General features: G+C 64.6%; 123 protein-coding genes and 1 riboswitch (1 of these 124 only partly in view). Of the genes, 58 read left to right on the top strand and 65 right to left on the bottom strand.

Translation table 11 applies throughout. The annotated features are described in order from the left end of the window. Positions 1-147: 147 nt before the first annotated feature. Entirely contained in the window at positions 148-375 is a 228-nt protein-coding gene (locus AC0L3J_RS12100) for a DUF2093 domain-containing protein (RefSeq protein ID WP_007596922.1), read from the bottom strand. 175 nt (positions 376-550) lie between these two features. Here AC0L3J_RS12100 and AC0L3J_RS12095 point away from each other — a divergent pair, with 175 nt between their 5' ends. Both AC0L3J_RS12095 and AC0L3J_RS12090 read left to right on the top strand, forming a co-directional pair. Beyond that, positions 551-1,375 (top strand): dienelactone hydrolase family protein, encoded by an 825-nt coding sequence (locus tag AC0L3J_RS12095; protein WP_473347123.1) that lies wholly within the window; start codon positions 551-553, stop codon positions 1,373-1,375. Between the two features lie 280 nt (positions 1,376-1,655). After that, complete coding sequence (locus AC0L3J_RS12090) at positions 1,656-1,820, top strand: hypothetical protein (protein ID WP_007596920.1); 165 nt, start codon at positions 1,656-1,658, stop codon at positions 1,818-1,820. A 282-nt stretch (positions 1,821-2,102) separates the two neighbouring features. Here the strand turns inward: AC0L3J_RS12090 and xseA are convergent, their stop codons facing one another. After that, the gene (gene xseA / locus AC0L3J_RS12085) at positions 2,103-3,740 is read right to left on the bottom strand and encodes an exodeoxyribonuclease VII large subunit (protein ID WP_473347122.1); all 1,638 of its coding nucleotides are present in this window, start codon (positions 3,738-3,740) and stop codon (positions 2,103-2,105) included. A 119-nt stretch (positions 3,741-3,859) separates the two neighbouring features. Between xseA and AC0L3J_RS12080 the strand changes: the two genes are divergently transcribed. From AC0L3J_RS12080 to AC0L3J_RS12070, 3 genes are all read left to right on the top strand, one after another. After that, positions 3,860-4,870 carry an alpha/beta hydrolase gene (locus tag AC0L3J_RS12080; RefSeq protein ID WP_473347121.1) on the top strand — a complete coding sequence of 337 codons (1,011 nt, stop codon included), beginning with the start codon at positions 3,860-3,862 and terminating at the stop codon, positions 4,868-4,870. 303 nt (positions 4,871-5,173) lie between these two features. Then, positions 5,174-5,728, top strand: a complete 555-nt coding sequence (locus tag AC0L3J_RS12075; RefSeq protein WP_473347120.1) for a hypothetical protein — start codon at positions 5,174-5,176, stop codon at positions 5,726-5,728. Next, the gene (locus AC0L3J_RS12070; protein ID WP_404524087.1) at positions 5,728-6,027 is read left to right on the top strand and encodes a winged helix-turn-helix domain-containing protein; all 300 of its coding nucleotides are present in this window, start codon (positions 5,728-5,730) and stop codon (positions 6,025-6,027) included. The genes AC0L3J_RS12075 and AC0L3J_RS12070 overlap by 1 nt, the downstream gene beginning before the upstream one ends. A gap of 185 nt (positions 6,028-6,212) precedes the next feature. Here the strand turns inward: AC0L3J_RS12070 and AC0L3J_RS12065 are convergent, their stop codons facing one another. The 3 genes from AC0L3J_RS12065 to AC0L3J_RS12055 form a co-directional block, all read right to left on the bottom strand. Further along, positions 6,213-6,488, bottom strand: a complete 276-nt coding sequence (locus tag AC0L3J_RS12065; RefSeq protein WP_473347119.1) for a hypothetical protein — start codon at positions 6,486-6,488, stop codon at positions 6,213-6,215. 251 nt (positions 6,489-6,739) lie between these two features. Then, a complete protein-coding gene (locus AC0L3J_RS12060; protein WP_473347118.1) occupies positions 6,740-6,967 on the bottom strand; it encodes a hypothetical protein in 228 nt (75 codons plus the stop codon). A 166-nt stretch (positions 6,968-7,133) separates the two neighbouring features. Then, complete coding sequence (locus tag AC0L3J_RS12055) at positions 7,134-7,490, bottom strand: hypothetical protein (RefSeq protein WP_473347117.1); 357 nt, start codon at positions 7,488-7,490, stop codon at positions 7,134-7,136. A gap of 416 nt (positions 7,491-7,906) precedes the next feature. Between AC0L3J_RS12055 and AC0L3J_RS12050 the strand changes: the two genes are divergently transcribed. From AC0L3J_RS12050 to AC0L3J_RS12035, 4 genes are all read left to right on the top strand, one after another. Next, a complete protein-coding gene (locus AC0L3J_RS12050; RefSeq protein WP_473347116.1) occupies positions 7,907-8,608 on the top strand; it encodes a hypothetical protein in 702 nt (233 codons plus the stop codon). 333 nt (positions 8,609-8,941) lie between these two features. Next, complete coding sequence (locus tag AC0L3J_RS12045) at positions 8,942-9,562, top strand: hypothetical protein (RefSeq protein WP_473347115.1); 621 nt, start codon at positions 8,942-8,944, stop codon at positions 9,560-9,562. Positions 9,563-9,740: 178 nt separating this feature from the next. Next, positions 9,741-11,024, top strand: a complete 1,284-nt coding sequence (gene purD / locus AC0L3J_RS12040) for a phosphoribosylamine--glycine ligase (protein ID WP_473347114.1) — start codon at positions 9,741-9,743, stop codon at positions 11,022-11,024. A gap of 170 nt (positions 11,025-11,194) precedes the next feature. Then, the gene (locus AC0L3J_RS12035) at positions 11,195-12,100 is read left to right on the top strand and encodes an alpha/beta fold hydrolase (protein ID WP_473347113.1); all 906 of its coding nucleotides are present in this window, start codon (positions 11,195-11,197) and stop codon (positions 12,098-12,100) included. Here the strand turns inward: AC0L3J_RS12035 and AC0L3J_RS12030 are convergent. Next, positions 12,097-12,555 (bottom strand): nucleoside deaminase, encoded by a 459-nt coding sequence (locus AC0L3J_RS12030; RefSeq protein WP_007596901.1) that lies wholly within the window; start codon positions 12,553-12,555, stop codon positions 12,097-12,099. The genes AC0L3J_RS12035 and AC0L3J_RS12030 overlap by 4 nt on opposite strands. 119 nt (positions 12,556-12,674) lie before the next feature. Between AC0L3J_RS12030 and AC0L3J_RS12025 the strand changes: the two genes are divergently transcribed. Both AC0L3J_RS12025 and rsmD read left to right on the top strand, forming a co-directional pair. Beyond that, complete coding sequence (locus tag AC0L3J_RS12025; RefSeq protein WP_473347112.1) at positions 12,675-14,837, top strand: pseudouridine synthase; 2,163 nt, start codon at positions 12,675-12,677, stop codon at positions 14,835-14,837. Between the two features lie 2 nt (positions 14,838-14,839). Further along, positions 14,840-15,394 carry a 16S rRNA (guanine(966)-N(2))-methyltransferase RsmD gene (gene rsmD, locus AC0L3J_RS12020; protein ID WP_473347111.1) on the top strand — a complete coding sequence of 185 codons (555 nt, stop codon included), beginning with the start codon at positions 14,840-14,842 and terminating at the stop codon, positions 15,392-15,394. Between the two features lie 9 nt (positions 15,395-15,403). Here the strand turns inward: rsmD and mutL are convergent, their stop codons facing one another. Next, positions 15,404-17,215 (bottom strand): DNA mismatch repair endonuclease MutL, encoded by a 1,812-nt coding sequence (mutL, locus tag AC0L3J_RS12015; protein WP_473347110.1) that lies wholly within the window; start codon positions 17,213-17,215, stop codon positions 15,404-15,406. A 262-nt stretch (positions 17,216-17,477) separates the two neighbouring features. Here mutL and AC0L3J_RS12010 point away from each other — a divergent pair, with 262 nt between their 5' ends. After that, positions 17,478-17,795, top strand: coding sequence for a ribbon-helix-helix domain-containing protein (locus AC0L3J_RS12010; RefSeq protein WP_027565409.1), 318 nt, complete (start codon positions 17,478-17,480; stop codon positions 17,793-17,795). A gap of 138 nt (positions 17,796-17,933) precedes the next feature. Here AC0L3J_RS12010 and AC0L3J_RS12005 read toward each other — a convergent pair whose 3' ends face one another. Genes AC0L3J_RS12005 through AC0L3J_RS11990 form a run of 4 tightly spaced genes read right to left on the bottom strand, consistent with a single transcriptional unit; the run spans position 17,934 to position 20,907 of the window. Continuing rightward, entirely contained in the window at positions 17,934-19,502 is a 1,569-nt protein-coding gene (locus tag AC0L3J_RS12005) for a GMC family oxidoreductase (RefSeq protein ID WP_473347109.1), read from the bottom strand. A gap of 29 nt (positions 19,503-19,531) precedes the next feature. Next, the gene (locus tag AC0L3J_RS12000; protein ID WP_473347108.1) at positions 19,532-20,080 is read right to left on the bottom strand and encodes a gluconate 2-dehydrogenase subunit 3 family protein; all 549 of its coding nucleotides are present in this window, start codon (positions 20,078-20,080) and stop codon (positions 19,532-19,534) included. Between the two features lie 44 nt (positions 20,081-20,124). Next, positions 20,125-20,520, bottom strand: a complete 396-nt coding sequence (locus AC0L3J_RS11995; protein ID WP_473347107.1) for a VOC family protein — start codon at positions 20,518-20,520, stop codon at positions 20,125-20,127. Further along, positions 20,521-20,907 carry a c-type cytochrome gene (locus AC0L3J_RS11990; protein WP_473347313.1) on the bottom strand — a complete coding sequence of 129 codons (387 nt, stop codon included), beginning with the start codon at positions 20,905-20,907 and terminating at the stop codon, positions 20,521-20,523. A gap of 425 nt (positions 20,908-21,332) precedes the next feature. On the opposite strand from AC0L3J_RS11990, the gene AC0L3J_RS11985 reads away from it, so the two are divergent. Further along, on the top strand, positions 21,333-21,521 hold the full coding sequence (locus tag AC0L3J_RS11985; protein ID WP_473347106.1) for a hypothetical protein: 189 nt from the start codon (positions 21,333-21,335) through the stop codon (positions 21,519-21,521). A gap of 77 nt (positions 21,522-21,598) precedes the next feature. Here AC0L3J_RS11985 and arfB read toward each other — a convergent pair whose 3' ends face one another. The 7 genes from arfB to AC0L3J_RS11950 form a co-directional block, all read right to left on the bottom strand. Then, positions 21,599-22,015, bottom strand: a complete 417-nt coding sequence (arfB, locus tag AC0L3J_RS11980; protein WP_018453479.1) for an alternative ribosome rescue aminoacyl-tRNA hydrolase ArfB — start codon at positions 22,013-22,015, stop codon at positions 21,599-21,601. Positions 22,016-22,128: 113 nt separating this feature from the next. After that, positions 22,129-23,496 carry a M16 family metallopeptidase gene (locus AC0L3J_RS11975; protein WP_473347105.1) on the bottom strand — a complete coding sequence of 456 codons (1,368 nt, stop codon included), beginning with the start codon at positions 23,494-23,496 and terminating at the stop codon, positions 22,129-22,131. After that, positions 23,493-24,887 (bottom strand): M16 family metallopeptidase, encoded by a 1,395-nt coding sequence (locus AC0L3J_RS11970; protein ID WP_473347104.1) that lies wholly within the window; start codon positions 24,885-24,887, stop codon positions 23,493-23,495. Before AC0L3J_RS11970 ends, AC0L3J_RS11975 begins: the two co-directional genes overlap by 4 nt. A 197-nt stretch (positions 24,888-25,084) precedes the next feature. Then, entirely contained in the window at positions 25,085-25,813 is a 729-nt protein-coding gene (locus AC0L3J_RS11965; RefSeq protein WP_456767733.1) for a hypothetical protein, read from the bottom strand. 97 nt (positions 25,814-25,910) lie between these two features. Then, on the bottom strand, positions 25,911-26,405 hold the full coding sequence (gene lspA, locus AC0L3J_RS11960) for a signal peptidase II (RefSeq protein WP_473347103.1): 495 nt from the start codon (positions 26,403-26,405) through the stop codon (positions 25,911-25,913). A 164-nt stretch (positions 26,406-26,569) separates the two neighbouring features. After that, complete coding sequence (ileS, locus tag AC0L3J_RS11955; RefSeq protein WP_473347102.1) at positions 26,570-29,578, bottom strand: isoleucine--tRNA ligase; 3,009 nt, start codon at positions 29,576-29,578, stop codon at positions 26,570-26,572. 202 nt (positions 29,579-29,780) lie between these two features. Next, positions 29,781-30,752 (bottom strand): bifunctional riboflavin kinase/FAD synthetase, encoded by a 972-nt coding sequence (locus tag AC0L3J_RS11950; protein WP_473347101.1) that lies wholly within the window; start codon positions 30,750-30,752, stop codon positions 29,781-29,783. A 230-nt stretch (positions 30,753-30,982) separates the two neighbouring features. On the opposite strand from AC0L3J_RS11950, the gene AC0L3J_RS11945 reads away from it, so the two are divergent. Beyond that, a complete protein-coding gene (locus AC0L3J_RS11945; RefSeq protein WP_007596883.1) occupies positions 30,983-31,378 on the top strand; it encodes a response regulator in 396 nt (131 codons plus the stop codon). Between the two features lie 121 nt (positions 31,379-31,499). On the opposite strand, the gene AC0L3J_RS11940 is transcribed toward AC0L3J_RS11945, so the two are convergent. The 9 genes from AC0L3J_RS11940 to uvrC form a co-directional block, all read right to left on the bottom strand. After that, complete coding sequence (locus AC0L3J_RS11940; RefSeq protein ID WP_473347100.1) at positions 31,500-32,354, bottom strand: TIGR01459 family HAD-type hydrolase; 855 nt, start codon at positions 32,352-32,354, stop codon at positions 31,500-31,502. Positions 32,355-32,369: 15 nt separating this feature from the next. After that, positions 32,370-33,848, bottom strand: coding sequence for an EAL domain-containing protein (locus AC0L3J_RS11935; RefSeq protein ID WP_473347099.1), 1,479 nt, complete (start codon positions 33,846-33,848; stop codon positions 32,370-32,372). 142 nt (positions 33,849-33,990) lie between these two features. Then, positions 33,991-35,121 (bottom strand): YihY/virulence factor BrkB family protein, encoded by a 1,131-nt coding sequence (locus AC0L3J_RS11930; RefSeq protein ID WP_473347098.1) that lies wholly within the window; start codon positions 35,119-35,121, stop codon positions 33,991-33,993. Between the two features lie 2 nt (positions 35,122-35,123). After that, entirely contained in the window at positions 35,124-35,735 is a 612-nt protein-coding gene (locus AC0L3J_RS11925) for a phage holin family protein (protein ID WP_473347097.1), read from the bottom strand. Between the two features lie 90 nt (positions 35,736-35,825). Then, complete coding sequence (gene prmB / locus AC0L3J_RS11920; RefSeq protein WP_473347096.1) at positions 35,826-36,785, bottom strand: 50S ribosomal protein L3 N(5)-glutamine methyltransferase; 960 nt, start codon at positions 36,783-36,785, stop codon at positions 35,826-35,828. Next, positions 36,785-37,261 (bottom strand): molybdenum cofactor biosynthesis protein MoaE, encoded by a 477-nt coding sequence (locus AC0L3J_RS11915; RefSeq protein ID WP_456767741.1) that lies wholly within the window; start codon positions 37,259-37,261, stop codon positions 36,785-36,787. The genes prmB and AC0L3J_RS11915 overlap by 1 nt, the downstream gene beginning before the upstream one ends. 3 nt (positions 37,262-37,264) lie before the next feature. Beyond that, positions 37,265-37,516, bottom strand: coding sequence for a molybdopterin converting factor subunit 1 (gene moaD, locus AC0L3J_RS11910; RefSeq protein ID WP_473347095.1), 252 nt, complete (start codon positions 37,514-37,516; stop codon positions 37,265-37,267). After that, positions 37,513-38,130, bottom strand: a complete 618-nt coding sequence (gene pgsA / locus AC0L3J_RS11905) for a CDP-diacylglycerol--glycerol-3-phosphate 3-phosphatidyltransferase (RefSeq protein WP_027565390.1) — start codon at positions 38,128-38,130, stop codon at positions 37,513-37,515. The genes moaD and pgsA overlap by 4 nt, the downstream gene beginning before the upstream one ends. A gap of 98 nt (positions 38,131-38,228) precedes the next feature. Then, positions 38,229-40,298, bottom strand: coding sequence for an excinuclease ABC subunit UvrC (gene uvrC, locus AC0L3J_RS11900; protein WP_473347094.1), 2,070 nt, complete (start codon positions 40,296-40,298; stop codon positions 38,229-38,231). 250 nt (positions 40,299-40,548) lie between these two features. Between uvrC and AC0L3J_RS11895 the strand changes: the two genes are divergently transcribed. After that, the gene (locus AC0L3J_RS11895; protein ID WP_473287989.1) at positions 40,549-41,172 is read left to right on the top strand and encodes an outer membrane protein; all 624 of its coding nucleotides are present in this window, start codon (positions 40,549-40,551) and stop codon (positions 41,170-41,172) included. A gap of 86 nt (positions 41,173-41,258) precedes the next feature. Here AC0L3J_RS11895 and AC0L3J_RS11890 read toward each other — a convergent pair whose 3' ends face one another. From AC0L3J_RS11890 to AC0L3J_RS11875, 4 genes are all read right to left on the bottom strand, one after another. Further along, the gene (locus AC0L3J_RS11890; RefSeq protein WP_007614865.1) at positions 41,259-41,474 is read right to left on the bottom strand and encodes a cold-shock protein; all 216 of its coding nucleotides are present in this window, start codon (positions 41,472-41,474) and stop codon (positions 41,259-41,261) included. Between the two features lie 249 nt (positions 41,475-41,723). Continuing rightward, positions 41,724-42,584 (bottom strand): 23S rRNA (adenine(2030)-N(6))-methyltransferase RlmJ, encoded by an 861-nt coding sequence (locus AC0L3J_RS11885; protein WP_473347093.1) that lies wholly within the window; start codon positions 42,582-42,584, stop codon positions 41,724-41,726. Between the two features lie 52 nt (positions 42,585-42,636). Continuing rightward, on the bottom strand, positions 42,637-43,329 hold the full coding sequence (locus tag AC0L3J_RS11880) for a ribonuclease T2 family protein (protein WP_473347092.1): 693 nt from the start codon (positions 43,327-43,329) through the stop codon (positions 42,637-42,639). Between the two features lie 114 nt (positions 43,330-43,443). Next, a complete protein-coding gene (locus AC0L3J_RS11875; protein ID WP_027565385.1) occupies positions 43,444-43,908 on the bottom strand; it encodes a hypothetical protein in 465 nt (154 codons plus the stop codon). A 182-nt stretch (positions 43,909-44,090) separates the two neighbouring features. Between AC0L3J_RS11875 and AC0L3J_RS11870 the strand changes: the two genes are divergently transcribed. Together AC0L3J_RS11870 and AC0L3J_RS11865 are read left to right on the top strand one after the other, a co-directional pair. After that, positions 44,091-44,384, top strand: a complete 294-nt coding sequence (locus AC0L3J_RS11870; RefSeq protein ID WP_007596852.1) for a hypothetical protein — start codon at positions 44,091-44,093, stop codon at positions 44,382-44,384. A 44-nt stretch (positions 44,385-44,428) separates the two neighbouring features. Further along, positions 44,429-44,959: a DUF3617 domain-containing protein gene (locus AC0L3J_RS11865; RefSeq protein WP_247284451.1), complete on the top strand. Its 531-nt coding sequence runs from the start codon at positions 44,429-44,431 to the stop codon at positions 44,957-44,959. A gap of 169 nt (positions 44,960-45,128) precedes the next feature. Here the strand turns inward: AC0L3J_RS11865 and AC0L3J_RS11860 are convergent, their stop codons facing one another. From AC0L3J_RS11860 to AC0L3J_RS11850, 3 genes are read right to left on the bottom strand one after another with little or no spacing between them, the layout of a single operon-like run. Next, on the bottom strand, positions 45,129-46,517 hold the full coding sequence (locus AC0L3J_RS11860) for an ATP-binding protein (RefSeq protein WP_018453501.1): 1,389 nt from the start codon (positions 46,515-46,517) through the stop codon (positions 45,129-45,131). A 17-nt stretch (positions 46,518-46,534) separates the two neighbouring features. Next, complete coding sequence (locus AC0L3J_RS11855; RefSeq protein ID WP_035993624.1) at positions 46,535-47,266, bottom strand: response regulator; 732 nt, start codon at positions 47,264-47,266, stop codon at positions 46,535-46,537. Then, a complete protein-coding gene (locus AC0L3J_RS11850) occupies positions 47,263-47,802 on the bottom strand; it encodes a MarR family winged helix-turn-helix transcriptional regulator (RefSeq protein ID WP_456767748.1) in 540 nt (179 codons plus the stop codon). The genes AC0L3J_RS11855 and AC0L3J_RS11850 overlap by 4 nt, the downstream gene beginning before the upstream one ends. 340 nt (positions 47,803-48,142) lie before the next feature. Between AC0L3J_RS11850 and AC0L3J_RS11845 the strand changes: the two genes are divergently transcribed. The 5 genes from AC0L3J_RS11845 (at position 48,143) to AC0L3J_RS11825 (ending at position 52,466) form a co-directional block, all read left to right on the top strand. Next, positions 48,143-49,225, top strand: a complete 1,083-nt coding sequence (locus AC0L3J_RS11845; RefSeq protein ID WP_473347091.1) for a branched-chain amino acid aminotransferase — start codon at positions 48,143-48,145, stop codon at positions 49,223-49,225. Positions 49,226-49,345: 120 nt separating this feature from the next. Next, the gene (locus AC0L3J_RS11840) at positions 49,346-49,870 is read left to right on the top strand and encodes a YegJ family protein (RefSeq protein ID WP_473347090.1); all 525 of its coding nucleotides are present in this window, start codon (positions 49,346-49,348) and stop codon (positions 49,868-49,870) included. A 199-nt stretch (positions 49,871-50,069) separates the two neighbouring features. Beyond that, positions 50,070-51,680 (top strand): histidine--tRNA ligase, encoded by a 1,611-nt coding sequence (hisS, locus tag AC0L3J_RS11835; RefSeq protein ID WP_473347089.1) that lies wholly within the window; start codon positions 50,070-50,072, stop codon positions 51,678-51,680. Positions 51,681-51,734: 54 nt separating this feature from the next. Further along, positions 51,735-51,983, top strand: coding sequence for a tautomerase family protein (locus AC0L3J_RS11830; RefSeq protein WP_473347088.1), 249 nt, complete (start codon positions 51,735-51,737; stop codon positions 51,981-51,983). Positions 51,984-52,070: 87 nt separating this feature from the next. Further along, positions 52,071-52,466 (top strand): thioesterase family protein, encoded by a 396-nt coding sequence (locus tag AC0L3J_RS11825; protein ID WP_473347087.1) that lies wholly within the window; start codon positions 52,071-52,073, stop codon positions 52,464-52,466. A gap of 131 nt (positions 52,467-52,597) precedes the next feature. Here the strand turns inward: AC0L3J_RS11825 and proC are convergent, their stop codons facing one another. Together proC and AC0L3J_RS11815 are read right to left on the bottom strand one after the other, a co-directional pair. After that, on the bottom strand, positions 52,598-53,422 hold the full coding sequence (gene proC / locus AC0L3J_RS11820) for a pyrroline-5-carboxylate reductase (RefSeq protein WP_473347086.1): 825 nt from the start codon (positions 53,420-53,422) through the stop codon (positions 52,598-52,600). A gap of 181 nt (positions 53,423-53,603) precedes the next feature. Continuing rightward, positions 53,604-54,104, bottom strand: coding sequence for a type III secretion system chaperone family protein (locus tag AC0L3J_RS11815; protein ID WP_018453509.1), 501 nt, complete (start codon positions 54,102-54,104; stop codon positions 53,604-53,606). Positions 54,105-54,514: 410 nt separating this feature from the next. Continuing rightward, positions 54,515-54,671: riboswitch (FMN riboswitch) on the top strand. 76 nt (positions 54,672-54,747) lie between these two features. Between AC0L3J_RS11815 and AC0L3J_RS11810 the strand changes: the two genes are divergently transcribed. Beyond that, positions 54,748-55,326: a 6,7-dimethyl-8-ribityllumazine synthase gene (locus AC0L3J_RS11810; RefSeq protein WP_473347085.1), complete on the top strand. Its 579-nt coding sequence runs from the start codon at positions 54,748-54,750 to the stop codon at positions 55,324-55,326. 75 nt (positions 55,327-55,401) lie between these two features. Here AC0L3J_RS11810 and AC0L3J_RS11805 read toward each other — a convergent pair whose 3' ends face one another. From AC0L3J_RS11805 to AC0L3J_RS11770, 8 genes are all read right to left on the bottom strand, one after another. Next, complete coding sequence (locus AC0L3J_RS11805; protein ID WP_473347084.1) at positions 55,402-56,436, bottom strand: D-alanine--D-alanine ligase family protein; 1,035 nt, start codon at positions 56,434-56,436, stop codon at positions 55,402-55,404. Further along, the gene (locus tag AC0L3J_RS11800; RefSeq protein WP_473347083.1) at positions 56,433-57,461 is read right to left on the bottom strand and encodes a putative zinc-binding metallopeptidase; all 1,029 of its coding nucleotides are present in this window, start codon (positions 57,459-57,461) and stop codon (positions 56,433-56,435) included. Before AC0L3J_RS11800 ends, AC0L3J_RS11805 begins: the two co-directional genes overlap by 4 nt. A 257-nt stretch (positions 57,462-57,718) precedes the next feature. Further along, entirely contained in the window at positions 57,719-58,672 is a 954-nt protein-coding gene (locus AC0L3J_RS11795; RefSeq protein WP_473347082.1) for a ribose-phosphate pyrophosphokinase, read from the bottom strand. A 193-nt stretch (positions 58,673-58,865) separates the two neighbouring features. Continuing rightward, positions 58,866-59,480, bottom strand: coding sequence for a hypothetical protein (locus AC0L3J_RS11790; protein WP_473347081.1), 615 nt, complete (start codon positions 59,478-59,480; stop codon positions 58,866-58,868). A 113-nt stretch (positions 59,481-59,593) separates the two neighbouring features. Beyond that, positions 59,594-60,361 (bottom strand): peptidoglycan editing factor PgeF, encoded by a 768-nt coding sequence (pgeF, locus tag AC0L3J_RS11785; protein ID WP_473347080.1) that lies wholly within the window; start codon positions 60,359-60,361, stop codon positions 59,594-59,596. Continuing rightward, the gene (locus tag AC0L3J_RS11780) at positions 60,358-61,476 is read right to left on the bottom strand and encodes a class I SAM-dependent methyltransferase (protein WP_473347079.1); all 1,119 of its coding nucleotides are present in this window, start codon (positions 61,474-61,476) and stop codon (positions 60,358-60,360) included. Before AC0L3J_RS11780 ends, pgeF begins: the two co-directional genes overlap by 4 nt. A gap of 21 nt (positions 61,477-61,497) precedes the next feature. After that, entirely contained in the window at positions 61,498-62,343 is an 846-nt protein-coding gene (gene lgt, locus AC0L3J_RS11775; protein ID WP_473347078.1) for a prolipoprotein diacylglyceryl transferase, read from the bottom strand. Between the two features lie 8 nt (positions 62,344-62,351). Further along, complete coding sequence (locus AC0L3J_RS11770; protein ID WP_473347077.1) at positions 62,352-63,089, bottom strand: dienelactone hydrolase family protein; 738 nt, start codon at positions 63,087-63,089, stop codon at positions 62,352-62,354. Positions 63,090-63,257: 168 nt separating this feature from the next. On the opposite strand from AC0L3J_RS11770, the gene AC0L3J_RS11765 reads away from it, so the two are divergent. The 4 genes from AC0L3J_RS11765 to ychF all read left to right on the top strand — a co-directional run bounded on the left by AC0L3J_RS11765 (position 63,258) and on the right by ychF (position 66,179). Next, positions 63,258-63,509 (top strand): accessory factor UbiK family protein, encoded by a 252-nt coding sequence (locus AC0L3J_RS11765; RefSeq protein WP_007596812.1) that lies wholly within the window; start codon positions 63,258-63,260, stop codon positions 63,507-63,509. A 183-nt stretch (positions 63,510-63,692) separates the two neighbouring features. Next, on the top strand, positions 63,693-64,412 hold the full coding sequence (locus AC0L3J_RS11760; RefSeq protein ID WP_473278600.1) for a 50S ribosomal protein L25/general stress protein Ctc: 720 nt from the start codon (positions 63,693-63,695) through the stop codon (positions 64,410-64,412). 58 nt (positions 64,413-64,470) lie between these two features. Continuing rightward, positions 64,471-65,076, top strand: coding sequence for an aminoacyl-tRNA hydrolase (gene pth, locus AC0L3J_RS11755; protein ID WP_456767760.1), 606 nt, complete (start codon positions 64,471-64,473; stop codon positions 65,074-65,076). A gap of 5 nt (positions 65,077-65,081) precedes the next feature. Next, positions 65,082-66,179 (top strand): redox-regulated ATPase YchF, encoded by a 1,098-nt coding sequence (ychF, locus tag AC0L3J_RS11750; RefSeq protein ID WP_007614830.1) that lies wholly within the window; start codon positions 65,082-65,084, stop codon positions 66,177-66,179. 120 nt (positions 66,180-66,299) lie between these two features. Here the strand turns inward: ychF and AC0L3J_RS11745 are convergent, their stop codons facing one another. Continuing rightward, complete coding sequence (locus AC0L3J_RS11745; protein ID WP_007596805.1) at positions 66,300-66,596, bottom strand: DUF4282 domain-containing protein; 297 nt, start codon at positions 66,594-66,596, stop codon at positions 66,300-66,302. A gap of 178 nt (positions 66,597-66,774) precedes the next feature. Here AC0L3J_RS11745 and AC0L3J_RS11740 point away from each other — a divergent pair, with 178 nt between their 5' ends. The 3 genes from AC0L3J_RS11740 to AC0L3J_RS11730 all read left to right on the top strand — a co-directional run bounded on the left by AC0L3J_RS11740 (position 66,775) and on the right by AC0L3J_RS11730 (position 68,054). Next, positions 66,775-67,227, top strand: coding sequence for a MaoC family dehydratase (locus tag AC0L3J_RS11740; RefSeq protein WP_354208208.1), 453 nt, complete (start codon positions 66,775-66,777; stop codon positions 67,225-67,227). After that, a complete protein-coding gene (locus tag AC0L3J_RS11735; protein ID WP_027520354.1) occupies positions 67,227-67,709 on the top strand; it encodes a MaoC family dehydratase in 483 nt (160 codons plus the stop codon). The genes AC0L3J_RS11740 and AC0L3J_RS11735 overlap by 1 nt, the downstream gene beginning before the upstream one ends. 198 nt (positions 67,710-67,907) lie before the next feature. Next, on the top strand, positions 67,908-68,054 hold the full coding sequence (locus AC0L3J_RS11730) for a hypothetical protein (protein ID WP_007596790.1): 147 nt from the start codon (positions 67,908-67,910) through the stop codon (positions 68,052-68,054). A 41-nt stretch (positions 68,055-68,095) separates the two neighbouring features. Here the strand turns inward: AC0L3J_RS11730 and AC0L3J_RS11725 are convergent, their stop codons facing one another. From AC0L3J_RS11725 to AC0L3J_RS11705, 5 genes are all read right to left on the bottom strand, one after another. Then, positions 68,096-68,233, bottom strand: a complete 138-nt coding sequence (locus AC0L3J_RS11725) for a hypothetical protein (RefSeq protein ID WP_007614812.1) — start codon at positions 68,231-68,233, stop codon at positions 68,096-68,098. Positions 68,234-68,517: 284 nt separating this feature from the next. After that, a complete protein-coding gene (locus AC0L3J_RS11720; protein ID WP_007614810.1) occupies positions 68,518-68,940 on the bottom strand; it encodes a hypothetical protein in 423 nt (140 codons plus the stop codon). A 231-nt stretch (positions 68,941-69,171) separates the two neighbouring features. After that, the gene (locus AC0L3J_RS11715) at positions 69,172-70,089 is read right to left on the bottom strand and encodes a hypothetical protein (protein WP_473288009.1); all 918 of its coding nucleotides are present in this window, start codon (positions 70,087-70,089) and stop codon (positions 69,172-69,174) included. A 214-nt stretch (positions 70,090-70,303) separates the two neighbouring features. Beyond that, complete coding sequence (locus AC0L3J_RS11710) at positions 70,304-70,744, bottom strand: nuclear transport factor 2 family protein (RefSeq protein WP_456767764.1); 441 nt, start codon at positions 70,742-70,744, stop codon at positions 70,304-70,306. Positions 70,745-70,961: 217 nt separating this feature from the next. Further along, positions 70,962-71,414, bottom strand: coding sequence for a nuclear transport factor 2 family protein (locus AC0L3J_RS11705; RefSeq protein WP_473288010.1), 453 nt, complete (start codon positions 71,412-71,414; stop codon positions 70,962-70,964). Between the two features lie 288 nt (positions 71,415-71,702). Between AC0L3J_RS11705 and AC0L3J_RS11700 the strand changes: the two genes are divergently transcribed. The 4 genes from AC0L3J_RS11700 to AC0L3J_RS11685 all read left to right on the top strand — a co-directional run bounded on the left by AC0L3J_RS11700 (position 71,703) and on the right by AC0L3J_RS11685 (position 73,092). Next, complete coding sequence (locus AC0L3J_RS11700) at positions 71,703-71,945, top strand: hypothetical protein (RefSeq protein ID WP_027520351.1); 243 nt, start codon at positions 71,703-71,705, stop codon at positions 71,943-71,945. A gap of 96 nt (positions 71,946-72,041) precedes the next feature. Continuing rightward, the gene (locus AC0L3J_RS11695; RefSeq protein WP_473347076.1) at positions 72,042-72,221 is read left to right on the top strand and encodes a hypothetical protein; all 180 of its coding nucleotides are present in this window, start codon (positions 72,042-72,044) and stop codon (positions 72,219-72,221) included. A gap of 111 nt (positions 72,222-72,332) precedes the next feature. Beyond that, positions 72,333-72,719, top strand: a complete 387-nt coding sequence (locus AC0L3J_RS11690; RefSeq protein WP_473347075.1) for a hypothetical protein — start codon at positions 72,333-72,335, stop codon at positions 72,717-72,719. Positions 72,720-72,726: 7 nt separating this feature from the next. After that, entirely contained in the window at positions 72,727-73,092 is a 366-nt protein-coding gene (locus AC0L3J_RS11685; protein WP_473347074.1) for a hypothetical protein, read from the top strand. Positions 73,093-73,156: 64 nt separating this feature from the next. Here AC0L3J_RS11685 and uvrB read toward each other — a convergent pair whose 3' ends face one another. From uvrB to AC0L3J_RS11650, 7 genes are all read right to left on the bottom strand, one after another. Next, positions 73,157-76,135, bottom strand: coding sequence for an excinuclease ABC subunit UvrB (uvrB, locus tag AC0L3J_RS11680; RefSeq protein WP_473347073.1), 2,979 nt, complete (start codon positions 76,133-76,135; stop codon positions 73,157-73,159). Positions 76,136-76,221: 86 nt separating this feature from the next. Continuing rightward, positions 76,222-77,148, bottom strand: a complete 927-nt coding sequence (locus tag AC0L3J_RS11675) for a DNA/RNA non-specific endonuclease (RefSeq protein ID WP_473347072.1) — start codon at positions 77,146-77,148, stop codon at positions 76,222-76,224. A 15-nt stretch (positions 77,149-77,163) separates the two neighbouring features. Continuing rightward, on the bottom strand, positions 77,164-77,583 hold the full coding sequence (locus AC0L3J_RS11670; RefSeq protein ID WP_473347071.1) for a hypothetical protein: 420 nt from the start codon (positions 77,581-77,583) through the stop codon (positions 77,164-77,166). A 19-nt stretch (positions 77,584-77,602) separates the two neighbouring features. Further along, positions 77,603-77,950 (bottom strand): hypothetical protein, encoded by a 348-nt coding sequence (locus AC0L3J_RS11665; RefSeq protein WP_473347070.1) that lies wholly within the window; start codon positions 77,948-77,950, stop codon positions 77,603-77,605. Positions 77,951-78,138: 188 nt separating this feature from the next. Further along, positions 78,139-78,369, bottom strand: coding sequence for a hypothetical protein (locus AC0L3J_RS11660; RefSeq protein ID WP_473347069.1), 231 nt, complete (start codon positions 78,367-78,369; stop codon positions 78,139-78,141). Positions 78,370-78,426: 57 nt separating this feature from the next. Further along, on the bottom strand, positions 78,427-78,654 hold the full coding sequence (locus AC0L3J_RS11655) for a hypothetical protein (RefSeq protein ID WP_473347068.1): 228 nt from the start codon (positions 78,652-78,654) through the stop codon (positions 78,427-78,429). Positions 78,655-78,779: 125 nt separating this feature from the next. Continuing rightward, positions 78,780-79,697 carry a LysR substrate-binding domain-containing protein gene (locus tag AC0L3J_RS11650; RefSeq protein ID WP_473347312.1) on the bottom strand — a complete coding sequence of 306 codons (918 nt, stop codon included), beginning with the start codon at positions 79,695-79,697 and terminating at the stop codon, positions 78,780-78,782. Between the two features lie 123 nt (positions 79,698-79,820). On the opposite strand from AC0L3J_RS11650, the gene AC0L3J_RS11645 reads away from it, so the two are divergent. From AC0L3J_RS11645 to AC0L3J_RS11635, 3 genes are all read left to right on the top strand, one after another. Further along, a complete protein-coding gene (locus AC0L3J_RS11645; RefSeq protein WP_473262614.1) occupies positions 79,821-80,600 on the top strand; it encodes a TSUP family transporter in 780 nt (259 codons plus the stop codon). Further along, a complete protein-coding gene (locus tag AC0L3J_RS11640; protein ID WP_473347067.1) occupies positions 80,597-80,827 on the top strand; it encodes a hypothetical protein in 231 nt (76 codons plus the stop codon). Before AC0L3J_RS11645 ends, AC0L3J_RS11640 begins: the two co-directional genes overlap by 4 nt. Before the next feature lie 265 nt (positions 80,828-81,092). Then, the gene (locus AC0L3J_RS11635; protein ID WP_473347066.1) at positions 81,093-81,788 is read left to right on the top strand and encodes a glutathione S-transferase family protein; all 696 of its coding nucleotides are present in this window, start codon (positions 81,093-81,095) and stop codon (positions 81,786-81,788) included. 65 nt (positions 81,789-81,853) lie between these two features. On the opposite strand, the gene AC0L3J_RS11630 is transcribed toward AC0L3J_RS11635, so the two are convergent. Then, on the bottom strand, positions 81,854-82,066 hold the full coding sequence (locus AC0L3J_RS11630; RefSeq protein WP_456767776.1) for a cysteine-rich CWC family protein: 213 nt from the start codon (positions 82,064-82,066) through the stop codon (positions 81,854-81,856). Positions 82,067-82,179: 113 nt separating this feature from the next. Between AC0L3J_RS11630 and AC0L3J_RS11625 the strand changes: the two genes are divergently transcribed. The 3 genes from AC0L3J_RS11625 to hmuQ all read left to right on the top strand — a co-directional run bounded on the left by AC0L3J_RS11625 (position 82,180) and on the right by hmuQ (position 85,391). Further along, the gene (locus tag AC0L3J_RS11625) at positions 82,180-83,769 is read left to right on the top strand and encodes a DUF1800 domain-containing protein (RefSeq protein ID WP_473347065.1); all 1,590 of its coding nucleotides are present in this window, start codon (positions 82,180-82,182) and stop codon (positions 83,767-83,769) included. A 2-nt stretch (positions 83,770-83,771) separates the two neighbouring features. Continuing rightward, positions 83,772-84,989: a DUF1501 domain-containing protein gene (locus AC0L3J_RS11620; RefSeq protein ID WP_473347311.1), complete on the top strand. Its 1,218-nt coding sequence runs from the start codon at positions 83,772-83,774 to the stop codon at positions 84,987-84,989. Between the two features lie 78 nt (positions 84,990-85,067). Then, positions 85,068-85,391, top strand: coding sequence for a heme-degrading protein HmuQ (hmuQ, locus tag AC0L3J_RS11615; protein ID WP_007596764.1), 324 nt, complete (start codon positions 85,068-85,070; stop codon positions 85,389-85,391). Positions 85,392-85,409: 18 nt separating this feature from the next. Here the strand turns inward: hmuQ and AC0L3J_RS11610 are convergent, their stop codons facing one another. The 6 genes from AC0L3J_RS11610 to AC0L3J_RS11585 all read right to left on the bottom strand — a co-directional run bounded on the left by AC0L3J_RS11610 (position 85,410) and on the right by AC0L3J_RS11585 (position 89,291). Next, positions 85,410-86,351 carry an aldo/keto reductase gene (locus AC0L3J_RS11610; RefSeq protein WP_473347064.1) on the bottom strand — a complete coding sequence of 314 codons (942 nt, stop codon included), beginning with the start codon at positions 86,349-86,351 and terminating at the stop codon, positions 85,410-85,412. A 262-nt stretch (positions 86,352-86,613) separates the two neighbouring features. Beyond that, entirely contained in the window at positions 86,614-87,069 is a 456-nt protein-coding gene (locus AC0L3J_RS11605; RefSeq protein ID WP_473347063.1) for a GNAT family N-acetyltransferase, read from the bottom strand. Between the two features lie 65 nt (positions 87,070-87,134). Next, entirely contained in the window at positions 87,135-87,947 is an 813-nt protein-coding gene (locus AC0L3J_RS11600) for a PAS-domain containing protein (protein ID WP_473347062.1), read from the bottom strand. Positions 87,948-88,076: 129 nt separating this feature from the next. Continuing rightward, positions 88,077-88,271, bottom strand: coding sequence for a hypothetical protein (locus tag AC0L3J_RS11595; protein ID WP_473288206.1), 195 nt, complete (start codon positions 88,269-88,271; stop codon positions 88,077-88,079). Between the two features lie 37 nt (positions 88,272-88,308). Next, positions 88,309-88,485, bottom strand: a complete 177-nt coding sequence (locus AC0L3J_RS11590; RefSeq protein ID WP_456767782.1) for a hypothetical protein — start codon at positions 88,483-88,485, stop codon at positions 88,309-88,311. 155 nt (positions 88,486-88,640) lie between these two features. After that, the gene (locus AC0L3J_RS11585) at positions 88,641-89,291 is read right to left on the bottom strand and encodes a glutathione S-transferase family protein (RefSeq protein WP_007596746.1); all 651 of its coding nucleotides are present in this window, start codon (positions 89,289-89,291) and stop codon (positions 88,641-88,643) included. Between the two features lie 598 nt (positions 89,292-89,889). Between AC0L3J_RS11585 and AC0L3J_RS11580 the strand changes: the two genes are divergently transcribed. The 8 genes from AC0L3J_RS11580 to AC0L3J_RS11545 all read left to right on the top strand — a co-directional run bounded on the left by AC0L3J_RS11580 (position 89,890) and on the right by AC0L3J_RS11545 (position 98,800). Continuing rightward, positions 89,890-91,092, top strand: a complete 1,203-nt coding sequence (locus tag AC0L3J_RS11580) for a pyridoxal phosphate-dependent aminotransferase (protein WP_007596745.1) — start codon at positions 89,890-89,892, stop codon at positions 91,090-91,092. A 296-nt stretch (positions 91,093-91,388) separates the two neighbouring features. Continuing rightward, positions 91,389-91,868 carry a DUF992 domain-containing protein gene (locus tag AC0L3J_RS11575; protein ID WP_473347061.1) on the top strand — a complete coding sequence of 160 codons (480 nt, stop codon included), beginning with the start codon at positions 91,389-91,391 and terminating at the stop codon, positions 91,866-91,868. A gap of 152 nt (positions 91,869-92,020) precedes the next feature. Then, positions 92,021-94,069, top strand: coding sequence for an elongation factor G (locus AC0L3J_RS11570; RefSeq protein WP_456767784.1), 2,049 nt, complete (start codon positions 92,021-92,023; stop codon positions 94,067-94,069). Between the two features lie 338 nt (positions 94,070-94,407). Further along, the gene (locus AC0L3J_RS11565) at positions 94,408-94,680 is read left to right on the top strand and encodes a helix-turn-helix domain-containing protein (protein ID WP_027520336.1); all 273 of its coding nucleotides are present in this window, start codon (positions 94,408-94,410) and stop codon (positions 94,678-94,680) included. A 106-nt stretch (positions 94,681-94,786) separates the two neighbouring features. Beyond that, a complete protein-coding gene (locus AC0L3J_RS11560) occupies positions 94,787-96,541 on the top strand; it encodes a SulP family inorganic anion transporter (RefSeq protein WP_473347060.1) in 1,755 nt (584 codons plus the stop codon). Positions 96,542-96,634: 93 nt separating this feature from the next. Then, complete coding sequence (locus AC0L3J_RS11555; RefSeq protein WP_473347059.1) at positions 96,635-97,468, top strand: shikimate dehydrogenase; 834 nt, start codon at positions 96,635-96,637, stop codon at positions 97,466-97,468. A 66-nt stretch (positions 97,469-97,534) separates the two neighbouring features. Beyond that, a complete protein-coding gene (locus AC0L3J_RS11550) occupies positions 97,535-98,161 on the top strand; it encodes a hypothetical protein (protein ID WP_473347058.1) in 627 nt (208 codons plus the stop codon). 15 nt (positions 98,162-98,176) lie between these two features. Next, complete coding sequence (locus AC0L3J_RS11545; RefSeq protein WP_473347057.1) at positions 98,177-98,800, top strand: single stranded DNA-binding domain-containing protein; 624 nt, start codon at positions 98,177-98,179, stop codon at positions 98,798-98,800. A 122-nt stretch (positions 98,801-98,922) separates the two neighbouring features. Here the strand turns inward: AC0L3J_RS11545 and AC0L3J_RS11540 are convergent, their stop codons facing one another. Then, positions 98,923-100,059 carry an alpha-hydroxy acid oxidase gene (locus tag AC0L3J_RS11540; protein WP_473347056.1) on the bottom strand — a complete coding sequence of 379 codons (1,137 nt, stop codon included), beginning with the start codon at positions 100,057-100,059 and terminating at the stop codon, positions 98,923-98,925. A 145-nt stretch (positions 100,060-100,204) separates the two neighbouring features. Here AC0L3J_RS11540 and AC0L3J_RS11535 point away from each other — a divergent pair, with 145 nt between their 5' ends. The 10 genes from AC0L3J_RS11535 to serA all read left to right on the top strand — a co-directional run. After that, complete coding sequence (locus AC0L3J_RS11535) at positions 100,205-100,372, top strand: hypothetical protein (RefSeq protein ID WP_007596725.1); 168 nt, start codon at positions 100,205-100,207, stop codon at positions 100,370-100,372. Between the two features lie 219 nt (positions 100,373-100,591). Then, complete coding sequence (gene glmM / locus AC0L3J_RS11530; protein WP_027565344.1) at positions 100,592-101,935, top strand: phosphoglucosamine mutase; 1,344 nt, start codon at positions 100,592-100,594, stop codon at positions 101,933-101,935. A 224-nt stretch (positions 101,936-102,159) separates the two neighbouring features. Beyond that, entirely contained in the window at positions 102,160-103,407 is a 1,248-nt protein-coding gene (locus tag AC0L3J_RS11525; RefSeq protein WP_473347055.1) for an MFS transporter, read from the top strand. Between the two features lie 234 nt (positions 103,408-103,641). Further along, positions 103,642-104,475 (top strand): outer membrane protein, encoded by an 834-nt coding sequence (locus AC0L3J_RS11520; protein WP_473347053.1) that lies wholly within the window; start codon positions 103,642-103,644, stop codon positions 104,473-104,475. Positions 104,476-104,643: 168 nt separating this feature from the next. Beyond that, positions 104,644-105,471 (top strand): outer membrane protein, encoded by an 828-nt coding sequence (locus AC0L3J_RS11515; RefSeq protein WP_456767792.1) that lies wholly within the window; start codon positions 104,644-104,646, stop codon positions 105,469-105,471. Positions 105,472-105,541: 70 nt separating this feature from the next. Further along, positions 105,542-106,132 carry a glutathione S-transferase family protein gene (locus AC0L3J_RS11510; protein ID WP_473347052.1) on the top strand — a complete coding sequence of 197 codons (591 nt, stop codon included), beginning with the start codon at positions 105,542-105,544 and terminating at the stop codon, positions 106,130-106,132. Positions 106,133-106,157: 25 nt separating this feature from the next. Continuing rightward, a complete protein-coding gene (locus tag AC0L3J_RS11505; protein WP_473347051.1) occupies positions 106,158-106,622 on the top strand; it encodes a GNAT family N-acetyltransferase in 465 nt (154 codons plus the stop codon). A 156-nt stretch (positions 106,623-106,778) separates the two neighbouring features. Further along, entirely contained in the window at positions 106,779-106,985 is a 207-nt protein-coding gene (locus AC0L3J_RS11500) for a hypothetical protein (RefSeq protein WP_007614735.1), read from the top strand. A 79-nt stretch (positions 106,986-107,064) separates the two neighbouring features. After that, positions 107,065-108,237 carry a phosphoserine transaminase gene (locus AC0L3J_RS11495; protein ID WP_473347049.1) on the top strand — a complete coding sequence of 391 codons (1,173 nt, stop codon included), beginning with the start codon at positions 107,065-107,067 and terminating at the stop codon, positions 108,235-108,237. A 112-nt stretch (positions 108,238-108,349) separates the two neighbouring features. Then, positions 108,350-108,383, top strand: partial view of a phosphoglycerate dehydrogenase gene (serA, locus tag AC0L3J_RS11490; RefSeq protein WP_247358003.1) — the 5' portion only. 1,556 nt of this gene lie beyond the right edge of the window; only the first 34 of its 1,590 coding nucleotides appear in the window; its start codon is at positions 108,350-108,352; its stop codon lies off the right edge, out of view.

Raw genomic sequence — 108,383 nt, 5'->3', positions numbered from 1 at the left:
CAATAATGCTTCCGGTTCGACGGTCGAGATGGTGGGCACGCTGCGCTTTGCCCACCCTACAGCACCACCATTCACGCACCATTCATCGCAAAGCTCCTATCGATCTCACACGATCAGGAGACTTCAATGAAACAACCGCCCGCCGCCTCACGCTTGCGGCTTGGGCGCGCCCGGGTAATGCCGTTCGAGCACGGCGGCGGGTGTGGCGTAGGCTTCCTGCAAATCCACGCTCCAGTATTTCAACTCGTCGAGCGGGATGCGCGTATCGGTGATCGCGCAACGCACGAAGGTCCCCGGCGAGATCACGCGGAAATCGCCGTCGAGATACTGCACCTGCGCTTCGCCATGGCCCGAGGGGCCGAACTTGTTCAGCACGGTCGAAAGTCTCCGTGGAAGGCCGCTCCGGGATCACATGGGAGGGCACGATGTGTTGGATGGGATGTAGCATAGATAGGGTGGCTTGTCCGCCCGGTAAACCCACCGGTTTGTGATGTTTTGGCGCCGTTTCGGCATGATAGTGCTTGAGCGAAGGATCCAACGGCAAAGTTCGATGCGCCTTCCGTTCACCGCCCTGTTCCTGACCTTCCTGATCTCGGCCGCGCAAGCGTCGCCGGCGCCGCAGCCGGTCGAGATTCCGCTGGCGTCCGGCGTGCTGCATGCGCAGCTCTACAAGCCCGAGGGCACCGGGCCGTTTCCGACCGTGATCGCGCTCCACGGCTGCGGCGGCCTCGGTGGCCATGCTGATTCCGTGCTGCCGCGCTATCGCGACTGGGCCGAGCGGCTGCTCAAGTCCGGCAACGCCGTCCTGCTACCTGACAGCTACGGCTCGCGAGAGCTCGGGCCGCAATGCCGCGTCAAGGACATCCACGTCAAGGCGCGGCGCGAACGCGTCACCGACATCGCGGCGTCGCGCGCCTGGTTGATGAAACAGAGTTGGGTTGCGCGCGACCGCGTCAGCCTGATGGGCTGGGCGAACGGCGCCAGCGCGCTGCTCTGGGCCGTGCGTCCGCAAAACCTTGCGCGCGAGGTCGGCCCGGATTTCCGCGCCGCGGTCGCGTTCTATCCGGACTGCAGGATTTCCGCAGGCCTGGGCTGGAGCACACGGGTGCCGACGCTGGTGCTGATCGGTGGCAATGACGACGTCTCGTCGCCGCCGGCCTGCCGCCAAATGGTCGATGGTGCGCATGGCCGCAGCGCGCTCGCGCGCATCGTGGTCTATCCCGGCGCCTATCACGATTTCGACCGCGCCAACACGCCGCTGCATCCAGCCGCCGGCAGCCTTGATGCCGCCGCGCCCGAGCACGGCCATCTCGGGACGGATGCGATAGCGCGCGCGGAATCGCAGAAAGAGGTCGTCGAGTGGCTGGCGCGTTGACGGCAGTGCCGTAGCCCGGATGAGCGTAGCGATATCCGGGAAGGTCCGTCCCGCATGTCGCTGCGCTCATGCGGGCTACATGTGCCGAGCGGGCTCGCCGCGCCGTAGCTCGTGAGAAGCGAAGGCGGGGCCGCCCAAGGGAACAACAGCGGACAGCCCCGCATCGACCACCGCCCTGCACGGAAAATGGCCGACCGTGACTCTACGGATCGCGCGCCGCGATGGTTTCAGCCCGTGACGACGCCATCATTCGACCACGATGTCGATTAAACGCAATCCCATGCGCAACCGTTTCGTCCTGTTCTCCTCCGCCCTGATCGTCTTCACCGTCGCGGTCTTCCTGTTCGAAGCCCATCTGTTCGAAGCCCATGCCGGCGCGCCGCAACTCGCGCCGGAACATTGCGGCTTCTGGACCACGATCGACGCGGGCTTGTCCTGCCGCTGAAACGCGCCGTCTTGTAGCCCGGATGAGCGTAGCGATATCCGGGGCCGCTGGTCCCGCATGTCGCTACGCTCATGCGGGCTACGATAGCTCGCAATGACGAGTGAGGCTGCACGCAAGCCTCTTCCAGCGTCGTCCTGGCGAAAGCCAGGACCCATTACCCCAGGGAGTAGTTTGGCGAAGACTGGTCGTTCGGGACTGACACCACGCGTACCCGATAGACCTCGCGGTATGGGTCCCGGCCTTCGCCGGGACGACACCGAGGGTGGCGCGACCCCCTCCCGCCTAAAACAAATTCCCCTGATCCACCGGCTTGCCCACGCGCTTCGGAGCTGGCTTTGCCTCCTGCGGCGCCTTCGCTTGCGCCGGCGCGCGCTTTGCCGTCGGTGCTGCACGATCCGCATCCGCGGTCGCACCCACGCGGCCATCCGCAAACTCGATCTCGACCCTTGCACCAGGCCCGATCGCGTCCGCCGCATGCAGGGGATGGCCGGCTTCGTCGCGCACCAGCGCAAAGCCGCGCGCGAGCACGCCGCGATAGGACAAGGCGGAGAGCAGCTTGCCGCTGTTCTCGACGCGGGCATCGAGCCGCTGCATCAGCGTCACCAGCGCGCGGCCCGCGCGCTCGGCCAGGCGATGCGTGCGCTCGCGCTGGCGGTGAATCGCGTTGCGCTGCGCCTGCGCATTGGAAAGCTTTGAGGCGCGCAAGCGCACCTCCAGCCCGGCAAAGCGGTCGCGCCGCCGCCGCAGCAGCGAACGGGTGGACAGGCCGAGCCGTTCGCCGCACACAGTGAGGCGATGATCGGCCTGCGAGATCTGGCCATGCAGCACCCGCAGCGTCAGCTTGGCGCCCGCCGCGGTGAACCTGCGGAAATGCGCATGGGTGTTGGCCTTGAGGCAGCGGGGCAGGGATGCTCCCGCCGAATCCAGCCGCTGCCGCGGGATCGCCAGCAAATCGCCGGCTGCCGGCAGCGCGCGCGCGGCCGCACGCAGCTCGCTGCGGCGGCTCTCCTGGCCGCGTTGCCAGCAGGACCGGGTGCGTCGCCCGAGATCGCCGACCTCGACAAACAGATCGCTGCGCACCGGCACGGCCATCTCGGCCGCCGCCGTCGGCGTCGGTGCGCGCTTGTCGGCGACGAAGTCGATCAGCGTGATGTCGGTCTCATGCCCCACCGCCGAGATCAGCGGGATCATGCTCTCGGCCGCGGCACGGACCACGATCTCCTCGTTGAACGACCACAGATCCTCCAGCGAGCCGCCGCCGCGCGCGACGATCAGCACGTCGGGCCGCGGAATCTTGCCGCCCTCCGGCAGCGCGTTGAAGCCACGGATTGCGGCCGCGACCTGCTCGGCCGAGCCTTCGCCCTGCACTTTCACCGGCCACACCAGCACGTGGCGGGGAAAGCGGTCCTCCAGCCGATGCAGGATGTCGCGGATCACGGCGCCGGTCGGCGAGGTCACCACGCCGATCACCTCCGGCAGCCACGGCAGCAGCTGCTTGCGCGCTTCGTCGAACAGGCCTTCGGCGGCGAGCTTCCGCTTGCGCTCCTCCATCAGCGCCATCAGCGCGCCGATGCCGGCCGGCTCCAGCGCCTCGATCACGATCTGGTATTTCGAGGAGCCCGGGTAGGTCGTGAGCTTGCCGGTGGCGATGACCTCGAGCCCCTCCTGGGGCTTGAAGCGCATGCGGCCGTGCACGCCCTTCCAGATCACCGCCTCGATCTTGGCGCTCTCGTCCTTGAGCGCGAAATAGCAATGGCCGGAGGAATGCGCCCCGCGAAAGCCGGAGATCTCGCCGCGGACCCGGACATGGCCATAGGTGTCCTCGACCGTCCGTTTCAGGGACTGCGAGAGCTCGGAAACGGTGAATTCGGGAGTGTTGAGCAGGGGTTCCGCTGACGGCATCGGCAAACGATTCGGCATGTTGGGATCAGACCCGACGTTAAGGATTTTTGCAGCGCGGCGCCAATCCAGGGATTGATCAAGAGAGTACTCTGTCTTATAGAGTTCTCTATAGTTGATGAGTTTGAGGAGAGTGGATCATGGCAATTCGACTGCTGCGCGGTGTTTTGAGCGGGCTGAAATGGACCTTGTGTGCGGTCGGCGGCGTGGCGCTGATCCTGGCCGTGATGATCGCAACGCCGCTGGAGCGGCCGCCCGAGATGAAGTCGGTCTCCGACTCCGCCAAGGGCATCGACTGGACCACGCTGCCTCCGCTCGAGCGCTTCCAGGCCCGTGACGGTACCTGGATCGGCTTTCGCCACTACGCTGCCAGCGGCGCTGCGACGGGCCGCGGCGCGATCTTCATCCACGGCTCGTCCGGCTCCAGCGGCACCGTCAATCATGCCCTGACCCATGCGATCGCCTCGCGCGGGGTGGAGACCTGGGCGCTCGACATCCGCGGCCATGGCGGCTCCGGCACGCGCGGCGACATCGGCTATGTCGGCCAGCTCGAAGACGACCTCGTCGATTTCGTCGCCGAGGTGCGCAAGACCGCGCCGGAGCTGCCGCTCACCTTGATCGGCCATTCCGCCGGCGCCGGCTTCTCGCTGCGCGTCGCCGCGACGCCGATCATGCAGGACATGTTCGTGCGCACCGTGCTGCTCGCGCCTTATCTCGGCTATGACGCGCCGACCAACAAGCCGCGTGCCGGCGGCTGGGCCAATGTCGACCTGCCGCGCTTCTTCGCGCTCGCCACGCTGCGCAAGCTCGGCATCGACTGCTGTTCGCAGCTTCCGGTGCTCGCTCTCGCCGTGCCCGCGACTTCGGCGAAGTATCTCGTCGCCACCTATTCCGATCGCCTGACGCGCAATTTCGCGACGCGCGGCTATCGCATCGATCTTCCGGCGACGACACGTCCGGTCACGATCTTCGGCGGCGCCGAGGACGAGATGATGATCTCGGATAAATATGCGGAGGTCGTGCAGGCCATCAAACCGTCGGTCGACGTCAAGGTCATCGACGGCATCAACCATATGGGCATCGTCACCAACCCGAAGGCGATCTCGGTCATCGCCGACGATGTTGCAACGCGCGGGGCAGGGCAGTCATGATGCGCCCCGTTGATGACAAGGCAATCGCAGCTGAGCCTCATCCTGAGGAGACCGCGCAGCGGGCGTCTCGAAGGACGAGGCGCTTGCCCAGCTGTCACCGAACCCGTGGCCATCCTTCGAGACGCCCGCCTGCGGCGGGCCCTCAGGATGAGGACGGAGTTTGCGTCAGCCGCTTCATCGGGTCCGTGGTGCAGCTGAGCCTCATCCTGAGGAGACCGCGCAGCGGGCGTCTCGAAGGACGAGGCGCTTGCCCAGCTGTCACCGAACGTCCTACGAGGTAACCCAGGGACAGAAAGGGACGACATGATCGACAGCAAGGAAGCCTCCGCGGCGCTGGCCGATATCGACGACATCGTCCAGCGGGTGAAGCAATCGCAGCTCTATGAGCTGGCGAGCTTTGCTGCCGTCTGGTGGGGCGTCCTGGTGTTTGCGGCCAATCTCGTGACCTGGCTTTGGCCGGTCTATGCGGTCTACGCCTGGGTTGCCGCGGACGCCTTGGGCGCCGGCGGTCTGGTGGCGCTGCGCATTTTCAATCCGCCGCATCACTCCCATGGCGCCGGCTTCAACCTCAGACTGCTTCTGGTGTTCGTGCTGTTCTTCGCCTTCGGTTATCTCTGCACCAATGTGCTCGGTCATTTCGGTCCGCGCCAGCTCGGCACGTTCTGGCCGCTCTACTTCATGCTGTTCTATTCGCTGGCGGGTCTCTGGTTCGGCTATGCCTTCATGGCGATCGGTCTCGGCATCTCCGCGCTGACGCTGATCGGTTACTTCTACATCGGCGAGGCGTTTCCGCTATGGATGGCCTTCGTCAATGGCGGAGGCCTGATCCTCGGCGGCCTCTGGATGCGGCGGATCTGATGGCCGAGCTCGACGACATCATCCACCAGCCGTTGCGGCTGAAGATCATGGCGGCACTGAACGCGCTGCCGGCCACCGCTGGTTTGGAGTTCTCCCGGCTGAAAAAGCTCACCGGCGCGACCGACGGCAATCTCGGCGCGCATATCGAGACGCTGGCCAAGGCGGGCTATGTGTCCGTGGAGAAGGCGTTCGTCGGCAAGAAGCCGCAGACCACGGTCACCGCAACGGCGGCGGGTCGCGGCGCCTTCGCGCGGCATGTGGCGACGTTGCAGGAGATCATTGCGGGGAGGCAGGTTTAAGCTTCAGGGGCGACTAGGGCAGTTGCTATTTCCGATCGCCCGCTACGAAACTGAATATCATGCCAACCAAACCCAGCGCCAAGACAGACAAGGTCGCGTACCAGTATTCGTACATGTAGTAGACGGCCAGAAGCGCTCCGGCAGCCGCGATTTGCGTTAGGTGTTCCATTCGTCTCTCCCGACGGTCATAGCTTCGCAAGCGTCATACGGAGCAAACCGTCGATCATATGCTTCTCATAATCACTCAGCGGCTCACCACACTTAAGCTTCTCCGCAATCTTGTCATCACGCACAGCATTCAACGCAAACTCCAACGTATCACCAGTAAGAGGCTCATCCTTCTTCAAATGACGCGTCAAACGGCTCGACAACTTATTGAACCGCGTACGCCTCGGATTCTTCTCCTCCTCCATCGTCTCCAAAAACAGCTTAGAACTCTTCGCCGAATTGAATTTTCCCATGGCCGTTCCTCCTATCAAACAGGAAGACACATTTGGGAGCCCTTCGCAATCTGCCGTTCAACTCGTAGTATGGGTTGAGCCATTGCGACCCATCGCTTTCCCATTCCCGCTCTTCGTCTTCGCGGCTATCATCCGACTGCAAGTGACGATGAATCGCGGATGGCGCTCGGTCGGCTAGCTTTATGGACGCTTCGAGAGACACGTGTGATGGTTTTCGCAACGGCTCAACCCATCCTACGGGCTATCCACAACTACCGCGTCAGCAGCCATTGCACTCCGAAGATCACCGCTATCAGCGCCCACAGCATCATGAGCAAATAAAGGTTAGCTCTGCCGCCGACGCCCAGCCATCCGTTCTTCTTGATCCCGTAGTTTGCGGCGAGCCTCGTGATGATGATGCCCAGCGCGGACCATGCGACCAACGTCGCTACACCGTCCACATCCTTGTTGAGGTGATAAGGCGCCTTCAGGCCAAGCACGTAAACGACGTAGATCGCGAATGAAGCAGCCGTGGCTACACCGCAAATGATCCATGCCTGCTAGAACGTAAGGCTACGCTCAAGGTTCTTTACAAGGCCTGCATAGATGAGCGTAGCGAACACGTAACCAGGGAGCAGAGCAGTAGTTAGCGCGAAGATCAGCCCACTATCCATGCCCCTTCTCCTGTTTCCTCTTCTTCTCCTCCTCCCAAGAACTCAACGTATTTATTACGATGACCACTACAACCACGATGGCTACGAGCACAATGAGCGGGCCAAGGACGAGCGATGCCACGATAACGAGCGCGCAAAAGGCCAAGACGCCAGCGGCAATGCCGGCATCCTTGAGCGACTTCACGCTGGTAACGGACGTTTTTGCCAGTATCCAAAGAGCGGGCACGAGCACAAATAGCGACAGGGCTGTGAGCATGTCCCAGCCGCAATTGTAATGACAGGAGCTGGTGTAGTGGCCGCCTCCGCGTGCATGGGCGGCCATGTCGAAAATGGCATTTAGCGCGTCCATGATCCCCCCGATCCCCCGACCGGCGCACTTAAGCCGTTGATCCTAGCGGCTTAAACGCCCCTTGTCTTGAGGGTTGTGCGTCGGGCAAGATGCCCGCCAGGGATCGAGGGGGACGATATGGGGGAGTTTTACGGCATATTTCTATTGCCTGGACCGGCGATCATCTGCTGGCAGACTTTCCAATGGCTCAGAGAAGGTCACTGGACACCGCTGCCCATCTCGAAGCTATTCACTTACAACGATATACCGCTCCCCCACGTGAGCTGGCTCGGCGCCCAGAAGATCATCGATTGGCTCTTAGACATACCCTTGAGCTTGGTGGCATTCATACTGGGCGTACTCATGGTGGTCGTGCTCGTCGTAGTCGAGGAGCTAGTGCGCAAGGCACGAAGCGATGACGCGACTTGGAATTCTCTATGATCGTCCGTGTCGCCAACGTCCTCTACTGGATCGCGTGCATTCTGGCCGCCCTAACTGGTGGCATAGCCCTTCTGATTTACTTCAGCGAGGGCTACGGCCGCAAAGACGGCCCAATGGTCACCGGCTTCATTCTCGTAGTAGCTCTCATCATCTGGGCGATTGGCGCAGCGATCCGGTACATTCTGTCCGGCAAGAAGCCCACTGCTCCCGCCGCACTAGGTGGGGCCCCCGCCTGGAACGAGACCTACGCTGAGCGCATATACGATGCACTTCCGCTTTCGAACCATATCGGCGATATGACAGCCGAGAGGCTGCGCATCCCAGTTGCCGCGCACCCTCGCTTCAATGAAAAATCACTATTCTTGCGCGAGACGCTTTGCTTTGCGGCGCTTGCAAGTGTCGCCGGTCCGGATACGAACCTGCGCCCCGTCCTCTCGGCTTATAGCCACCTACTCGTCAAGAAAGTCGAAGCCCGCGGCTACCTTGCAGACGCCGATTCACTTGCCGAGTACTCCTTCAATGACGTCAAAGAACTCTCAGCAGACCCCTTTGGCTGGGGACACAAAAGGTTGGAGGAATTCCGTAGCGATCGGGACGACATCTATATGGTGGCGATATTCGCCGATCACTGCATGAAGGTCTTCCAAGCCTATCAGTCGGGGATACTAAATACGCACTACGCAAAAGCCGCCCAATGAGAGCAGCGTGTAGGAAGAGTTGAGTGTTGCGAAACCCATCGCTTTCTCATTCCCCGCTTTCCGTCTTCGCGGCTACCATCCGATTGCGAGTGGCGCCCGGTCGGCTAGCTTTGCGGACGCCTCGATCGACACGTGCGATGGGTTTCGCAGTGGCTCAACCATCCTACGGGCTGCGGTGAATTGCAGTGAAAGGGCAGTGAACGATGTAAGGTCGTGCTTTGGCTTTGTAATTTTGTGCACTGTCACTGTAATTAAGTCACCGTACTTCAATTGGGGCTCGCAGAATCCGCAGATTCATAACCAATACGATTTTTATTAACCGCAGGTCCAAAGATGGCGCGAAAAATCGACCTCAAAAAGCTCAAGGCTTCGGCGCAGCATGACATCAAGTGGGCGCTGGAGCGCATAGAGACGGCCAAAGCGCTGAAGGCGGACTACATGATGTTGCGGTGGATGGCCGCCATGACTGCTGTTGAGCTGCATGGCATCTGGGAGCGGTATGCCGAAGGACGTGCCGTCGCGGCACTGAACCATGACGCGAGCCACTTCATCGCCGAGGAAGGTATCGCCGGTGTTTCGCAGGTTTCCTTCGGGCTGGCCTCCTTCGTTGTTCGAGGAGGCAGCAAATTCTTCGATTTTAGGTCAATGGCTGATCTATTCGGGAAGGCGGATCGATGGCTGGGCAAAGCCAACAATCCCTTCCGTAAGGTACCCCAAGCGGATATTCCTTACATTGATGCCTTAGCGGCCATACGAAACTGTGTGGTCCACGGCAGCGACGCGGCAAGAGCCGCCTATCGCAAACATCTGCAACAGGTCTACAGCATCCGGTACGCTCCTCTTCCCGAAGAGTTTCTAAATGCGAAGGACAGCCGCCCGGCGAGCCCTAAGCGGTATTACAGCAGGCTAGAAGGGCTGGCCGTCGTTTTGGAACGTGCCATCGCCAACACCTGAGCGATTCTCGGATTTCTCATTGACGGTATCACTTCCTACCATCGTTCCGGGCTCGCAATGCGCGCGCCCGGATGACAGGGGAATCGAATGACGGGAAATTCGGAGGCCCGTCCCCCCTTGAGCCCCGCCCCGATTCGTGCGACCTCCGCCCCAGCAAACCCCTCATTCTGAGCCCTCGATGCACATTCTCCTGCTTGGTTCCGGCGGCCGCGAACATGCTCTGGCGTGGAAGATCGCGGCCTCTCCCCTGGTGACCAAATTCTGGTGCGCGCCGGGCAATGCCGGGATCGCGCGCGAGGCGGAGTGCGTGGCGCTCGATGTCGCCGACCATGCCGCCGTGATCGAGTTCTGCAATGCGAATGCGGTCGAGCTCGTGGTGGTCGGTCCGGAGACGCCGCTGGCGGCCGGGATCGTCGATGACCTCACCGCCGCCGGCATCAAGGCGTTCGGGCCGGACAAGATCCCCGCCCAGCTCGAAAGCTCGAAGGGCTTTACCAAGGCGCTGTGCACCGAATTCGGCATCCCGACCGGCGCCTACAAGCGATTCACCAACGCCGCCGATGCGCGTGCCTACGTCCAGAGCCAGGGCGCGCCGATCGTGGTCAAGGCCGACGGTCTTGCCGCCGGCAAGGGCGTCGTCGTCGCCAAGTCGGTGCGCGAGGCGGAGGACGCCATCGCCATGATGTTCGAGGGCGGCTTTGGCGAGGCCGGCGCCGAGGTCGTGATCGAGGAGTTTCTGCCGGGCCGCGAGATCAGCTTCTTCGCGCTGTGCGACGGCGAGACCGCCATTCCGCTGGCGTCCGCGCAGGACCACAAGCGCGTGTTCGACCACGACGTCGGTCCGAACACCGGCGGCATGGGCGCCTATTCGCCGACGCCGCTGGTGACGCCGGCGATCCACGACGCGATCATGGCCAAGATCATCCTGCCGACGGTATCAGGCATGAAGCAGCGCGGCACGCCGTTTCGCGGCATCCTCTACGCCGGCATCATGCTGACGACGCAAGGGCCAAAACTGTTCGAGTTCAACGTGCGCTTCGGCGATCCCGAGTGCCAGGTGCTGATGCTCAGGATGATGTCGGACATCGTGCCGGCCTTCCTCGCCGCCTGCGACGGCCAGCTGAAGAACTTTGACCTGCGCTGGCATCCGGAGGCCGCGCTCACGGTGGTGATGGCGGCGAAGGGCTATCCCGGCGACTATCAGAAGGGCACGCGGATCGAGGGGCTCGATGACGCGGCCAAGGTCGAGACCGCCGAGATCTTCCACGCCGGCACGGTCGAGAAGGACGGCGCCATCCTCGCCAATGGCGGCCGCGTGCTCAATGTCTGCGCGCTCGGCAAGACCGTGACGGAGGCGCAGGCGCGCGCCTATCAGGCCGTCGACCGCATCAACTGGCCGGAAGGTTTTTGCCGCCGCGACATCGGCTGGCAGGCGGTGGACGCCGAGAAGGCCAAGAGCTGACAGGCTTTTTTCGCGCACGCGCGCAATGAGCGGCCGCGCCGTCGCCACTCCGAAATTATTTAGGCGGGCGTTGGACTTAGCTACTGTGCATGGGGTTGTTTTTCGACTTTTTGTTTTGGGGCATTCTCAAGACCGAACAGATCCCACGCTGACAGATAAGGATGCAGAAGATGTCCGATCTCGCCGACCTCTATCCCGGCTTCGCCTCCGAATGGATCAACACCTCCTTCGGCCGCATCTTCGCCCGCGTCGGCGGCAAGGGACCGCCGCTGCTGCTGCTGCACGGCTTCTCCGAGACCAACGTGATGTGGCACCGCGTCGCGCCGCAGCTGAGCGACGGGTTCACGCTGATCATCGCCGATCTGCCCGGCTATGGCTGGTCCGACATGCCCGAGAGCGACGCGCTGCACATCCCCTACAGCAAGCGCGCGATGGCGAAAGCGATGGTCGAGGCGATGGAGCGTCTCGGCCACGTGCACTTCGCGCTCGCCGGCCACGATCGCGGCGGCCGCGTCTCGTACCGGTTGGCGCTCGATCATCCCGGCCGGCTGTCGAAGCTCGCGGTGCTCGATATCCTGCCGACCTATAATTACTGGGAGCGGATGAACCGCGCCTATGCGCTGAAGATCTATCACTGGACGTTTCTGGCGCAGCCCTATCCGCTGCCGGAGACGCTGGTCGCGAGCAATGGCGAGTTCTTCCTGCGCTTCAAGATGGCGAGGCAGACTAAATCGAAGACGCTGGACGCCATCGACGCGCGCGCGCTCGAACACTACATCGCCCCGTTCCGCGATCCCGCCCGCGTGCACGCGATGTGCGAGGATTACCGCGCCGGCGCCTATTTCGACTACGATCTCGACAAGGCCGATTTCGAGGCCGGCAAGAAGATCACGATTCCCATGCTGGCGCTGTGGGGCAATGCCGGCGTGGCGCAAGCCGCCGCCACCCCGCTCGACATCTGGAAGCAATGGGCGACCAACGTCGTGGGCATGCCGGTGGATTCCGGCCACTTCCTCACCGAGGAAAATCCCGACGTCACCGCCAAGGCGCTGCGCGAGTTCTTTGCCGCGCCTTAGCGCCGCTCCCGAAAGAAGTCCTTGAGCAGCCGCGCCGCTTCGCTTTCGCCGACCCCGGAATAGACATCCGGGACGTGATGGCAGGTCGGCGAGGTGAAGAACCGCACGCCTGATTCAACCGCGCCGCCCTTGGGATCGGCGGCGCCGTAATACAGGCGCCTCACCCTTGCAAACGAGATCGCGCCCGCACACATGGTGCACGGCTCCAGCGTCACGTAGAGGTCGCAGTCGACCAGGCGCTCGCTGCCGATCTTTTTGGCCGCCTCGCGCAGCGCAACGATCTCGGCATGCGCCGTGGGGTCGTAGTCCGTCAGCGTCCGGTTCGCCGCGGTGGCGATGACCTCGTAATTGCGGACCACGACGCATCCGATCGGAACTTCGCCCGCCTTTCCGGCGTTTTCGGCCGTTTTGAGCGCCAAATCCATGAAAGAGGGGGCTTTCAAGCCTCGTATCATCGCGAGAAACCTGCTAGTAGCTGCGACTTCAGCAGAAGTGCTTACCGATTTTGCCTGAGCATGCGGCTCGAGACGAGCGCGCACAATGCTTTCTGGCCACCCCCTGAGTGAGATTATTCATGCCTCGCGACAGCGACAAAGACAACGATTCCCGCGGCCGTCGTGATCGCGGCCCGGCCAAGGGAGGTCCGGCCAAGGGCCGCTCCGGCAAGCCACGCGGACCCGACAAGAAGTTCGCCAAGCGCGGCCCTCCCGGGGACAAGGGCGACGCCCGCCCGCCCCGCGGCGACCGCGACAGCCGTCCCTTCCGTCGCCGCGAGGAGGGCGATGCCCCGCGCCGCGACTTCAGCGACCGTCCGAAGTTCAATCGCCAAGACCGGCCGCGTGAAGACCGGCCGCGCGAAGACCGGCCGCGCGGCGAGGATCGTGGCGAGCGCAGCTTCAAGCCGCGTGGCGATCGGCCCTTCAAGCCGCGTGAGGACCGTCCGTTTTCGGATCGTCCGTCGCGCGACGGCGAGAAGCGCCCGTTCAAGCCCCGTGGCGACCGCCCATTTTCTGATCGCCCCTCGCGCGATGGCGAGAAGCGGCCGTTCAAGCCGCGCGGTGATCGCCCGTCCTATGGGCGTGATGACCGTCCGCCGCGCAGGGATCGCGACGAGTCCCGTCCAGCCGGCCGAACCGGTGACGCGAAGTTTGGCGACAAGCGACCTTACGCGCCGCGTGGCGACCGTCCGGAACGCAAGTTCGATGGCGAGCGGAAGTTTTCGCGCGGCGCACCGGACCGCAATCGCAGCGATTCAAAACCCTGGCAGAAGCGCGATGCGGCTCCGCGCGGTGACCGGCCGCCGCGCAAGGATTTCAGCAAGGGTCCGCGCAAGGATTTCGGCGGCAGCGACCGCGGTCAGGACAAGCCCTGGCAGAAGCGCGACGATCGGCAAGGCGGCGGCGACGACCGTCCGCGCTTTTCGCGTTCGCGCGACGATCGTCCATCGGGTGACCGTCCGTTCCGCGAGCGGCCCAAATTCGATCGTCCCAAGTTCGATCGTCCGCGCGATGATCGCCCAAAGTTCGATCGCGGCGGCGATCGCCCCAAATTCGATCGTCCGCGCGAGCGCTCCGAGGGCCGTTCCGACTGGCACGAGCATCCCCGCAGCGAAGCGCGTTCCGGCGATCGTCCACGCCGCGAAAACGAGGACGAGAGCAGGATCTTCGAGAAGCGTCCGGCCTTCGGCGGCCGCGGCGCCTATCGCGAGCGCGATCGTGATTCCGAGCGGCGGCCGCGCCGCGAGGAAGAGGTCAAGCCGAAGAAAGCCGGCGAGCGTATCGCCAAGGTGCTGTCGCGTGCGGGCCTCGCCTCGCGCCGCGACGCCGAGGAGATGGTCACGCAGGGCCGCGTCAGCGTCAACGGCCGGGTGATCAATTCGCCTGCGCTCGACATCACCTCGAACGATTTCGTCACCATCGACGGCAAGCCGTTGCCGGAGCGCGAGCGCACGCGGCTGTTCCTCTATCACAAGCCGCGCGGCCTGATGACGACGCATGACGATCCCGAGGGACGTCCGACCGTGTTCGACAATTTGCCCGAAGGTCTGCCGCGGCTGATCTCGATCGGCCGGCTCGACTTCAACACCGAGGGCCTGCTGCTGCTCACCAATGATGGCGGGCTCGCGCGCACGCTCGAGCTGCCGGACACCGGCTGGCTGCGCCGCTACCGTGTCCGCGCCCATGGCGACGTCACGCAGGCGCAGCTCGACGAGCTGAAGAACGGCGTCGAGATCGAGGGCATCAAATACGGTCCGATCGACGCCACGCTGGAGCGCGACCAGGGCGCCAATGTCTGGCTGGTGTTCGCGATCCGCGAGGGCAAGAACCGCGAAGTGCGCAACGTCTGTGCCCATCTCGGACTTGAGGTGAACCGGCTGATCCGGGTCTCCTACGGCCCGTTCCAGCTCGGCGAGGTCCCCGAAGGCCAAGTCGAGGAGATCAAGTCCCGCGTGCTGCGCGACCAGCTCGGCGAAAAGATCATCGACAAATCGGGCGCGCAGTTCGACGTGCCGCAGAAATCTGCCTCGCATGAGGGAGACGACGCGCCGCGCGAAAAGAAGCCGGCGACCAAGCGCGGCGTGATCAACGACCGCAAGGGCCGCCGCGTGCTGGTGCAACGCACCGGCAGCGAGGAAGCGCGCGAGCGCAACGAGGCTGAGGCGAGCGGCTACGGCCCGCCGCGCCGTCCCAAGCGCGGCTATCACGGCAAGCGCGATCTGGCGCCGAAGGAGGACTGAGGTTGCGCGTCGTCGGCGGTCGCTTGAAGGGGCGCAATCTGGCCTCACCGTCCTCGCGCGACATCCGCCCCACGGCGGACCGCCTGCGCGAGTCCGTGTTCAACATCCTCGTGCACGCCTATGACGATCCGATTGCGGACGCGCGCGTGCTCGATCTCTTTGCCGGCACCGGCGCGCTGGGCATCGAGGCGTCGTCACGCGGCGCTAAATTCGTGCTGTTCGTCGACAACGGCGCGGAAGCGCGCGCCCTGCTGCGGAACAATGTCGAGACGCTGGGCTTGGGTGGCGTGACAAAAGTCTATCGCCGCGATGCGACCGATCTCGGCCCTGCGCATCCGGTCGAGCCGTTCTCGCTGGTGTTTCTCGATCCGCCCTATGGCAAGGGGTTTGCGGAGAAGGCGCTTGCGAGCTTGCGCGACGGCAGCTGGCTCACGCCGGGCGCGCTGCTCGTCGTGGAAGAGGCAAAGGCTGCGCAATTCGTCACGCCGGAAGGCTTCGAGGAATTGGAGCGGCGCACTTATGACGACACGGAGTTCGTGTTTTTGAGGCGGCCGTAATTTCGAAAATTATCTTCGCCCGAACAGCTTCTCGACATCCGACAGCTTCAGCTCGACATAGGTCGGGCGGCCGTGATTGCACTGGCCGGAGTTCGGCGTGTCCTCCATCTCGCGGAGCAGGGCGTTCATCTCTTCCGGCCGCAGCCTGCGGCCGGCGCGCACTGAGCCGTGGCAGGCCATGGTGGCGGCGACGTGCATCAGGCGGCGCTCCAGCGGCAGCGCCTCGTCCCACTCGGCCATGTGCTCGGAAAGATCGCGCAAGAGCCCGCCCGCGTCGGCCTTGCCGAGCAGCGACGGCGTCTCGCGCACCGCAACCGCGCCGGGGCCGAAGGATTCGATCGCAAGGCCGAATGACACCAGCTCCTCGCTGCGCTCGAGCAGGCGCTCCACCGTGGCCTCGTCCATCTCGACGATCTCGGGGATCAGCAGGATCTGCCGCTGCACGCCGTTCTCCGCCAGAGAGGCTTTCAGCCGCTCGTAGACGATGCGTTCATGTGCGGCGTGCTGGTCGACGATGATCAGGCCGTCGCGGGTCTGCGAGACGATGTAGGTCTCGTGGATCTGGGTGCGCGCAGCGCCGAGCGGGCGGTCGACCAGGTCACTGACCGGCTGGGATTCGATCCGCACGTCCGCGCTGGGTGCGCCGACATCGAACGCAGCCTGCGCGCGTTCGGCGAAGGCGGGCGCGGCGGAGCCTTCGAATGACGGCATCGGCGCGACCGGGGCGGATGGCGACGCCCGCCAGTCCCAGCTTGCCGGGCGCGGCGTGAATGCGGGGCGGAACGACGACAGCGCGCTTTCGCCGCTGTTGGCCGCCGTACGCCGGCCCTCGCGTGCAAGCCCTTCCTTCAATCCGTGCACGATCAGCGCACGGACGAGGCCGGCGTTGCGAAACCGCACCTCGGTCTTGGCCGGATGCACGTTGGCGTCGACCTCGCGCGGATCGAGCGTGACGAACAGCGCCAGCACCGGATGGCGGTCGCGCGGCAGATAATCGGCATAGGCCCCGCGCACTGCCCCTAGGATCAGCTTGTCGCGCACCGGGCGGCCGTTGACGAAGAGATATTGCCCGAGCGCGTTGGCTTTGGTCAGCGCCGGCGCTGCGGCATAGCCGGCGACCACCACGCCCTCGCGCTCGGCATGGACCTCGATGGCATGGCTGCGGAACTCCGCCCCCAGGATGTCGCCGAGACGCGTCAGGCGACCGGCGACGCCGGGCAGCGCCGCAGCCCAGGTCACCGGAGCGCGCTCTTCGCCCGCGAGCGTGAAGGCGATTTCCGGCCGCGCCATCGCGAGGCGCCGCACCACCTCACGAATCGCTTCCGCCTCCGTCCGGTCGGTCTTCAAGAACTTCAGCCGCGCCGGCGTCGCGTAGAAGAGGTCATTGACCTCGACCCGCGTGCCGTGGGCCAGCGCCGCCGGCATGATCTCGGATTTCTCGCCGCCCTCGACATTGAGCGCCCAGGCGTGCGGCTCGCCGGCATGCCGCGTGGTGATGGCGAGCCGCGCCACAGAGCCGATCGAGGGCAGCGCTTCGCCGCGGAATCCGAGCGTGCGGATCTGCAGCAAGTCCTCGTCGTCGAGCTTGGAGGTGGCGTGACGCTCGACCGCCAGTGACAGGTCCCTGGCGGTCATGCCGCCGCCGTCGTCGGTGATGCCGATCCGCCGGCGCCCGCCGCCATCGGTAAAGACGTCGATGCGGCTCGCGCCGGCATCGATGGCGTTCTCGACCAGTTCCTTGACCACGCTCGCGGGACGCTCGACCACCTCGCCGGCGGCGATGCGGTTGACGACCTGTTCGGGTAATTGGCGGACGGGCATGAGTTCGATTTTCGGCTTCGATCTTGGGCTTCGATCGGGATTCGCGGAGAACGCTATTCTAGGCCGTGTTGCGTCAAAAGCATGTGTTGGGCAACAGGAACGTGGCGGGCTGGGGAAAAGGGCTGTCTATCGCATTGATGGGATTGGACGTTCGAGAGAATCGCGCAACTGGGATGGATCGATCTCCGGCTGCCGTCCCGATTGTGGGGTACCGGGCTGCGGTGTAGCATCGCGAAAAACGGCAACAGGACGGGAGGACGCCATGTGCCATCTCTTCGCGCATCAGCCCCAACGCGACTACGAATCCCAGACCCGCTCCTTACGGATCGGTGGGCATTGCACCTCGATCCGTCTGGAAATGGCGTTCTGGGACACGCTGGAGGAGATCGCGGCCAAGGAGAACATGAGCGTCGGCAAGTTCCTGACAACGCTCTACAACGAGGTGCTCGACCATCACGGCGAGGTCAATAATTTTGCCTCGTTGCTGCGCTGCTCCTGCCTGATCTATCGCTCCCGGAGCTTGGCGCCGGTACGGGATTTCAAGGTCGCCGTCGCACCCATTCTTGATGCGGCTGAATAGCCCCACCGTCATTGCGAGGAGCTCTTGCGACGAAGCAATCCAGACCGTCACCGCGGTGGGATTCTGGATTGCTTCGCGTCGCTCGCAATGACGGGGAGGGAACGCTGTGCTCCATTCCGAGCCGATGGACGTCGGGCGTCAGATCTCCTTCTTCTGCATCGCGCCTGCAATGTAGTCCGCCTGACGGATCGCCAGCGAAACGATGGTCAGCGTCGGATTGCAGGCTGCGCCGCTGGTGAACTGGCTGCCGTCGGAGACGAACAGGTTCTTGACGTCGTGGCTCTGGCCGAACTTGTTGACCACGCCGTCTCGCGGCTTCTCGCTCATCCTGTTAGTGCCGAGATTGTGGGTGCTCGGATAGGGCGGTGTCGGATAGCTCACGGTGGCGCCGACGGCGTCGTAGACCGCCGCACCCTGCTTGTAGGCGTGCGCGCGCATCGCGAGATCGTTGGGATGATCGTCGAAGTGCACGCTTGCGACCGGCTGGCCGAACTTGTCCTTCACGGTCGGATCGAGCGTGATGCGGTTGGTCTCCTGCGCCATGTCCTCGCCGACCAGCCACATGCCGGCCATCCTGGGATAACCGTCGAGCGCTGCGGTGAACGGACGTCCCCAGGCGCCGGGGTTGAGGAACGCCGCCATGAAGGGCAGTCCGAGCGACAGCGTCTCCATCTCGTAGCCGCCGACGAAGCCGCGCTTCGGATTGTTGGCGGCCTCGTCGCGGATGATGCCGGCCATGGTGGTGCCGCGATACATGTGCACCGACTTCTCGAACACGGCATAGACGCTGCCGGTCATGTGGCGCATGTAATTGCGGCCGACCTGACCGCTTGAGTTGCCGAGGCCGTCGGGGAACATCGTGGATGCGCTGTTCAACAGCAGCCGTGGGCTTTCAATCGAATTGCCGGCGACAGCAACGATGCGCGCCTTCTGGCGCTGCATTGCACCGCTCTCGTCGGCGTAAACCACGCCGGTGACTTTGCCGCCGGCATCGTGCTCGATCTTGACCGCCATGCTGGCGGGGCGAACCTCGAGATTGCCGGTCGCCTCGCCCTTGGGGATCTCGGTGTAGAGTGTCGACCATTTCGCGCCGGACTTGCAGCCCTGGAAGCAGAAGCCGATCTGCTGACAGGCGCCGCGTCCGTCGCGCGGCTGGCTGTTGATCGCCATGTTGCCGGTGTGCACCGTCTTGTAGCCGAGCTTCTTTGCGCCGGCCTCCATCACTCTGAAGTTATTGTTGCCGGGAAGTCCGGGAATGCCGTTGGTGCGGGTCACGCCCATCTTGTTCTCGGCCTTGGCGTACCACGGCTCCATCTCCGCGAGCGTGACCGGCCAGTCCAGCAGGTTGGCGCCGGGAATGTTGCCGTAGGTGCTCTTCACCTTGAACTCGTGCTCGTCGAACCGCAGCGACGCGCCGGCCCAGTGTGTGGTCGAGCCGCCGACCGCCTTGACGATCCAGGCGGGAAGACCCGAGAAGTCTTTTGCGACGCGCCATGATCCTGATGTGGTGCGCGCATCGGTCCAGGCGAGCTGCGAGAAACTCTCCCACTCGTCATTGACGAAGTCCTGATTCTCGATGCGGGGACCTGCTTCGAGAATCACGACCTTGATGCCCTTCTGTGCGAGCTCGTTGCCCAGCGTGCCGCCGCCGGCACCGGAGCCGACGATCACCACAACGCTGGAGTCGTTCAGATCGAATTTTGCCATATGCGTTCTCCTGAACCGTTGGGTGAGCCTTAAGCCTTCGGCAGCCAGTCGATGTCGGCGAAGCCGCGGTTGATGTAGCCGCCGTGTTCGGCGGAGGAGCCCTCGTAGCCGAACCGCGGCCAGACCTCTTTCTGGTTGTAGAGAGAGACGACGAGGTCGCCGCGCACCTTCTGGAAGAAGTCGCTCTGCTCGATCTCCTTCAAGAGCACCACGCGGTCGGCTTCCCAGGGCACTTCGGCATAGGGCGCCTTGTGGCGATCACGCGCGTTCTGATCGAGCCTGGTGATGCCGTCGCTGATCAGCGCCTTGACGGCGGGGTCCTTGGCGGCCTTTCCGTCCCACGGCTTGATCGCGGTGACGTAGTAGCTGTCGCCAAGGAAATCGTGCGGATAGATATCGCGCGCGACTTTCAGCAGCGTCTTCATCGTCGCGGGCGAAAGCGCGCTTGCCTCGTCGGCCCAGGCGCCCTCGATGCTGACAGCGACGCTGGTCGCGACTGCCGCGACCGGCACGGCGGCCGCGGCGCCCTTGAGAAAGATGCGGCGGCTGTGCCTGCTTCGACGATCGACTTCTCTCATGACATTCCTCCTTCGATTTTTATGATTTTGATTTTGTAGTTCGATCAGTTGAAGCGTCCGCCCCGTTGGATCACCTCGATCTTGTAGCCGTCGGGGTCGCTGACGAAGAAGAAGCGCGCCAGCGTTTTGCCGTCGTGCTTGAAGTCGCGCAGCGGGCCCGGTGCGAGCTTCTGGCGCTCGAAGCGGGCATGCTCGGCATCGAGATCCTCGACCACCACGGCGAGATGTCCGTAGCCGTCGCCGAGCGCATACGGCTCCTTGCGATCGAAATTGACCGTCAGCTCCAACTCGAAGGGCGAGGAGGGATGACGCAGATAGATCAGGGCAAAGTCTGCGAACTTCAGACGGTCGGCGACTTCCAGGCCAAAGGCCCGCTTGTAGAAGTCGAGCGAGCGCGCCTCGTCGAGTGCGCGGATCATGGAATGGACCGGCTTCGCCATTCAGTTCTGCTCCTTAAGAAAGGCGATGATGGCGGCGCGCGTCTCCGGCTTCGCCTGCCGGTAGACCATGACCACGCCGGGAATCACGGCTTGCGGATTGGTCAGCCAGGCGTCGAGCTTCGTCTCGTCCCAGGCGAAGGCTGCTTGTGCGAGGGGCTCTGAATAGTGAAAGCCTTCGACCTTGCCGGCGGGCCGCCCGACGATCCCGACCAGCGGCGGACCCTGCCGCACCGGTTCCGACAGGTTCGTGGTGTGGCACACCGCGCATTGCTGCTTGAACAGTGTTGCGCCATCCGGCGGCTTTGCAGCCGGCAAGGGCATCTGCGCCTCGGCCATCCGCACCACCAGCACCATCGCGGTGCACAATCCCAGCACGATCGCGCGCATCGTCAAAAGTCCGCCCATCCACGTCAATTCAGCGTGCGCAAATTCTAGGCGCGGCAAAACATGCGGTGGTAGTAGCGGGCTGTTTCGCTGCGTGCGGAGATGCGCGCGAGTGCGTTGTTCCGCGCTGCCGCATATGCGGAGGACAATTCCGCGAAACCGCCGTCAAATCCCTAAACGATCACCACACGAGACGGATTGCATCGCGGTCGCGCCGTTCGAGCTCGTAACGCGATGGACTGGTTCGGCTCAGGCGGACGGCGCATCAAGCCGCCGAACCGATCATCGCGAAAATCCAGGAGAAATGGATGAAGTTGGTGAAGACCTCCGCAATCGCATGCGCCGTCTCGGCTCTCCTTGTGACACCGGTTCTCGCGCAAGGTACGTCGTCTGGCGCGAGGCCTAGCGGCACCGTGCAAAGCAAACCCATGCAAGGCAGCACAATGGGCAGCGGCGACGAGGAGATGAGCGCCCAGCCGGGCGCGGCGGGCGAGACGGCGGGCATGAAGCCGACGAAGGGCACCAGGGGCACGGTTGGCACCACGGGCAGTGCTGCACACAAAGGGACCGCCGACGAGTCCGCGACAGGCGGTGCAGCCACGGGCAAGCGCTACTAGCCCAAGCGCTACTAGCCAATGGAGTGAAATGGCAGAACTCCGGCCGCCCTGCGGCCGGAGTTCTTTTGCTGTCTTTGCTAGTCGTCGAAACCGCGTCCGCGCTTCGACTTGATGTCGCTGCGGTGCTTCTTGCCCTCGAGCCGGCGCTGCTTGGAGCCAAAGGTCGGCTTTGTCGCGCGCCGCGGCTTCGGCCGGATCATGGCTTCGCCGAGCATCTCCGTGAGGCGGTCGATGGCGTCCTGGCGGTTGCGCTCCTGGGTGCGGAAGCGTTGGGCCTGGATCACGATGACGCCGTCCTTGGTCATGCGCTGCCCTGCGAGCCGGGCGAGGCGCAGCGCGGCATCCTCCGGAAGCGTCAGCTTCCGGGTGTCGAAGCGCAATTGCGCCGAGGTCGCGACCTTGTTGACGTTCTGCCCGCCCGGGCCGGAGGCGCGGACAAAGCCGATCTCGATGTCGTCCTCGTCGATGACGAGATCGCGGGATATCCGCAGCATGGTGGCACCATTCGTGATGCCCGGACATATCCCGGACGCCCAAGTTCGGCAATGGCGCCCCGAAATGCAAATGGCCGGGCGAGCCCGGCCATTCACGAAGCCTACGAAAGACGTCAGTTCGATTTCGTCGCCGGTGCGGCTGCGGGTTGCGCCGCGGCCTGCGGAGCGCGGCCGACGACGACGGTCAGGAGGCCCTGGCCCCAGAGGCGCTTTGCGGCCGCCTTGGCGTCGTCCATGGTGACCGCATCGACGACGGCGTTGCGCTTCTCGATATAGTCGATCGGCAGCTTGTCCTGCTGATATTGCAGCAGCGCCTGCGCGAGCTTCGAGGAGGTGTCGAGCGCCAGCATCTGCGAGCCCTTGAGGTAGGACTTGGCTTCATCGAGCTCCTTCTGCGTCGGGCCTTCCTCGGCGATCCGGCGCACTTCCTTGTCGATGGCGTCGATGGTGTCGCCGGCACGGTCGGCGCGGGTGCCGGTATTGCCGATGAAGACCGCCGAATGCTCCATCCAGAGCAGCGATTCGAACACCGAATAGGCCAGCCCGCGCTTCTCACGCACCTCGCGATAAAGCCGCGAGGACAGCCCGCCGCCGCCGAGGATGTGGTTGACGACATAGGCCGCCATGAAGTTCGGATCGCTGCGCTTCACTCCGGGACCGCCGAAGGTGATCACGGTCTGGGGCACGTCGAGCGTCACGAAAGCGCGTTGCGGCGGCTTGGCGGCCTCGACGTCGGGGACCGGCACGAGATTGGCCTTGGCGGGCAGGCTGCCAAACGTGTGGTCGAGCAGCTTGCCGAGTGTATCGGGATCCACATCGCCAACCACCGCGATCTTGAGCGTGTCCTTGGCGAGCACGCGGCCAACATAGTCCTTCATGTCGGCAACCGTGATGGTCGGAACGCTCTCGAGGTTGCCGTTGGACTGCCGGCCGTAGGGATGATCGCCGAAGGCAACCTCCAGGAATTTGCGGCTCGCCAGCGAGGTCGGGTTGGTGGTCTCGCGGCGCAGGCCCGAGATCACCTGCGAGCGGATGCGCTCGACATCGGCCGTTTCGAAATGCGGCGAGGTCAGCGCGCTCCGCAGCAGGTCGAAGGCCTCGTCCTTGTTGTCGCGCAGCATGCGCAGGCTGCCGCGGAACGTGTCGCGGGTGGCGGAGAAGGAGAGCTCGATGGCGCGGCGGTCGAGCCGCTCATGGAAGGTCTTGGAATCGAGATCGCCGGAGCCTTCGTCGAGGAGATCGCCGACCAGATTGGCGACGCCCGACTTGTCCTTGGGATCCTGGGCCGAGCCGCCGGCAAAGGAATATTCCATGGCGATCAGCGGCACGGTCGCATCCTGCACGAACCAGGCCTCGATGCCGCCCGGCGAAGTTAAATGCTGGATCTTTGCCGCCGCCTGCGACGGCGAGACGGTAGCAAGCGCGAGTGCCGCGCCGGTGGCAAAGGAGAACGCAACGCGTCGAAGAAAGGGATAGGTCACGAACGCTTCTCCTCGCGCTTGGCGGCGCCGGTGTCCTTGATCAGATAGCCCGTTACCGAGCGCTTCTTCTCGAGCCATTTCTGCGCGACGGTGCGGACCTGCTCGGCGGTGACCGCGCGGATGCGATCTGGCCAGCTCCGGATATCCTCGATCGACAGGCCCGTGGTCAATGCGCCGCCATACCAGCGCGCCAGCACCGCCTGGTTGTCCTGGGCGTAGATCGCCTCGGCGATGAGCTGGGTCTTGACCCGCTCGAGATCCTCGGCGCGGATCGGATTCTGCGCGACGTCGGCAATGACGCCGTCGACCACCTGCTCGACCTCGGCGAAGCTGACCCCGGATTTGGGCGAAGCCGAGATCGCGAACTGGGTCGGGTCGAGCGAGATGCTCGAATAGCTGGCGCTGGCGGAGACCGCGAGCGGCTTGTCGACCACGAGCGCACGGTAGAGATAGGAATTGCTGCCGCTGCCCATCAGCTGCGCCAGCACGTCGAGGGCCGCGCTTTCGCCGGCCGCAGCCGTGGTCGCCGAGGGCACCAGGTAATAGCGTCGCAAGCCGGGTTGCTCGACGCGCGGATCGGCCAGGGTCACGGTGCGCGGCGCCGCGGGCTCCGGCTCCTGCGGGCGGACGCGGCGCGCCGGGATGGCGGGTTGAGCCGGGATGGAGCCGAAATTGCGCTCGACCAGCGGGCGGATGTCGGCGGGCTCGACGTCGCCGGCGATCACCAGGATCGCGTTGTTCGGCGCATAGAAGCGGCGGTAGAAGGCGAGCGCATCCTCGCGGTCGAGCTTCTCGATCTCCTGGTGCCAGCCGATCACCGGCCGGCCATAGGGATGGTTGAGATAGAGCGCGGCCATGATCTGCTCGTTCAGCCGCGCGTCCGGATTGTTGGCGACGCGCATGTTGTATTCTTCGAGCACGACGTCGCGCTCGGGCAGCACGTTCTCGTCCTTGAGGATCAGGCCGGTCATGCGGTCGGCCTCGAACTCCATCATGGTCGGCAACTGCTCGCGCGGCACGCGCTGGTAGTAGTTGGTGTAGTCGACCGAGGTCGAGGCGTTCTCGTTGCCGCCGACGCGGAGCACGGTCTGGGAGAATTCGCCGACCGGATGCTTCGATGTGCCCTTGAACATCAGGTGCTCGAGGAAGTGCGCCAGCCCGGACTTGCCCGGCGTCTCGTCCGCCGAGCCGACCTTGTACCAGATCATTTCCGTGACGACGGGCGTGCGGTGGTCGGGAATCACCACGACCTGCATGCCGTTTCCGAGCGTGAAGCTGGCGGGCGGGGCCGATGTCACCGTGGTCTGCGCAAGGGATGCGCCGGCCGTCAGGACACTCGTCGAAAGCAGCGCGGCAAGGAGGCGGGCAGCCGATCGGTAAGAGGACATCATGATCCTTATGAAAGGCCGAGCCCGGATGTCCGGCTCGGAGGCACGGCATGCTACACCGTGCCGCAAACGCTTCGTGTCACGAAGCAGAGAACTCAACTCGGGCGCAAGTTACTGATAAGCATCAAAGACCGCGTCCGGCGCGCACGAGCCGCCGGCGCGGGACCGCCTCTGTCGGGATATCGCAAACGGACAGGAGGCTATTGTTCCTTGTCCTTGCCGGACATGATGTCGAAATAGGTCCGCCGTGTCTTGTCCTCTCCGGCGCCATAGGCGTAGCTCGGCGACGGCGTCTGGTAGCCCGGCGGCGGCTCGACCAGCGACTGCCGCGGCGGCTCGGTCGTGAATTGCTTGGCCGCCTCGCCTTTGTTGTTCGACATCATGCCCCACAGGCCGCCGGTGAAACCGAGCTGGGCCGGGCTGAGCGACGGATTGCCGTTGGTGCCCGGCTGAATAGGATCATTGCTCGTGCGCTCGGGTGCGGCTGTCCTGCCGACCTCCATCTCGGCTGGCGACAACGCCCGGCCTGCCTGCCAGCTCTCCGTGGCCTTGACGGCCTTCTTCCGCTGCGCGATGGCCTCCTTGCGGCGTCTCTCGTCAGGGTCCTTCGGCCAGTTCGGTGCGTTCTTGGCTTCAACGCCGGCGGGTGGCGGCAGGTCAAGCTTGGGCGGCACCACCAGCGGCGATCGCTCGCGGTATTCGATACCCTTCTTCTCCATGCTCTTGGCGCCGATGCCGGACATCAGATTGTCGATGAGCTTTTCTTCGAAGGTCATGTCGTCATCGTCCTCGCCGTCGTCGCCGGCGCGGGCGGCGCCAGCCGACATGACGAGACCGATGCCGAGCGCGACAGCGGACAATTTCAACGCCCGCCAGAACCCCTGCCGGGGGTCTTCAACCATCGAACCGCTGGTCTTCGAGCTGCGCATCACTGTACCTGTTCCAAAATGTGGCAGTTTGCCGCTCTCGCGCGGCATAATTCCTCGCAAAAGCAAGGTTCCGCCTGCCGGTCCGTATCGGCCGGGATCAGGGCGCTTTTGCGGCGGGTACCCCCAGGAAGGAATCATACAATAGCGCCGCCACGCCAGCAACGATGGCCACGTCCGCGAGGTTGAAGACGTACCAATTATAGGTATTTCCGCCGATCTCGACGTGAAACAGGGCGAAATCGACCACCGCGCCATAGGCCAGGCGGTCGATGCCGTTGCCGATGGCGCCGCCAATGATCAGGCCGAGCGCGATGGTTGCCAGCAGGGTGTGCGAGCGCGCCATCCAGATCGCCAGCGCAACCACCGCAAGGACCTTCACGGCCATCAGCGCCATTTGCGCAGCCTGACCGTCGTTCTGGAGCCAGCCGAAGCTGATGCCGATGTTCCAGGCCAGCACCAGGTCGAAGAACGGGGTCACCTCGACCGCGCCGCGACGGGCGAGGTCGAACACGTTCAGCAGCCAGAGCTTTGAGGCCTGGTCGGCCACGAGCGTGACCAGGGCCGCGAGGATGCCGGCGCGGAGCGGGGTCATGCAGGGGAGATCTCTATCTCCACTACAAACACCGCCGTCGTCCCGGCGAAGGCCGGGACCCATACTCCGAGGCGGAAGTTGTTTGAGGGACTCGTGGTCATCAGCCTTCGCTGCAATCGGCGGTCGTGGTTATGGGTCCCGGCCTTCGCCGGGACGACGCAGAGTTAAACGCTGACCCCCAGCGCTTTCCATTCGCGCAGCGCCTTGGCGTCGCGCGGGGTGACGTCGGGATATTCGGAGTCTTCACCCACCGCCGGCGAAATCTTCCAGGAACGGGCGCATTTGGTGCCGACCGCCTTCTCCACCACGACTGCGACGCCTGGCACGGCATCGAGACGGAATGCGGAAGCCGGCGCCTCGCCCTCGCGCACCTCGTAGTTCGAGGTGATGCAGATCTCGGCGAGGTCGGTGTCGAACAGGGTTGCAAGCATGTCGCGGTCGGCGACATGGATGACCGGCGAGGCCTCCAGCGACGAGCCGATGTTCTTAGCGGCGCGTTCGAGCTCCAGCGCACCGGTGACGACGCGGCGGACGTTGCGGATCGCTTCCCACTTCGCGGCGAGCTTGTCATCGCGCAGGCTTTCGAGGTCGTCGGGAAACTGCGTCAGGTGCACCGAGGGCTCGGCGTCGGGCCTGTACATGCGCCAGGCTTCCTCCGCGGTGAAGCTGAGGATCGGCGCCAGCCATTTCAGGATCGAGCTGCACAACAGGTCGATCGTGGTCAGCGCCGCCTTGCGCGTCGGCGAGGACGGCGGATCGCAATACAGCGTGTCCTTGCGGATGTCGAAATAGAACGCGGAGAGTTCACTGTTCAGGAAGGCGGACAAGGTTGCGACCACGGTCTTGTAGTCGAACTCCTGATAGGCCTTGCGGACGACGGCAGCACGCACCGCGAGCTCGTGCAGCATCAGCCGTTCGAGCTCAGGCATCTCGGCGGGCGCGACTGCGTCGGCCGGCTTGTAATGATCCAGCGTTCCCAGCATCCAGCGTACTGTGTTGCGCAGCTTGCGATAGGTCTCGATGGTGTTCTTCAGGATCTCCGGGCCGATGCGCTGGTCGTCGGCATAGTCGGTGGCGCAGACCCACAGGCGCAGGATATCCGCGCCCGAATCCTTGATCACCTTCTGAGGCTCGACGGTGTTGCCGATCGACTTCGACATCTTGCGGCCGTTCTCGTCGAGTGTGAAGCCGTGGGTGAGCACGACGTCGTAGGGCGCGCGGCCCCGCGTGCCCGCGCTTTCCAGCAGCGAGGAATGAAACCAGCCGCGATGCTGGTCGCTGCCTTCCAGGTACATCACGGTGTCGTCGCCGCCGTCGACCTTGCGGACGATGTTGCCGAGCTGCGGGAAGTTCTGGCGATCCTCGAGCACGAAGGCGTGCGTAGAGCCGGAATCGAACCAGACGTCGCAGATGTCGTCGATCTTCTTCCAGTCTTCCTTCGCGCGCGATCCGAGGAAGCGCTCGCGGGCGCCCTCCATGTACCAGGCGTCGGCGCCTTCCTCCATGAAGGCCTCGGCGATGCGCTGATTGACGATCTCGTCCTGCAGGATCTCGGCCGAGCCGTCGCTCTTCTCGCGCACGAACACGGCGATCGGAACGCCCCAGGCGCGCTGGCGCGAGATCACCCAGTCGGGGCGATTGGCAATCATGCCGTTGATGCGGTTCTCACCCGACGGCGGCACCCATTGCGTGACCGAGATCGCATGCAGCGCGCGGGCCCGCAGCGTATCACCCTTCTTTGCATGGCCATTCTCGCTGACGTCCTTGTCCATCGCGATGAACCATTGCGGCGTGTTGCGGAAGATCACCGGTTTCTTCGAGCGCCAGGAATGCGGATATTGGTGCTTGAGGCGGCCCCGCGCGAGCAGCTTGCCGGCCTCGACCAACGCCTTGATCACGGCCTCATTGGCATCGCCCTTCTCGCCCTTGTCGTTGAGCACGCGCTTGCCGGTGAAACCGGGGGCCTGCGCAGTATAGGCGCCGTTCTCGTCGACAGTGTAGGGGATCGCGGTCGAGATGCCACGCTCATTGAGCTCGCGGGTGTTGGCCATCCAGACGTCGAAATCCTCGCGGCCGTGGCTCGGCGCGGTGTGCACGAAGCCGGTGCCGGTATCGTCGGTGACATGCTCGCCGGCGAGCAGCGGCACGATGAACTCGTAACCGCCATCGAGGCCGCGCAAGGGATGGGCGCACTCCACGGCGTCCAGCGTGTCGCCGGGAATGTCGCGCAGCTTCTCATAGGCGGTGACGCGCGCCTGCTTGAACACCTCTGCGGCAAGCGCATCGGCCAGGATCAGGAGATCGCCGGTCTTCGCCCAATTGTCCGCGGCCGCATCCGTGACCTTGTAGAGGCCGTAGGCGATCTTCGGTGAGAACGAGATCGCGCGGTTGCCGGGCAGTGTCCAGGGTGTGGTGGTCCAGATCACGACCGAAGCATTGGCGAGCGCACCATGCGCCGGGGACGTGACGGGAAACTTCACCCACACCATGTCGGAGGTGTAGTCCTCGTACTCGACCTCGGCCTCGGCGAGCGCGGTCTTCTCGACCACGCTCCACATCACCGGCTTGGAGCCGCGATACAGCGTGCCGTTGGCGGCGAACTTCATCAGCTCGCGGGCGATCTGCGCTTCGGCGGGATAGCTCATCGTCTGGTAGGGATGATCCCAGTCGCCGATGATGCCGAGCCGCTTGAACTCTTCGCGCTGCACGTTGATCCAGTGGGTCGCATAGGCGCGGCACTCTTTCCGGAACGCCACCATCGCAGCGGAGTCGCGGAAGTCGGGCTTCTGCTTGCCCTTGGAGCGGTAGTTCTCCTCCTCGATCTTCCATTCGATCGGCAGGCCGTGGCAGTCCCAGCCGGGCACATAGTTGGAGTCGAAGCCAAGCATCTGCTGGCTCTTGGTCACGACGTCCTTGAGGATCTTGTTCAGCGCGTGCCCGATATGGATGTTGCCATTGGCGTAGGGCGGGCCGTCATGCAGGACGAATTTGGCGCGGCCCTGGGCTTCCTGGCGCAGTCTGTCGTAGAGGCCGATGTCGTTCCAGTATTTCAGCAGCTCCGGCTCGCGCTGCGGCAGGCCGGCGCGCATCGGGAATTCGGTCTGCGGCAGGAACAGGGTTTTGGAATAGTCTTTGGCTTCGGATTTTTGGGACTTTTGTGGCTTGTCGGACATGAGGCTGACTGGCTCGGAAAGGCGCGGGAACGGATGGCGATGCGGAATCGCGGGCGAAACGACAACATCCCGGTCTTGCGCCGAGCCGAAAGCTCAGGCGGAAGCCGGGCCGCTAATCCCTATGATGCGCCGCGCAAACATGGGCTCTCCATAGCAGGGGGGCGGGGGAAGCGCAAAAGGTTCGGCGCGCCGGTTTCCGGCCTCAATCGATGACGCCAAGCCTCGGAAACGCGTCCGGGGCGGCGGCGAGCATGGCGCGGGCGCGGGCGGAATCATCGTCCATCTGGCGGATCAGGGCCTCCAGGCCGTCGAATTTCAGCTCTTCGCGGATGAAGCCGATAAAGGCGCAGTCGAGCGTCTGTCCGTAAAGATCGCCCTTGAAGTCGAACAGGAAGATTTCCAGCAGCGGCGCACCATTATCAAACGTCGGGCGGCGGCCGAAGCTTGCCACCCCGTCCAGCCGCTCCGCGCCGCGGCCGACCCGCACCGCGTAGATGCCGTGCTTGAGGCCGCAATTGGCATCCAAGCGGATGTTGGCGGTGGGATAACCGAGGTCGCGGCCGCGCTTCTCGCCGTGAATGACCTCGCCGGTGATGAACCAGGGCGCGCCGAGCATGGCCGTGGCCTCGTCGAGTTGGCCTTCGGCGAGCGCGATCCGGATCGCGCTGGACGAGACCGGCCGCTCGTCGATATCGACATGCGGCTGCACGTCGACCTCGATGCCGAGCCGGGGCGCCTCGTTGACGAGGAGGCTCGGCGAGCCGACCCGACCCTTGCCGAAGTGGAAGTCGTAGCCGACGGCGATTCCGCCGATGCCCAGGCGCCCGATCAGGTCATGGTGAATGAAGTCTTGCGCGCTGGTCCCGGCGCGGGACTTGTCGAAGGTCATGACCACGGCGCCGTCAAGTCCGGTGCCGGCCAGAAGCCGCAGCTTGGCACGCTCGTCCGTCAGGCGGAATTGCGGGGTGTTGGGGCTGAAAAACCGGCGCGGATGCGGCTCGAAGGTCAATGCCAGCGCCGGGCGGCCATGGATCCTGCCCATTTCCAGGGCTGCGGCGATCACGGCGCGATGGCCGAGATGAACGCCGTCGAAATTGCCCATGGCGACCACGGCACCCCTTGCAATGGCGGAGTCCGGCGTGGTGTCGCGGATAACGGTAAAATGCGGAGCCATCAGGGGAATTCTCAAACCGGCGGGACCGGCCGGGACCGTGGCGCGACGGGCCGGATGAAGTCAAGCGGGAGGGGGCGGCCGCATCGAAGGCGATTTCAGTCCACCGGGGGCGCTCCCAGTTAACGCGCTGTTTAACGCCTTGGTGCTAGTCCTTGGAGCGTGGAACCGCGGGGCTCCGGCCCGGCAGGTCCGATCGTAATATTTCCTGGGTTTGCGTTGGGGGAGTCGAGATGGCGGTTGATTTGTCGATGTCGGTTCTGGTGGTTGACGACTACAGCACCATGATCCGTATCATCAGGAACCTCCTGAAGCAGCTTGGCTTCGAGAATATCGATGATGCAAGCGACGGTTCGGCAGCGCTGAACAAGATGCGCGGCAAGAAGTACGGGCTCGTGATTTCCGACTGGAACATGGAGCCGATGACGGGATACGACCTGCTGCGCGAAGTGCGCGCGGATCCGAACCTCGCCACCACGCCCTTCATCATGATCACGGCCGAATCAAAGACCGAGAACGTGATCGCGGCCAAGAAGGCCGGCGTGAACAACTACATCGTCAAGCCGTTCAACGCGGCGACGCTGAAGACCAAGATCGAGGCGGTCTTCCCGGACATGGCAAGCGCGTAAGGCGCGATCGAAGCTATCGATTGAATTCGGAAGGCCCGGGCGATTGTCCCGGGCTTTCTGCGTCGGGTTCGTTGTTCCGGATTAGATGCTTCACATCAACCGGGAAGCACCATCACCCACGCTACCACTTCAGTTCGCGCATCAGCGCCTTCGGCGGATGGCCGAACAATTCCAGCACTGAAGCCGGGTCGAGCTGGTCGAGCCCCTCGAACTCCTCGGCATGGATGCCGCGGGTCACGAACAGGCAGTCGATGCCGAACTCGCGCGCGCCGGTGAGGTCGGTCCGGACGGAATCGCCGATCGCGAGCACCTTTTTGCGGTCGATCTGGTGGCTCTGGCGTTCGCCGGCGAGCGCCATCGCGCGCTCGTAAATCGGCCGGTGCGGCTTGCCGTAGAAGATCACCTCGCCGCCGAGCTCGCGATAGAGCTCCGCGATCGCGCCGGCGCAATAAATCAGCCGGTCGCCGCGTTCCACCACGATGTCGGGGTTGGCACAAACCAGCGTCAGCTTGCGCTCGCGCGCCTTCAGCATCATGCCGCGATAGTCTTCCGCCGTCTCGGTCTCGTCGTCATAGAGGCCGGTGCAGACGATGTAATCCGCCTCCTCCAGCGGCGCGGTCACCGCATCGAGGCCGCGGTAGATCGAGTTGTCGCGCTCGGGCCCGAGCCAGAACATCTTGCGGCCGGGATGGTCGGCGACATAGAGCCGCGTCAGGTCGCCTGAAGACACGATCGCATCATAGGTCTCGTCGGCGACGCCGAGCTTGCGCAATTGCCGCTGCACGGAGTCGGCCGGGCGCGGCGCGTTGGTGATCAGGATGACCGTACCGCCGCGGCTGCGGTAGGTGTGCAGCGCCTCGCAGGCTTCGGGGAAGGATTCGAGGCCGTTATGGACCACGCCCCAGATGTCGCTGAGCACGACGTCCACGCCCGCCACGAGTTCACGCAGGCTTTCGGCGAAATGCAGCGTGGTCATGATGCGTGGGGCCGATCAGATGCGGCGCGCGAGCGCGGCGTTGCCGGTGACGCGCTGTGGCGCAGACGCAGCCGACGTCGCGCCTGAGCTGGGTGTGCCGGAGCCATTGGATACCTGAATGTCCTGTGCCTGGTTCGGCGCGGCGGTAGCAGATGACCCCTCCGGCCGCAATGGCCGGGGCGGCGCGAACAGGAATCCCTGGCCGAACCGCACGTCATAGTCGAGCAGGTCGATCACGGCGCGCTCGCCCTCGATCCGCTCGGCGATCAGGTCGATGCCGAAGCGGCCGAGCAGGTCGGAAAGGTCGGAAGGGTGGATGTCCGAGGCCGAAGCCTGCCTGGGGTCGAGCAGGAGCGAGGCCGGCACCTTGATGAAGCGCACGCCGCGATCGGCGAGCTCGCGCGGTTCGATCCGCAAATCGGTGACATGGTCGATCGAGAAACGGAAGCCGCGCTGGGCGAGCGCGGCGAGATTCTCGGTCTCGGCCGGGCCGAGATTGCGGAAGGTTGATTGCTTGAATTCCAGCACCAGCGAGGGCGCCAGCGCCCGGTTGGCTTCGAGGAAATCGAGGTATTGCGCAAAGGTCGTGGAATTGCCGAGCGTGGAAGCCGCGACGTTGCAGAACACGCCGACCTCCTTGTTGCGTACCATCAGGCGTCGCAGCACCTGCACGCAGCGCAGCATCACCATGTTGTCGATGCGCCCGATCAGGCCGGAGGCCTCCGCGATGCTGATGAACTCCTCGGCCGCGACCAGCTGGTCACGCTCGTCGCGCAGGCGCGTCACGGCCTCGTAGAAGCGAACCTTGCGCTGCGGTAGCGACACCATCGGCTGGAGAAAGATGTCGATGCGGTTCTCGTCGATCGCGTTGCGGAGCGTCGCCAGCAATTGGGTCTGGTTGCGGCCGTTGGCGGTCTGAACCGGATTGGCGGTCTGGGTCTGGATCGCCGGTGGTGCCGGCCGCACTGGCGGCGGCGCGGGAACCGGGGGAGGAGCAGCCGGCCGCTCCTCCTCGAACGTGGCCATCAGGTCGAGGGGCGCCTCCGGCTCCTGCCTTGCGACCGGCGCGGGGGCCGGCACCGGCGCGTTGCCAGCCATCAGATCCTCATGGGCCGACACGGTGGTGGCGAGTTGCCTGACCAATCCGCCGAGCTCGTTGATCTCGCCGACCACCGACTGGATACGGTCGGAGTTGGCCGAATTGGAGGAGGCGATGCGTGCTTCGATCGTGGCAAGCCGGCGGCCGAACTCGGCGACCTGGCGGGCGAGGTCGGCGGTGCCGCGCGAAAGATCGGCGATCTGGCCGCCGACGTCGCTGCGGTCGCGCAACCGCATCGACACTGCATTGTAGAGGATCAGGAAGGTCAGCGCCGTCAGCGCCACGATCGCAGATTCAGTTCCGCTGATGCCGGCGACCGCGTAGAGCACGAGCCCGAGCGAGGCGGCGACCAGAACCATGCAGATGGCGATGAAGATCGTCGAAATACGAATCATGCCGCGCGTTACGCCTCAAGAGCTGACTGCCTAACCGGGAAAACACGGGTGGCGTATCGAACCCGTCACGCCGCATGCTCCCCCAAGCGGCACGAGCTTAACATCATTGTTGATTCGAGGGGATAGCGGCCCAATCTCGGAGTCAGGATGGCGCCGCAGCGCCGACCGTGTCGGCCGAGACGGCGTCCCGGGTGCCAAGCGGCCTGGGCGCCCCGGTGGTCGTGTCGCGCAAGGTCTGCCGTTCGATCTCCGAATTCAGCTCGGCCCCGAACATGATGACGATGGCGGACATCCACATCCACATCATCAAGCCGATCGCAGCGCCGAGCGAACCGTAGGTCGCGTTGTAATTGGCGAATTCCGAGAGATACCAGGACAGCAGCGCCGAGCCGGCGATCCAGAGGATCGCGGCCGTTACCGCGCCGGGGCTTAGCCATTGCCAGCGCGGGGCGTCGCGGCTGGGCGCGAAGCGGTAAAGGATGGCGAGCGCCGCAAGGAGAATGACGAACAGCACCGGCCATCGCGCCAGCGCCACGATCAGCTTGCTCTCGGGCGCCATGCCGAGGTGGTTGAGCGCGAGCGGGAAGGCGACGACGGCGCCCACCATCAGCAGAAGGGCAACGATGCCACCGACCGTGAAGGCCAGCGAAACCGTGTTCAGCCGGATGAAGCTGCGCTTTTCACGCTCCTCATAGGCGACGTTGAGGGCGTCGAAGATGGCTTTGACGCCGGCATTGGCGCTCCAGATCGCGAGCACGAGTCCAAACAGGAAAGTGAAACCAAGGGTCGCGCCGCCGTTCGACACGACGCGCGCCACCTGGTCCTCGACGATCTGGAACGCGCCCTCGGGCAGCATCATCGCGAGCGATTGCAGGTTGGAACTGATCGTCGAGGGATCGGCGAACAGGCCATAGAATGAAACCAGAGCCGTGATGGCGGGAAAGATCGCGAGCAGTCCGAAAAAGACGACGCCACCGGCGGTCGCGAGCAGGCGATCCTCGTCGATGCGCTGATAGGTGCGCCAGAGGATGTCCTTCCAGCCTGCCCACGGGATCGCGAACGGGCTTTTCGCGCGGCGGCCGCGGCCGGGCTGCGAGGCGGCGCCCGTCGGGCTCGTTTCCGGCGAATTCGCCTCGCCGTTGCGGCGGTCTTGCGAAGGTCCCGGCCGGATCAGGCCAGACTCCTGGAAATACCGTTCCGCGGTGAGCACGAACACGGTCGTGGCTGCCACCAACAGCCAGCTGTCGAATTGCTCGGCGCGCCGCAGAGGCATTTTCAGGTCTCCGCTCCGTGGCCGTGACGCCGCCGGCGCGCGGCCGTCAGCCCGACCAGCCCAACGGCTGCGAGCATCAGCCCGAGTTGCACGGGCCGGTTGGACCGAGCCGGCCACGTGCTGCCGCCATGTCCTGGTTCATGTCCCCGGTCATGTCCTCGTTCGCCCGGCGCGAGCGGCGCCAGGGGAATTGTCGTCGCGACCTCTTTCACCGCCTGCTTCACCGTTCCACGCGGGATGCGCGGGGTGGCGATCGCCACCCGTAGGCGGCTGGCGAGCGGCAAGATCGGCTTGGTCTTGCGCTTCATCTGAGCCATGGCCACGCCGGCGCAGGCGGCGGCCAGGACCAGGAGGACACCGCCGGCGGCGCCGAACCCCCAGAATTGCCCGTAATGGATTGCAACCCAGCGGTACAGGGCGATCAGGCCGACAAAGAAGGCTGCGACGACGAACAAGCCCGCAACGGCGAGCAGTCCGGCCGCAGTCGCGTAAGACGTCATGCGCCCCGTGGCTTGATTGCTCCGGTCACGGGCATAGGACTGGGCGGCGCGCTTGAGATGGTTGAGCTTGAGCGCGACGCCGGCGCGCAGCAATTCGCCCGATGGCGCAAGCATGCGGTGATCCTCCGAGTGCGAGAAAATTCGTCGGGGGATGAACGTGGCGGTATTTGACTTGTTCCGACGAGGTCTGCCCGCCGTGATCGATCAGCCGAGATCGGCTGCCGCGATCCAGAACACTTCGCCCTCGGAGTCCTCGGTGTCGAGCCAGAGCAGCGGTAGTTCAGGAAAGGCCTCGTCGACGAGTTCGCGGCCGCGGCCGATCTCGCAGATCAGCCCGCCATCCGGCGTCAAATGGCCGGGCGCGTCGCGCAGGATCCGGCGCACCACGTCGAGACCGTCGGCGCCGCCGTCAAAGGCGAGCTTCGGCTCGGCCCGGCACTCCGGCGGCAGCGCCGCCATGCCTTCGGCGTCGACATAAGGCGGGTTGGTGATGATCAGGTCGTATTTGGTGTCGCCGAGCGGGGCGAACAGGTCGCCGCGATGCAGGCTGATCCGGTCATCGAGCCCGTATTCGCCGACATTCCGTCTGGCGACGTCGATCGCGCCCTTGGAGATATCGACGGCGTTGATCGTGGCGTTCGGAAAATGATGTGCGGCGAGGATCGCGAGGCATCCCGACCCCGTGCAGAGATCGAGCACGCGTTCGACCGCGCTGGGGTCGTCGATCAGCGAGCCGGCTTCGCCGTCGCCGCCGAAATGCGACTCCAGGAGCTCGCCGATGAATGAGCGGGGAACGATGACGCGCTCGTCGACATAGAACGGCAGGCCGCGCATATAGATCTTGTTGACGAGATAAGCGGCCGGTTTGCGCGTGGTGACGCGCTGGTGGATGAGATCGATGATGGTCCTGCCCTCGGCGGCCGTGACGCGCGCGTTTGCAAAAATCTCGAACTGCTCGGGATGCAGATGCAGGGCTTCACAGACCAGGAAGGCCGCTTCCGCGACCGGATCGGGCGTGCCATGGGCAAAGGCGAGCTTGGCCTCATTGAAGCGGCTCACCGCATAGCGGACGAAATCGACCAGCGTGAGAAGCTCGCCGCGCCCCACTTTCGCGAGCTTTGGCGCGGCGCGGCCGCGCACGGTCTTTTTGGATGTCGTTGGCATCAGGATCGGGTCCAGCGTGCGGCGGCTTCATCGTCGCGGGCCTGGGCCTCGACCCACCCGGTGCCGGTGGCGCTCTCTTCCTTCTTCCAGAACGGCGCGTTGGTCTTGAGATAATCCATCAGGAACTCGGCTGCCTGGAACGCTGCCTGGCGGTGCTGCGAGGCGGTCAGCACCAGCACGATGTTCTGGCCGGGCATGAAACGGCCGACGCGATGGATCACCGTGACGCCGTTGAGCGGCCAGCGCGAAATGGCCTCGTCGGCATGGCGCCTGATCTCTTCCTCGGCCATCCCAGGATAATGCTCGAGCGAGAGCGCGGCGATCTTCGCGCTGTCCTCGTCGCCGCGGCAGATGCCGGAAAAGCTCACGACCGCACCGATGTCGGTGCGGTTCCCGGTCAGCACCGCGATCTCGCGGGCGAGGTCGAAATCGTCTTGCTGGATACGGATGGTGACGGGGCAGGTGGTGACGGGCATGGCCTAGCCGCCGGTCATCGGCGGGAAGAACGCGATCTCGCGCGCGCCCGCGATCGCGGCGTCGGACTTGACGTGGGCATGGTCGATCGCGGCGCGGATCACCTTCGGCTTCTCGAACGCGTAGGCGTAGGCTTCGCCTTGGCCGGACAGCCAGGCGATCAGCTCTTCCACGGTGCGCACGGTCGCGGGGGGCTCGATGGTCTCCTCGGCCTTGCCGACGCGCTCGCGCACCCAGGCGAAGTACTTCACCTTCATCCTTCATCCTCCTTGATGAGGTGATGGATGCCGGCGCCGAAATAGTCGTAGCCGGTGTACATGGTGAGGATCGCCGAGGCCCAGAGCAGCGCCAGCCCGGTCATCGAGACCATGGGCACCACCTCATCGCCGGCGGGACCAGCCAGCAGGAAGCCGATGGCGATCAGCTGAACCGTCGTCTTCCACTTCGCAAGCTTGGTCACGGGCACGCTGACGCGCAGCGCGGCAAGATATTCGCGCAGGCCCGAGACCAGGATCTCGCGGCACAGGATCACGATGGCGGCCCACAGCGACCAGCCGTGAATGATGCCGTCGGCGGCCAGCATCAGCAGGCACGAGGCGACCAGAAGCTTGTCGGCGATCGGATCGAGCATGCGGCCGAATGCCGATTGTTGATTCCAGATCCGCGCGTAATAGCCGTCGAGGTAATCAGTGACCGCAGCCGCGATAAAGATGGCGACCGCAACCCAGCGCAGCCACAGCGGGCCGTCCATGATCGACTGTGCGTAGATGCACCCGACCACGACCGGGATCGCGGCGATCCGGCCATAGGTCAGGATGTTCGGGAGGGACATCGCGCGGCTGGTGGTCCCTCGTGTCGTGGCGATGTTCATCCGTCCTACCAATACCGCTGCAGCCTGAAGGTCAACCGTTCCGCTCTCCAAATGGGGTGCGGGATGCGACGACCATATGACCGCGGCCCCCTTTTATTTCACCCCGGCTGGGGATGGAAATACTCGAAAATCCTGCGCGCGCTCTCGGCGCTCACCCCCGGAACCTTGCCGAGATCGGTGATCGAGGCCCGTTCGATCTCCTTCAGGGTTCCGAAATGGTGCAGCAAGGCACGTTTGCGTGACGGACCGATGCCCGGAATCTCCTGCAAGCCGGCCTCGCGGATGTCCTTCTTGCGCAGCTTGCGGTGCGAACCGATGACGAAGCGGTGCGCCTCGTCCCGTAACCGCTGGATGAAATAGAGCACGGGGTCGCGGGGCTCCAGCTTGATCGCCTCGCGCTCCGGCATGAACAGGGTCTCGCGGCCGGCATCCCGGTCCGGCCCCTTCGCCACCGACATCAGCGCCACCTGGGTCAGGCCGAGATTTGCAAAGATTTCCCGGACCGCGTTGAGCTGGCCGCGGCCGCCGTCGATGATCACGAGATCGGGCCATTGCGGGAAGTCGTCGTCCTTGGTTTTGGCCGCGCCCTCTTCGGGCGGGTTGATCAGGCGCTTGAAGCGGCGCTCCAGCACTTCGCGCATCATGGCGAAGTCGTCGCCCGGCGTGATCCCTTCCGACTTGATGTTGAACTTGCGGTACTGGTTTTTGACGAAGCCATCGGGGCCGGCGACGATCATGGCGCCGACTGCGTTGGTGCCCTGGATGTGGCTGTTGTCGTAGACTTCGATCCGCTTCGGCGCATGCGTCAGGTTCAGGGTCGTGGCCATGGCGTCCAGCAGACGGCTCTGCGTCGCGGTGTCCGCGAGCTTACGGCCCAGGGCCTCGCGCGCGTTGGTGAGCGCGTGGGTGACGAGCTCCTTCTTCTCGCCGCGCTTCGGCGTGGACACCTCGACCTTGCGGCCGGCCTTGATCGACAGCGCGTTGCCGAGCAGCTCGCTCTCTTCGATCTCGTGCGAGAGCAGGATGTTCCTCGGCGGCGGCTTGTCGTCATAGAACTGGGCCAGGAAGGAGCCGAGCACCTCTTCCGGCGTATACGTCTTCTCCGCGCGCGGGAAATAGGCGCGGTTGCCCCAGTTCTGCCCGGTGCGGAAGAAGAACACCTCGACACATGAGAAGCCGCCCTCCTGGTGGATGGCGAACACGTCGGCTTCTTCCACCGTGCGCGGATTGATGCCCTGCTGCGACTGGATCGCGGACAACGCAGCGAGGCGGTCGCGGTAGAGCGCGGCGCTCTCGAATTCGAGTTCGCCGGAGGCCTTCTCCATCTCGGCGGCAAGCTCCTGTTTCACCGCATGGCTCCTGCCGGACAGGAAGTCGCTCGCCTCGCGCACCAGGGTCGTGTAGCCGGGGAAGTCGATCTCGCGGGTGCAGGGGCCGGCGCAACGGCGGATCTGATAAAGCAGGCAGGGCCGCGAGCGGCTCTCGAAGAAGGAATCCGTGCAGGAGCGGATCAGGAACGCGCGCTGAAGCGCGGTGATGGTGCGGTTGACGGCGCCGGCCGAGGCGAACGGACCGAAATAGCGACCGGGCCGCGTCTGCGCGCCGCGATGCTTCAAGATCTGCGGCGCCCAATGGTCGCCCGTGATCAGGATATAGGGAAACGACTTGTCGTCGCGCAGCTGCACGTTGAAGCGCGGCCGAAGCTGCTTGATGAGGTTGGCCTCCAGCAGCAGCGCTTCGGTCTCGGTGTGGGTCGAGATGATTTCCACGGTCACCGTGGCGGCGATCATGCGCAGGATGCGCGCCGGCTGCGGCGCACTCTGGCGCGCATAGTTCGACAGGCGCTTTTTTACGTTCTTGGCCTTGCCGACATAGAGCACGTCGGCATTCGCATTGAGCATGCGGTAGACGCCGGGCGAGGTCGGGGCGAGGCGGACCGCGCGCTCGATCGCCTCGTGGCCGGTCGCCAGCGGCTCTTCGCCGACCGTGCCGCTCTCTTCCAGGATGTCCGGCAGCCGCGCATCGTCCTCGTCGTCGCCGTTCGCGGTCGCGGGATCGAGGTCCGGCGGCGCCGCTTCCGTTTCCCGGGGCGGGATGTCGGGTGCGTTGCCGCGCACGGGTTTGCGCGCGCGTGCGTCGTCCGGATTGTCGGGGGAATCGTGAACCATGGTGCGAATTTAGGCGCTGCGGGTGCCGATTTGAAGTTCCGGCCGTGCGGCACGCACAGGATGGCGGCGCAGTTCCCGGTAACGCTTGCTTAAGCCTGTTAACAGCGCGGTAACCCGGCTTAACAGGCCTTTAACTTAAAACTCTCGATAAATCTTACGCGAAAAAGTGGTGGTTCCGTAACCATGCGGTTTTGCCTCGCGCGGCGGCGCGGGCATCGCACCGGTGGCGGCAGTTGCGTTGGAGTGTGTGATGAAGGGGCTCGTTGTGGGCGCAGCCGCGTTGGCTGCAGTCGGCTGGACGGCTTCGGCAGAGGCCGCCGATCTCAATTACGGGCAGCGTGCGCCGTACACGGTCAATCAGCCGCTCAACGCCTATAGCTGGGCCGGTCCGTATCTCGGTGCCAATCTCGGCTACGAATGGGGCTCGGTGAACAACAATCCCGCAAAACCGTCAGGCTTCGTCGGCGGCGTTCAGGCCGGCTACAATTTCCAGACCGGCCCGTGGGTGTTCGGTGTCGAAGGTGACATCCAGGCCGCCGGTGCCGACGACACCTTCGCGCCGTGGAAGTTCTCCAATCCGTGGTTCGGCACCCTGCGCGGCCGCGCGGGCTATGCCCTCAGCAACGTGCTGTTCTACGGCACGGCGGGCCTCGCCTTCGGCGAGCTGCGCGCGCAGACGTTCGGCTGGACGGAGTCGCACACCAGCGCCGGCTGGACCATCGGTGCCGGCGCGGAAGTTGGGTTCGCGCCGAACTGGAGCGCCAAGCTCGAATATCTCTACATCGATCTGTCGACGAGTCAGTTCGCGATTACAGGCGTGTCAAACGGCTATAGCGCCAGCGTTGTGCGCGCAGGCGTGAACTATCACTTCTGATACCCAAAGAAGAAAATACCGGACTACAACCTCCCGGCCGCTTGCGGCCGGGATTTTTTTTGCGCCGGTGTTTCGCGTCGGACTCGCTAGGGAAGGATGACCAAATCGACCGCCTTCGGCCCCTTGCCCTTCTTGTCCGGTTCGACTTCGAAAGTAATACGCTGTCCTTCGGCAAGGTCCTTCAGTCCGGCCCGCTCCACAGCAGTAATATGTACGAAGACGTCGCGGCCCCCGTCGTCCGGCTTGATGAATCCGTAGCCGCGCTCACCGTTGAAAAACTTGACCGTTCCCGTCATGGCCATCGGGAAACTCCCCCTCATTGCTCCTCCGTCGTGACGCAGACGCACGTCACGACATGACCGGGCCTTACGAAGCCCGGGAGCTGGCCATCCTTGGGCAGACCATTCGGTCCGACTGGATCTTTCTTAGGCCTTCACTCCGCCGCAACCATTCGCGGAAGCGGAACGTAAAGCCAGTCACCGCAACAGCATAATACGGTTCTCTGCAGATTGACCACCGCTCCTGCATATTTTTCCCAAGATGCCGGAGTGTTACGGTCTCGGCACCTCTAATCGGAATCTGGCAGCACCACCCTGGCCGAGCGGCATTTCCAGCTCAGGCAGGATCGTCTTGAGCTCGCCCTGCAGCGTGTAAGGAGGATTGACGATCAAGAGCCCGGTGGAGGTGAGAGTTGCGCCGTCAGCTTGCGGCGCCACGCTGAATTCGAGGCGCAGGCATTTTCCCGGCGGTTTTGCTGCGGCTGCGAGCCGCGCCACTGATTGCACCAGCGCATCGGTGGCGCGCCGGCTCTTGGCGGGATACCAGATTACATAGATACCGGTCGGCCATTTCGCGAAAGCCGCCGAGAAGGCCTCTTCGAGCTTCTCGAACTCGTCCTTTGCCTCAAACGGCGGGTCGATCAGCACGAGCCCACGCCGTTCCTTCGGCGGCACGAAAGCCGGCAGCGCCATCCAGCCGTCGAGATCGACCACGCGGGCCTGTTCGTCGTGGCGCAGCACGCCGATCAGCGCCTTGCGCGCCTTCGGCTCGATCTCGCAGAGCAAGAGGCGGTCCTGCGGCCTCAGCAGGCCGCGTGCGATAAGCGGCGAGCCCGGATAGGCCTTGAGCTCGCCCTTCGGATTGAAGGCGCGGACGATGTCGAGATAGGGCTTGGTCAGCGCCATGGCGTCGTTCGACAGCCGCGCCTGCATCAGCCGCGCAATGCCCGTCAGCCACTCGCCGCCGCGGCGCGCCTCGTCGCTTTCGAGATCGTAGAGGCCAGCGCCGGCATGGGTGTCGATGACGCGGAACGCACCCGGCTTGTCCTGGAGATAGGTGATGATGCGCGCCAGCACGATGTGCTTGATGACATCGGCGAAGCTGCCGGCATGGAAGGCGTGGCGGTAATTCATGCAAGAGCACTACGCCACGTGGCGGCTTGAGCAAAGAGGCACGATGCCTGGGCTACCCGCCCCGGATCGGCGGCATCGCCACCTGCTCGCGGCGGCAGGCGCGGCGGTCGATCTCCTCACAGGCGCGGAATTGCAGGTCCTTGCTGAGGCAGATGCGGACTTCCGATAGCCGCGTCCGGTTGCAGGTGATCGAGACGGCGGCATTGCTGAGGCCCGGATTTGCCTTGATGAACGCTTCCTCCACCTCCGCCGGCGCCACGGTCTTGGCCTGCGACAGATCGAGATATTCAGCCGGAATCTTGATCGCGGCGCGGGCCTTCCGGATCGTCTCGAAATAGCTGCGGTCGGCGAGCCCCGAGCAGGTGCCGTGCTTGTCCCATTCGTTGAAGATCAGCCCCGGCGCCGGCATCAGATCGAGCATGGAGGAGACGATGCTGCGGTTCAGCCGCGGCGACGGCCGCTGACAATATTCCGGAAAACCGTTCTCATATTGCGGCCACAGACCATGCACCACGAAAGCGTAGGGCCGTCCGCTGCATTGGATCTGCGAGCGGCCGCCGCGCTCCGCCGCCTCTTCGCAGAAGGAGGGCGACCACGACAGCGACAGCACATAAAAATCGAACTCGCCGGGCGTGTTCTGCCGCTTGTCCTGGGCCTTTGCGCCACCGGCCAGCACAGCCAGCCCGGCCGCAAGCGTCAGCGAGATCATCAGGCGGGAGAACGAATGCAATCTGGAATGAAACATGGCGACGCCCCTCAACTAGACTGTGCAGGCGAGCCTAGCAGGCGATAGGAACATTTCAAGAACAAATTTCGGGCGACCATCGTTAGGCCGCCTGATCGGTCGGGATCAGAGCAATTATTGCTTGGCGGCGCGGCAGGCCGGGTTGTAGGCCCAGTTGCGGTCGAGCCCGACCACGCACCATTCGACGCCCTGGCCGTAGCCGGCGAAGCCGCCGTCCTCGACGATCGAGAAGTGCACCTTGCGCATCTTGCCGTCCGTGAGCATGGCCTCGCCGGTGCAATAGCGGCGCGGGATGTTGTCGGATGCCCAGGGCCGGAACGCGGTCTCGTGAACCGCGGCGAAGCCGGTGATCTTCAACGAGGAATTCCAGAACGAGCTTTCTTTCTCCCAGAACTGGCTGGCGATCGTCGGCAGCGCCCTGTCGCATTCGGAGACGTTGCCGTCATAACGCGGCCCGCTCAGCCAGAAATTCAGCTCCAGCGGATTGGCGGCCCTGGCCTCACCGAGCGACAGCGCTCCGAAGAGAAGGCCGAGCACGGCGGCAAAGCGGAGCGATTTCAGGAAGGTCGAGGCGCGCATGGGCAATCCAGACAGCATGATCTGCGAGGGTCGGACGGTGCCGCGAAGGCCGGGGGAGGTCAAGTGCAGCGCGGCAACACTTGCCGACGAGTTGACCGCAATGCTGCACTAGAGCGGTTTTCGGTTCTTTCCACCGCCGCGCCGGCACCGTAAACTGCCGCCAACCAATCGGAGTGACGGGAATGCGAATCATTGCGGCCGCGGGCCTACTTGCCTTGGGTATGATGGCGAGCCAGTCGGCGCGCGCCGATCTGCTTCCGGTGCCTCCGTTCAAGGGCAACGACACCGGCGGTATCATCGCCTATTCAATGGCAACCCAAGTCGATGCGCGGCAGGTCGCGGTCGATCACTGCGCGCGCTACGGCAAGGTCGCCAAATTCCTGGCGATGCAGGCCTATGAGGGCGGCTACATCTCGTTCTCCTGCCGCTGGGTGCCCTATGGCGCCGCCGACCAGCCGATCCGCACGCTCTACTGAGGCGCTTTCGCAACGCCGCTACCTCTCAGCTGGGAGCTTCCGACATGACGCGCAAACTCGCTTTGCTCGGCTCCGCCCTTTGCCTCGTCTTGTCGGCAGCCAGCGCCCGCGCTGACGACCTGCCGGTGCGCAAGGCGGGGCTGTGGGAATTGAAGATGGTCAGGACCGGCACGCCGGTGCCCGAGATGACCATGCAGCACTGCACCGACGAGACCGTCGACAAGGAGATGAACAACAACATCTCCCCGATGGCCAAGCAGATCTGCGCCAAGCAGGATATCAAGAAGACCGCGACCGGCTATGTCAGCGATTCCGAGTGCAATGTCGCCGGCATCAGCACGACCTCGCATGCTGAGATCACTGGCGATTTCAATTCGGCCTATACGGTGAAGACGTCGTCGCACGCGCAAGGCGGCGCTGCCGGCGCGGCAGGCCGCGACACCACCATGCAGCTCGAAGCGAAATGGCTGGGGGCCTGCAAGCCGGACCAGAAGCCCGGCGACATCGTGATGCCCGGCGGCTTCAAGATGAACGTGCGCGACATGGACAAGCTGAAGGCTCTGCTGCCGAAGTAGGGCTCTTACCCTCTCCCCTTGTGGGAGAGGGTGGCTCGCCGCGCAGCGGCGAGACGGGTGAGGGGTCTGTTTCCGCGCGCGACTCTTTTCGGCTTGAATTTGCGGAGACAGACCCCTCATCCGGCGCTTCGCGCCACCTTCTCCCACAAGGGGAGAAGGGAAGAGCCGGTTACACCGGTATCCGCACGCTCGCTCTCAATCCGCCCATCGGGCTGTCGCCGAGCGTGATGTCGCCGCCATGCGAACGGGCGATGTCGCGGGCGATCGCGAGGCCAAGACCCGTGCCGCCTTCGTCCTGGTTGCGGGCGTTGTCCAGCCGCAGGAACGGCTTGAACACCTCTTCGCGCAGATGCGCGGGAATGCCCGGCCCGTCGTCATCGACCGTCACGGTCAAATAACGGTGATCGCGCTGGCCGGTGATGGCGATGCTCTTGCCGTAGCGGGCGGCGTTGGTGACGAGGTTGGCGAGGCAGCGCTTGAACGAGGCCGGCTTCACCGTGACCACGGGCAGCCCGTTGAACGCAACGGTCGCGGTGTGGCCGTGGCGTTCGGCGTCGCTGCGCAGCTCCTCGAGCGCCTGGGCCATGTCGGTCGGCTGCGACTGCTCGCCGGAATCGCCGCGAGCAAACGCGAGGTAGTCCTCGAGCATCATCGACATCTCGTCGACGTCCTTGCGCATGCCCTCCATTTCGGGGCTGTCGCCGATCAGCGCCAGCTCGAGCTTGAACCGCGTCAGGATCGTGCGCAGATCGTGGCTGACGCCGGCGAGCATCGCGGTGCGCTGCTCCATCGTCCGCTCGATGCGCGACTTCATCTCGAGGAAGGCGACCGACGCGCGCCGCACCTCGCGCGCGCCGCGCGGCCTGAAGTTCGGCGCCTCGCGGCCCTTGCCGAAACTTTCGGCGGCGTCGGCAAGCCGCAGGATCGGCTTGATCTGGTTGCGAAGGAATAGCACCGCGACGATCAGCAGGATCGAGGACGTGCCGACCATCCAGAACAGGAAGATCTCCGAATTCGAGGCATAGGCGGCGCTGCGCTGCGCGAACACGCGCATCACGGCGTCGTCGAGCTGGATCCGGATCTCGACCAGGTTGGAGCGCCCGACCGTGTCGATCCAGAAGGAGCGCCCGATCTGGCGGCCGAGCTGCACCGACAGCGTCTGGTCGAGCAGCGAGAAGAACGGCTTTGGTCCCGGCGGCGGCATGTCGCCGGCCGGGAGGAAATCGACGACGAGGCCCAGGCGCTGCTGCGCGATGCGGCGGATCTGGTCGCGATCCTTGTCTTGCGGATAGCCCTTGTAGACGTCGATCAGCGCGGCGATGTCCTGCACCACGGCGGCCGACAGGCGGCGTGTCACCGTGTTCCAGTGCCGCTCCATGAACACGAAGGCGACCACCGATTGCAGGATCACCATCGGCACGATCATGATCAGCAGCGCACGCGCGTAGAGGCCGGTCGGCATCCAGCCCTTGAACGCGTTGCCCATCCAGCCATTGGCGGCGGAGACGCGGCCGGCGGCGCTCTTCAAAAGCGTCAGGCCGGTATCGATCGTGCTCATCGGTGGCGCTTCACTCTTTATGGCGAGGCTACCAGCCGGTAGCCGATGCCGCGCACGGCCTGGAGGAATAGCGGATTGGCGGGATCGGTCTCGATCTTGCGCCGCAGGCGGTTGATCTGCACGTCGACGGCGCGCTCGTTGACGCTGCCATTGCCGGTCAGCGCGCTGCGCGGCACGGTCTCGCCCGGTGTCTCCGACAGGATCCGCAGCATCTCGCGCTCGCGGTCGGTCAGGTGAATGACGTCTTCGCCCTGGCGCAGTTCGCCGCGCTCGAGGTGATAGATGTACGGGCCAAACGCGATCTTCTCCACCGCTGCGGCCTGTGGCGGCGGCGCGGCGCGCTTGAGGATGTTGTTGATGCGCAGCGCAAGCTCGCGCGGCTCGAACGGCTTTGCGACGTAATCGTCGGCGCCGATCTGCAGGCCCTCGATGCGCGCTTCGGCTTCGTGCCGCGCCGTCAGCATCACGATCGGCACCGAGGATGAGGTCCGGATGAAACGCGCGAGATCGAAGCCGGTCTCGCCGGGCATCATGACGTCCAGGATCAAGAGGTCGAAGTGCAGGCCCAAAAGCTTGGAACGGGCGTCGCTGGCGCTGGCCGCGGTCGAGACGCGATAGCCTTCGCCGGCAAGGAAGCGCGAGAGCAGATCGCGGATGCGGCGGTCGTCGTCGACCAGGAGGAGATGCGGGGCATCGTCGGCGGGGCGTGCCGGCGGGCGTGCGAGCGTGGCAGCGAGCGGCACGGTCACTCCTTGTCCTGATTGACGGTGGCAAAGATCGTCTCGAGCACCTTGTCCGGATCGTCGCGGTCGATCATGGCGCGCAGGAAGCGCTTGACGGTCTCGGCATCCTGCGGCGCCATCTCGGCGAGCGCCTTGGTGATGCGCGTGGTCTGGAGGCCGGCGAGCTTTTGCACCAGCGCCTCGCCTTTCGGTGTCGCATACAGCAGGCGTTGGCGGCGATCATTGTCGCCGGTCTTCTGCACGATATAGCCCTCGTCCAGGAGCTGCTTGAGCACCCGGCCGAGCGATTGCTTGGTGATGCGCAGGACGTCGAGAAGGTCGGCGACCTTGAGCCCGGGATAACGATAGACAAAGTGCATGACGCGGTGATGGGCCCGGCCGAAGCCGAACGCCTCCAGCTCCTGGTCGGGATCGCCGACGAAATCGCGATAGGCGAAGAACAGCAGTTCGATGATATCCCAGCGCAAATTGCCTCCGTCGTCTGCGGCCGGCCGCGGCCCGGCAGCGTCTTGAGAAGGAGTCGCGAAATTTATGTCAGGCATATTGACGTATCTTGGTCTCAATGTTACAAAACGATCGGCCCGCACGAAATTTTAGATCGTTTCGCGTCGGGTGGGCATCGAAGCAAGGCGGCCGCAGAGGGCCGGACAGGCGGCGACGGCCGGAGCAGATCTACCGTGCGATTGTCGAACGGCATTTCGGCAAAACATACTGGACTTCCGTCTTCCGCAAAAGCATGTCCTCGGTGACATGCTGGCCACGGAAACCGGCCGTAACAAGGCTGGCGGCGGTCCGGCCAGAAACCAATCGAGCCAGCCGGGCCCGAATCAGAGCAGGCGGGTGCCACAACGGCGCCGCCACCGGCAGCGGGAGGCTAAGGACATGAGCATGAAATTCGACATCCAGCCCGCATCCAATCCGACCTCCGAGAAGGATCGGGTCGCCAAGCTGGTGGACCCCGGCTTCGGGCGGGTCTTCACCGACCACATGGCGGTGGTCCGCTACAACCAGGCCAAGGGTGGCTGGTACGAGGCGCGTGTCGAGGCCCGCGCTAATTTCCAGCTCGATCCGGCCGGCGCCGTCCTGCACTACGCCCAGGAAATTTTTGAAGGCCTCAAGGCCTACAAGCGCGACGACGGCGGCGTGAACCTGTTCCGCCCCGATGCCAATGCGCGGCGCTTCAAGGACTCGGCCGACCGCATGGCGATGGCGCAGCTCCCTGAAGACGTCTTCATCGAGGCGGTCGAGCAAATCGTGCGCATCGACCGCGCCTGGATGCCGGGCGGCGAGGGCAGTCTTTACCTGCGCCCCTTCATGATCGCGAGCGAGACCTTCCTCGGCGTCAAGCCCTCGTCCGAATACATTTTCGCAGTGATCGCCTCGCCGGTCGGCTCCTACTTCAAGGGCGGCCCCGCGCCGGTGTCGATCTGGGTGTCCGAGAACTACACGCGCGCTGCCGTCGGCGGCACCGGCGCCGTCAAATGCGGCGGCAACTATGCCGCAAGCCTGCGCGCGCAGGCCGAAGCGATCCAGCACGGCTGCGACCAGGTCGTCTTTCTCGATGCGATCGAGCGCCGCTATATCGAAGAGCTCGGCGGCATGAACGTGTTCTTCGTGTTCGACGACGGGTCGCTCTCGACGCCGCCGCTCGGCACCATTCTGCCCGGCATCACCCGCGATTCCATCATCGCGCTGGCCAAAGATGCCGGCAAGACGGTGCGCGAGGAGCCGTATTCGCTCGACCAGTGGCGCAAGGATGCGGCAAGCGGCAAGCTGAAGGAAGCGTTTGCCTGCGGCACGGCCGCCGTGATCTCGCCGATCGGCACCGTGCGCTCGGTGAGCGGCGATTTCGAGATCTCGGGCGGCGCCGCCGGCCCGGTCGCAATGGGCCTGCGCAAGCAGCTCGTCGACATCCAGTACGGCCGCACCAACGATCCGCACAACTGGATCCGCAATCTGTCTTGATTTTTGCCCTCTCTCTCCGCTCGCGGGGAGAGAGAGGCGCAATGAACGCGACACGATGATCGTGCGACAAAGTCCGAGACCTCTAATACCTGGACATCGAGTCTTCCGGACATTACGAACATGACATCCACTCTTCCCCAGTCCCTGAAATGGGTCGTTCTCGCCGCAATCACCGGCGCCACCGTCTTCGGCATTCTGACCATCGGCCCCAAGCCGGATGTCTCCGCTGAGGGCCGTTCGCCCGTCGTCGACGTGCGCACCACCGATCCGGAGATGAACACCGCGATCGCGCGTGCCCGCGGCACGCTGCCGACCTTCTGGGCCTCCTACGAGGCGCCGAAACCGTCAGAGACAGGGCACGCCCTGAAGGTACACTTTTCGACCCGCAAGGGCGGTGAGCACATCTGGATCGCCGAGGTGAAGAAGCTGCCGAATGGGGCCTATTCCGGCCTCTTCGCCAATGAGCCACGCGATCTCCCCGGCAAGCGGGCAGGCGACGAGGTCAAGTTCAGCGAAGCCGACATCTCGGACTGGATGTTCATGCGCAACGGCAAGATCGTCGGCGGCGAAACCATCAAGCCGACGCTGAAGTCGCTGCCGAAAGCGGATGCGGATGCGCTTCGGGCCCGGATGGAGCAGCCGTAGGGCGTCGCGGTACGCTCTCTCACTCCCTCGCCCCGCTCTTGCGGGGAGAGGGTGGGGTGAGGGGCTGTCACCGCGAACTCGAGAGACATAGGTCCGCGGAGAGTCCCCCTCACCCGGTCGCTTCGCGACCGACCTCTCCCCGCAAGCGGGGCGAGGTGAAGGGCACACTCCGGTTGCCGCTTCGCGCGTCGGCTGGTAAATGCCGCGCATGGCCGAAAAACCCAAAAAACCCCAGAAACTGAAGGCGCGCCTGCCGCGCGGGCTCGAGGATCGCGATCCCGCCGCGATCCGGGCGACGCGCGAGATGGTGGAGAAGATCCGCGCCGTCTACGAGCTCTACGGGTTCGAGCCCGTGGAAACGCCGGCGATGGAATACACCGACGCGCTCGGCAAGTTCCTGCCCGACCAGGATCGCCCGAACGAGGGCGTGTTCTCGTTCCAGGACGACGACGAGCAGTGGATCTCGCTGCGCTACGATCTGACCGCGCCGCTCGCACGCTACGTCGGCGAGCGCTACGGCACCGACGCTCTCGTGTTGCCCTACCGCAGCTACCGCGTCGGCTACGTGTTCCGCAACGAGAAGCCCGGCCCCGGCCGCTTCCGCCAGTTCATGCAGTTCGATGCGGACACGGTGGGCTCCGCAACACCGGCGGCCGATGCCGAGATCTGCATGATGGCGGCCGACACGATGGAAGCGCTCGGGTTGAAGGGCAACTACGTCGTCAAGGTGAATAGTCGCAAGGTACTTGATGGGGTGCTTGAAGCGGTACGACTGGGTGGTGACGCGAATGCAGGCAAGCGCCTCACTGTCTTACGCGCAATCGACAAGCTAGATCGTCTGGGCCCACAGGGAGTGCGCGAACTTCTTGGCGCAGGACGCAAGGACGAAAGCGGAGACATTACCCAAGGTGCCAATCTGGATTCTGATCAGATTGAATCACTAATGGACTACGTCAATTGGAAGGTCATCGCCTACCATCATGAGATAACCCCTACCGCAGTTACCACAACGATACAGGATACATTTCAGCCTTCCGATCGTCAGTACGACGCGGGTCTGCTGCCTTCGAACGCCAGCGTATTGGATTCACTCGAATCCAAGTTTGGTGCGAATGACACCGTCAAGGACGCGATAGCAGAACTTCGATCGATCGCGGAGTTAGTCCGCGAATCGGGGTACGAGGGGCGCATAGTGATCGACCCTTCCGTCGTGCGCGGCCTCGAATATTACACCGGCCCCGTCTACGAGGTCGAATTGCTGCTCGACACCAAGGACGAAAAAGGCCGTCCGGTCCGTTTCGGCTCGGTCGGCGGTGGCGGCCGCTATGACGGCCTCGTCTCGCGCTTCCGCGGCGAGCCGGTGCCGGCTACCGGATTCTCGATCGGCGTGTCCAGGCTTCAGGCCGCGCTGACGCTGCTCGGCAAGCTCGACACGAAGCCCGGGTTCGGTCCCGTCGTTGTCACCGTGTTCGACCGCGACCGCGTCGCCGACTATCAGAAGATGGTCGCATCGTTGCGAACCGCCGGCATCCGTGCCGAGCTCTATCTCGGCAATCCCAAGAACATGGGCAACCAGCTCAAATATGCCGACCGCCGCAATGCGCCTTGCGTCATCATCCAGGGCTCGGATGAAAAAGCGCGTGCCGAGGTGCAGATCAAGGATCTGATCGAGGGCGCGAAGGCGGCGGCCGCGATCGCTTCCAACCAGGAATGGCGCGAGAGCCGCCCGGCGCAGTTCTCGTGCAGCGAGACCGACCTCGTCGCCAAAGTGCGCGAGGTGTTGGCGCGCCATGACGTGAGCTGGGGCTAGCTATTCGCTGATGCGCCCTGCCCGGGCTTGTCCCGGGCATCCGCCTCCTGTTTGATGGCGCCCGTCAAGGGCCGGTGTCCGGCCCCAAGGGAGAGAAAAATGCCTGAGATCACTGTCAGCATGGCCGAAGGCCGCACCGACGAACAAAAGGCCGGCATGATGCGCGACATCACCCAGGCACTGGTGAAAAATCTCGGCGTCGACGCCGATGCCGTCGTCATCCAGATCAATGAAGCCCCGCTCCGCCACAAGATGAAGGGCGGCAAGACGTTCGTGGAGCGCGCGGCGGCGGCGAAGAAGTAGCCAGCGCTGGAGCAACATACACCGCCGTCGTCCCGGCCCCGTGCGCAATTGCGCACTAGGCCGGGACGACACCATTAGTGAGGCCCCATGGACGCACGCGACTTCATCAAGGTCGGCATGAGCGCCGAGCGCACGCTGGTGGTGCCGGTGGAGCGCACGGTCGGGCATTTCGTGCCCGGCATGCCGATGGTCTATGCGACGCCGATGATGATTCTGGAAATGGAGATGACGTCGGGCGATGCGATCCGCAGCGTCCTTCAGCCGGGCTGGGTCACCGTCGGCACCGAGGTCGATATCCGCCATCTTGCAGCAGCTCTCGTCGGCGCGACGGTGCGGACCACCGCGAAGGTTTTCGCAGTCGAGCGCCGAGTCATCCGCTTCGAGGTCGAGGCCTTCGAGGGCTCGCGAAAACTCGGCGAAGGCCGCCACGCCCGCGGGCTCGTCAATGTCGCGATGTTCAACAAGCGGCTGGGGACGAGCTAGGAGCCGCTTGCTCCGCCCTCATCCTGAGGAGACCGCGCCGCGGTCGTCTCGAAGGATCGCCACAGGCGAGAGCCGGGCCTGCATGGTTCGAGACGGCGCTTCGCGCCTCCTCACCATGAGGGATAGCTTCCTTACTTCGCCAGTTCCTTCGACCGCTGCGTCGCCGCCGCGATCGCGCGGATCATCAGATCGCGCAGGCCGGGTTCGCCCATCAGCACGCCGAGTGCCGCGGCGGTGGTGCCGCCGGGCGAGGTGACGTTCTGGCGCAGCGTGCCGGAGGCAAGCTCCGACTGGTGCAGCAGCTCACCGGAGCCGGCGACGGTTTCGCGCGCGAGTTTTGTCGCGAGCGCCTCGGGCAATCCCGCCTCGACACCGGCGCGCGCGAGCTCTTCGGCCAGCAGAAACACATAGGCCGGGCCCGAGCCGGACACCGCGGTCACCGCGTCCATCAGGCTCTCATCGTCGACCCATTCGACCGAGCCGGTGGCGCGTAGCAGCGCATCTGCCACCGCGCGTTGCTGCGCGCTGACATTGTTCGCGGCGACAGCCACCGTGATGCCGCGGCCGATCGCGGCCGGCGTGTTCGGCATCGCGCGCACCACCGCGCCGCCGCAGACCTCCTCGAGCGAGGCGATCGTGGTTCCCGCCATGATCGACACCACCGCGGTCTTGTCGGAGACGAATGGCTTCAGCTTGGCGCCGGCCTCGCGGAACATCTGCGGCTTCACCGCGACGATCAGCGTCTCGACCTGGCCTGCCGTCGTCACGTCCGGATTGAGCGCAACGCCCTTGGCCGCAAGTGCGGTGATCTCGGCCGAGATGTGAGGATCAATCACCGCGACGCGGCGCGGATCGAGCCCGCCCGAAAGCCATCCGGTCAGCATCGCGCCGCCCATCTTGCCGGCGCCGGCAAGCAGGATGGTGCCGGTGATGTTTTGGAGAGTGCTGTTCGCCATCGCTGTCGCCATCGCGGTCGTCCTGGCGAAAGCCAGGACCCATTACCACGGCTGGTTCTAGTGGAAGGATGGCAGGGCAACAAGCATCGCGAGACACGGAGAGACCTCGCGGTATGGGTCCTGGCTTTCGCCAGGACGACGGCGAGGAGGGAGTCGCGGCTCCCTCACTTGCTGAGAGGCTTTAAGCCTCGCCCACCGTGTCGAACATGGCTGCGTCCATGGCTTCCGTCGTGGACTTGCCGGCCCACACCACGAACTGGAACGCCGGGAAATAGCGTTCGCAGGCGTGGATGGCACCGGCGAGCATGGCTTCGCACTGGCCTGTGGAGGCGATGAGCCCGCCCGGCAGCACCAGGGCCTGCCGGTGCATGATCATGCCGGTGGTGGTCCACAGGTCGAAGTGCCCGACCCATAGCTGCTCGTTGACGGCGGCGACGAGCCGCTGGACCTCCGGTCGTCGCGCAACCGGAATCTTCATGTCGAACGCGCAGGCCAGATGCAGCGCCTCGATCTCGCCCATCCAGGTGAAGGAGATCTGGTAGTCGGTCCATTGTCCCTTGGAGACAATCGTGAGTTCGTCTTCGCCGGAGCGTTCGAACGGCCAGTTGTTGCTGGCAGCGATATCCTCGACCACCGCGAGCGGATGGTTTTTGGAATCGATAGTGCCTTCGAGCAGGGACATGCCGTCTCGACCTCTTGCCTTTTTGTTGTCTTTGATACGCACGCGGTTGGTCCGGCGCGCGCTCCCTTAATATTGCTAAGGCGATCCGTTCGGATCAGCGCGGGCTTGTCGCGGATCAACTGATGTGATTTGCGGAATCTGCGCAACTGGCTGCCGAGTCCGTCCACAAGTCAGGACTCGTTCGTCCACAGCTCATCTCGGCCACAATTATTAACGCCGGTGAGGCCGAACCGGACGGAGAAGAACAAACCGGAATCGGATTCGCCGATGGCCCGCCAATCCCTAATTCCGCCGCGCGCCCCCTGGACCGCCATAGCGGCATGGGACCATGCGGTTTTCCCATGCGGAACCCGCTTGCCGCGGCCCCCAACCGGCGTCATATTTCGGTCAGGCCGTTCATTCCGGACGGCCGATGTTCTCAGGGCGGGGTGAAAGTCCCCACCGGCGGTAAGGGCCGTAGGCCTAAGCCCGCGAGCGCCTTCCTCAAAGCTTTGCTGAGGGGAAGGGTCAGCAGATTCGGTGCAACTCCGAAGCCGACGGTTAAAGTCCGGATGAAAGAGAACGGTCGGTGGCAGACGCATCGCAGGATGCGGCTGTTTGTCGTTCCGTGTGCCCTGATTCTGGTCCTTAACTGAGGAAAGCCATGAATCAGATGTTGCAAGATCCCCAACTCCAAACTTCCAAAGCCGAAACCTCCCAACCAACCCAGACGCCACCGCCGGTTCCGCAGGATCCGGTACCCGACCATCCGCGCTTCGCGAAACCGCAGCGGGTGGCCTTCGTGCAGGCCTGCTGGCACCGCGACGTGGTCGAGGAGGCCCGTATTGCCTTCGTGAAGGAGGCAGAAGCGCGCCACCTCAATCATGTCGACGTGTTCGAGGTGCCGGGCTCGTTCGAGATCCCGCTGCATGCGCAGATCCTCGCCAAGACACGGCGCTACACCGCGATCGTCGCGGCCGGCCTCGTCGTCGACGGCGGCATCTATCGTCATGAGTTCGTCGCCGACACCGTGATCAAGGCGTTGATGGACGTACAGCTGCGTACCGAGGTGCCCGTGTTCTCCGCGGTGCTGACCCCGCAGCAATTCCACGAGACCGAGGTGCACTACGATTTCTTCCGCAGGCATTTTGCGATCAAGGGCGTCGAGGTCGCGGCCGCCTGTGCGGAAACATTGCTCGGGCTCGAACGCCTGCGCGGCCAGGTCGCCGCGGGAATCGTGTAACGCAGCGCAACGACCATCCCTCATCCTGAGCGGCGCGAAGCGCGTCTCGAAGGATGAGGGCGATCGCCGCCGTCATCACCCCAATGACACGCCCGCCTTGGCGCGGCTGATCCCGAGCGCCAGGATGCGCTGCAGGAGAGCCGGATATTTGAGCCCGGCATGTAGAGCGGCCGTGGCGAACTCCTGGCTCTTGGCGATCTCGGGATTGGGATTGGCTTCGATGAAATACGGCGTGCCGTCGGCGGTGAGACGAAAATCGATGCGCGCGTAGCCGTCGAGGCCAAGCACCCGGTAGATGCGTTTCGCGGCCCGCTGGATCCTGGCGGTCACTTCCGGCGCCAGATCCTTCGCAGGCCCGTCGACGATGCCGACCTTCTCCTGATAGTCGGTGTCGTGCTTGGCTTTCTCCGTGGCGATGTGTCGTGAGCTGCGGCCGCCCATGCTGCCGAACTTCAACTCCCAGACCGGCAGAACGCGTAAGCGGTTGTTGCCGAGCACGCCGACGTAGAGCTCTCGTCCCTCGATGAACTGCTCGGCGATGGCGGCGGATTCGACCCGCTCGTGGATGAAGGCAACCCGCTCGGCCAGCTTCTCGTCGGTATCGACGATCGAGGCTTGCGAGATGCCGAACGAGCCATCCATGTTCAGGCTCTTGACGATCAGCGGCAGCGCAAGGCGCGTCGGGCGTTTCACTTTGCGGCGCATCGGGAAGACGGCAAAGGCCGGCGCGGCGATCCGGCGGTGATGCACCAGCGTCTTGGACAGATCCTTGCCGCGGGCCAGGGTCAGGCCGCGCGGATTGCACCCGGTGTAAGGAACCTTCATCAGCTCGAGATAGCTCGCGATGTGCTGGTCGAAGGCGACGTTGTTGTGGAATTCCTCCAGCAACGTGAAAACCACGTGCGGCTTGAACTCCTCGATCGCCTCGCGCACCGGCCTGATTTCCTCCTGCGCGCCGAGCGGTCGAACCTCGTGGCCGGCTGCACGCAAGGTGCTCACCACGTCATATTCGGTCTTCCACGTATTGATCTCCTGTGCGGAGTATCCGTCGGAGGAGTCCGGAGGCAGGAAGTCCGGATGCATGAGGACCAGAATGCGCAGACGTCTCATAGCGCGATCCATTTTCGTCGAGACGGGCCAAACATCGTGTGCATCGTCTTGGCGGTGACGAGGACGATGAAGTCGAGAACGAGCTTCTGTTCAGGGCCGACGGCACGCAGATCGAGCTCGCGACAACGAGAGATCATCTCGTCAAGCACGGCATCGAGCGTAAGCTGATTCTCGCCGGTCCATCGCGAGACCAATTGCCTGATCTGGGAGCGGTGGCGCCTGATCAGGGCTGAAGCCGGCTTTGAGCGGTGATGCCGTGGATCGGCTGAAAACAGCCGGGAGAGATCGCGGTCGTAGGTCTTGGGGGGCGTGAAGGCGTAGAACGCCTGCTTCTTCTTGTAGTGCTCTTCGAGCGTCTGGCTGAGCCGACCCAGCGGATCGACACGTTCCCGCGTCGCGATCGGCGGCCGCTTTCCCGCGATCTCGCCCATCAGCTCGTCGACATATTCGAGCTTCTTCAGCGCCGGCCAACCAGCATATCGCGTCCGCCAGTTCGAGCGCGGCCGCAGCCACACCGCAAAGGTTTCGGCGAAATCCTCGTCCGGATGACTCTGCGCATACCACAGTCGCAGATGCTGGACATAGCGCCGGCTGGCCGGATTGGGCCGGTAGTAGCGCGGATAGTGTTTCGACGACGGGCCGAACAGCTGCTGCCAGCGCCGCCGGCGCTGTAGCTGGTAGCCGTGCTGGATCGCGTGGCCCGCTTCGTGACGGAGGATGGCCATGCATTCGCGCCAGGTGCCGCCCTCGACGTCGAACATCATCTTCTTTTCGAGCTTCATCAGGCGGGGATGAGCAAGATAGAAGGGAATGGCGATGCCGGGAACGCCACCCGGACTGAACCATTCGCTCGACATCCAGGTGTGCGGCCGCAGCCGGATATCCCGTTCTTCCAGCTCCTCATAGAGCGTGCTGACGCAATCCTCGAGCCAGGTGCCTTCGACCGTAACCCTCAGGCTGGAGAGGCGTTGCTTGAGCAACTCGTCATCCGACAGCTTCTCCCAGGCAAATTTCCGGCGTGGCATCGGGCATCCAGAGGGCAGAGATGACTCGGGATTCGGATGATGTCATGGGCGGTCGTTGGCAACAACCCGGGGGCTGCCTCGTAAGGGACGTAGACGCTCGCACTCCCTCGCCCCGCTTGCGGGGAGAGGGTGGGGTGAGGGGGAGTCTCCACGGGGGCGGTGAGAGTTGGACTCGCGGAGAGTCCCCCTCACCCGGAATTCAAGCTTCGCTCGAATTCCGGCCTCTCCCCGCAAGCGGGGAGAGGCGAAGAAGAAAATCAGTCGAACAGGCTCGACACCGACTCTTCCGCCGCGGTGCGGGCGATCGCGTCGGAGATCAGGCTGGCGATCGGCAGCGTGCGGATGTTCGGGGCCTTGCTCACCGCCTCCGTCGGCAGGATCGAGTCGGTGATCACCAGCTCCTTCAGCCTGGAGTTCGTGATCCGGGCGGCCGCGCCGCCGGAGAGCACGCCGTGGGTGATGTAGGCGTAGACGTCCTTGGCGCCCTTGGCGATCAGCGCGTCGGCGGCGTTCACCAGCGTGCCGCCGGAGTCCACGATGTCGTCGATCAGGATGCAGGTGTAGCCGGCGACGTCGCCGATCACGTTCATGACCTCGGATTCACCCGCCCTCTCGCGGCGCTTGTCGACGATCGCGAGCGGGGTGTTGATGCGCTTGGCGAGGCCGCGTGCGCGCGCCACGCCGCCGACGTCGGGCGAGATCACCATCGTCCTGGAGAGGTCGAACTTGTCCTTGATGTCGCGCACCATCAGCGGCGCCGCGTAGAGGTTGTCGGTCGGGATATCGAAGAAGCCCTGGATCTGGCCGGCATGCAGGTCGAGCGTCATGACGCGGTCGACGCCGGCCTGCGTGATCAGATTGGCGACCAGTTTGGCCGAGATCGGCGTGCGCGAACCCGATTTGCGGTCCTGCCGGGCGTAGCCGAAATAGGGCAGCACCGCGGTGATGCGGCGCGCCGAGGAGCGGCGCAGTGCGTCGGTGATGATCAGCAATTCCATCAGATGGTCGTTCGCCGGGAACGAGGTCGACTGGACGACGAAGGCATCCGAGCCGCGCACGTTCTCCTGGATCTCGACGAAGATCTCCATGTCGGCGAAGCGCCGTACCACCGCCTTGGTCAGCGGCAGGTCGAGACCCTGCGCGATGGCCTGCGCGAGAGCCGGATTGGAGTTGCCGGCGACGAGCTTGATGGAGCCGTTCTTGGCCGACATGGACGCTTCCTCCCGCGCTTTGCTGGACACGATGTTCAACATCAAACAATACCCACTGGAAGCACGGTTACGACGGGCGAGGAAATATCAGGCCGGGGGCTGCAATGGCAACCCGGGACGCTACGTTTTCCCTGCGAAATCCTGAGTCCGGCCAACGGTTTGGCCGGAAGTTAGGGCCGTGGTTTCGCGGGGGTTATCGCTCGGCATAGCCCAGCGCCGAGGCCGGCATCTCGGCCGATGGAGCCTCCCGGATCACGCTCGCCACGGCCGGCCCGCGCAAGCCTGGAGCCGAGCCCGGCGCATCCGGCGTACCGTTGATCATGTTGGAAAGTCCGCTGAATCCGGCCTGGGCGATCTTCCGCAGCACGAGGTCGTCGGCAGCGGCCCAAGGGTCGCGGCCGCCCTTGGCCGCCGTCGGTTCCTCGCCGGAAAGGCGCAGCGCCCGCTGCTGGTTGGCGTCGTAGACGTCCCATACCCAGGCGATCACGGTCTTGCCGCGCACGATCTGGGCGGAGAGGTAGCTGCGCACGCGGTAGGCAGCCGTCCCCTCGCGGGAGACCACGGACAGGCTGCGCAGCTTGGATTCGGTGTCGAGCACGCCGACCATGCGGTCGAACACTTGCGGCGGCGGCCCGTCGATCGATTCGAACGCGACCGTCGCCCCGGAGCCGGCGCTCGGCGCCATCGCATAGGAGTTCGCGGCACCGCCGCCACCGGCACAGCCGCCAAGCGCGGCCGCCGCCGTGAGCAGCATGACCGCCAGCACGCGCGAACCTGCGCGGCGCAAGATGAATGACGCATCCCTCATTATGGAGGGCAGCGATATCGTTAAAACGCATTAACGTCTAGGGCGGGTGCGCCACAGCCCACTGTCATCGCGCGCAGGCATCGCCCCGGAATGACACGGGGTTGCCCTTGTGTTCATGCTTCGAGCGCGATCGCGTGAACGTGGCGGCCGTAATCCGGCTCCTTGCGATGCACCGAGCGGCGGTAGCTGAAGAAGCGTTCGTCGGCATAGGTGTCCAGACCGAGATCGTCGATCATCAGGATGCCCGCGGCTTCCAGACGCTTGCGGATGAAGCCGGCGAGGTCGAACATCGCGTGGCTTTCGCGCACCGACGGGATGAAGAACATGGCGTTGTCCGCGTCCGCCTCGATGAAGCGCGCCACGAACTCGTTGCCGACTTCATAACTGTCCTGGCGGATCAGCGGGCCGATCGCGGCGATGATGCGGCTCCGCGAGGCGCCGAGTTTTTCCATCGCCGAAATGGTCTGCTCCAGCACGCCGGTGAGCGCGCCCTTCCAGCCGGCATGGGCGCCCCCGATCACGCCCGCGTCGGGATCGACGAACAGCACCGGCCCGCAATCGGCGGTGGAGACGCCGAGCGCGATGCCGGGCACCTTCGTCACCAGCGCATCGCCCTTGGGCCGCGGCCCGCTCGGCCACGGAGCGTCGGCCACAAGCACGTCGGGCGAATGGATCTGGTGCAGGCTGAGAAAGCGTTCCGGTGCGACGCCGACATGCTCGGCCATGCGGCGGCGGTTCTCCGCGACAAGGGCCTGATCGTCATTGGAGCCGAGCCCGCCGTTCAGCGCGGAATAGATGCCGCCCGAGACGCCGCCTTCGCGGGTGAAGAAGGCGTGGCGCAGGCCCGGCACCGCGGACAGCAGCGAGGAGGCAAGCGTCATGAATCGTCTCCGGCGCGTTCGAGATCGCTGAGTCCCGCAAGGCCCGTCAACCGTGGCTCGGAGATGCCAAGCACCTTGAACATCGAGCCCATGCCGCTGCGCCCGGTTTCGGTCAGGCGCTTGAGCGCGATCGAAATGTCGGTGGCGACGTCAGGGGCCGCCTTCTGCATCAAGGCGGCTGCCCGGGTCTCGATGCCGACGCGCTTGAGGAAATCGCCCTGCGTCACCGGCCCGTGCACCCGGGCGCCGACGTCCTCCGCCCCGCGCGCGAGCGCCTGGAAGTCGACATGGGCCGTGACGTCGGCCTGGCCCGGCGCCTTCAGGGGATCGGTGAAGGTGTGGCGCGCGATCGCCTGGAAGGTGTCGCCGGCATCGCTGCACAGGTGGCCGTAATCGATGATCAGCGCCGCGCCGTCCTGGTCGCGCACGCGGCTGGCGAGCTTCATGATCTCGGCATCGGGCCGCCATTCGAACACGGCACCGACTGGCGCGGCGCGCACCAGAGGCGGCAGCAGCACCTCGAAGCGCGGCGTCGGCTCGGCCGCCGCGCCGAATTGAAGTTTTCCGTTGGCGTCGACCTCGATCACGCGCTCGTGCCAGCCGTTCTCGTGACGGACCATCTGGTGGATCGGCAGCACGTCGAAATATTCGTTGGCGAGGATGATGCTCGGTCCCTCGGGCACGTCGTCGATGCTGTCGTGCCAGGCGATGTTGCGCACGCCCGACAGCGTCGCACTCTGCCGCTCGCGCAGGACCGGATTGACCTCGACCATGTGGATGTGGAGCGCCTGGTAGAGCGGCGGCAGCACGCGGAGCGCGCGCAGCGCATCCGCCATCATGGTGCCGCGGCCGGGGCCGAGCTCGATCAGCCGCAGGAATTGCGGTGACCCCATCTGCTTCCACACCGAGGCGGTCCACAGGCCCAAGAGCTCGCCGAACATCTGGCTGACCTCAGGCGCTGTGGTGAAGTCGCCTTCTCGTCCCAACGGATCGCGCGAGACGTAATAGCCATAGCGCGGATGCATCAGGCACAGTTCCATGTACCGCCAGACCGGCATGGGGCCTGAGGATTTGATCAGCGCCTTGATCTCGTCGAGTAACGGCTGGTCGGTCACGGTCCATCTTCTCAAAAGGAATTAACGAATAGCCCCTGCGGGCTTCGGCGCACCGCGCCTCACCGCCAATACAATAAGTATGAGGCCGACAATAAGCATCGGGATCGACAACAGCATGCCCATGGTTAATCCGCCCCAGAGGAAGCCGAGCTGGACGTCCGGTTCGCGGAATTGCTCTCCGGCGATCCGGCTCAGACCATAGATCAGGATGAAGGCGCCGAGGATCATGCCGGGCCGTTTCAGGGCGCCGAAGCGGATCATGATCGCGAGCACCGCGAACAGCAAAATGCCCTCCATGCCGGCTTCGTAGAGCTGGCTCGGATGGCGCGGCAGCTGGGTGGGATCATTGGGGAAGATCATCGCCCAGGGCAGCTCCGGGTCGGTGGCGCGGCCCCACAATTCGCCGTTGATGAAATTGGCGATGCGACCGAGCAGCAGCCCGACCGGAGCAACGGCGGTGGTGATGTCGCCGAGCGACAGGATCGAAATGCGGTTGCGATAGGCGAACCACATCACCGCGACGACGCAGCCGAGGAAGCCGCCGTGGAAGGACATGCCGCCTTCCCACAGCCTGAAGATCGCGGCGGGATGGTCGATGAAGAAGGGCAGATTGTAGAACAGCACATAGCCGGTGCGGCCGCCGAGGATGATGCCGAGCGTGACCCACAGGATGAAGTCGTCGATCTGCAGCAGCGACATCGGCGCCGGACCGCCCCACAGCCGCTCCTTTTTCAGGAGCGAGCGCGCATAGAGCCAGCCGAACACGATGCCGCAGATATAGGCCAGCGCATACCAGCGGATCGCGAACGGGCCGATCTCGATCGCGATCGGCTTGAAGGCGGGAAAGTCGATGAGCAGAAAGGGCATCGCGCCTTCTATGACTGGACGAGATTGCGGCGATAGAGCGCCAGCAGACGCTCCCAATGCCGCTCGGCGGCGGCGCGGTCGTAGACCGGACGCTTGGGGAAGGCGAAGCCGTGATGGGTGCCGGGATAGATCTCGACTTCGGCTTTGGCGCCGCTCATGCCCTGCTTCACCTTCTCGATGATCTCGGCGGGTGCGTAGACGTCGGTCTCGGCGCAGGCGAAGTAGAGTTCGGCCTTGGTCTTGGCTGCCGCGAGATGCGGGCTGTCGTCCTGGTCGGTTGCGAGCTGGGTGCCGTAGACCGAGGCGGCGGCCTTGACACGATCGGGGAAATGCGTGGCGGCGTTGACGGCGTAGCGGCCGCTCATGCAGTAGCCGACGGTGCCGATCAATTTGGTGTTCGCGGCCGCCTGGCCCTCGGCATAGGTGAGCAACGCCCGCGTGTCGTCCATGATCATGGGGATCGTGAGCGATCCCATCAGCGCGAACATGCGCTTGCGTTCCGGGGCGTTCGGATCGGCCGGCAGCGCGCCGAGCTCCATCACGCCGGAGCGGTAATAGAGGTTCGGCAGCATCACGTAATAGCCCGATGTCGCGAGCCTGCGCGCCATGTCGCGCAGCTCTTCGCGGATCGCCGGCGCGTCCATGTAGAACAGGATGACCGGAAACGGCCCGCCGCGTTCGGGGTGGCTGATGAAGGTTGCGGTGTGACCGTCCTTGGTGGGGATCGCGATCTGCTGGTCGATCATCTCGAGCGCCTTTTGTGATTCTTCTTATGCAGGGACGTTGAATACGATTGCAAGGAAACCGGGGCATGACAAGGATACCGCCGATCGGCCCTTGAACCGGCCCAAACGGATTGCCATTGTCTTCCCGCGCGTCGCGCAGAGTTCATCGAAAGCCGCCAGGAGACCGACATGACCCAGACCAACAACCGGTTTTTCGACGAGATCGGCCGCCTGATGAACGACGCCGCTGGTGCCGCGCAGGGCGTCAAGCGCGAGTTCGACACGGTGATGCGCACCCAGGCCGAAAAATTCCTGCGCGACATGGACCTGGTCAAGCGCGAGGAGTTCGAGGCGGTCAAGGACATGGCGCGCCTGGCGCGTGAGGAGAACGAGGCTCTGAAGGCGCGCATCGCGGCGCTGGAGGCCAAGCTCGGCGGCTAACTCCGCAGGGTCCATCCGGGCGATCCGGTTCCGCCCGGTAGCCCATTCTCCTTGTCATTTCCGCGTCTTCCGGGTAAAAGCCCGCCACGTCCGCAGCCCCCGCACCCCTGGAGGCTTGCTGCGGCGTATGCCATGGGCCGCGTTGCGGCCCATTAACTTTTGCAAAAACAAGGACTTAACGTTATGGCGACCGTCAAGGAATTGAAGGCGACCGCACGTCCGAAGAGCGGCAAGGGGGCCGCCCGGGCTGAGCGTCGCGCCGGGAGAGTGCCCGGAGTAATCTACGGCAACAACCAGCCCCCGCTGACCATCTCGGTTGACGATCGCGAACTGCGCTCGCGCATCCTCGCCGGCCGGTTCCTGACCACGCTGGTCGACATCGACCTCGAAGGCAACAAGCACCGCGTGATTCCGCGCGACTACCACCTCGATCCGGTCAAGGATTTCCCGATCCATGTCGACTTCATGCGGCTCGGCGAAGGCGCCACCATCCGCATCAGTGTTCCCTTGCACGTGGTGAAGGCTGAAGGTTCGCCCGGCGTGAAGCGCGGCGGCGCCGTGAACATCGTTGCGCATGCGATCGAGCTCGAGTGCGGCGTGGAGAACATCCCGCAGTTCATCGAGGCCGACGTCGGTTCGCTCGAAATCGGCCACTCGCTGCATCTCTCCGACATCAAGCTGCCGGCCGGCGTGAAGGCGCTGACCGCCGAGGACGCGACCCTCGTCACCATCGTGCCGCCGTCCGGCTACGCCGAAGAGCAGAAGGCCGCGGCTGCTGCCCCGGCTGCGGGTGCTGCTGCTCCGGCCGCTGGTGCTGCCGCTCCTGCTGCGGGTGCTGCTCCGGCAGCGGCTGCCAAGGCCCCGGCTGCCAAGGCTCCCGCCGGCGGCGACAAGAAGAAGTAATCTCTCAAAGCTGGCGCGCGGTCCCTGACCGCGCGCCGAGCGAGGGGCGCGCCGCGTCATGCGACTGTTTGTTGGGCTCGGCAATCCCGGCCCGAAATTCGCACGTAACCGGCACAATGTCGGCTTCATGGCCGTCGACGAGATCGCGCGACGTCATGGTTTCGCGCCTTGGCGCCGCAGGTTTCAGGGCGAGACCTCGGAAGGCACGCTCGGCACCGAGCGCGTGATCCTGCTCAAGCCGATGACCTACATGAACGAGTCCGGCCGCAGCGTTCAGGAAGCGGCAAGCTTCTTCAAGATCGCGCCGGGCGACGTCACCGTATTCCATGACGAACTCGAACTGCCGCCGGGCAAGGTGCGGGTGAAGATCGGCGGCGGCATCGCCGGCCACAACGGCCTGCGCTCGATCTCCGCCCATATCGGCAACGACTACCGCCGGGTGCGGCTCGGCATCGGTCATCCCGGCGTCAAGGAATTGGTGCACGGCCATGTGCTGTCGGACTTCGCCAAAGCCGACAACGACTGGGTGGCGACGCTCTGCGACGCGGTGGCCGAGCACGCGGCATTGGTTGCCAAAGGCACTGACGCGACCTTCGCCAACAGGGTGCACCTCGCCATGCAGGCGAAGGGATTTTTGACCAAGGACGACAACGGCAAGGAATAACGCTCGTGGGATTTAAATGCGGGATCGTCGGGTTGCCCAATGTCGGCAAATCGACCTTGTTCAACGCGCTGACCGAGACGGCCGCGGCGCAGGCGGCGAACTATCCGTTCTGCACAATCGAGCCGAATGTCGGCGAGGTCGCGGTGCCGGATCCGCGGCTCGATAAGCTCGCAGCGATCGCCAAGTCGGGCCAGATCATCCCGACCCGGCTGACCTTCGTGGATATCGCCGGCCTCGTGCGTGGCGCGTCCAAGGGTGAAGGCCTCGGCAACCAGTTCCTCGCCAACATCCGCGAGGTCGACGCCATCGCGCATGTCGTGCGCTGCTTCGAGGATTCCGACATCACCCATGTCGAGGGCAAGATCGCCCCGCTCGCCGACATCGAGACCATCGAGACCGAGCTGATGCTCGCCGATCTCGACAGCCTCGAAAAGCGCGTCGACAATCTGTCCAAGAAGGCCAAGGGCAACGACAAGGACGCCAAGGAGCAGCTCGACCTCGTCAACCGCACCCTGGTGCTGCTGCGCGAGGGCAAGCCCGCGCGCCTCGTCGAGCGCAAGGCGGAGGAGGAGCGCGCCTTCGGGATGCTGGGCCTGCTGTCGTCCAAGCCCGTGCTCTACGTCTGCAACGTCGAGGAAGGCTCGGCCGCGACTGGCAATTCGTTCTCGAAAGCGGTGCAGGACCAGGCTGCCAAGGAGGGCGCCATTGCCGTCGTCATCTCGGCAAAAATCGAATCCGAGATCGCCACCATCTCGCGTGACGAACGCGCCGACTTCCTGGAGACGCTGGGTCTCGAAGAGGCCGGCCTCGACCGCCTGATCCGCGCCGGCTACACGTTGCTCGACCTCATCACCTATTTCACGGTGGGCCCGAAGGAAGCGCGCGCCTGGACCATCTATCGCGGCACTAAGGCGCCGGGCGCGGCCGGTGTGATCCACACCGATTTCGAAAAGGGTTTTATCCGCGCCGAGACCATCGCGTATGAGGACTACGTCGCGCTCGGCGGCGAAGCCGGCGCCCGCGATGCCGGCAAGCTTCGCCTCGAAGGCAAGGAATACGTCGTCGCCGACGGCGACGTGATGCATTTCAGGTTCAACACGTAAGCTCTGGATAGGTTCGTAGCGTGGGTTAGCGCAGCGTAACCCACCCTGCTTCCTCGTTTGCAGAACGAAGTTGGTGGGTTATGCCTTCGGCTAACCTACCCTACGGCGCCGGTGCTTGCCTCACCGTACCCCGCCGCCCTGATCCCTGATCGCGCCGAGATGCTCGTTGATGCGGAAGATGATCAGGATCAGTTCCGCGATGATGCGCGAGAACACGATCCCGACGACGACGCTCGCGATCGACGACAGCAGCATCAGGAAGCCGCCGAACGGGCTGATCGCCATCATCGCGAGGCCGGAGAAGATGCCGGAGAGGCCGAACAGGCAGATCAGCGCGATCACCAGCCAGTAGAAGGTCTTGATGATCGTCGGCGTGATAAAGCGGTCCCATTGAAACAGGTCGCTGAATGAAAACATTGCTCTCCCCAGGGCAATTCAGATGTTGTCGGGCCTTGCAAATGGATCGTGGCCCCTCATCGATCCGACTCAAGACCAATGCCGGTGCGCCGAATGTAGCACGAGCCATGCGGGCCGGCGGGTTGAGATTGCCGCAAAGTGCGGCCACAATCTGTCATTCCCTCAAACCTTTCCCAAGATGACCCTGACCTTCGAAGATTTCCCGCCCGGCCGGTTCGGAACATTCGGCCCGCGCCATGTCACGCGCGACGAGATCGTGGCCTTTGCCGCCGAGTTCGATCCGCAGCCGATGCACCTCGACGAGGAGGCCGCCGGCAAAAGCATGCTGCGCGGCCTGTCCGGCTCGGGCTGGCATCTCTGTTCGCTGATGATGCGGATGATGGCCGACGGTTTCATTACCCGCGCCGCGTCGCTGGGATCTCCCGGCGTCGATGAAGTGCGCTGGCTGTCGCCGCTCAGACCCGGCGACGACCTCATGCTTGACGTCGACGTCGTGGAGGCCCGCACCTCGAAGAGCCGGCCGGAGCTCGGCATCGTCAAGTTCAAATGCACCGTGCGTAACGCGGCGGGGCAGGCGCTGTGCGAGATGACGTCGCCGATCCTGATCAAGCGGCGCGAGGGGGCGGTCTGATGCCGTTTTTCGAGGAGATCGAGATTGGGCATCGCCGCGAGATCGGCGCCTATACGTTCACGGCGGAGTCGATCAAGACATTCGCCGCAAAGTTCGATCCGCAGCGTTTTCACCTCGACGAGGAGGAGGGCAAGAACTCGCTGTTTGGCGGGCTCGCGGCCTCGGGCTGGCATGTCGGCTCAGCCTGCATGAGCCTGCTTGTCGCCGACGGCCAGCGTCTGGCGCGGGAGGCCGCTTCGCGCGGCGAGGAGGTCGCGGTGTGGGGTCCGTCGCCGGGGTTTCGCGACCTGCGCTGGATCAGGCCGGTGCTCGCCGGCGACATCGTCACCTATGTCAACGTCGTCATCGACAAGCGCAGCTCCGCCTCGCGACCCGGCTGGGGCATCCTGACCGCGCGCACCACCGGCACCAACCAGCGCGGCGAGGACGTCTACGCCATCACCGCCAGTGCTTTCGTGCCGATGCGTGCGAACGGCGGTTAGATTCGTTCCAGGATGAACGGCAAAAACAGCGCGCGAGTGTTGCCCCCGCGCTATGGACGCGATTCCGGGTGGCTGCCATAAGCCTGCGCAACATGGTTTTCCCGCGAAGCAGATCGCGGAACCATCGAGTTGCTAACCAATTATGAACCTGTCGCTGTCTATTTGAACGAACTGGGCAGAGTACAGGGGACGAGGACCATGGCAGACCGCGGCGCACTCAAGCTGGTTGGATTCATCTTTGCTACCGCGACGCTGGCGGTGATGCTGGTCGCCGGCATGGTGGTGAAGGGCTATGCCGATGGTGCCTACACCCTGGAAGCCTCGACCGTGGAAGCCGCCCGGTAAGACTTCGTTAACTCCGCGGGGCCGCAACGCGGCCTCCGCCTTCAGCGGCTATAGACGAACGCCAATATCGCGATCGCAACCGCCAGCAATCCGACAAAACGCAGCATGATCGTGCCGAACTGGTTCGGCGCGGGCCGCAGCGGTATCGGGTCGGTGGTGTCGGGCCGAATGCTTTCCATGACATGTCCCCAGGCCCGGCCGCGATGGCAAGAGCGCTTGGCGTTAGTCGCCGGAGGGATGCGGGAAGTTCAAAAATCCTCCGCTGTCATGCCCCGCGAAAGCGGGGCATCCAGTACGCCGGGATTCTCGGTTCTAGCCTCGCTGCCTCTGGAATACTGGATCACCCGCTTTCGCGGGCGATGACACTTTTCATGGGGCGCGTGCGCACCGTCACACATCCCGCGAATCAAAACCGCCGCGCCCCTTTCGGAACGCGGCGGCTGGTGATGCGTGATGTCAGCGATCAGCTGTTGCGCAGGCCGTCGGCGGCGCGCTTCCACTGCGAGACGTTGTCGGCGATCATGCGGGTCGACTTCATCGCGGCCTGGCTGAGCTGGGCGTAGCCGGAGATCTCGCGCTGGACGCGCTGGCCTTCGGCGTGGAGCAGGTCGCGCAGGCTCTCGAGCTCGGAGATCAAATTCTCGATCTCGGCGAGGGAGGTGCCGGCGACGCGCTGGATCAACGAGTTGACGTTGGTGACGGTGGCCTCCGCGCTCGGATCAAGCGGCGGCGCGTCCGTGGCGGTCGCTGCCGGACGGCGCAGATAGGCGATGTCGTTGCGGACGAAGTCACGGATGCCGGCTTCGACTTCCGTCACTGCGGCGAGGTTGGTGTCGATGGTCTCGGTCTCGGTGCCTTCGGTCTTTTCCGGACGCATGGCGTTCATCGTTATTCCCCTGTTCGCGTTGAGCGCAGCGCGAGTGTCCCCCGCACGACGACGTCAGCCTTGGACTAGGGCGTCGGATTTTGGCCGCAACTTGGCCGAGGTGCGGCAAGGGCGGTCCATTCGGGGGCTTTGCCGTGGCGTATGGTTACGGGAGTCTGAACGGGCGCGCCAAAGTGAAGGCGCGGCCCGGTCGGTGCTCGACTCCCTCGCCTCGCTTGGGGGAGAGTGGACCTACCAGCTCTTCTTGAAACCCGCCGTCAGGCTCTTGTTGATCGCCCCTTGCGAGGTTTCGCCGACTGAGCCGGAGACGGTGACGTTGTCGAAGAGCTTTTGTTCGGCGCCGACCTTGCGCAGCCATTTGTCGTCGGTGGTCGACAGGGACTGGCCCGCGGTGATGCTGGTGCCGGTATCGGTGAGGGTGACCTTGGCCGATTGGTCGGTCTCGTAGTTGCGCGTGATGTGACCGCCGACGCCGGGGAGCGCCGTCGTGCCCTGCTGGTTGACGCTGTAGCCGTTCTGCAGCGTCAGCGACGTGTCGCCCGACAGCGGCACCGACTTGATCAGCGACGCCCCGAGCTTGCTCTGCTCGGCGCCGGGATCGACGCGGGCCTCGACCGCGGTCTTGTCCCAGATCGCACCTGCTCCCGGCGCGGTCGCGGCCGCCCAGGCGCTGCCGGACGACTGAGGCACGCTGCCGCCATTGGTGGCTTTCTGCGCCAGCAGCTCCGACATCGTCCGCGGCTCGCTCGTCACCGTCATGTCGGCGCCGATGCGGGCGTCCCAGAACGAGGATACCGACTGCTTCACAGTCACCGCCGAGGAGCCGTTGGCGTTGGAGTTCGTCGCCCAGTTCAGCCCGTCCTTGGCGGCGGCCTGCGCGCGCTTCTTGGCGGCGATGATGTCGTTGAGCGTGCCGGCGTCGATCGCGAGCTGGCCCCAGTCGAGCTTGTCGACGTCGATGCCGCTCAGCACGTCGGGGTCGTTGACATCGGGGGCTTCCGCCGTCTCGGCCTCGTCGTCGGGCGCTGCGGCCGGGCCGGGGGAGAAGGGCGGAATGATCTGCGCCGACACCGTCAGCACCGATCCCAAGATGAAAGCGGCCGCCAGCATCGGCAGCCTGGTCCAGCCAAACCCTGTCGCGAATTCCATCGTCCTGCCCGTCAGCCCAGTTCCCGCCGAGGATGCGGAACCATCGTTGCGAAATTGTGGCGGTTCCATCGAACGCGAACCAACGGGCCGCGCGAAAGGCGCGCGCCCGATGACGAGCTTCTCCACGATTGCATCCGGCGGGGCTGGAGGCCAGGACGCGTCGCGGGGAGCATCAGCCATCGGTCCCGAACTGCGGGGCCCGTTGGTGTTCCGTTCAGCCGACGCCGGTCATCTTCGGCAGATGAATGGCGCGGCCGAGTGCCTGCTCGACCAGATCGAATGTATCGATCAGCACGCGCATGCTGGTGAGCTTGCCCGCCCTGAACTGGGCGAACTGCGCTACCCGCAAGCTGATCGGCTTGTTGGAATCCAGCGCGGTCAGCGAATAGCGCAGCATCGAGGCGGCGGAATCGACGCCGAGCATGATGCTCTCGCGGTCGAAGCGGCGGACCTGGAAATTGTCGGCGAGTTGGCGGATGACGTCGAGCACGGCGTCCTTGCCCTGGCGCGCGCCGAGGAACGGAAACATGTCGATCGGCCCGTAGAGCGCCCACTCGACGTCCTCGTCGATCAGGGTCTCGATGTCCTCGAAATGCCGGTCGTTGATCGCACGGTGCAATGCGCGCGAGAAACGCCAGAGGCTGTGCTCTGTCATCTTGGGCAGTCCTGAAGCTGGCTTGCGAAAAAACGAAAAACAACCCCAAGCGCACAGGATAAGGTGCCGCGGGGTCGCTCAACTCATTTGTATACGAACAAAATACGACAATTCGGCCAAAACGCAATTCACGTTTTCGCAATGCACAATTGATCCCGGCGTGTGAGATTTACAATAGAACACCGTATTTTCCCGGTCCGGGCCGATTTGGAGAGAGCTAGCCCCCGTCCGCCCGCTCGCCCACGATCAGCGGGCCGATCTCACGCTCCAGCACCTGCTGCACCAAATCGTAGGAATCGATGATCTCGCGGATCTGCGCCACCTGGCCCTGGCGGAAAGTGTAGAAAATGGCCATGTCGACCTGAATGATGCGGTCGTTGCTGCGCTTCCGGAAGAACACGCGCAGATAGGCCGCGACCGTGTCGCCCTCGGCGACGATCTGCGGCACCTCGTAGCGGATCTCGGCGTATCGCTCCTGCACGGTGCGCCAGAATTCGCCGAGCTCCTTCTTGCCGTGGCAGGGGCCCATGTGGGGCAGCACGTCGATCGGCGCGTGGGTGAGGAAGTCGACGTCGTCGGTGCAGCACGACAGCGCCGCCTCGAGATCGCTGCGCGAGATCGCGTCGAGCAGATGCAGCACGCGCTGGCGATTGAGCTTCTCGACCGTCATTCCGCCCGTCCTCATTGGCCGTGTGGAGCTTGCGCAAAGCTAACGCGCGGCCTCGGATACCGGCAATCCGCAAAACCACAGGGGATATTGCAGATCATATGACGCGCAAGCGCAATGCCAGGTTCATGGCTGCAATTGAGGGTTGAGCGACCCGTCGCCTGCACGAATTCGCGTGGCGTTCGGCGGCATCGACTCGGAAAGCGAGCGCGCGAGCGCGGCAGCGGACGCGGAACCGGGACGGGCCCGTGCCCGTTGAGGTCGCGACACCGCATCCGGAGACATCGATCCATGAAATCCCTCGCCGCCATCGCCGCCGTACTTCTCATCTGTGGCGCGACCTCCGCCGCCAACGCCAAGGGCTGCATCAAGGGCGCCGTCGTCGGCGGTGTCGCCGGCCACTATGCTGGCCATCATGGCGTCCTCGGCGCTGCCGCCGGCTGCCTCTACGGCCGCCACCATGCCAAGGAGCAGCAAGAGCAGGAGAGACAGCGGCAACAGCAGAGCCAAGTGAACGGGCAGGGCAAGCTGTAAAGTCACGGAAAACTGTGCTCCCGCCGTCTTCTATCCGGCATGCTTCGATGGTAAATTCCATTCGCGAACGCTGGGGTTGAACCAGGCGAGGGAACGATGGATGTCGGGAAGTTCTTGTGGGGTTTAGTCCTCGCAATCCTGTTCCTGTATTTCGTCGTCGCTTTCGTGGGGAAGGCTTCCCGTTCCGCGGGCGTCAAGTACAATTGGGTCGGCGTCTTGCTCTCATTCTCGACGATCGGCCTCGCCATCTATCTCGTTTTCTTTCGCCAGCTTTGAGCCGGTCCCGGCTGCCTCACGTCCCGGGCTCTCGGCCGGGCGTGAGCCAGCTCACATCGCGCGCCTTCCCCTGTGGCTATCGTCCTGCCCATGTCATCAGGGAGACGTGCCATGGCCGCCATCGCCAGAGTCAGAAAGTCCAGCCTGCACAACGCGCTCGAAGGCCTCGCGCTGACCGCGACGCTGCAGAGCTTTCCGACCTTCGCCGCCGCCGCCTTCCTGCTCAAGCTGGTCGGCAATCACGACCTGGTCGGCGATCCCGGCGTCGCCATCTTCGTCGCCATCGCCTCGCTCACCCATGCGCTGCTCGCGGTGAGCTTCGGGCCGAGCTTCCCGACATTCTTCAAGACCGTTTACGAACCAAAATTCTTCGAGGCCCATCTGTCGCTCACTGAGAAGATCACCGCATGGCGCACCCAACCGGTCGCCTCGCTGCAACTGATGACCATCGTGCTACTGATGTCGGTGATGGCCGTGGTGACGGCGAGCGTGGGGTGATCGCATCATGCCCTTCATCACCGCGTCGAAATCCGGCCCGCTCAACTGGCTCGAAGGCTTTGCGCTCACCACGATCCTGCAGGGTTTCCCGATCTTCGCTGCGGCGTCGCTGATGGTGAAGCTGCTGGGACATGACCGCGGTGGCAGTCACGCACTCACCATCGCGATGGCCTCGATCTTCTACAGCTGTCTCGCCATCTGGGCGGGATCGACATTCCCGAAATTTGCAAAGAACGCCTACGAACCGCTGTTCTTCGACGCCAGCCTGTCCTTCTCCGACAAGATCGCCCGCTGGCGCGCCAAGCCGGCGACGTCGATGCAACTCACGGCCTCAGTGCTGCTGCTGTCGCTGCTGGCGGCGGGTGTGGGGTGAGCTCGCGTTCTCATCATTCTCGCCGCCATGAACAACCATGGGCGGCGCCGGCGCTCTGCGCCCCCTACCTCTTCTTCCACCCACCTCTATGCCCCGGCGCGCCTCCGCTCGACCGCGGCGATGGGCCGAACTCCGGGCCCGACTGCCTGGAATCCGTCGGCTGGATGATGCGGCTTTCGCCGCCGAACGGCTTTGAGGGCAGCGCGCGGTCGCCCCGATACGGCAACGACTCCGGGCCGTGCATCTCGTCGAGATGCGGCTTGTGCACCTTCGAGCCGCTGCTGCCGCCGCTCGCCTTCAGCGTGGAGCTCACGGTCTTTTTCTTCATGGCGCTGACCGGCAAATTGGCGGCATCGCCGTATCTCTTCGCGCCCGCATAGGCGCCGGCCTTGCCCTGCACCGTGCGCTGCTTGACGGTGGGATCGTCGACCACCGCGAGCTCGGTGGCGCGCAGGCGCTTGACCTCGTCGCGCAGTCGGGCGGCTTCCTCGAAATTCAGATCGGCGGCGGCCTCGCGCATTCTCGTTTCAAGATCGCCGAGCACCGCTTCGAAATTGTGGCCGATCGAGATGACGTCGTCGGTCATGTCGTGGCCGCCGATCTCGACCAGCACATGATCGCGCTCGTAGACGCTGTTCATGATGTCGCCGATCGACTTCTTGATGCTCTCCGGCGTGATACCGTGCGCCGTGTTGTACTCGACCTGCTTCTCGCGGCGACGGTCGGTCTCGGCGATGGCGCGCTCCATCGAGCCCGTCATCTGGTCGGCATAGAGGATCACCTTGCCGTCGACGTTGCGCGCGGCGCGGCCGATGGTCTGGATCAGGGAGGTCTCGCTGCGCAAGAAGCCTTCCTTGTCGGCATCGAGGATCGCGACCAGCGCGCATTCGGGAATGTCGAGGCCTTCGCGCAGCAAATTGATGCCGACCAGCGCATCGAAGGCGCCGAGGCGCAGATCGCGGATGATCTCGATACGTTCGATGGTGTCGATATCGCTGTGCATGTAGCGGACGCGAATGCCCTGCTCGTGCAGATATTCGGTGAGGTCCTCCGCCATGCGCTTGGTCAGCACCGTGATCAGCGAGCGATAGCCGGCCTGGGCGGTGGCGCGGACCTCGCCGACGAGATCGTCGACCTGGGTGCGGGCCGGGCGGATGTTGACCGGAGGATCAATCAGGCCGGTCGGACGGATCACCTGCTCGACGAACACGCCGCCGCTCTCGTTGATCTCCCAGGCGCTGGGCGTGGCCGAGACCGCGACCGTCTGCGGCCGCATCATGTCCCATTCCTCGAAGCGCAGCGGGCGGTTGTCCATGCAGGAGGGCAGGCGGAAACCATATTCGGCCAGCGTCGCCTTGCGGCGGAAGTCGCCGCGGAACATGCCGCCGATCTGGGGCACGGTGACGTGGCTCTCGTCGGCGAACACCAGCGCGTTGTCGGGCACGTATTCGAACAGCGTCGGCGGCGGCTCGCCGGGCAGGCGTCCGGTGAGATAGCGCGAATAGTTCTCGATGCCGGCGCAGCTTCCGGTCGCCTCCATCATCTCGAGGTCGAAGGTGGTGCGCTGCTCCAGCCGCTGTGCTTCCAGCAGGCGGCCCTGATCGTGGAGCTGGTCGAGCCGCATCTTCAGTTCGGCTTTGATCGACTTGATCGCCTGCACCAGCGTCGGGCGCGGCGTCACATAGTGCGAGTTGGCGTAGATCTTGATGAATTCGAGCTCGTCCTGCTTGTGGCCGGTGAGCGGGTCGAACTCCTCGATGGTCTCGACGGTGTCGCCGAACAGGTTCACGCGCCAGGCACGGTCTTCATAGTGCGCCGGAAAGATGTCGATGACGTCGCCGCGCACGCGAAATGTGCCGCGGGTAAAATCGGCCTGGGTGCGCTTGTATTGCAGGGCGACGAGGTCGGCGATGAGCTGGCGCTGGTCGATGCGCTCGCCCTTCTTCAGCGCAAAGGTCATCGCGGTGTAGGTTTCGACCGAGCCGATACCGTAGATGCAGGACACCGAGGCGACGATGATGACGTCGTCGCGTTCGAGCAGCGCGCGCGTCGCCGAGTGGCGCATGCGGTCGATCTGCTCGTTGATCGAGGAGTCCTTTTCTATGTAGGTGTCGGTGCGAGGGACATACGCTTCCGGCTGGTAGTAGTCGTAATAGCTGACGAAATACTCGACCGCGTTGTCGGGGAAGAAGCTCTTGAACTCGCCATAGAGCTGGGCGGCGAGCGTCTTGTTCGGCGCCAGGATGATGGCGGGCCGCTGCGTGGCCTCGATCACCTTGGCCATGGTGTAGGTCTTGCCGGAGCCGGTGACGCCGAGCAGCACCTGCGAGCGGTCGTTGCGGTTGATGCCCTCGACCAGCTCGGCGATCGCGGTCGGCTGGTCGCCGCGCGGCTCGTAATGCGATTTGATCTCGAAGCGCACGCCGCCTTCGGACTTTTCCGGGCGCGGCGGCCGATGCGGGGTCCACACCCTGGTGGAGCCGTCGTCCTTGCGGAACTCCGGCCGTCCCTCGCGGATCAGCGATTCCAGCGCGTCGGCGGTCGCCTTGACGCCGAGCGCCTCCATCTTGCTGCGGGGCGGACGCGCCAGCGCTTCGGCGTCGTCCTCTTCCGTGGGAAGTCCGAGCTGACGCGCCAGCTCCGGATCGAGCGTCGGGATCGTGGCCGCGGTTCCGTAATTGGCCTGCGGCGCCTCGCCAAAGCCCGCGTCGCGGGCGCTGGGCGGCTGCGGATTGGGCCGCAGCGGCATCGGCCTCGTATTGTCCTGCGGAAACTCCTTCGGCGTCGAGGCCCGCGCGCGATGCGCGGCGGCCTCGCCCCCGGAGCGCCGGTCGCGCGAATTGTCCGGGGGCGGCTGCAAGCCGGTGCCCGATCCGAGCCCGGCGTCGCCGCGATTGATCGCGGGATTGAGCAACTCGGCCAGCGCCGGCCCGATCGGCTGCACGTCCGGGCGTGACGCCTTGGAGTTTGGCGCCTTCGCGTTCGGAGCCTTGGTCTTGGGGGATTTGCCGGATTTTTCGGGGGATGCAGGTTTCTTCGCCATGCTCCGAATATGGGGCGAGTCCGTCGCTCAGGAAAGAGGTCTCTCCGCTTGGCAACAGATGTCAGCAAGGCGGAAGCGGTGGGTCCTCAATGAAGCATTGTCGCGACGCACTCCTCGACCTGCGCCCGCCGCCCCGGAATATCCGGCAGAAACTGGAATCCGGTGAGGCGCTCGACCACCTTCACCGTGGTTCGAAAGCTCTTGAGGTATTCGAGCGCGTCCTTATCCTCGAGCTTCCGATGATCGATATTTGGCAGAACGTAGGCGTTCGCGCGCTTGCTGCCGGGATCATAGAGGATCTTGAACAGCGCAATGGGAACCGCGACTCCGACGTCGCACTTCTTCTTCGAGCCGCAGATGGCCGTTTTTTTGGGCGCCTCGAACTTGATCTCAACCTTGCAGGCATTGTTCCTCTTCGTCACCTCCGGAAGACTGTCCTCGTCGTCCGCATAGACCGGCCCGGTAATGACGTAGAGCTCGCCGCGATCCTTCGTGAGGGTGCGTACCAGCTGTTCAAACTCCTTCCAGATGCCCCGATTGAATCCGAGGCCCTGCTGTGGAACGGCATTCGACAAAATGAAGCTCTCGTCCATCCAGTCGGCGTTGAAGCTGAAGTCGGCGGAGGCGGCTTGATGCCCGCGATCGAGTTTGCTGCCGGTATAGTCTGCGTCCTTGGCCTGCGCCGAATCGCAGACGCCTTCCTCCGACTTGAATTTCTTGCTCTCCGGACGCTTGAACTTGCCGCTGACCTGCTTCTTGTTCAGCGCCTCGATCACCCAGAACGGCGTCTTGGCCTCGTTGTTGTGCAGGAGCACGTATCGGGTGTGACAGACGGTGGTGGCGTCGAGATCGTCGCCACCGGTCGGCAGGCCGATCTTTTCCCAGAGCGCACGACAACTGTCGGGATCGTTCACCGGCTTTGCCAGAGCTGTTTCACAAACATCGGCCCGGACCGGCTGACACAGGGTCAGTCCGAGGCAGATGAGCCAGCACAGACGCGAGAATTTCGACATGGCTCGCCTCCGGACTCAACCATTCGCGCCGGGCGGCGTGGTCGTGGGCTTGCGGCCCCGTGCCGGTTTGCTTGCGGCGGCCTCCGCGGTTTGCTCCTGCTTGCGCTCCGACGAGCTCACGGTCTTCGATATGACATAGGTGCCGCCGCTGATGCCGAGCAGCGCCAGCACATTGCCGGGAATTTCGATCAGCGTTCCGGCCTCGATGGACAGCAGCAGATAGAGTCCAGCGATAACGAATGTGAAGATTAGGAACTGGAAGCGGGAGAGGCTCGCCTTCGGCGGCGAGGTGTCATTGGGCGTTTGCGGCTCGGACAGCAATCCCGCGAGAGCTCCGGAGTCGCTGAACAACTTCCAGAGTACAAGCGCGGCGAACCCGAGCAGAATGATCGAAATAACGACAAAGCCCCACCATGAAATCCATTGCGCGGTCATGAAATTACCTCCTGAAAAACTAGCTTCGTTCACTCCTTCGTGCGATTTTTCCGGCCAGATAGAGGCCGTTCCCGCCGGTCAGCAGCGTCACGAGCTCCTCCGACAAATCCGGCATCGACAATGCTCCGGTTGGCATCGTGACGATTCCGGTGTTGAGTGCGTGAATCGTATAGATGGCCAGCACCGCGGGAACGATGGCGGCTGCGACCACCCGTTCGGGATTGACGCTATCGTCTTTGGAGATGTCGCTGACGAGCAGGCCGCTTGACGCCACTTCGTCACGCAGCACACGAATGAGTACGAGCAACAGCATCGCGCCGAACCAGGCGATCAGGCCAAAGGCCAGAAACTTGCCAATTGCTGTCATCAGCCCCGCGCTCCCGTCAACATTCTGCCACATCGTATGGCCGGATGCAATCAAAGGTAGTGCACAAGGGCGGGGGTGTGGAGCTCCGAGATATCCAAGCGAGCGTCGTCTCGGGAGATCGAGCCACTTCACTCCGTCAGCATTCGTCCGCGTCAGGAACTGCGGCCGCTAGGCTTACGAACCCGCGATCACGCCGCCGGCGACGGTCCCTCGTCGTCCCCGGCTGCCCGATGCGGCTCGAGGATGTCGAGATGGATGCCGCCGCAATCGGTGCAGCGCATGGCCCAATACTCGCATCCGGCACGGCCGCCGATCACGCGGAGCACGGCGAGATCGCCGTCGCATTCCGGGCAGCTGGACAGCACATTGCGGGTGTAAATCCTCGGTCGCGACGTGTCTTCGAATTCGATGACTGACATGACCGGTCTCCCCCTTTGACCCTGCGCAGTTCCTTGGTCGCCTGCAGTCCCGCTCGCTTATTCGTCGTCGCTGTCGTCGGCCCGCCGACGGAATCGATCGATGTGATGCTTGGCATGGGTAATCGCGGCATCGGGATCGGGCCAGGCGAAGCCGACTTCCATGGCTGGAAACAGCACGCCGTCGATGGCAACCGGGCTGAAATCGGCACGCCTGATACGGGCGTGCCAAAGCCCCTGGCCAGCTTCGAAGGATTCGATGTCAAAGCCGTCGTAGAGGGTCGTCATTGCAGTCCCCAAAATGTTTTGTTCGAGCGCCTTGTTGGAGGGTCAGAAGACCACGTTTGCGGATTCTGAGATGTGAAGCCGTTCACAAGCGGCGGGCTTTTTTGCCCAAAGGGCCGGTCGCAGCGTCAGTTCCGCGCGCTGGTGCGGCCGGTCCGCCGGACGGGACGGGCGGCGGGCTCCGACGCCGCGCGCATGATCCAGCGGCGGAATGCGGCAAAGTCGCGCTGCTCGGTCTGGAAGCTGCGATAGAGCAGGTACCAGCGCATGCCCTTGGGCACGGAGAGGTCGAATGGCGCCACCAGCCGACCGGCGGCGAGATCGTCGTCGATATAGGGCCGGATGCCCATGGCGATGCCGAGCCCGTCGGCGGCAGCCTGAAGCGCCTGGCCGTAGAACTGGAACTCCGGGCCCCGCGCGTTGGTGCGCGCGAGGTTCGCGGCCTTGAGCCAGATCGGCCAGTCCTCGGGCGAATGCGCGACGCGGATCAGGCTCGGTCCCCTAAGATCGGCCGGGCGCTTCAGCGAGGACGCCAGGCGAGGCACGCAGACCGGCGTGAGGTCGCCGGCGAACAGCGGCTCGGCCACCAGCCCGGGCCAGTCGCCGGTACCGAGCTGGATGCCGCAGCTCCAGTCTTCGCCGAACGGCACCGACGCGCCGCCGGTGGTGAAGCGCACCTCTATGTCGGGCTCCTCGTTGCGAAACTCCGACAGGCGCGGGATCAGCCAGCGCATCGCGAAGGTGTGGCCGATGCCGATGGTGAGCACGCGGACGCTCGAAGGCGCCGTCACCTGGGCGGTGAGGCTTGCGAGCGCATCGAAGATCGGGGTCAGCCCGCTCTGATAGGCGCGGCCCGCCTGCGTAAGCAGCAGCTTGTTGGCCTTGCGCTCGAACAGCGCGACGCCGAGGCGTTCTTCCAAGATGTGCACCATGCGGCTGACCGCGGCTGCCGACACGCTCAGCTCGAGGCCGGCCGCGGCAAAGCTGCCGGCCCGCGCCGCGGCTTCGAATGCCTTGATGCCGTTGAGAAACAGCAAGCGCCGCAAATGACCGACCCTCAGGAAAGCTGATGCCAGGCCAAGATAACTCAGTTTGCGCGCCGGGAGCAAGCGGGGCACGTTCCTCTTAGCTCGCCGCGAGCTGGGAGAAGGCCAACCGGAGATTTTTACGTGACGCCCATCATGATCGCTGCCCTTGGATTGCTGATGGTTGGCACCGCGTTCCTGTCGGGGCTGTTCGGGATGGCGGGCGGGCTGATCCTGATCGGCGTGCTGTTGGCCCTGATGCCGCTGCCGACCGCGATGGTGTTGCATGCGATCACGCAGATGGCCTCGAACGGCTGGCGCGCGTTTCTCTGGCGCGCGCATATCCGCTGGCGGCCGGTTGCGAACTATATGGTCGGCGCGGCCGTCGCGCTCGCGGCGTGGTCGCTCACGCGCTACGTGCCGGACAAGCCGGTCGCGCTGCTGCTGCTCGGCATCACGCCGTTCATGGCGCGGCTGCTGCCCGCCAACATCAAGCCGGATCCGGACCGTCTCTGGCAGGGCACCGTCTACGGCACGATCTGCATGGGCCTCATGCTGATGACCGGCGTATCGGGACCGCTGCTCGACACCTTTTTCCTCGGCGGCGATTTCGGCCGGCGCGAGAAGGTGGCGACCAAGGCGATGTGCCAGCTCGTCAGCCATTTCATCAAGCTGATCTATTTCGGCGGCGTGATCGACCAGGCGGCGACGCTCGATCCCGTGCTCGCGGCCGTCGCGATCGCAGCGTCGATGCTCGGCACCACGCTGGCGCGGCGCATCCTGGAAGCCATGACCGACCAGCAATTCGTGGCCTGGTCGATGAAGCTGATCACCACCATCGCCTGCTACTACATTGCCTATGGCAGCTGGCTGCTGGTCCGCACGCCCGTGCTGGCGGCCTTCGACAAGGGAGGTTTGCAATGAGCGAGACTGCCGACCCGCTGGTGCTGGACTTCGTCGAATGGGTTGCGCGCGAGCCGCGCGCCTATGCCGAGGTGATCGCGACCTGGAAGACCTCGTGCCCGCGCCTCACCATCTGGGAAGACGCCGCCGACCGCGGCTATGTCGCGCGTGAGACGCTCCCTGGAATGGGGCTGATCATCGCGGTGACAGAGGACGGCGAGAGATTGCTGCGCACCAACGGGCGCTGACGCGCTTCGCCGCACCCCCGTGCTCTCGCTGTCATCATCCGCGAAGGCGGATGATCCAGTAATCACCAGCGGTGGTTTGTCACACGACTGCCGCGGCGTACTGGCTGCCCCGCCTTCGCGGGGCATGACAATGGAGTTTGGCGCGGACAGCTCTCGCCACATCGTCATTGCGAGCGCAAGCGAAGCAATCCAGAATGTTTCCGCGGCGGCAGTCCTGGATTGCGTCGCTTCGCTTGCAATGACGGAATACCGGGAGACCCCTTTCATGTCGCTCAAACTGTTCGAACTCGTCGGCACCGATCCCTCGCGACCGTTCAGCCCGTTCTGCTGGCGCACGCGGATGGCGCTGGCGCACAAGGGCCTTTCGGCGGAGACGCTGCCCTGGCGCTTCACGGAGAAGAGCGCGATCGCGCCGCACGGCTCGGAGAAGGTTCCGGTGCTGCTGCATCACGACCAGCCGGTGGTCGATTCCTGGACGATCGCGACCTATCTCGAAGACAAGTTTCCGGACCGTCCGTCGCTGTTCGGCGGCGAGGGCGGCCGCGCCATGGCGCGCATGCTCAATGCCTGGGGTGACATCGCCATCGTCGGCGGCATCTTTCCGCTGATCATCGCGGACATCCCGAAGAATCTGGCCGAGGTCGACGCCGCCTATTTCCGCCAGTCGCGCGAGGCGCGTTTCGGCAAGAGTCTGGAAGAGGTGATGTCGGGCCGCGATGCCGGCGTGGTCGCCTTCCGCAAATCGATCGAGGTGATGCGGCAGACCCTGAAGAAGCAGCCCTTCATGGGCGGCGCTGCACCGAACTATGCCGATTACATCGTGTTCGGCGGTTTTCAGTGGGCGCGCGTGACGAGCCCGTTCAAGCTGCTCGAGGCGGACGACCCGGTCTACACCTGGCGCGAAAAGCTGCTGGATGCGTTCGATGGAATGGCGCGGAAATCGCCGGGGCATCCAGTGTAAGCTTGGTAGCCCGGATGGAGCGCAGCGCAATCCGGGAAGGTCGCGATGTGTGGCATGAACCCGGATTACGCTTGCGCTCCATCCGGGCTACGCGCCTCCGCCGCCTCGCGCAGGCACGCCCGGCACAAACAATCCTCGCCCTTGACCGGCATCGGCAGCCGCGCCGTTTCTTCCGCGCACCAGCACGCGCCTGAGAGGTCGCAGCCGAACTCGGCGCCGCAGCGGGAGCAGGCGAGGCGGCGCGGTTCCTGCACCGGAAGTTCTTGCGGATTTGTCATGATTTGCGCAAAAGCTGTGCTGTCATTTTCATGCCGGGTTCATCTCCCGCTGCGGTATATTACGCCTCGCGCACAGACTCGGAAAGCGGTTGGCAACGCGCAAGGACACATCGATGGCCCGCGATTCGCAAGCCGCGCTCGTCGCGCTCAACCGTTTCGGCTTCGGCGCCCGTGGCGGCGCATCCGGCGATCTCATCAACGCGGCCTCCGATCCTCGCGGTTTTGTGAAGGCGGAACTCGCTCGTCCCAACGCTGTGCTGCTGGAGGCGCCGGGCCTGCAATCCACCCCGCAGCTCGGGCAGGCCGTGTTCGCCTATCAGGATCAGGTCAAGCAGGCGCGCGAGGCCGCCGCCAAAGCCGGCGCGCCGACCGAGACGCCGTCGCAAGTGCCGGCCGATCAGAAGCCCGGACCGCGCCGCACTCTCTCGCTGAACGCCGTGGCAACCGAGATCGCCGGCCAGATGGCCGAGGCCAAGCAGGCTGACAACAAGCCTGCTGACAATAAGCCGGCGGACAATATGGCCAAGCCGGACAGCATGCAGCCCAACGCGGCCGCGCCGGCTGCCGCAAAACCCGCCCCGCAGCCGCTCAACGTCATCCAAAAGACCTTTCGCGCCGAAGCGCTGGCGCGGTTGCAGCGCGCGACCCTGGTCGAATGCGGCTTCACCGAACGTCTGGTCGTGTTCTGGTCCAACCATTTCTGCATCTCCGCCAGCAAGGGCGAGTTGGCGCGGATATGGGCCGGCGCGTTCGAGCGCGAGGCGATCAGGCCGCATGTGCTCGGGCGTTTCGCCGACATGCTGAAAGCGGTGGAGCAGCATCCGGCGATGCTGTTCTTCCTCGACAACCAGCAATCGCTCGGACCGGACTCGCGCGCCGGCCAGAACCGCAAGCGCGGGCTGAACGAAAATCTCGCGCGCGAGATCATGGAGCTGCATACGCTCGGCGTCGGCGGCGGCTACACGCAGGACGACGTCACCTCGCTCGCGCGCATCATCACCGGCTGGACCTTTGCCGGCCGGCAGGGACAGCTGGGGGCGCCCGGTTCGTTCGTGTTCAACGTCAATGCGCACCAGCCGGGGCCGCAAATGCTGCTCGGCAAGAGCTACGAGCCGAGCGGCCTTGCGCAGGGCGAAGCGGCACTCGCTGACATCGCGCACCATCCCTCGACCGCGAACTTCATCGCCACCAAATTGGTCCGCCATTTCGTCGCCGACGATCCGCCGCCGGCGCTGGTGGCGCGATTGCGCGATGTCTTCATCAAGACCGACGGCGATCTCAAGGCGCTTGCAACCGCACTGGTCGATTCCGACGAGGCGTGGAAGGCGCCGCTGACGAAGATGCGGAGCCCCTATGATTTCCTGGTCGCGAGCGGCCGGCTGCTCGCGCGCGTGCCGGAGGATCCCGGCGCCTATCTCAACAACCTCAATCTGCTGGGCCAGCCGCTGTGGTCGCCGGCCGGCCCGAATGGTTTCGCCGACACCAATGCCGCCTGGGCTGCGCCGGAAGGCATCAAGCTCCGGCTCGACATTGCCGCGCAAATGGGCGCGCGGCTTGGGCCCAACATCGACCCGCTCGATTTGTTGGAATTTGCCGCCGCAGATGCGGCCTCGATCGAAACGCGGCGCACCATCGAGCGCGCGGAGTCGCGGCAGCAGGCGCTGGCGCTGCTGTTGATGTCGCCGGAAATGCAGAGGAGATGATGATGATCGACTGCGTCGAGAACCGGCTCCTCACCTCGCGCCGCGCCCTCCTGCTCGGCGGCGCCTCCTTCGCGGCGTGGGCCTATTTGCCGAAATTCGCCCGCGCGGCGGACGGCCGCGATCCCCGGCTGATCGTGGTGATCCTGCGCGGCGCGCTTGATGGGCTTTCGACCGTCGCGCCGGTCGGCGATCCCGATTATGCCGGCCTGCACGGCGCGATCGCGCTGACGGCGGACGGCGCTCATCCCGCGACCATGCTTGATACTTTCTTCGCGCTGCATCCGGCAATGCCCGAGTTCGCACGCATGTATCGCGATAGGCACGCCGCGGTAATCCACGCGGTGGCGACGCCCTATCGCGACCGCTCGCATTTCGACGGCCAGGACGTGCTCGAAAGCGGCTATGCCGGGCCCGGTCGCGTGCAGTCCGGCTGGCTCAACCGCGCGCTGGAGGCGCTGCCGCGCGGCGAGCGGGTGTCGAGTGCTCTTGCCGTCGGCCCGACCACGCCGCTGGTGCTGCGCGGCAACGCGCCGACCGTCGGCTGGGCGCCGGTGGCGCTGCCGCAAGCCGATGACGACACCGCGATGCGTCTGGTCGAGCTCTACCGTCATCGCGATCCCGCGCTGGCGGCCGTGCTGTCGCAGGGTCTTCAGCTGGAAAAGGCCGCGAGCGGCGACGACATGAAGCCGAAGCCGGGCAATGCGGTCGCTCAGATGCGGCAGGTCGCGCGCGGCGCCGCAAAACTGATGGCGTCCGACGACGGCCCGCGCATCGCGGCGCTCGCGTTTGACGGCTGGGACACGCACGCCAATGAAGGCGGCCCTGTCGGTCGCCTCGCCTTCCTGCTCGGCGGGCTCGACGGTGCGCTCGCCGAATTCGAAACTGGCTTAGGGGAACGCTGGCGCGACACCGTCGTCGTGGTCGCGACTGAATTCGGCCGCACCGCGCGCATCAACGGCACCGACGGCACCGATCACGGCACGGGAACGATCGCGCTGCTCGCCGGCGGCGCGGTGAAGGGCGGCCGCGTCATCGCCGACTGGCCCGGCCTCAAGCCCGCCAACCTCTTCGAGGCCCGCGATCTCAAGCCCACCACCGATCTGCGCTCCGTGATCAAGGGCGTGCTGCAGGGACAGTTCGGCCTGTCGGATCGCGTGCTGGCCGAGACGGTGTTTCCGGATAGCGCAAGCGCGCGTCCGATGAAGGGGCTGGTTGCTTAACTGCGATTCCGGGTCCGCGCCTTGCGGCGCGTTCCGGAATGACGACATGATCAGCCGAACATCAGGAGACCATCACCCATGTACATCGCCATGAATCGCTTCCGCGTCGCCAAGGGCTCCGAAGCCGCCTTCGAGCAGGTCTGGCTTTCGCGCGATACTCATTTGGACAAGGTGCCGGGTTTCGTCGAGTTTCATCTGCTGCGCGGCCCCGAGCTCGAGGACCATACGCTGTACGCCTCGCACACAGTGTGGGCGAACCATGCGGCGTTCGAGGCCTGGACCAAATCGGATGCTTTTCGTGCCGCGCATGCGCGGGCCGGCGACACCAAGCCGACCTATCTCGGCCATCCCCAGTTCGAGGGCTTCGAGGTGATGCAGACGGTGGGGCGCGGCGCCAAGTAGCGCGCGACGCCGCAAAGATCAGCCCAGCGTGATCTTGTCGATCTCCGCCATCTCCTCCGCACTGAGCTTCCACGCAATCGCCTTCACGTTCTCCTCGACCTGCGCGACGCGGGTGGCGCCGGCAATCACGCTCGACACTTGCGGGCGCGTGGCGAGCCAGGAGAAGGCGAGCTCGAGCATGCTGTGGCCGCGCGCTTTCGCGAATGCCGTGAGCTTCTCGACGATGTCCTCGTTGCGCGGCGTGACGTAGCGGTCGCGCAACGCCGGTACCTTGCCGAAGCGCGTATCGGTCGGGGCGGCCGCGCCGCGCTGGTACTTGCCGGTGAGGAGCCCGCTTGCGAGCGGGAAGAACGGCAGGAGGCCCAGCTTGTACTCCTGTGCGGCCGGCAGCAGGTCCTTTTCGATGTCGCGCACCAGCAGGCTGTATTCATCCTGGCAGGAGACGAAGCGGCTGACATTCATCGCGCGCGCGGTGAACTCGGCTTCCGCCAGGCGCCAGGCCGGAAAGTTGGAATTGCCGATGTAGCGCACCTTGCCCTGACGGATGAGATCGTCGAGCGCGCGCAGCGTCTCCTCCATCGGCGTCAGCGGGTCGTAATCGTGCTGCTGATAAAGATCGATGTAGTCGGTCTTGAGCCGCGTCAGGCTCGCCTCGACTGCGTTCATGATGTAGCGGCGCGAAGCGCCCTGCTTGGTTCCGTCGGTCGCCATCGGCGTGGAAAATTTGGTGGCGAGCACGATGTCCTTGCGTCGGTCGCCGAGCACGGTGCCGAGCACCGTTTCCGAACCGCCCATGCCGGCATAGATGTCGGCGGTGTCGAACAGCGTGATGCCGAGATCGAGCGCGCGATGGATGACCTTGCGCGAGGTCTCCAAATCCGTGCGCTGGCCGAAATTGTTGCAGCCGAGGCCGACCGCAGACACGCGCAGGCCGGAGGCGCCGAGATTACGAATTTCCATGGGAGATCCCTGTCGGAGATGGCAGGGGCGTATTGTGACTGCGGCGCGCCGCCGCAGCAAGCCGCGCGCCGCGTTGCTGCCATGCCGACAGGAGCTGCCGACAAAAAAATGCGGCCCCTATCAGACGCGGCGACTGACGGGGACCGCTTTGGGGCGCTTGATCGGTGACGGGGGGCTGACCAGACGCAGCTGCAGCCTAGTCCCGCTATGTTACGCGCGGGTGACAGGCAAGGTTATCCACAGGCGTTCGCGATCGCGAGGATCAGAAGACCTTGCGATAGACGATGAACCCGGAACGCTCGGCGACCTTGTCGTACAGGCGCTGCGCCGTGACGTTGGTCTCATGCGTCTGCCAGTACACGCGCGGGGAGCCGGCGAGTTTCGCGCGCTCGTAGACGCCGTGGATTAGCGCCGAGCCGACACCTTTGCCGCGAGCAGCCTCGGTCGTGAACAGGTCCTGCAGATAGCAGGACGGCTCGATCGCGGTGGTGCTGCGGTGAAAGAGATAATTCGTCATCCCGAGCAGGCGGCCGTCGCTCTCGGCGACCAATCCGTGTACCGGCTCATAGGCATCGAAAAAGCGCTGCCATGTCACGCGCGTGATGTCGGGCGAGAGCGCGGTCGGGCCGGAGCGGCCGTAGAAGGCGTTGTAGCCGTCCCACAGCGGCAGCCATTGTTCGTAGTCCTGCCTCGTGACGGAGCGAATGGTGAGCGACATGTGGATTCCCGCGATCGATGAGGTGTCCTTCATACGTGATGAGGGACGTGCTGATCAATCGCGCATCACTCCGCCACGCGCAGATAACGGATCAGCTTGCGGCCTGCGGGATCGCGCAGTGAGCGGTAGTAGTCGGCGCGGGACGGCGCATCGGTGTGGCGCACGAGGTCGGTCACGGGCGTGTAGCTCAGCATGCGCCCGCCATCGGGCAGCGCGGCACAGACGAAGCGCAACACCTCGCCATTGCGCAAGGCGATGTTGATCGGCGTGGCATCGCCGATCCGCACCACCTCCATGCGCTGTGCGATGAAGGTGCCGAGCTCGTCCTCGGGCAGTTCGAACGCGCCGGTGTCGCGGCCGTGATACATCAGCGCGATGAACGGCGGCTTGCCGTCGGCGATGTCGTCCGGCACCGCAAAATAATCGCGGAACGCGCGATTGATGAATTCGGCGCGCGTCTCGGCATCGAGCAGCACGATGCCGATATCGACCTGGTCGAGCGCGGCCGACAGCCGCGCGGCGATGGCGTGGCTCCGACGCTCGGCGGCAAACGTGCCGAGCAGCCGCTGGCGCATCAGGCCGGTGATGCCTGCGGTGCCCGCGGCCGTCGCAGCCAGGAGGCCGAGCCGGAACATATCCGCCGTGGTCAGGCCTGAAACGCCGTGCTGGCTGAGGAGCAGCAGTGCCGCGCCGATGACGGCGATGGCTGCGCTGGCGACGGCGGAAGCGGGACCCGAGAGAGCGCCTGCGAGCGCCACGATACAGACGAGCAGCGGCGCGGGCGAGGGAATGGGGACGAAGCGATCGAAAAACATCGTCAGCAGCAAAGTCGCTGCCGTCAGCGCCGGACCGGAGATCGCACGCCATCCCAACCGCATGGGCCTGTCTCGCTCCTCCCTGGACGAGGTAAGGCGGCAACACTGACCGAACATTGCGCCATTGCGATGCGGTTTCGCGCGGTGTGCTTAAGGTGCGCTTTGGTTCATGCGCAAAGCTTTCGGATGATTTTAGACCAAATGCGCGTGCTTGAGACGTTGTTGCAGCGCGGGCGCATTCAGCGTCGACGTCCCCTGGCCCTTGCGCGTGCCGACGAAGATCAACAGCGATGCCGCGACGAGGATGGCCGCGGTCAGGGTAATTGCAACGATGACCACAGGTGATTTCATCGAAATCCTGTCGCGATGCCGGTCGGTGCGGGCCACGCGGCGCCTTGAAGGCGGGTCCAGGATGAAACGGGAATCAGACCGGCAGGCCCATCGCCATGGTCGCCCTGGTCGACAGCACCGTCAGGGTAACGATCAGGCACAGCGAGAGCGCGGCGACGGCGAGCGAGGCCGCGACCGCGTTGGTCAGCCGGGAAGACGAAACGGTAGCAGGTGGGCCCTGAAAGCCTGCCGTGCCGGACGCCCGAATCATGGTCTAAATCCTTCAACGCGCGAGCGAATCACCCGCGACATCGAACAATTTCACTGTTGCGATCGGCAATATTGCGGCGGCCGGTCAAGCGAAAATGGCGAGATTGCGGCAATGGTGACCCTTATGCCCGCTATTCGCCAGAGCGCGATCGCCCCTCAGGCGCCAGCGGCGATGCTGGCGGGGTCCTCGATATCGGCCGGCCGCCAGTCCATTGCGACGAAGCCGGGGGCCGCTTCCACGCGCTTCAGCCAGTCCCGGATCGCCGGGAAGGTCGAGAGGTCGAAGTCGCAGCGGTCGGCGAGGTGGGTATAGCCGTACAGCGCGATGTCGGCGACCGTGAGCTGGCGGGCCGCGAAATAGGCGTTGGTCTTGAGGTGATTCTCCATCACCTGGAGCGCGCCATAGCCGCGCTCCATCCAGTCCTCCAGCGAATGAGTCTGCAGGTCGCGGCCGCCCCTCACCAGCGATAGCCAGAAATAGGCCGCGCCGATGTTCGGCTCCAGCGCGTGCTGCTCGAAGAACATCCATTGCAGCGCGTCGGCGCGATCGATGCGGTTCTCCGGCGCGAGCGGCGTGCCGACGGCGACATACCAGAGAATGGCGTTGGACTCGGCGAGATAGCGATCGTCGCCGACCTCGAGCAGCGGCACCTGGCCTGACGGGTTCTTGGCCAGGAAATCCGGGGTGCGGCTCTCGCCGCGCAGAATGTCCACCTCGACCGCTTCGTAAGGCAAGTTCAGCAGCGCCAGCGCAAGGCGGACCTTGTAGCTGTTGCCCGAGCGCTGCATCGAATAGAGCTTGTACATTCTGGGGGTGATTCCGGAAGACGGGAGGGCGCGGCGCTTGTTGCCTCGCAACGCGGCTAAACAATGATGCCGATGCGAATCCGCCGCAAGACCCGGCCGATAGAAAAACTCGAAAACCCTACCGCATTGCAATGCGGCGGAAGATCATTTCCGTGCGACCATCCAACTCAGTTCACGCTTGCGTCAACGCGGAAGTGCGTTGCTCGACGCGATCGTGTGCAAGGCACGGCGGTCGCGTTTTGGGCACTGAAGCTTCCACACCGTCATGGCCGGGCTTGTCCCGGCCATCTACGCGCTGCACACGGCACGAAGAACGTGGATGCCCGGGACAGGCCCGGGCATGACGACGTTCTCGTTTCATGGGCCTCGAAGGGCGCAAAATTGCTCCGAGGACACGCCTTGTCGGATATGTGGGATTTGCCTGGCAAAGTTGCGGAAAATTGCGGAAAATCACGACTTGATGCGCGCCAGACACGTAAACTTTTGCGGGATCGGACCGAAGTTTCTTGCGGTGCAACGGCACTCGTTTTAGGGTGGCGCATTCCCACAATCGGAGTCGTGAAGCCAAAGGGTTCACGACGCTTGTCAGGAGATGACGATGTCCTTCCTTGCCGCTGCGCTCGACCGTGTGAAGCCGTCCGCGACCATCGCGGTCACGGATAAAGCACGTGCGCTGAAAGCGGCGGGCCGCAACGTCATCGGTCTTGGCGCCGGCGAGCCCGACTTCGACACGCCCGCCAACATCAAGCTGGCCGCGATCCACGCCATCGAAGCCGGCAAGACCAAGTACACCGCGGTCGACGGCATTCCCGAGTTGAAGGAAGCCATCATCGCCAAGTTTCAGCGCGAGAACGGCGTCGTCTACAAGGCGAACCAGATCATCGTCGGCACCGGCGGCAAGCAGGTGCTCTACAACGCGCTGATGGCAACCATCAATCCGGGCGACGAGGTGATCATCCCCGCGCCGTACTGGGTCAGCTATCCCGAGATGGTGGCGCTCGCCGGCGGCGAGCCGGTGCCGGTGGTCTGCACCGCCGCGACCGGCTTCAAGCTCCAGGCCGAGGCGCTGGAGCGCGCGATCACGCCGAAGACCAAATGGGTGATCCTGTGCTCGCCGTCGAATCCGACGGGAGCTGCCTACACCAGGACCGAGCTCAAGGCGCTCACCGACGTCCTGGTCAAGCATCCCCACGTCTGGGTGATGACCGACGACATGTACGAGCATCTCGTCTATGACGACTTCCAGTTCACCACGGTCGCGCAGGTCGAGCCGAAACTCTACGACCGCACGCTCACCGTGAACGGCGTGTCGAAGGCCTATTGCATGACCGGCTGGCGCATCGGCTATGCCGGCGGCCCGGCGCAGCTGATCAAGGCGATGTCGACGATCCAGTCGCAGTCGACCTCGAACCCGTCGTCGATCGCGCAATGGGCCGCGGTCGAGGCGCTGAACGGTCCGCAGGACTTCATCCCCGCCAACAACAAGGTCTTCAAGGAGCGCCGCGACCTCGTCGTCTCCATGCTCAACCAGGCCAAAGGCATCGAGTGCCCGCGTCCCGAGGGTGCCTTCTACGTCTATCCGTCCTGCGCCGGCACCATCGGCAAGACCGCGCCGTCGGGCAAGGTGATCGACAATGACGAGACGTTCGTGACCGAACTGCTCGAGACCGAAGGCGTCGCCGTGGTGCAGGGGTCGGCCTTCGGCCTCGGCCCCGCGTTCCGCATCTCCTACGCGACCAAGACCTCGGACCTAGAAGACGCCTGCAAGCGCATCCAGCGCTTCTGCGGCAATCTGCGCTAAGGCTGTCGCGACACGCGGTGTTCCCCTCTCCCCTTGTGGGAGAGGGTGGATCGCCGCGAAGCGGCGAGACGGGTGAGGGGTTATCTCCGCACGTGATCCTCTCGCGACAACATTCGCGGAGATAACCCCTCATCCGGCGCTTCGCGCCACCTTCTCCCACAAGGGGAGAAGGGAGGACAGCGCACCAATTCTCTGCGTTCGTTCTGGCACGCACAGAACTCTTGTGGCATAGACCATCGCGCATCACGGGTAGGGCGCTCTCTCTGCTCGCATCACATTCATCGCCGGAGACATTCATGCGCCGTTCACTCCTCCTCGCCGGGCTTGCCGTTGCGAGCTTCGTTGCCTCCGTTGCGGGCGCCAGCGCGCAGTCGCGGATGGTGCAGGTGGGCGTGCTCGAATGCCGCGGCGGCGCCAGTGTGGGCTTCATCGTGGGATCGGTGACCAATCTCGGCTGCGTGCTGCGAGTCGATGGTTTGCCGGACGACCGTTACGTCGCGACGATCCGCAAGGTGGGCCTCGACCTCGGCATCACACAGGAAACGGCACTCGCCTGGGGCGTGTTCGCGCCGGTGAACCGGCTCGGTCCGGGCGACCTCGCCGGCACCTATGCCGGTGCGCAGGGCAGCGCCTCGGTCGGTGTCGGCCTTGGCGGCAACGTGCTGGTCGGCGGCTCCAATAATTCGATCGCGCTCCAGCCGCTCAGCGTGCAGGGCCAGGTCGGCCTCAACGTCGCCGCCGGCCTCGAGAGCCTGGAACTCCGCCCGGGCCGTTAACAACTCCCGTGTGCGAATCGCGTCGCTCCGGCGCGATTCCGGCGACGACGCACCGCAGCGACGTTTGATGCTTGCCAAATCTCGGGGACGGGCAGAGCATCGGCGTTTGCCGACCCAATCATGGGCCGAGCTCCACACCAAGGAGGCGGCGAATGGGACAAGACGTCAGAAGTCCCCGAGGTCCACGGTGCATCGCGCTGGTGGGCCCTTTCCAAAGCGGTAAAACCACACTTCTCGAAGCGATCATGGCAAGAACCGGCGCAATCCCGCGCGCCGGCAGCGTCGATGCCGGAACCTCCGTCGGCGACGCCACGCCAGAGGCCCGTCATCACAAGATGACCGTCGGGCTGACTGCCGTCACCACGAGTTTCATGGGCGACAGCTACACCTTCCTCGATTGTCCCGGTTCCGTCGAATTTGCCCACGACATGCGCGCCGCGCTGCCCGCGGTCGATGCCGCAATCGTGGTCTGCGAAGCCGACGAGAAGAAGCTGCCGCAGCTTCAGATCATTCTGCGCGAGCTGGAGGAGCTGAAGATCCCGCGTTTCCTGTTCCTCAACAAGATCGACCGCGCCAACAAGCGCATCCGCGAGACGCTCGAGATGCTCCAGCCCGCCTCGCGCGTGCCGCTGGTGCTGCGCCAGATCCCGATCTGGAAGGACGAGCTGATCGAGGGCTTCGTCGATCTCGCGCTGGAGCGTGCGTTCATTTACCGCGAGCACAAGGCCTCCGAAGTGGTCGCACTTCAAGGCGGCGATCTCGATCGCGAGAAGGAGGCCCGCTTCTCGATGCTGGAGAAGCTCGCCGATCACGACGATGCGCTGATGGAGCAGCTGCTCGAGGACATCCAGCCGCCGCGCGATGCCGTGTTCGACGATCTCGCCCGCGAATTGCGCGACGGGCTGATCTGCCCGGTGCTGCTCGGCGCCGCCGCCCGCGAAAACGGCGTGCTGCGTTTGATGAAAGCGTTGCGCCACGAGGCGCCCGGTATCGCGGAGACCGCAAAACGTCTCGGCGTTCCCGAGACCAGGGACGCCCTCGGCTTCGTCTTCAAGACGCTGCATTCGCAGCACGGTGGCAAGCTGTCGCTGACGCGGATGCTCGCCGGCCATCTCGACGACGGTGCCACGCTGCAATCCTCCTCCGGGGGGGCCAGCCGCATCTCCGGCATCCTCGCCGTCACCGGAGCCTACGACACCAAGCGGGCCGCGGCGGAAGCCGGCGACACGGTGGCGCTCGCCAAGCTCGACCCGATCAAGACCGGCGACACGGTCTCGAACGGCAAGACCCAGCCGGCAGCGCTTGCCGCCAGCGAGCCCACTCCGCCGGTGCTCGCGATCTCGGTTGCGGCCACCGACCGCAAGGACGACGTCAAGCTCGGCCAGGCGCTGATGCGGCTGCACGAGGAGGATCCATCGCTCGTCTTCGTGATGAACGCGCAGACCCACGACACGGTGCTGTGGGGGCAGGGCGAGATGCATTTGCGCGTCGCGAGCGAGCGGCTGCGCGACCGTTTCGGCGTCAAGGTTGCCTCGCATCCGCCCGCGATCGGCTATCAGGAAACCATCCGCAAGCCGATCGTCCAGCGCGGCCGCCACAAGAAGCAGTCCGGCGGCCATGGCCAGTTCGGCGATGTCGTGCTCGACATCAGGCCGCTGCCGCGCGGCGAGGGCTTCAAATTCGCCGAGAAGGTGGTCGGCGGTGCGGTGCCCCGCAACTATATCGGCGCGGTGGAAGAGGGCGTCGTCGACGGGCTTGCGCGTGGCCCGCTCGGTTTCCCGGTCACTGATTTGCAGGTGACGCTGACCGACGGCTCCTATCACAGCGTCGATTCCTCCGACCTCGCCTTTCGCACGGCGGCGCGGGTCGGGCTCAACGAAGGCCTGCCGCAATGCCAGTCGGTGCTGCTGGAGCCGATCCACGTGGTCGAGATCGTCTGCCCGACCGACGCCACCGCCAAGATCAATGCGATCCTGTCGGCGCGGCGCGGCCAGATCCTCGGCTTCGACACCCGCGACGGCTGGAGCGGATGGGACTGCGTCCGCGCCATGATGCCGGAAGCCGAGATCGGCGAGTTGATCGTCGAATTGCGTTCGGCCACGGCAGGCGCCGGCAGCTTCACCCGCCAGTTCGACCACATGGCCGAAGTCACGGGGCGCGCCGCCGACCAGATCATCGCAGCGCATCAGCACGCGGCGTGATCGGTCTGTCGAAGTAAGGGACGCAACCGCTCTCTCACTCCCTCTCCCCGTTCTTACGGGGAGAGGGATGGGGTGAGGGGCTGTCGCCATTCGGGTGGTGAAGGTTGGACTCACGCTGCTCCTCCCAACCGCCATTGCGAGCGCAGCGACTTCTCCGCCGAAGCTTTAGCGAAGGCGGAAGCAATCCAGTCTTTCCGCGGAGGAATTCTGGATTGCTTCGTCGCTTCGCTCCTCGCAATGACGGTGGCAAACTCCTTGCGCTTGCCTGTATATGATGTATTTTACATCATTGTGCATGCTTCAGAAATCATTTATAATCGTTCACACGTGAGGCCAAGGTGATCACGTCGTTCCAGATGCGGGCCGCGCGCGCGCTGCTCGGCATTGACCAGAGGGCCTTGGCGGAGCTTGCAGGCGTATCGCTGCCGACCATTCAGCGGATGGAGGCGAGCACCGGCAACGTTCGCGGCGTGGTCGAGACCTTGATGAAGGTGGTCGAAGCCTTCGATCGGGCCGGCGTCGAGCTGATCGGCGAACAGGCGCGCAGCGAAGGCGGTGGACGTGGCGTTCGGCTCAGGGAGCCGGGGCCGCCGCGTCGGGTGGGAGCATGATCCCGCAATGATCATGCTCGGGAGCAGTTCGAAGTAACGCATCGCGCCGGAGCACGCGGCCGCACGATGCATCGGAGCGTCGTGGGCAGCGGAGCATTTTGCTGAAATGAGCATCACAGGCGAACACGCAGGTAAGCTGCACCAGCTTCGTCGGCCGACCTTTACCGAACTCTATCTGCCAAAGCTCGTCACCGTATGGCGCGAGGGCTATGGCCTATCGGATTTCCGCGCTGATGTGTTCGCGGGCCTCACGGTCGCGATCGTCGCGCTGCCGCTGTCGATGGCAATCGCGATCGCCTCCGGTGTGACGCCGGACCGCGGACTCTACACCGCAGTTGTCGGCGGTTTCATTGCGTCACTGCTCGGCGGCAGCCGGTTCCAGATCGGCGGTCCCGCCGGCGCCTTCATTGTGCTGGTTGCGGCGACTGCCGACCGTCACGGGGTCGACGGCGTGATCCTGGCCACGCTGATGGCGGGCCTGTTCCTGATCGCTGCGGGCTTCCTGCGGATCGGCACCTATATCAAGTTCATTCCGTACCCGGTGACGGTCGGCTTCACGGCCGGCATCGCCGTCATCATCTTCGCAAGCCAACTGCGCGATCTCGGCGGGATCACGCTCCTCGCGAAGGAGCCGAGCGAATTCGTTCCGAAACTCGTCGCGCTTGCCGGGGGCCTGCACACCGTCAATCCGTCGGCCGTCGCGGTCGCGATCGTCAGCATTGCCATCATCGCCGGCCTGCGACGTTGGCTGCCGTCCTGGCCGGGCATCCTGATCGCGGTCGTGCTCGCGGCGGTCGCATGTGCCGTGCTGTCGCTGCCGGTCGAGACCGTCGGCTCGCGCTTCGGCGGCATTCCGCGCGAACTGCCCTCGCCGGCCTTGCCTGCATTCTCGCTCGCGAAGGCGACCGCCGTGCTGCCCGATGCGATCTCCTTCGCGCTGCTCGCCGCCATCGAATCGCTGCTGTCGGCGGTGGTGGCCGACGGCATGACCGGACGCCGTCACCGCTCCAATTGCGAGCTGGTGGCGCAAGGCGCCGCCAATGTCGGCGCGGCGCTGTTCGGCGGCATCTGCGTCACCGGGCTGATCGCGCGCACCGCGACCAACATCCGCGCCGGCGCGCGGGGGCCGCTCGCGGGCATGCTGCATTCGGTCTTCCTGCTGCTGTTCATGCTGATCGCAGCGCCGCTCGCGAGCTACATCCCGCTGGCCGCGCTCGCCGCCGTGCTCGTCGTGGTGGCCTGGACCATGGCGGAGAAGCACGAATTCGCGACGCTCCTGCGCTCGTCATGGGGCGATGCCGTCGTGCTGCTCGCAACCTTCCTGCTCACCATCTTCCGCGATCTGACCGAGGGCATTCTGGTCGGCTTCGCGCTCGGCGCGGTGCTGTTCATCCATCGCATGGCGGAAATGACCGGCATCGAGGAACGTTCGCCGATGGTGGCCGCCGATCGTCCCGACGACGAAAATGGCGAGCGCGTGCCTTACGACCCCGCGCTCGCGGTCGATCGCGACGTGCTGGTCTATCGCATCACCGGCGCGTTCTTCTTCGGCGCGGCCTCGGCGATCGGCAGTGTGCTCGACGGCATCGCCGACAAGCGCAAGGGATTCGTGGTCGATTTCGCCGCGGTGCCGTTCCTGGATTCGACGGCGGCCAACGTGCTCGGCCGCGTCGCCGCCAAGGCCCACCGCCAGGGCATCCGGCTGTTCATCACGGGGGCGTCGCCAACGGTGCGTCGCGCGCTGCTCACCCATGGGGTCACGCCGCCCCGCGCCCGCTATCGCGAGACCATCGCGCGTGCGGTCGCCGACATCAAGGGCGGCGCGGCGCACCCCGCGGCCGGTGAGGTGGGCACGACCTGACGTCGAGCCTCTCCCGAGACGGCCCGCGCGCTTGACAGGGCTTGCGGGACGCGAAATGGATCGCCTCCGAAACGACCCCAGGGGAGGACGACCGTGACCAAGGCTCCCGCAGCCTGTCTGATCGGATGGCCGGCCGCGCATTCGCGCTCGCCGCTGATCCATCGTTACTGGCTGCGCACGCTCGGGATCGAGGGCGGCTATGTCATCGAGGCGGTTCCACCTGATAATCTGCGCGACTTCGTGCTGCGGCTGTCGCTGCGCGGCTTCGTCGGCGCCAACGTCACCATCCCGCACAAGGAGGGCGTGCTTGAGCTCTCGACGCCCGATGCCCGCGCGCAGGCGGTCGGTGCGGCCAATACGCTGTGGTTTGCGGACGGCGAGCTGCGCTCGACCAACACCGACGTCGAGGGCTTTATCGGCAATCTCGATGCCAGCGCGCCCGGCTGGGACGCAGCCAGCGAGGCGCTGGTGCTCGGCGCCGGCGGCTCGGCGCGCGCCATCGTGTTCGGGTTGCTCGAACGCGGCATCAGCTGCGTGCATCTCGCCAATCGCACCATCGCCCGCGCGGAGATGCTTGCAGGGCAGTTCGGGCCGAAGGTGCATCCTGTTGCCTGGGACGGCATCGACGACATCCTGCCGCGTGCAAAACTTCTCGTGAACACGACCTCGCTCGGCATGCACGGCCAGCCTTCACTCGACCTTGACGTGGCGCGCCTGCCGGATGGCGCCGTGGTCGCCGATCTCGTCTATGTCCCGCTGGCGACGCCGCTGCTCGTGGCCGCACAGGCGCGCGGGCTGAAGACCGCCGACGGGCTCGGCATGCTGCTGCATCAGGCGGTCCGCGGCTTCGAGCTGTGGTTCGGCCAGCGGCCGCAGGTCACGGCCGAGCTGCGCGCGCTGGTCGAGGCCGATCTCACAAAGACTTGAGAGAATAGCGCGTAACCTCCGGAGTTCTATGTCCGTAGGGACAATAGGGCGCAATCGGAGACCATCATGTCTGTTCAACGTGCAACTTTCACGCGTCCGCTCATCGCCGTCGCGATGGTGGCCGTCTCGACCCTCTCCGCACTTGCGCAAAGGGCTCCTGTGCCGACGCGCGTGCGCGGCACGATCGAAAGCGTCAATGGTGACACGATGCAGGTCAAGGCGCGCAGCGGCGAGGACGTCAAGCTGCACATCGCCTCCGACGTGAACGTGTCAGGCATTACGAAGATTTCACTTGCCGATATCAAGCCCGGCTCCTTTGTCGGCGCCACCACCGTGCCGGGACCGGACGGCGGTGCGAACGCGGTCGAGGTCCACGTATTTCCTGAGAGCATGCGCGGCACCGGCGAGGGCTCGCGCCCCTATGACCTCAAGCCCAACTCCAGCATGACCAATGCGACCGTGTCGGAGAGCGTGGTCGGCAATGACGGCCATACGCTGCTGGTCAAGTACAAGGACGGCGAGAAGAAGGTGTTCGTCGCCGACAATACGCCGGTGGTGACCTTCGTGCCCGGCGACAAATCCGATCTAAAGGCCGGCGCCAAGGTCATCGCCTTCATGAAGCAGCTGCCGGACGGCTCGTTCGAAACCAACCGCGTCAGCGTCGGCCGCAACGGCCTGACGCCGCCGATGTAAATGGAGAATAACAACATGTCGAAGAGAAGCTGGATATCACGCGTTGGCGTGGCCGCATTCGCGGCCTGCATCGTTACGTCATCCGCCCTGGCGCAGCAGACGCCGACGGTCCGCATCCGCGGCACCATCGAGAGCGTCGACGGCAACACGCTCGGCATCAAGACCCGCGAAGGCAGCGACGTGAAGGTGCGCATGACCGACAACGTCGCCGTCTTCGCGGTGGTGAAGACGTCGTTGTCGGAGATCAAGGATGGCTCCTATATCGGCGTCACCGGCCTGCCGGAGCCCGACGGCACCCAGAAGGCGATCGCGGTGCACATCTTCCCTGAAAACCAGCGCGGCGCGGCCGAAGGTTTTCGTCCCTGGGATGCGCGCGCCAACTCGACCATGACCAACGCCACCGTGGCGCAGACGGTGAAGGGCACCGACGGCCAGAACATCACGGTCAAGTACAAGGACGGTGAGAAGAAAGTCGTGGTGCCCCCGGACACGCCGATCGTCACCTTCGTGGCCAGCGACAAATCCGAGCTCAAGCCCGGCGCCAAGCTGATCATTTTCGGTGCGGTGAAGAAGGACGATGGTTCGCTGGAAGCCAACCGCGTCAATGTCGGCCGCGACGGGGTGACGCCGCCGATGTGAGGGCGAACGCTGAAATCGTAGGTGGGCAAAGGCGCGAAGCGCCGTGCCCACCACTTTCCTGCGATTTTGCGAATTGGTGGGCACGCTTCGCTTTGCCCACCCTACGGCACTGCCGCTGCGGCTCACATCGCGATGATATGCTCGTCGATCTCGTCGACCCTATTGACGCCGCACAGGCCCATGGTGGTGAGCAGCTCCTTCTGGATGATGTCGATCGCCTTGGCGACGCCGGCCTGGCCGCCAGCGCCAAGGCCGTAGGCGTAGGCGCGGCCGATCATGCAGGACTTTGCGCCGAGCGCGAGCGCGCGCATCACGTCCTGACCGGAGCGGATGCCGCCGTCGAACATGATCTCCATCCTGTCACCGACCGCCTCGGCGATCTCGGGCAGCACCTCGATCGATGACGGCGCGCCGTCGAGCTGACGGCCGCCATGGTTCGAGACGACGAGCGCCTGCGCGCCGGTCTTGGCGGCTTCCTCGGCGTCCTCGACGTCCAGAATGCCCTTGATGATCAGCTTGCCCGGCCAGATGCTGCGGACCCACTCGACGTCTTTCCAATTCAGGGACGTATCGAACTGCGACGCCGTCCACTCCGCGAGGCGATTGAGATCCCCGGTGTTTTTCACATGGCCGGCGATGTTACCGAAGGTGCGGCGCTTGCCCCGGAGCACGCCCGATACCCAGGTCGGCTTGGTGGCAAAGTCGATCAGCTTCGAGAGCGACCATTCCGGCGGGACCGTCATGCCGTTCTTGATGTCGGCGTGGCGTTGTCCGATGACCTGGAGATCGACGGTCAGCACCAGCGCGGAACATTTCGCCGCGATCGCGCGCTGGATCAATTCCTTGATGAAGCCGCGGTCCTTCATCACGTAGAGCTGGAACCAGAACGGCTTCTCGACACTGTCCGCGATGTCCTCGATCGAGCAGATCGACATCGTCGACTGCGTGAACGGGATACCGGCGGCTTGCGCGGCGCGGCAGGCATGGATCTCGCCGTCGCCATGCTGCATGCCGAGCAGGCCCACAGGCGCGAGCATCAGCGGCATGGTCGAGGGCTCGCCGAGGATCGTGGTCGCGGTGTCGCGCTTGGAGACGTCGACCAGAATGCGCTGGCGGAACTTGATCGCCTGCATGTCGTCGCGGTTGGCGCGCAGCGTTTCCTCGGCGTAAGAGCCGCGGTCGCAATAATCGAAAAACGCCTTCGGCACGCGGCGCTGATGCAGTGTGCGAAGATCGTCGATACAGGTGATGTGCTTCATGAACGTTTCCCCGGCCCGTCTTGTATCGGAAGAGTCTGCATCGGAAGTAGCGGATGAGTCTTGCATCGGAAGATCGAGGGGTCATCTAGCATGGTTGGATGCACAGCCAAATCGTTTGCAAATCCTTTGTGGAGAGGAGGGCGCCATGACCAGGCCGCACACCGGACCGACGCCGGAAGAGATCAAGGAGAAGCATGATCTCGAGGAAGCGCTGGAAGAAGGTCTGGAAGAGACCTTTCCGGGCTCCGATCCCGTCAATGTCACCCAGCCGGCGCCGAGCCGCGGGGACGGCCATGTGAAGCGCTCGGACTAGGCGCGGGTTCCGCCCTGTTCCGGCGTCTTCGCTGGAAATATAGTGTTAACAAGACGTTATCAGCGCCGGGGCCTGCCCGGTTCCGTAATGATTCATCATATTTTTTGAAGCCAAGTTAGCCGCGATAGCTTTATAAGACCTCAGCACATCAGGGATGCGGGTCCCGCCAAGGCACCCGCAGGTTGTATTGGGGGTCCTGGTTGTCGCGTGGGGGACGATATGAGCCGCAAATATTTCGGGACGGACGGGATCCGGGGCCGCGCCAACGGACTGATCACGCCGGAGCTCGCGCTCAAGGTCGGCCAGGCCGCAGGCCTGGCGTTTCAGCGCGGTGACCATCGCCACAGGGTCGTGATCGGCAAGGATACCCGCCTGTCCGGCTATATGATCGAATACGCGATGGTCGCGGGCTTCACCTCGGTCGGCATGGACGTGCTGCTGGTCGGCCCGATGCCGACGCCGGCGGTCGCGATGCTGACCAAGTCGATGCGCGCCGATCTCGGCGTGATGATCTCCGCTTCGCACAATCTGTTTGAGGACAACGGCATCAAGCTGTTCGGCCCGCAGGGCTTCAAGCTCTCTGACGACGTCGAGAAGCAGATCGAGCAGCTGCTCGACGAGCCCATCGACAAGCGTCTCGCCCAGAGCGCCAGCCTCGGCCGCGCCCGCCGCATCGACGGCGTGCATGACCGCTACATCGAATTCGCCAAGCGCACGCTACCGCGCGATCTGTCGCTCGACGGCCTGCGTGTCGTGGTCGATTGCGCCAATGGCGCCGCCTACAAGGTGGTGCCGGAAGCGCTGTGGGAGCTGGGCGCCGACGTGATTCCGATCGGGGTCGAGCCCGACGGCTTCAACATCAACAAGGAATGCGGCTCCACCTCGCCGGAAGCGCTGTCGAAGAAGGTCCGCGAGATGCGCGCCGACATCGGCATTGCGCTCGACGGCGACGCCGATCGCGTCATCCTGGTCGACGAGCGCGGCCACATCGTCGACGGCGACCAGCTGCTCGCGGTGATCGCGCAAAGCTGGAAGGAAGACGGCCGGCTGTCGCGATCGGGAATCGTCGCCACCGTGATGTCGAACCTCGGGCTCGAGCGCTTCCTCAATGCGCAGGGGCTCGATCTCGTGCGCACGCCGGTCGGCGATCGCTACGTGCTCGAGCAGATGCTGAACGGCGGCTACAATCTCGGCGGCGAGCAGTCCGGCCACATTATCCTGTCCGACTACGCCACCACCGGCGACGGCTTCGTTGCCGCATTGCAGGTGCTTGCCGTGGTGCAGAAGCTGCGCCGCCCGGTGTCGGAAGTCTGCCACCGTTTCGATCCGCTGCCGCAGATCCTGAAGAACGTCCGTCACAAGGGCGGCAAGCCGCTCGATAATTCCGACGTCAAATCGGCGATCTCCGACGGCGAGCAGCGGCTCAACGGCCACGGCCGCCTGCTGATCCGCTCCTCCGGCACCGAGCCGGTGATCCGCGTCATGGGCGAGGGCGAGGATCGCATCCTGGTCGAGGACGTCGTCGATACCATCGTCTCGGCGCTCGGGCAGGCCGCGGCCTGAGGCGCTGCGCGAAGCACGATCGTAGCCCGGATGGAGCGCAGCGAAATCCGGGATTCGTGCAACAGGCGAACGGCCCCGGATTGCGCTGCGCTCCATCCGGGCTACGACCCCCCGCAAGGAATGGAGCGAAGCGCATCCCAGCCATCGACGATTGGCGGTGGATCGGTCGCCGCGCGCAGCGTAACTAGCTTGTCGCGGCAATGTGCCGCGTCTGGATCGATCCATTGAACAAGCCAGTCGTCGTCTCAGAGGAAGCGCTGACCGAGCCCGTCATCGTCAGCGACGTGGCACAAACAGCCAAGGCCGCGGGGCCGGCCTATGTCGTGCTTGCCGGCATCAGCTTCTCGCACTTCCTCAACGACACCATGCAATCGCTGATCGCTTCCGTGTATCCGATCCTGAAGGACACTTACGCGCTCGACTTCGCGCAGATCGGCATGATCACGCTGGCCTTCCAGTTCACGGCCTCGCTGCTCCAGCCGGTGGTCGGCCACTACACCGACAAGAAGGCGCAGCCCTATTCGCTGTCGATCGGCATGGCCTCGACCTTCTTCGGTCTGTTGCTGCTCAGTGCCGCCCACCAATATCTCGTCATCCTCGTCGCCGCCGCGCTGGTCGGCCTCGGCTCGGCGGTGTTTCACCCGGAATCGGCGCGCATCGCGCGGCTGGCCTCCGGCGGCCGCTACGGTTTTGCGCAATCGGTATTCCAGCTCGGCGGCAGTTTTGGCACCTCGATGGGACCGGTGCTCGCCGCGCTCATCGTCGTGCCGTTCGGGCAGGGCAGCATCGCCTGGTTCTCCTCGATCGCCTTTCTCGCGATCCTCATCCTCTGGCGCATCGGCCGCTGGTACGAACCGCAGATCAAGGCGAAGAAGACTGTGGTGGCTCAAGCCCATCCCGACGCGCCGGGCTCGCGTCGCGTCGTCGTTGCGCTCCTCGTGCTGGTCGCGCTGTTGTTCTCGAAACAGCTCTACGTCTCGAGCCTGTCGAGCTACTACATCTTCTATCTGATCGACCGGTTCGACGTGTCGACGCAAGCCGCGCAGATGTATCTCTTCATTTTCCTCGCGGCGAATGCGGTCGGCGCTTTTCTCGGCGGTCCCCTGGGCGATCGCTTCGGCCGCAAGATCGTGATCTGGATCTCGATCCTGGGCGCGCTGCCGTTCACGCTGGCGCTGCCCTATGCCGGGCTCTATGCAAGCGCGGTGCTATCAGTCGTCATCGGCCTGATCATCTCCTCGACGACGTCGTCGATCATCGTGTTCGCGCAGGAGCTGGTGCCGCACCGCTTCGGCATGATCTCCGGCGTGTTCTTCGGTGTCGCGTTCGGCATCGGCGGCCTTGGCGCCGCCGTGCTCGGCAAGCTCGCCGACCACACCTCGATCGCGTTCGTCTACCAGGTCTGCGCTTACCTCCCGGCGATCGGCCTGCTTGCGGTGTTCCTGCCCAAGCTGCCGCAGCACGCGCGTTAACAGATCCTGTCTTGCTGCAGCGCGGCTTCATACATCGTTAGGACATGCGGCGACGGCGTCGCATTTGCGCTGCATTTTTGCAACGCTCGCGCCGCATGCGCGTGTGCGGTTAGAAAAAATCAACCTTAAAAATTAGGGTTAAGTGGCGCTTAAACATTTGCTGGCATCGTCCGGGCCGTGAGTTTCCAGAACGTGAGGCGCCGTATTGCCTCACCGGCCAAAAGGACGAAGCCAATGCGTAGCGTTAAGTCTCTCCTTGCCGCGGGTGCGGCAACCCTGATCTCCTCGATGGCGTTCGCCGCCGACATGCCGATCGCGGCGCCCCCTCCGATGTACGCGCCCCCCGCACCGCCCGCCGACTTCGGCGGCTGGTATCTGCGCGGCGACGTCGGCATGACCAACCAGAGCGCCAAGCGCATCGACGGCGCCCTGCCGGCTGGGTATTCGAAGACGACGGAGGGGCTCGGCTTCGACTCCTCGCCGCTGTTCGATCTCGGCGTTGGCTACCGCTTCAATAACTGGTTCCGCGCGGATGTGATCGGCCAGTACCGTGGCAAAGCCAATCTGCACGGCAGCGACAACGTCGTTGGACCCGGCTTCGTCGGCGTCAACAACTACACCGGCAGCAAGTCCGAGTGGGTCGTGATGGCCAACGCCTACGTTGACCTCGGCACCTGGTGGTGCATCACCCCGTTCATCGGCGCCGGCGTCGGCGGCTCCTACAACAAGATCAGCGGCTTCCGCGATGACGGCGTGTCGTACAGCGGCGGCGTGCTGTCTAACAGCGTCGCCTACTTCGCCGACAACGGAAAGTGGAACTTGGCGTACGCCGCACATGCGGGTCTCGCTTACAAGGTCAATCCCGGCTTCACCGTCGAACTGGCCTACAGCTACATGAACCTCGGCGACGGCGCGCCCGGCAACTATCGCTTGTTCGACAACAGCGCCTCCGGCCCGACCTCGATCAAGGTCAAGGAGATCACCTCGCACGACGTCAAGCTCGGCGTGCGCTGGGAGCTGAACAGCCCGACGCCGGCCTACATGCCGCCGCTCGTCACCAAGGGCTGATCGCAAGCCTCATCGCTTAAGACATCTTAACGGCGCGGGATCATCCCGCGCCGTTTTGCTTTGCGTATTTTTCATGGCGTGCGGCGATGAAAGCCTCCGGCGCAACCATTGGTTAAGGTTAACGAGCCATGATCATCAGTGAAAGTTCGAGTTCGATGGAGCGTTGCAATGCGTAGGCTGATGTTGGCGGCGGCGATGTTAGGGACGGTGTCTGCCGCGCACGCGGCTGATCTCTCCGATCTTCCCATCCTGCGCGGCAGCTTCACCGACGGTCTGAGCAAGTCCAACGTCAACTGGCAAGGCAGCTATATCGGCGCCCAGGCTGGCTATGGTTCGTCCGACGAGAACTTCAACGGCTCGACCAAAAACATGATGGCTTCATTGCTGGCCGACACGTTGATCGAGGCGGAAATGGGCGTCTCGCAGTGGAATCTCGGGCTCGGTAAGGCTTCGCAGCGCACGACCGGCTACGGTGCCTTCGTCGGGTACAACGCGCAGTGGGACGACGTCGTGATGGGTCTCGAAGTGAGTTGGTTGCACGGCAAGTTCGGCGGAATGGCGTCGGCTAGCGAGCGACGCGTCAGCCCCGTTGCGCTGTCTGACGGCAACTTCCATGACGTCACGGCGACCTCCACATCTTCGATCAGCATCAGCGACATGGGGACGTTTCGCGGTCGCGCTGGTTACGCCTGGGGATGTTTCCTGCCGTACATGTTCGCGGGTGCCGCGCTCGGCAATGCCGACATCGTGCAGACGGCCCATGTGCAGGATCGCGTGAGCACGACCCAGCTGGGGACTTACACGGCGCTACAGCCGTTGAGCTCGACCAACGCCCAGCATAATCACCTGATCTACGGCTACACCGCCGGCCTTGGTGTCGATGTCAATCTGGTCGGTGGCTTGTTCATGCGTGCGGAGTACGAATACATCCGCTTCTCTTCCGCAGTTGACACCAGCATCAACACCGTCCGTGCTGGCCTCGGCTACAAGTTCTGATCCTGCGCGCCGGGGCAATTGACAGGCCCGGTCAGTCCTGCTGCTCTGTCTCCAGAAGCGGGGGGTAGCGATGCGGATCTACGGCGATACCAATTCCGGCAATTGCCTGAAGGTGAAGTGGGTCTGCGACAAGCTCGCGCTGCCCTACCAGTGGATCGAGATCGACACTCGCAAGGGCGAAAGCCGCACGGCGCAATTCCTCGAGATGAACGGTGCCGGCCAGGTGCCCACCGTCGCTTTCGACGACGGCCGCACGCTGGCGCAATCCAATGCCATCATCCGTTATCTCGCGCGCGACAGCGCGCTCATTCCGCGCGATGCCTTCACCGCCGCCAAGATGGACGAATGGCTGTTCTGGGAACAATACAGCCACGAGCCCTACATCGCGGTGTGCCGCTTCCAGCTCGTCTATCTCGGCAAGGACGCCTCCGAGCTCGATCCTGAAAAGGTCAAGCGCGGCTATGCGGCGCTCGATCGCATGGAGCAGCATCTGGCGGCAAACCGCTTCTTCGCCGGTGATGACGTTTCGCTTGCCGACGTCTCGCTGCTTGCCTATACGCGCGTCGCGCATGAAGGCGGCTTCGATCTCGGTCGTTATGCCGCCATCCGCCGCTGGATCGGCGAAGCCGAGACCTTTTTCGGGCTTCCCAAGGTGCGTTAAGGCGCGCTGAGGCAGGAGTAACTTTATGAACGCCGAATCCATCTCCATTCGTCCCGCGCGCCGCGAGGATGTTGCTGCGATCGTGGCGATGCTCGCCGACGATCATCTCGGAAGCGCTCGCGAGCGCGTGGAAGACCCGTTGCCTGCGTCCTATTACGAGGCATTCGCGCGGGTCGAGCGCGATCAAAATCTCCAGCTCGTGGTAGCCGAGAGCAAGGGCAGGGTGGTCGGCTGCCTGCAACTGGCGATCCTGCCGGGTCTCAGCTCGCAAGGCGGCTTGCGCGGTCTGCTCGAAGACGTCCGCGTTGCTTCCGATTGCCGCAGCCGTGGCATCGGCGAGCAATTGGTGCAATGGGCGGTGACGGAAGCGAAGGCGCGCGGCTGCAATCTGGTCGAACTGCTGACGCATCAGACGCGAACGGATGCGCAGCGCTTCTACAAGCGGCTTGGGTTCACGGCGAGTCACGTCGGCATGACTGTCCGCTTTTGACGCAGCACGCTATGAGCCTTGCGCGATCAGCGAAATCGGATCGCGCATACGTTCATATTAAGAGCTGATAAACCACCGCCAAGGCGTTCACGTTGGTGAAGGAACGAACGGTGCTACGGGACGTCGAAACCGGGCTCGATCGGTTCGGGGATTTCGATGACAAGCTATTCGATGATCAAGGTCGGCAACGACTACGTTGTGCAGGCCAATGACAAATGCATTTTGAAAGTCGGCAGCCGCCGCCGCGCGGCGCAATTGATCAGCGAAGCCACGGACTTGTTGAACGCGCTTGCCGCCGTCGAATCCCCCAAAATCGCACCGGAAGCGCCATCACTCGCGCGTGAGGCCCCGGAACTTCCTTGACTGGTCTTCCCGATTCCCGTATCAGCCGCGGCGGGACACCTCCCCCCAACGGGAGGCTTACTATCTGGAAGGGTAGACGATGACTGTAGCGAAGCCCGCTTCGCGGCCGAACGTGCCGCATTTTTCCTCCGGCCCCTGCGCCAAGCGCCCCGGATGGAATGCCCAAAATCTCAAGGACGCAGCGCTCGGCCGTTCGCATCGCGCGAAGGTCGGCAAGACCAAGCTCAAGCTCGCGATCGATTTGACGCGCGAGGTGCTCGAAGTGCCCGCCGATTATCGCATCGGCATCGTGCCGGCTTCCGATACCGGCGCGGTCGAGATGGCACTGTGGTCGATGCTGGGTGCGCGGCCCGTCACCACGCTCGCCTGGGAATCCTTTGGCGAGGGCTGGGTCAGCGACATCGTCAAGGAATTGAAGCTCAAGGACGTCACCAAGCTCAACGCGGCTTACGGTGAGATCCCCGACCTCTCCAAGGTCGATCCGAAGTCCGACGTCGTCTTCACCTGGAACGGCACCACTTCGGGCGTGCGCGTGCCGAACGCCGACTGGATCAGCGCGACCCGCGAAGGCCTGACCATCTGCGACGCCACCTCGGCCGCGTTCGCGCAACCGCTCGACTGGGCCAAGCTCGATGTCGTCACCTTCTCCTGGCAGAAGGCGCTCGGCGGCGAAGCCGCGCACGGCATGCTGATCCTGTCGCCCCGCGCGGTGGAGCGGCTCGAAACCTACAAGCCGGCCTGGCCGCTGCCGAAGATTTTCCGCATGACCAAGGGCGGCAAGATCAACGAAGGCATTTTCGTCGGCGAGACCATCAACACGCCGTCGATGCTCTGCGTCGAGGATTATCTCGACGCGCTGAACTGGGCCAAGTCGATCGGCGGCCTGAAGGCGCTGATCGCGCGCGCCGACGCCAACACCAAGGTGCTCGCCGACTGGAAGGCGAAGACGCCCTGGATCGACTTCCTCGCCAAGGACGCCGCCATCCGCTCCAACACTTCGGTGTGCCTGAAGTTCACCGATCCCGCGATCACCTCGCTCTCCGAGGACGCGCAGGCCGACTTCTCCAAGAAGCTGGTGGCGCTGGTCGAGAAGGAAGGCGCGGGCTACGACTTCGCGTACTACCGCGATGCGCCCGCCGGCCTGCGCATCTGGTGCGGCGCCACCGTCGAGGCCAGCGATGTCGCGCTGCTGACGCAGTGGATCGATTGGGCCTTCGCCGAGACCAAGGCCGCGCTCGCCAAGGCGGCGTAAGTTTCTTTCTTCGCCTCTCCCCGTAAGAACGGGGAGAGGGAGAAGTGCTCCGAGACATTCATCCAATCCGGTCTAAGGCCCTTCCCTTGAGGAAGGCAGAGGACACATTCCCATGACCAAACCCAAAGTTCTCATTTCCGACGCGC

This window comes from Bradyrhizobium sp. Kon37 (genome assembly GCF_055807535.1).
This window is presented reverse-complemented; position numbering and strand designations above follow the sequence as displayed.

Coding starts and splice junctions, on each gene's coding strand:
- AC0L3J_RS12095 (WP_473347123.1), top strand. CDS start 551: ATGCGCCTTCCGTTCACCGCCCTGTTCCTGACCTTCCTGATCTCGGCC.
- AC0L3J_RS12090 (WP_007596920.1), top strand. CDS start 1,656: ATGCGCAACCGTTTCGTCCTGTTCTCCTCCGCCCTGATCGTCTTCACC.
- xseA (WP_473347122.1), bottom strand. CDS start 3,740: ATGCCGAATCGTTTGCCGATGCCGTCAGCGGAACCCCTGCTCAACACT.
- AC0L3J_RS12080 (WP_473347121.1), top strand. CDS start 3,860: ATGGCAATTCGACTGCTGCGCGGTGTTTTGAGCGGGCTGAAATGGACC.
- AC0L3J_RS12075 (WP_473347120.1), top strand. CDS start 5,174: ATGATCGACAGCAAGGAAGCCTCCGCGGCGCTGGCCGATATCGACGAC.
- AC0L3J_RS12070 (WP_404524087.1), top strand. CDS start 5,728: ATGGCCGAGCTCGACGACATCATCCACCAGCCGTTGCGGCTGAAGATC.
- AC0L3J_RS12065 (WP_473347119.1), bottom strand. CDS start 6,488: ATGGGAAAATTCAATTCGGCGAAGAGTTCTAAGCTGTTTTTGGAGACG.
- AC0L3J_RS12055 (WP_473347117.1), bottom strand. CDS start 7,490: ATGGACGCGCTAAATGCCATTTTCGACATGGCCGCCCATGCACGCGGA.
- AC0L3J_RS12050 (WP_473347116.1), top strand. CDS start 7,907: ATGATCGTCCGTGTCGCCAACGTCCTCTACTGGATCGCGTGCATTCTG.
- AC0L3J_RS12045 (WP_473347115.1), top strand. CDS start 8,942: ATGGCGCGAAAAATCGACCTCAAAAAGCTCAAGGCTTCGGCGCAGCAT.
- purD (WP_473347114.1), top strand. CDS start 9,741: ATGCACATTCTCCTGCTTGGTTCCGGCGGCCGCGAACATGCTCTGGCG.
- AC0L3J_RS12035 (WP_473347113.1), top strand. CDS start 11,195: ATGTCCGATCTCGCCGACCTCTATCCCGGCTTCGCCTCCGAATGGATC.
- AC0L3J_RS12030 (WP_007596901.1), bottom strand. CDS start 12,555: ATGATACGAGGCTTGAAAGCCCCCTCTTTCATGGATTTGGCGCTCAAA.
- AC0L3J_RS12025 (WP_473347112.1), top strand. CDS start 12,675: ATGCCTCGCGACAGCGACAAAGACAACGATTCCCGCGGCCGTCGTGAT.
- mutL (WP_473347110.1), bottom strand. CDS start 17,215: ATGCCCGTCCGCCAATTACCCGAACAGGTCGTCAACCGCATCGCCGCC.
- AC0L3J_RS12010 (WP_027565409.1), top strand. CDS start 17,478: ATGTGCCATCTCTTCGCGCATCAGCCCCAACGCGACTACGAATCCCAG.
- AC0L3J_RS12005 (WP_473347109.1), bottom strand. CDS start 19,502: ATGGCAAAATTCGATCTGAACGACTCCAGCGTTGTGGTGATCGTCGGC.
- AC0L3J_RS12000 (WP_473347108.1), bottom strand. CDS start 20,080: ATGAGAGAAGTCGATCGTCGAAGCAGGCACAGCCGCCGCATCTTTCTC.
- AC0L3J_RS11995 (WP_473347107.1), bottom strand. CDS start 20,520: ATGGCGAAGCCGGTCCATTCCATGATCCGCGCACTCGACGAGGCGCGC.
- AC0L3J_RS11990 (WP_473347313.1), bottom strand. CDS start 20,907: ATGCGCGCGATCGTGCTGGGATTGTGCACCGCGATGGTGCTGGTGGTG.
- AC0L3J_RS11985 (WP_473347106.1), top strand. CDS start 21,333: ATGCAAGGCAGCACAATGGGCAGCGGCGACGAGGAGATGAGCGCCCAG.
- arfB (WP_018453479.1), bottom strand. CDS start 22,015: ATGCTGCGGATATCCCGCGATCTCGTCATCGACGAGGACGACATCGAG.
- AC0L3J_RS11970 (WP_473347104.1), bottom strand. CDS start 24,887: ATGATGTCCTCTTACCGATCGGCTGCCCGCCTCCTTGCCGCGCTGCTT.
- AC0L3J_RS11965 (WP_456767733.1), bottom strand. CDS start 25,813: ATGCGCAGCTCGAAGACCAGCGGTTCGATGGTTGAAGACCCCCGGCAG.
- lspA (WP_473347103.1), bottom strand. CDS start 26,405: ATGACCCCGCTCCGCGCCGGCATCCTCGCGGCCCTGGTCACGCTCGTG.
- ileS (WP_473347102.1), bottom strand. CDS start 29,578: ATGTCCGACAAGCCACAAAAGTCCCAAAAATCCGAAGCCAAAGACTAT.
- AC0L3J_RS11950 (WP_473347101.1), bottom strand. CDS start 30,752: ATGGCTCCGCATTTTACCGTTATCCGCGACACCACGCCGGACTCCGCC.
- AC0L3J_RS11945 (WP_007596883.1), top strand. CDS start 30,983: ATGGCGGTTGATTTGTCGATGTCGGTTCTGGTGGTTGACGACTACAGC.
- AC0L3J_RS11940 (WP_473347100.1), bottom strand. CDS start 32,354: ATGACCACGCTGCATTTCGCCGAAAGCCTGCGTGAACTCGTGGCGGGC.
- AC0L3J_RS11935 (WP_473347099.1), bottom strand. CDS start 33,848: ATGATTCGTATTTCGACGATCTTCATCGCCATCTGCATGGTTCTGGTC.
- AC0L3J_RS11930 (WP_473347098.1), bottom strand. CDS start 35,121: ATGCCTCTGCGGCGCGCCGAGCAATTCGACAGCTGGCTGTTGGTGGCA.
- AC0L3J_RS11925 (WP_473347097.1), bottom strand. CDS start 35,735: ATGCTTGCGCCATCGGGCGAATTGCTGCGCGCCGGCGTCGCGCTCAAG.
- prmB (WP_473347096.1), bottom strand. CDS start 36,785: ATGCCAACGACATCCAAAAAGACCGTGCGCGGCCGCGCCGCGCCAAAG.
- AC0L3J_RS11915 (WP_456767741.1), bottom strand. CDS start 37,261: ATGCCCGTCACCACCTGCCCCGTCACCATCCGTATCCAGCAAGACGAT.
- moaD (WP_473347095.1), bottom strand. CDS start 37,516: ATGAAGGTGAAGTACTTCGCCTGGGTGCGCGAGCGCGTCGGCAAGGCC.
- pgsA (WP_027565390.1), bottom strand. CDS start 38,130: ATGAACATCGCCACGACACGAGGGACCACCAGCCGCGCGATGTCCCTC.
- uvrC (WP_473347094.1), bottom strand. CDS start 40,298: ATGGTTCACGATTCCCCCGACAATCCGGACGACGCACGCGCGCGCAAA.
- AC0L3J_RS11895 (WP_473287989.1), top strand. CDS start 40,549: ATGAAGGGGCTCGTTGTGGGCGCAGCCGCGTTGGCTGCAGTCGGCTGG.
- AC0L3J_RS11890 (WP_007614865.1), bottom strand. CDS start 41,474: ATGGCCATGACGGGAACGGTCAAGTTTTTCAACGGTGAGCGCGGCTAC.
- AC0L3J_RS11885 (WP_473347093.1), bottom strand. CDS start 42,584: ATGAATTACCGCCACGCCTTCCATGCCGGCAGCTTCGCCGATGTCATC.
- AC0L3J_RS11880 (WP_473347092.1), bottom strand. CDS start 43,329: ATGTTTCATTCCAGATTGCATTCGTTCTCCCGCCTGATGATCTCGCTG.
- AC0L3J_RS11875 (WP_027565385.1), bottom strand. CDS start 43,908: ATGCGCGCCTCGACCTTCCTGAAATCGCTCCGCTTTGCCGCCGTGCTC.
- AC0L3J_RS11870 (WP_007596852.1), top strand. CDS start 44,091: ATGCGAATCATTGCGGCCGCGGGCCTACTTGCCTTGGGTATGATGGCG.
- AC0L3J_RS11865 (WP_247284451.1), top strand. CDS start 44,429: ATGACGCGCAAACTCGCTTTGCTCGGCTCCGCCCTTTGCCTCGTCTTG.
- AC0L3J_RS11860 (WP_018453501.1), bottom strand. CDS start 46,517: ATGAGCACGATCGATACCGGCCTGACGCTTTTGAAGAGCGCCGCCGGC.
- AC0L3J_RS11850 (WP_456767748.1), bottom strand. CDS start 47,802: ATGCCTGACATAAATTTCGCGACTCCTTCTCAAGACGCTGCCGGGCCG.
- AC0L3J_RS11845 (WP_473347091.1), top strand. CDS start 48,143: ATGAGCATGAAATTCGACATCCAGCCCGCATCCAATCCGACCTCCGAG.
- AC0L3J_RS11840 (WP_473347090.1), top strand. CDS start 49,346: ATGACATCCACTCTTCCCCAGTCCCTGAAATGGGTCGTTCTCGCCGCA.
- hisS (WP_473347089.1), top strand. CDS start 50,070: ATGCCGCGCATGGCCGAAAAACCCAAAAAACCCCAGAAACTGAAGGCG.
- AC0L3J_RS11830 (WP_473347088.1), top strand. CDS start 51,735: ATGGCGCCCGTCAAGGGCCGGTGTCCGGCCCCAAGGGAGAGAAAAATG.
- AC0L3J_RS11825 (WP_473347087.1), top strand. CDS start 52,071: ATGGACGCACGCGACTTCATCAAGGTCGGCATGAGCGCCGAGCGCACG.
- proC (WP_473347086.1), bottom strand. CDS start 53,422: ATGGCGAACAGCACTCTCCAAAACATCACCGGCACCATCCTGCTTGCC.
- AC0L3J_RS11815 (WP_018453509.1), bottom strand. CDS start 54,104: ATGTCCCTGCTCGAAGGCACTATCGATTCCAAAAACCATCCGCTCGCG.
- AC0L3J_RS11810 (WP_473347085.1), top strand. CDS start 54,748: ATGAATCAGATGTTGCAAGATCCCCAACTCCAAACTTCCAAAGCCGAA.
- AC0L3J_RS11805 (WP_473347084.1), bottom strand. CDS start 56,436: ATGAGACGTCTGCGCATTCTGGTCCTCATGCATCCGGACTTCCTGCCT.
- AC0L3J_RS11800 (WP_473347083.1), bottom strand. CDS start 57,461: ATGCCACGCCGGAAATTTGCCTGGGAGAAGCTGTCGGATGACGAGTTG.
- AC0L3J_RS11795 (WP_473347082.1), bottom strand. CDS start 58,672: ATGTCGGCCAAGAACGGCTCCATCAAGCTCGTCGCCGGCAACTCCAAT.
- AC0L3J_RS11790 (WP_473347081.1), bottom strand. CDS start 59,480: ATGAGGGATGCGTCATTCATCTTGCGCCGCGCAGGTTCGCGCGTGCTG.
- pgeF (WP_473347080.1), bottom strand. CDS start 60,361: ATGACGCTTGCCTCCTCGCTGCTGTCCGCGGTGCCGGGCCTGCGCCAC.
- lgt (WP_473347078.1), bottom strand. CDS start 62,343: ATGCCCTTTCTGCTCATCGACTTTCCCGCCTTCAAGCCGATCGCGATC.
- AC0L3J_RS11770 (WP_473347077.1), bottom strand. CDS start 63,089: ATGATCGACCAGCAGATCGCGATCCCCACCAAGGACGGTCACACCGCA.
- AC0L3J_RS11765 (WP_007596812.1), top strand. CDS start 63,258: ATGACCCAGACCAACAACCGGTTTTTCGACGAGATCGGCCGCCTGATG.
- AC0L3J_RS11760 (WP_473278600.1), top strand. CDS start 63,693: ATGGCGACCGTCAAGGAATTGAAGGCGACCGCACGTCCGAAGAGCGGC.
- pth (WP_456767760.1), top strand. CDS start 64,471: ATGCGACTGTTTGTTGGGCTCGGCAATCCCGGCCCGAAATTCGCACGT.
- AC0L3J_RS11745 (WP_007596805.1), bottom strand. CDS start 66,596: ATGTTTTCATTCAGCGACCTGTTTCAATGGGACCGCTTTATCACGCCG.
- AC0L3J_RS11740 (WP_354208208.1), top strand. CDS start 66,775: ATGACCCTGACCTTCGAAGATTTCCCGCCCGGCCGGTTCGGAACATTC.
- AC0L3J_RS11735 (WP_027520354.1), top strand. CDS start 67,227: ATGCCGTTTTTCGAGGAGATCGAGATTGGGCATCGCCGCGAGATCGGC.
- AC0L3J_RS11730 (WP_007596790.1), top strand. CDS start 67,908: ATGGCAGACCGCGGCGCACTCAAGCTGGTTGGATTCATCTTTGCTACC.
- AC0L3J_RS11725 (WP_007614812.1), bottom strand. CDS start 68,233: ATGGAAAGCATTCGGCCCGACACCACCGACCCGATACCGCTGCGGCCC.
- AC0L3J_RS11720 (WP_007614810.1), bottom strand. CDS start 68,940: ATGAACGCCATGCGTCCGGAAAAGACCGAAGGCACCGAGACCGAGACC.
- AC0L3J_RS11715 (WP_473288009.1), bottom strand. CDS start 70,089: ATGGAATTCGCGACAGGGTTTGGCTGGACCAGGCTGCCGATGCTGGCG.
- AC0L3J_RS11710 (WP_456767764.1), bottom strand. CDS start 70,744: ATGACAGAGCACAGCCTCTGGCGTTTCTCGCGCGCATTGCACCGTGCG.
- AC0L3J_RS11705 (WP_473288010.1), bottom strand. CDS start 71,414: ATGACGGTCGAGAAGCTCAATCGCCAGCGCGTGCTGCATCTGCTCGAC.
- AC0L3J_RS11700 (WP_027520351.1), top strand. CDS start 71,703: ATGAAATCCCTCGCCGCCATCGCCGCCGTACTTCTCATCTGTGGCGCG.
- AC0L3J_RS11695 (WP_473347076.1), top strand. CDS start 72,042: ATGGATGTCGGGAAGTTCTTGTGGGGTTTAGTCCTCGCAATCCTGTTC.
- AC0L3J_RS11690 (WP_473347075.1), top strand. CDS start 72,333: ATGGCCGCCATCGCCAGAGTCAGAAAGTCCAGCCTGCACAACGCGCTC.
- AC0L3J_RS11685 (WP_473347074.1), top strand. CDS start 72,727: ATGCCCTTCATCACCGCGTCGAAATCCGGCCCGCTCAACTGGCTCGAA.
- uvrB (WP_473347073.1), bottom strand. CDS start 76,135: ATGGCGAAGAAACCTGCATCCCCCGAAAAATCCGGCAAATCCCCCAAG.
- AC0L3J_RS11675 (WP_473347072.1), bottom strand. CDS start 77,148: ATGTCGAAATTCTCGCGTCTGTGCTGGCTCATCTGCCTCGGACTGACC.
- AC0L3J_RS11670 (WP_473347071.1), bottom strand. CDS start 77,583: ATGACCGCGCAATGGATTTCATGGTGGGGCTTTGTCGTTATTTCGATC.
- AC0L3J_RS11665 (WP_473347070.1), bottom strand. CDS start 77,950: ATGACAGCAATTGGCAAGTTTCTGGCCTTTGGCCTGATCGCCTGGTTC.
- AC0L3J_RS11660 (WP_473347069.1), bottom strand. CDS start 78,369: ATGTCAGTCATCGAATTCGAAGACACGTCGCGACCGAGGATTTACACC.
- AC0L3J_RS11655 (WP_473347068.1), bottom strand. CDS start 78,654: ATGACGACCCTCTACGACGGCTTTGACATCGAATCCTTCGAAGCTGGC.
- AC0L3J_RS11640 (WP_473347067.1), top strand. CDS start 80,597: ATGAGCGAGACTGCCGACCCGCTGGTGCTGGACTTCGTCGAATGGGTT.
- AC0L3J_RS11635 (WP_473347066.1), top strand. CDS start 81,093: ATGTCGCTCAAACTGTTCGAACTCGTCGGCACCGATCCCTCGCGACCG.
- AC0L3J_RS11630 (WP_456767776.1), bottom strand. CDS start 82,066: ATGACAAATCCGCAAGAACTTCCGGTGCAGGAACCGCGCCGCCTCGCC.
- AC0L3J_RS11625 (WP_473347065.1), top strand. CDS start 82,180: ATGGCCCGCGATTCGCAAGCCGCGCTCGTCGCGCTCAACCGTTTCGGC.
- AC0L3J_RS11620 (WP_473347311.1), top strand. CDS start 83,772: ATGATCGACTGCGTCGAGAACCGGCTCCTCACCTCGCGCCGCGCCCTC.
- hmuQ (WP_007596764.1), top strand. CDS start 85,068: ATGTACATCGCCATGAATCGCTTCCGCGTCGCCAAGGGCTCCGAAGCC.
- AC0L3J_RS11610 (WP_473347064.1), bottom strand. CDS start 86,351: ATGGAAATTCGTAATCTCGGCGCCTCCGGCCTGCGCGTGTCTGCGGTC.
- AC0L3J_RS11605 (WP_473347063.1), bottom strand. CDS start 87,069: ATGTCGCTCACCATTCGCTCCGTCACGAGGCAGGACTACGAACAATGG.
- AC0L3J_RS11600 (WP_473347062.1), bottom strand. CDS start 87,947: ATGCGGTTGGGATGGCGTGCGATCTCCGGTCCGGCGCTGACGGCAGCG.
- AC0L3J_RS11590 (WP_456767782.1), bottom strand. CDS start 88,485: ATGATTCGGGCGTCCGGCACGGCAGGCTTTCAGGGCCCACCTGCTACC.
- AC0L3J_RS11585 (WP_007596746.1), bottom strand. CDS start 89,291: ATGTACAAGCTCTATTCGATGCAGCGCTCGGGCAACAGCTACAAGGTC.
- AC0L3J_RS11580 (WP_007596745.1), top strand. CDS start 89,890: ATGTCCTTCCTTGCCGCTGCGCTCGACCGTGTGAAGCCGTCCGCGACC.
- AC0L3J_RS11575 (WP_473347061.1), top strand. CDS start 91,389: ATGCGCCGTTCACTCCTCCTCGCCGGGCTTGCCGTTGCGAGCTTCGTT.
- AC0L3J_RS11570 (WP_456767784.1), top strand. CDS start 92,021: ATGGGACAAGACGTCAGAAGTCCCCGAGGTCCACGGTGCATCGCGCTG.
- AC0L3J_RS11560 (WP_473347060.1), top strand. CDS start 94,787: ATGAGCATCACAGGCGAACACGCAGGTAAGCTGCACCAGCTTCGTCGG.
- AC0L3J_RS11550 (WP_473347058.1), top strand. CDS start 97,535: ATGTCTGTTCAACGTGCAACTTTCACGCGTCCGCTCATCGCCGTCGCG.
- AC0L3J_RS11545 (WP_473347057.1), top strand. CDS start 98,177: ATGTCGAAGAGAAGCTGGATATCACGCGTTGGCGTGGCCGCATTCGCG.
- AC0L3J_RS11540 (WP_473347056.1), bottom strand. CDS start 100,059: ATGAAGCACATCACCTGTATCGACGATCTTCGCACACTGCATCAGCGC.
- AC0L3J_RS11535 (WP_007596725.1), top strand. CDS start 100,205: ATGACCAGGCCGCACACCGGACCGACGCCGGAAGAGATCAAGGAGAAG.
- glmM (WP_027565344.1), top strand. CDS start 100,592: ATGAGCCGCAAATATTTCGGGACGGACGGGATCCGGGGCCGCGCCAAC.
- AC0L3J_RS11520 (WP_473347053.1), top strand. CDS start 103,642: ATGCGTAGCGTTAAGTCTCTCCTTGCCGCGGGTGCGGCAACCCTGATC.
- AC0L3J_RS11515 (WP_456767792.1), top strand. CDS start 104,644: ATGCGTAGGCTGATGTTGGCGGCGGCGATGTTAGGGACGGTGTCTGCC.
- AC0L3J_RS11510 (WP_473347052.1), top strand. CDS start 105,542: ATGCGGATCTACGGCGATACCAATTCCGGCAATTGCCTGAAGGTGAAG.
- AC0L3J_RS11505 (WP_473347051.1), top strand. CDS start 106,158: ATGAACGCCGAATCCATCTCCATTCGTCCCGCGCGCCGCGAGGATGTT.
- AC0L3J_RS11500 (WP_007614735.1), top strand. CDS start 106,779: ATGACAAGCTATTCGATGATCAAGGTCGGCAACGACTACGTTGTGCAG.
- AC0L3J_RS11495 (WP_473347049.1), top strand. CDS start 107,065: ATGACTGTAGCGAAGCCCGCTTCGCGGCCGAACGTGCCGCATTTTTCC.